This window comes from Microbispora sp. NPDC046973 (assembly GCF_040644495.1).
In the GTDB taxonomy this organism is placed as follows: Bacteria; Actinomycetota; Actinomycetes; order Streptosporangiales; family Streptosporangiaceae; genus Microbispora.
In genome coordinates, this window is record NZ_JBEYWQ010000007.1 from 57672 (window position 1) to 173014 (window position 115343).

Here is a 115343-nt window from a genome sequence, read left to right on the forward strand (position 1 = left end):
GGCATCGATGTCTCTTTCCGGACTGCTCGACCTCGTATCCGCCGAACCCAGGCTGGCCGCCGCGCTCGACGCCGCAGGGCACGCCGCCCACCCCGGCGCCGAGCTGGTGGCGCCGCCCGCGCTGCGGCCGTTCGCCGTGGCCGCGCTGTCCCGCGTACGGCCGGTGCTCGCCGTCACGGCGACCGGGCGCGAGGCGGAGGATCTCGCCGCCGCGCTCACGAGCCTGGTCGACGAGAACGCCGTGGCCGTCTTCCCCGCCTGGGAGACGCTGCCGCACGAGCGCCTGTCGCCGCGCAGCGACACGGTCGGCCAGCGCCTGGCCGTGCTGCGGCGGCTGGCGCACCCGATCGAGGGCGACCCGGCGGCCGGCCCGCTGCGGGTCGTGGTGGCCCCGGTCCGCTCGCTGCTCCAGCCCATCGTGGCCGGGCTCGGCGACCTGGCGCCCGTACGGCTGCGCGCGGGCGACGACGCCGACCTCGACGACGTGGTGGCCCGGCTGGTCGAGAACGGCTACCACCGGGTGGACATGGTGGAAAAGCGCGGCGAGGTGGCCGTGCGCGGCGGCCTGCTCGACGTGTTCCCGCCCACCGAGGAGCACCCGCTGCGGCTGGAGTTCTGGGGCGACACGATCGAGGAGATCCGCTGGTTCAAGGTGGCCGACCAGCGCTCGCTTGAGGTGGCCCAGGACGGGCTGTTCGCCGCGCCCTGCCGCGAGCTGCTGCTCACCGACGACGTACGGCGGCGCGCCCGCGAGCTGGGGGAGGAGCACCCGGCGCTGAAGGACGTGCTCGACCAGCTCGCCGAGGGTGTGCCGGTGGAGGGCATGGAGGCGTTCGCGCCCGTGCTCGCCGGGGAGATGGACCTGCTGCTCGACCACCTGCCGATCCGGTCGGCCGTCTTCGTCTGCGACCCCGAGCGGATCCGGGGCCGGGCCGTCGAGCTGGTCCACACCAGCCAGGAGTTCATGGAGGCGTCCTGGATCGCCGCGGCGGCGGGCGGCGAGGCCCCGATCGACCTGGAGGCCGCGGCCTTCCGAACGCTCGAGGAGGTGCGCGAGCACGCCGGCGAGCTGGGCCAGCAGTGGTGGAGCATCGCCCCCTTCGGGGAGGGCGTGGAGCTCGACGCGCAGGACGTCGAGGCCTACCGGGGCGACACGCAGCGGGCGCTCGCGGACATCAAGGGCTGGATGGGCGCGGGCAAGGCCGTCGTGCTGCTGAGCGAGGGGCACGGCCCGGCCGAGCGCATGGTCGAGCTGCTCAGAGGCGTGGACGTGGCGGCGCGGCTGGTGCCCTCCCTCGACGGTCCGCCGCCGAAGGACGTCGTGCAGGTGACGACGGGCCGGATCGACCACGGCTTCGTCACGCCGGACGTCGCCGTCGTGACCCACCTCGACCTCGTCGGCCAGAAGGCGTCCACCAAGGACATGCGGCGGCTGCCGTCGCGCCGCCGCAACATGGTCGACCCGCTGCAGCTCAAGGTCGGCGACCACGTGGTGCACGAGCAGCACGGCGTGGGCCGCTACATCGAGATGGTGCAGCGCACGATCCAGGGCGCGACCCGCGAATACCTCGTGATCGAGTACGCCAGGGGCGACCGGCTCTACGTGCCGACCGACCAGCTCGACGAGGTCACGCGCTACGTCGGCGGCGAGGCGCCCACGCTCAACCGCATGGGCGGGGCCGACTGGGCCAAGGCCAAGACCAGGGCGAAAAAGGCGGTCAGGGAGATCGCGGGCGAGCTGATCCGGCTCTACTCGGCCCGGATGGCCTCCCCCGGCCACGCGTTCGCGCCCGACAGTCCCTGGCAGCGGGAGATGGAGGACGCCTTCCCGTACGCCGAGACGGGCGACCAGCTCGAAGCGATCGACGAGGTCAAGCGCGACATGGAGCGGCCCGTCCCGATGGACCGCCTGATCTGCGGCGACGTCGGCTACGGCAAGACCGAGATCGCGGTGCGGGCGGCGTTCAAGGCGGTGCAGGACGGCAAGCAGGTCGCCGTGCTCGTGCCCACGACGCTGCTGGTGCAGCAGCACCTGTCGACGTTCGGCGAGCGGTTCGCCGCCTTCCCGGTCACCGTGAAGCCGGTCTCCCGGTTCCAGACCGACTCCGAGGTGCGGGAGACCCTCGACGGCCTGCGCACGGGCGGGGTCGACGTGGTGATCGGCACCCACCGGCTGCTGTCGCCCGAGGTGAAGTTCAAGGACCTCGGCCTGATCATCGTGGACGAGGAGCAGCGGTTCGGCGTCGAGCACAAGGAGGCCATGAAGCACATGCGGACGCAGGTGGACGTGCTCGCCATGTCGGCGACGCCGATCCCGCGGACGCTGGAGATGGGCCTCACCGGCATCCGGGAGATGTCGACCATCCTCACGCCGCCGGAGGAGCGGCACCCGATCCTCACGTTCGTCGGGCCGTACGACGAGAAGCAGATCGCGGCGGCGATCCGGCGCGAGCTGATGCGCGACGGCCAGGTGTTCTTCGTCCACAACCGGGTCCGCACGATCGACAAGGTCGCCTCGCGGCTGCACGAGCTGGTGCCGGAGGCGCGGATCGCGGTCGCCCACGGGCAGATGAACGAGAGCCAGCTCGAAAAGATCATGGTGGACTTCTGGGAGCGCAGCTTCGACGTGCTCGTCTCCACCACGATCGTCGAGTCCGGCCTGGACGTGCCCAACGCCAACACGCTCATCGTCGACCGCGCGGACAACTACGGCCTGTCGCAGCTCCACCAGCTGCGCGGCCGCGTCGGCCGGGGCCGCGAGCGCGGCTACGCCTACTTCCTCTACCCGCCCGAGTCGCCGCTGACCGAGACCGCGCACGAGCGGCTCGCCACGATCGCCCAGCACACCGAGATGGGCGCCGGCATGTACGTCGCGATGAAGGACCTGGAGATCCGCGGCGCCGGCAACATCCTCGGGGCCGAGCAGTCGGGCCACATCGCCGGCGTCGGCTTCGACCTGTACGTCCGGATGATGGCCGAGGCCGTCCAGGAGCAGAAGTCCAAGCTCGCGGGCGAGGCGAAGGTGGAGGAGCGGCCCGACGTCAAGGTCGAGCTGCCGATCAACGCCCACGTGCCGCACGACTACGTCACCTCCGAGCGGCTGCGCCTGGAGGCGTACAAGCGGATCGCGGCCATCGGCTCCGAGGACGACATCGCGGCCGTCCGCGACGAGCTCACCGACCGGTACGGCAGGCCGCCCCAGGAGGTGGACAACCTGCTGGAGGTGGCGCGCTTCCGGATCAAGGCCCGCAGGGCCGGGCTGACCGACGTGACGCTGCAGGGCCAGCAGATCAGGTTCGCGCCCGTGGAGCTGAAGGACTCCCAGCAGGTGCGGCTGCAGCGGCTCTACCCCCGCTCCATCTGGAAGCAGGCGACGGGCATCCTGCTCGTGCCGGTGCCCAAGACCAAACCGATCGGCGGTCAGCCGCTACGCGACCTCGACCTGCTGAAATGGTGTGGGGACCTGGTCGAGGCCCTGTTCCTGGAGCCGATGCGGGTACAGTGACCCGCGAAATTGTCAACATACGCGTGGCCGGTGTCGTTCGGGAGGATCGTCCGTGAAGTCGTATCGAGTGCGCGTCGCCGTGGCGCTGGCGGCGGCCGGGATCGCCGTGACCGCGTGCGGCGGCCCCGTGCAGGCGGGTTCCGCGGCCATCGTGGGCAAGGAGCGCATCACCTCCAGCGAGCTGAACGACGAGGTCCGCGCGCTGCGCGCCGACCTGGCCGCCAACAAGATCCCCGAGGGGCAGCTCCAGCTGTCCTTCTCGCTGCCGCAGACGGTCCTGCTCAACATGACCACGAGCAGGCAGTTCCGGGAGCTCGGCCGGCGTAAGGGCGTCACGGTCACCGACCGGGAGGTCGACGACGTCGCCACGGCGCAGGGCGGCTGGGACCAGTTCAACAAGGTGCTGCTGGCCAACGGCATCCCGCTGGACGAGGGCCGCGACTTCATCCGCGCCGTCATCGTCCGCAACAAGCTGGCGCAGCAGTCGGGCGCGGGGCAGGACCAGGCGAGCCAGCAGGCCGCCCTCCAGAAGATCGTCCAGGAGGCCGACTCGACCGTGCCGGTGAAGTACAGCCCGCGCTACGGCAAGTTCGATCCCCAGCAGGGCTTCGTCGCCGACGACCGCTTCGGCTCGGCGGGCGGGGCCACGGCGGGCGGTGCCCCCGCGGACGCGGCCGGCGCGCCCCAGGCCGGCTGAGCCGCGGCGGGAAGATCCGGCCGGCGACGGCCGCGATCCCCTCCCTGCGCTCCGGGGAGGGGAGGATGTCAATAGGCTGAGGCCATGGCGTTGATCGTGGTGACCACCTCGCCCCGGGTCGCTCCGGGCCTGCTCGCGCCCGCGGCGTGGAAGGCCCTCACCCGAGGGCGGGTGCTCACCGGCACCCCGGACCACCCCTACCTGCCCTATCTCGACGAGGCCGGCGTCCGGGTCGAGGTGGTGACCCCCGACCCCGGCGCGATCGCCCGCGAGAGCCGTACGGGGACGGTGGTGTGGCTGGCCGCGCAAGACGGCGACGAGGACGTCATGCGCGCGGTCGGCCACGCCGCGATCTCCCTGGACGAGCCGCCGGAGATCGAGGTCGTCCCCGGCTCCTACGACCTGCCCGGCGCCCGGCTGCTCGACCTCGTCCAGGTGATGGACCGGCTGCGCCGCGAGTGCCCGTGGGACCGCAAGCAGACCCACGAGTCGCTCGTGCCCTACCTGGTCGAAGAGGCCTACGAGGTGCTGGAGACCATCCACGAGGGCGACTACGGCCCGCCGCTGCGCGAGGAGCTCGGCGACCTGCTGCTCCAGGTGATCTTCCACGCCCGGCTCGCCCAGGAACGGATGGGCCCGGAGGGGAGGGCCGGGGACGGCTTCGACATCGACGACGTCGCCGCCGGGATCGTGGAGAAGCTGGTGCGCCGCCATCCGCACGTCTTCGCGGACGTCGAGGTCTCCGGCGCCGGCGAGGTCAGCGACAACTGGGAGACGATCAAGGCGGCCGAGCGGGCCGCCAAGGGGGAGACCGGCTCGGTGCTCAGCGGCGTGCCCATGGGCCAGCCGGCGGTCTCCCTGGCCGCCCAGCTCCTGCGCCGGGCCGGCCGGGCCGGGGCGCCCGCCTCTCTCGCCGGCGACCTCGCCCCGCCCGCGGGCGCCCGCCTGTTCGCGCTCGTACGGGAGACCCAGGACGCGGGGCTGGACCCCGAGGCCGAGCTGAGGGCGGCGGCCAGGGAGTACCGGCGGCGCGTGGAGGAGTGGGAGAGCGGGAACCGGGTGACGCCGCCCGACACGCCGTGACGCCGCCGGACACGCGTGAACGGGCGGCCCTGCGCCGTACCGGGTAGTAGGGACCGATAGGCTCGGGTGGCAAACCGCCCGCCATTTTGCTAGGAGCGTTCGTGGCTGCCATCGAGGCCATCACCGCCCGCGAGATCCTCGACTCCCGTGGGAACCCCACGGTCGAGGTCGAGGTACTGCTGGACGACTACAGCACCGGCCGTGCCGCCGTTCCGAGTGGCGCCTCCACCGGTCAGTTCGAGGCCGTCGAGCTGCGCGACGGGGACAAGAAGCGCTATCTCGGCAAGGGTGTCGAGAAGGCCGTCCTCGGCGTGACCGACGAGATCGCCGACGAGCTCATCGGGTTCGACGCCGAGGAGCAGCGTCTCATCGACCAGACGATGATCGACCTGGACGGCACGCCCAACAAGGCCCGCCTCGGGGCCAACGCGCTCCTCGGCATCTCGCTGGCCGTCGCCAAGGCCGCCGCCGACAGCGCCGACCTGCCCCTGTTCCGCTACGTCGGCGGGCCGAACGCGCACATCCTGCCCGTGCCGATGATGAACATCCTGAACGGCGGCGCGCACGCCGACACCAACGTGGACATCCAGGAGTTCATGATCGCGCCGATCGGCGCCGAGACGTTCTCCGAGGCGCTGCGCATGGGCGCGGAGACCTACCACACGCTCAAGGGCGTGCTGAAGGAGAAGGGCTACGCCACCGGCCTGGGCGACGAGGGCGGTTTCGCCCCGAACCTGCCGTCGAACCGCGACGCGCTCGACCTGATCATGGTCGCGATCGAGAAGGCCGGCTACACGCCGGGCCAGGACATCGCGCTCGCGCTCGACGTCGCGGCCAGCGAGTTCCACAACGACGGCGTCTACACGATCGACGGCAAGGGCGTGTCGGCCGCCGAGCTGATCTCCTTCTACGAGGACCTGGTCCGCTCCTACCCGCTGGTCTCCATCGAGGACCCGCTGAACGAGGAGGACTGGGAGGGCTGGAAGGCCATCACCACGTCGCTCGGCGCCAAGGTCCAGCTCGTGGGCGACGACCTGTTCGTCACCAACCCCGAGCGGCTCGGCCGCGGCATCGCCGAGGGCGCGGCCAACGCGCTGCTGGTGAAGGTGAACCAGATCGGCACGCTGTCGGAGACCCTCGACGCGGTCGACCTGGCCCACCGCAGCGGCTACCGCTGCATGATGAGCCACCGCTCCGGCGAGACCGAGGACACCACGATCGCCGACCTCGCCGTGGCCACCAACTGCGGTCAGATCAAGACCGGCGCCCCGGCCCGCTCGGACCGGGTGGCCAAGTACAACCAGCTCCTGCGCATCGAGGAGCTGCTCGACGACGCGGCGCGTTACGCCGGTCGCGCCGCCTTCCCGCGCTTCCAGGGCTAGTTCGCGGCGGCATACGGGGGGAAGCCCGGCTGGACACGTTCCGGACGCCTGATGAGGCGAATGGGTGCGGCGGCGCCGTGCCCGTCCGGGCGTGTACGGCCGGGACGGGCGGTTAGTGTGGCCGTTGATCGGGCCATGCGCTGACCGACCGGGAGGGGTGGTTTCGTGGCGGCGAAGCGGCCGCAGCTCACGGGGCGCGCGGCGATCCTCGCGGTCGTCGTGTGCGCCATCGCCATGAGCCTCGCCTACCCCGTGCGGGAGTACGTCGCCCAGCGGCGGCAGATCGCCCAGCTGGAGGCGCAGCAGGCGAACGCGCTGCGCAAGCTCCAGAACCTGGAGCAGCGGCGCCGGCGGCTGGAGGATCCGGACTACATCAAGCGCCTGGCCAAGGAGCGGCTGTTCTACTGCGAGCCGGGCGCGGACTGCTACCAGGTGATCGACGAGGACACGGCCGGGACCGCCGCCGCCAAGGCGGGGACGAAGCCGCCGGAGCGGCCCGCCTGGTACGTCACTCTCTGGCGGTCGTTCGAGGCGGCCGACAAGGGGCGCCCCGCCGCGCCCGCGGCGGGGCGGAGCCCCGCGCCGACGGCGTCCGCATCGGCCTCCGCGCCGGCGGCGGGATGAGGACCGCGGACGTCGCCGGGAACGGCGTGGCGGAGAGCGTGAAGGGCGAGGAGATCGACGTGGCGGACGACCAGGCGGACCACGTGGGCCACGCGGGCCGGGTGGACCCCGCTGACCTGGCGGCGGCGCGGGCGCAGCTCGGGCGGCAGCCGCGCGGGGTGCGGGCCGTCGCCCACCGGTGCCCCTGCGGCCTGCCCGACGTGCTGGAGACCGCGCCCCGGTTGCCCGACGGCGCGCCGTTCCCCACGCTGTTCTACCTGACCTGCCCGAAAGCCGCCTCGGCGATCGGCACGCTGGAGTCGTCCGGCCTGATGAAGAGCATGCAGGCCCGGCTCTCCGAGGACCCGGAGCTGGCCGAGGCCTACCGGGCGGCCCACGAGGACTACGTCGCCCGCCGCGACCGCGCGGCCGCCGAGGAGGGGCTGGAGCCGCTGCCGCGCGACATGCAGAGCGCCGGCGGCATGCCGGGCCGGGTCAAGTGCCTGCACGCGCTGGTCGCCCACGAGCTGGCCGCACCGGGGGCCAACCCGTTCGGCCGGGAGGCCCTCGACGCGCTGCCCGACTGGTGGGCCGGCGGCCCCTGCGTGGCCGTGGAGAATTCCGAAGAACAGCCATAGGCCGGGCGCGGGGCAAAGACGAAAGCGCCGTCACGGCGCACGGAGCCGACCGGAGGCCGGAGGGGATGAGCGTGAAGACGAAGCGGGTCGCGGCCATCGATTGCGGGACCAACTCGGTCCGCCTTCTCATCGCGGACATCTCTGGCGACGACCTCGCCGACGTCGAACGGCGGATGGAGATCGTCAGGCTCGGCCAGGACGTCGACCGTACGGGACGGCTCGCGCCGGAGGCCCTGGAGCGGACGTTCACGGCCATGCGCGGGTACGCCAAGCTGATCAGGGAGCACTCGCCGGACGGTCCCGTGCCGGTCCGCGTGGTCGCCACCTCGGCGACCCGTGACGCCGCCAACCGGGCCGACTTCGTCTCCGGCGTGCGGGACATCTTCGGCGTGGAGCCCGAGGTGGTGACCGGTGACGAGGAGGCGCGGCTGTCCTTCACCGGTGCGACCCGGGGCCTGGCCCGCTCGGGCGCCGAGGCCGAGACCCCTTGTCTCGTGGTGGACATCGGGGGCGGTTCGACCGAGTTCGTCGTCGGCTCCCGGTCCGTCGAGGGCGCGCTGTCGGTGGACATCGGCTGCGTACGGCTGACCGAGCGCCACCTGCGCGACGACCCGCCGGGCGCCGAGACGGTGGAGGCCGCCGTCGCCGACATCGAGGCGGCCATGGACCGGGTCGAGCAGAGCGTCCCGGTGCGTACCGCGCGGACGCTGGTCGGCCTGGCGGGCTCGGTCACCACGGTCGCCGGGATCGCGCTCGATCTGCCCGCCTACGACCCGGCGCGCATCCATCACTCGCGCATCCCCGCCGAGCAAGTCCACGAGGTGTCCGCGCGGCTGCTGCGGATGACGCACGACGAGCGGGCGGCCATCCCGGTCATGCACCCGGGCCGGGTGGACGTCATCGGTGCGGGCGCGCTCATCCTCGACCGCATCGTCCGCCGCTACGGCTTCTCCGAGGTCGTGGTCAGCGAGCACGACATCCTCGACGGCATCGCCTGGTCCCTCGCCTGAGGAGCACCCGGCTTCAGGAGGCGACGGGCGTGGCCTGCGTCTCGTAGGCGTCGAGGGTCGAGCGGCTTCGGCGTCAGCGCCCTCACGGCCGGCGCGCCCCACCGGGTCGCTCGGGGCCTTCGCCGTGTTCTCGACCTGATCGCGGAGGGCCGCCTGGACGTGCCGGTGACCGAGATCGGTTCCCTCGCCGGGGTGCCCGGGGTGCGCCGGCTGCTGGCCGACGGCCGCGGCGCCGGCAAGTACGTCGTCCGGGTCTGACCCGCGTCGCCGGCGGCAGCGGTCCATCGCGGAGCTCGCGTGCGGCGTCGCGAGAGTGGGCGGGATCTTGGCACTATTCTGTATTGCGTAGTACTGTGCGATGCGTGGACAGTAGCCAGCTCCTCAAAGGGGTCCTCGACCTGGCGGTCCTCGCGGTGCTCGCCGAGCGCGACAGCTACGGATACGACGTCGTACGCCGCCTGCGCGAGGTGGGGCTGGAGGACGTCGGCGACGCCTCGGTGTACGGGACGCTGCGGCGGCTCTTCAAGGCCGGAGCGCTCACCTCCTACGTGGTCGCCTCCGACGAGGGACCGCACCGCAAGTACTACGGCCTCAACGACGTGGGCCGCTCGCTCCTCCAGACCTCGGCGAAGACCTGGACGTCCTTCGCCGCCACCATGAACGACCTGCTGAAGGAGGTCGATCCGGGATGAATCCCCCCATGACGCCCCAGGACTACGCCGCCGCCGTACGCGAGGCGCTCGCCGATCTCCCCGCCCGCGACAGGGACGCGCTGCTGGAGGACCTGGACGAGCATCTCGCCGAGGTCGCCGCCGAGCCGGGCATGTCGCTGGAGGAACGGCTCGGGAGCCCCCAGGCGTACGCGGCCGAGCTGCGGGCCGCCTACGGCGGGCGGCCGTCGGGCGGCGGCTCCTCGTCCCTCGGCGGGCGGCTGCGCGGGCGGATGAGCGGAGCCGTCCGGCGCGTCCACACGCGGCTGCTCGTGCTCCCGCCCTACCGGCAGGCCGCCGCCTTCGCCCCCGAACTGCGTCCCGCGTGGTGGGTGCTGCGGGGCTACGCGCTCGCTCTGGCCGTGCTCGCGCCGATCAGCGCCCCCGGGCTGGTCCCCGGCGACCTTCCCGCCTGGGTGTTCACGCTCGCGGTCGTCTGGGGGTCGGTGTGGCTGGGCCGGCGGGGCCGTACGCGACCGTCGCGCTGGGGCCGCGTGCTGCTGCTCGGGGCCAACCTGCTGGCCGCGGTCCTCGTGATCACTGCGATGGCCGACGTCCCGAGCACGTCGTCGCGCGACGTGGCGTTCGACTACGGCCCCCGGCCGGATGTGCGCACGCTGGGCATACAGGTGGAGAGCGTCGCGTCGCTGGGCAGGGACGTCTCCAACATCTTCCCGTACGCGGAGGACGGGACGCCGTTGCACAACGTCCGGCTCTATGACCAGGACGGCAACCCGATCATGCTGGAGCAGGGCTTCGACCAGGAGGTCGTCATCCCCTGCGACGGGGAGCCGCCCATCCGCAACGCCTACCCGCTGCCGCTGAAGCCCGTGGAGCAGCGCGTCGATCCCGCCCACCCGGAGGCGACCTGCGTGCCCACCACGCCGGCGCCCGCGGACGCCACGGCCTCCGCCGCACCGTCACCGTCCGCAGAGCCGTCGCCCTCCGCCACGCCGGCCCGCCGGCACCGGTAGGAGGGGCGCCGGGTCAGCCGGATCCGAGCGCGCGCAGCATGGTCAGGAGCGTCGTGCGGTCGGAGACGGGCCGGAAGAAGGCACGATCCACCCCCTCGACCACGGTGATGGCCTCCCGCGCGAGGGCGGCGCCACGCTCGGTCACCCGCAGCCTCCTCGCCCGGGTGTCGACCCCGCCGACACCCGCCGGGCCGGACGTCAGCCGTGCAGGCGGACAGGCAGGGAGAACAGGCCGCGCATGATGGCGCTGGGCCACCACCTCAGCTCGGCGGGGTCGACGGCGAGGGCCAGATCGGGGAACCGTTCGAGCACCCGGCCGATCGCGGCCTCTCCTTCCACCTTGGCCAGGGCCGCGCCGACGCAGTAGTGAGGCCCCCGGCCGAAGGCGAGGTGCGGTTCGCCGATGCGGCCGGGGGAGAACGCGTCGGGGTCGGCGAACGCCGCCGGGTCCCGGTTGGCCGCCAGCAGCGAGACGAGGATGGGCTCCCCGGGCAGCATCTCCTGGCCGCCGATCACCACGGGCTCGGTGGGGAAGCGCCAGGTGGCGTTCCGTACGGGACCGTCGTACCGCAGCATCTCGTCGACGAAGTCCGGGAGCTGGGAGAGGTCGGCGCGCAGGGCCGCCGCCTGGCCGGGGTGCCGCAGCAGCGCGAGCAGGCCGTTGCCGATCAGTGCCACGGTCGTCTCGTGGCCGGCGATCAGCAGCAGGAACGCGGTCGAGGTCAGCTCGTCCTTGTCGATCTCGCCCTGGTTGGACCGCCGTACGAGGTCGGTGAGCAGGTCGTTGCCCGGCCGGGAGCGCTTGAGCTCGACCAGGTCGGCGAGAAAGCTCTCCAGGGCGTCCGTGGCGCGCGTGATCTCCTCCACCTCGGACGCCGCCGCCGAGTCGATGACGGAGGCGTGATGGTGGAAGGTGGCCCGGTCCTCCTCGGGCACGCCGAGCAGGTCGCAGATGATCGTGATCGGCAGCGGATAGGCGAGGCCGGCGATCAGGTCCGGTTCCGGGCCGTCGAGGCGGTCGAGCAGCGCGTCGGTCACCTCCAGCGCCCGCGTCCGCAGCCCCGCCATCCGCCGCGGCGTGAAGGCCGCGCTCACGAGCCGCCGCAGGCGCGCGTGGTCGGCTCCGTCGGTGTTGATCATGTGGCGGGCGAGCCCGGGCCGGTGGTCCAGGGGCAGGCCGAGAGAGGCGGCCCGCCATTCGGGCGAGCCGGCCGCCGGGTCCTTGACGAGGGCGGGATGGGTCAGCGCGGTCACTGCGTCCTCGTACCGCGTGACCAGCCACGCCTCGCAACCGGGCAGCGGCACGCGGGTCACCGGGGCGTTCCGGCGCAGCCAGTCGTAGGCGGGGTAGGGGTCGGCGTCGAACGCCGGGCCGAACAGCGGGGGGAATGAGTCGGTCGACACGGGCCGTACGTACCCATCCCCGGCGCGGCGGAAAAGATCGGAATCTTTCTCGGCATGACCTCTTCGTGACTGACACGCGTGCCGGTGTCGCAAGAGCCGGCTTCTGGCCGACGCACGCCATTTGAACTGGCACGATCGGTGACATGAGCTCCGTTCCTCCCGGTTCCGGCTGGCCGGGCGACCCCGCGTGCCCGGACACCCCCGTCGCCCACGACCCTCACGAGGTCGCCAAACTGGCCGGCCAGAGCCGTACGCTGACCGAACTGACCGCCAGGCAGTCGGTGTGCCGCGCCTGCCCGCGTCTGGTCGAGTGGCGGGAGGAGGTCGCCGACGTCAAACGGCGGGCGTTCGCCGGCGAGACCTACTGGGGCCGGCCGATCGCCGGGTGGGGTGACGAGGCTCCGCACACGCTCATCGTGGGGCTCGCGCCAGCCGCGCACGGCGGCAACCGGACCGGCCGGATCTTCACCGGCGACCGCAGCGGCGACTGGCTGTTCGCGTCGCTGCACCGCACCGGGCTCGCCGCGCAGGAGACCAGCGTCCATGCGGGCGACGGCCAGCGGCTGATCGGCGCCCGGATGATGGCGGCGGTGCGGTGCGCCCCACCCGCCAACAAGCCGACACCGGAGGAGCGCGACACCTGCTTCCCCTGGCTCGCCAGGGAGCTCGCGCTCGTGGCCGGCACGACCCGGGTCATCGTGGCGCTCGGCGGGTTCGCCTGGCAGGCGGTGTGGCCCGCGCTGCGCGAGGCCGGGTTCGCCCTGCCGCCCCGCAGGCCGCCGTTCGGCCACGCGGTGGAGGTGCCCCTCTCCTACGGTGCGGCGCCGGTCACGCTCGTCGGCTGCTACCACCCGAGCCAGCAGAACACCTTCACCGGGCGGGTCACCGCGGACATGCTCGACGCGGTCTTCGCCCGCGCCGCCGCCCTGGGTACGGCGGCCTTGTGAACCATTTCACAAGTGTGAAGTCGATCACGAAGGGAAGATTGCAGGAATTTTCCTGAGAAATGTCGTCCCGAGATGACGAAGTGGGGAAAATCACTGGACCTTTGGCCCTAGCCCGTTGGTGCGGTTGCCGACTCGTGACGTAAGCTTGTGAATGCTTTCACAAGCTTCGGAGGGCATCGTGGCAGACCGCAACTGGAAGCACGTCGTCATCGTCGGCGGTGGGTACGTGGGCCTTTACACGGCTCTTCGTCTCCAGCGCACGCTCCGCCGTGAGCTGCGCGACGGCAGCGTGCGGATCACGCTCATCGACCCGCAGTCGTACATGACCTACCAGCCGTTCCTCCCCGAGGCGGCGGCCGGCAACATCTCGCCGCGCCACGTCGTGGCCCCGCTGCGCCGGGTGCTGCCCAAGGTGCGCATCCTCAACGGGAAGGTCGCCAAGGTGCACCACGAGGCGCGCACGCTGACCTTCGAGCCCGCCGCCGGCCAGTCCCGTGAGATCGAGTACGACGTCGTCGTCATGGCGGCCGGCTCGATCTCGCGTACGCTGCCGATCCCCGGCCTGGAGGACGCGGCCATCGGCTTCAAGACCGTCGGCGAGGCCATCGCGCTGCGCAACCGGGTGCTGGCCCTCCTCGACCGGGCCGAGTCGAGCGACGACGAGGACGTGCGCCGCCGCGCGCTCACCTTCGTCGTGGTCGGCGGCGGCTTCGCGGGCATCGAGGCCCTCGCCGAGCTCGAGGACATGACCGAGGACGCGGTCACGTACTACCCGAGCATCGACAAGAAGGACCTGCGCTGGGTCCTGATCGAGGCGTCCAACCGCATCCTGCCCGAGGTCGGCCCCGAGATGGGCGAGTGGACCGCCGAGCAGCTGCGTGAGCGCGGCATCGAGCTCAAGATGGAGACGTTCCTCCAGTCGTGCGAGGGCGGCCTGGTCAAGACGTCGGACGGCGACGAGTTCGAGTCGGCCACAATCGTCTGGACTGCCGGCGTCAAGCCGAGCCCGATCGTCAACTCCACCGACCTGCCGCTCGACGAGCGCGGCCGGATCAAGACCACGACGCGCCTGACCGTCGCGGGCGTCAAGGGCGCCTTCGCCGCCGGTGACATCGCGGGCGTGCCCGACGTGACCAACCCCGGCCAGTACTGCGCGCCCAACGCCCAGCACGCCGTACGGCAGGCGAAGGTCCTCGGCGACAACATCACCGCGTACCTGCGTGGGGAGAAGCTGCAGGACTACCGGCACAAGTACGCCGGGTCGGTCGCCGGGCTCGGCCTCTACCGGGGCGTCGCGAACGTCTACGGCATGAAGCTGCGCGGCTTCCCGGCGTGGTTCATGCACCGCACCTACCACCTGTCGCGGGTCCCCACGGTCAACCGGAAGGTCCGTGTGGTGATGGACTGGACGCTGTCGCTGTTCTTCAAGCGGGAGACGATCTCCCTCGGCGAGATCGAGCACCCGCGCGACGAGTTCAGGGCGGCCGCGAAGAGTGGCGTCAAGCGCTGACCTGTCGCCACGGACGGATCGACGGACGACCTCAGGACACGCACCCGGCCCGGCGGCGCACACCGCCGGGCCGTTGTGTGTTCCTGTGCTCTGACATGCTGGTGTGGTGGACGGGGGAGAAGGGGCGGACGGTCTCCCGGACCTTGACCGGGTGGGTCCCAGGGGTGCCGTTCACGTGCTGTGGAAAGGGGGACAAGCCGCGTAAGACGTAACTTGCTTACAGAGGAGTGATCCGTGACATATGATCGCGGCGCCCCCGTAGCCCAATGGCAGAGGCAAGCCCCTTAAAAGGGCTGTGGTGTGGGTTCGAGTCCCACCGGGGGCACTGGCGCCCGGCAGCGCACCGTTGACATCGACGCGAGTGGGCTTCATGCCTTTGCCGTCGAAATCCGCTGTGACCAAAGTGTCTTTGGAACTGCCATGGCAACTCAAGATGCCAACTTGACTGCTGGTACACCGATGACCCCGATAAGGGGGGAATAGTCCCGTATGTCCGATTCGGGAGGCTTCACGCGTGCTCGTGCGGCGCTACAGAGGCCCCGGCCGGAAGGAATCACATGTACGGGAAACGATGCGGCATCTTAGGTGCAGCCCTCCTCGGCACGCTCGTGCTGTGGCCGACGCAGGGTGCCCTGGCCTCGCCCTCGACGGTCTCTGGTCTCGCGGCTGCGGTGGCGGCGACATCGCCGCAGGACGACGGGCACGGCCGGGACCACCATCGCGGGCATGACCACCGGGGTCACGATCACCGCGGTCGTGACCATCGGGGTCACGATCACCGGGGTCACGATCACCGCGGCCATGACCACCGCGGTCGCGACCATCGCGGGCACGATCACCGCGGGCACGATCACCGGGGTCACGACCATCGCGGGCATGACCATCGCGGGCATGACCACCGGGGTCACGACCACCGCGGGCATGACCATCGCGGGCATGACCACCGCGGGCATGACCACCGGGGTCACGATCACCGGGGTCACGATCACCGGGGTCACGATCACCGGGGTCACGACCACCGGGGTCACGACCACCGCGGGCATGACCACCGCGGGCATGACCACCGCGGGCATGACCACCGCGGGCATGACCATCGCGGGCATGACCATCGCGGGCATGACCATCGCGGGCATGACCATCGCGGGCATGATCACCGGGGTCACGACCATCGCGGGCATGATCACCGGGGTCACGACCATCGCGGGCATGATCACCGGGGTCACGACCATCGCGGGCATGACCACCGGGGTCACGACCACCGCGGTCACGACCACCGCGGGCACGACCACCGGGGTCACGACCACCGGGGCCGGATGCCGAGGTAGGCGAATCCGACCGCATCACCATGGCCGCTCCTCCTTCGACTGGAGGGGCGGTCTTCGCGTGTGCGGGGGTTGTGGGTGGCGGCCTCCCTCTGCGTGTTCCGGCACCGCGGGACGTTGATCCCGGAGGTTCGCCCTGACGGCCGACCGTAGATCTTTTCGTTCATCTTTGTCATAGGGAGCCCATGCTCGGATACATTCGTGCATGCGTTTCGTCCCTTTTGTCATGATTCTTGTGGGCCTGATGGCAAGCATCGCCTCGCCTGCGTCGGCCATCACCCACGGTTCGGTCGATAAGACCGCTCATCCGGAAGTGGGAGCCCTCATCGGCGAGAAGCCGGAAAGCGACGGCACGTGGTCGTACTGCACCGGCACCCTCATCTCGCCGACCGTCTTCCTCACGGCTGCCCACTGCGGGAACGAGGGCCAGAAGACCGCCCGTGTCTCCTTCGCCAGCCACTACCAGCCCGGCGAGAAGCTGTACGCCGGACGCTACGTGGCCGACTCGAGGTACAAGGGCGACGCCTATGACCTGGCGGTCGTGATCTTCCCTGAGCCCGTCACCGGCATCACGCCGGCCAAGCTGCCCACTCTGGGCCTGCTCGACCAGCTCAAGGCCGACGGCACTTTGCAGACCGCGCGCTTCACCCCGGTCGGGTACGGGTCGCTGGACCCCACGAAGAAGCGGCACGGATGGCGCTACCACTACACCGACACGCGCAGCCAGACCTCCATCTCCTTCAAGCGCCTCGGCAGCAGGTGGCTCGACCTGACGCCGAACCCCTCCCGGGGGGAGGGTGGAACCTGCTACGGCGACTCGGGCGGCCCCAACTACCTCGGAGGCCCCGACTCGAACCTGCTCGTCGCCACGACGATCAGCGGAGTGGACGACGCCTGCCGGACGACCAATGTCGACTACCGCCTGGACATCCCCGAGGTCCGGGAGTTCATCGGCAAGTACGTCACGCTTCCCTGACCTCCATCTCAAGTTGGGGGTAGACGAATAACCCCAATGGGGGTATGAATGATGCATGCCTAAGATCAACGTGTATCTGCCGGACGATCTCGCAGAGGCGGTCAAGGAAGCGGCACTGCCGGTGTCCGCGATCTGCCAGCGGGCGCTGGAGCAGGCGGTGCGCCGGGTGAGCGCCATACGCGAGAGCATCCTCGGCGATTTCGAGATCGACGACCCCCGGCTGTCGCACTTCACGCCCAGGACCCGCGCCGTCTTCCGGCTGGCGCTCGAACGCGCCCGGGCCGAGAACGCCGCCGGTATCGGCACCGAGCACCTGCTCGCAGCGATGCTCGCCGAGGGACAGAACCTCGCCCTGCATGTCCTGCGCGCCATGGAGGTCGAGCCCACCCTGGTCGAGCGCGACCTCGCGAGCCGCCGCCCGTCCGCGCCCGCCGCAGCGGCCGGGCCGGAGCATCCCGGGAACGAGGGAACGCCGAAGGACGGCCCGAGCCGGTTCGACGCGCACGCGGCCAACGCCCTCGAACTGGCGGTCACCGAGGCCCATGCGCTGGGGCACAACTACATCGGGTGCGAGCACCTGCTGCTCGGCCTGGTCGCCGAGCCCGACGGGATCGGCGGGCAGGTGCTGCGGGATCGGGGCGCCGAGCCGCGCCTCACCCGCCGCGCGGTCGTCGCGGCGCTCGCCGGCTACGTCCACCTCCGGGCTCAGGCACAGGACGCCTCCGCAGCCCAGGTCGCCCCTCAGGGCGCCTCCCAGACCGCCGCGCAGGCCGTGGCCGCGGTCGTCCGTCAGGAGATCGCTCCGCTTCTGCGGCGCATCGAGCGGCTCGAGCGGCACACCGGAGTCGCCGCGCCCGCCGAGGGCGAGGCCTCGTGACCGGGCGCGTGCTGCTGGTGGCGACGGGCGACGTCATGGCGTACGCCCGTCACACCGGCCGCCCGGGGCTCGCGACCGCCGCCGACCTGCTGGCGGCCGTACCCGGCGATCTCGGCGTGGAGGTCGTGACCGAGGACGTGCAGGCCGAGCCGAGCTGGGACACCTCGCCCTCCACCATGCTGGGGCTGGCCCGGCGCGCCCGCTCGGCCCTGCTCGACGAGGGGTTCGACGGCGTGGTCGTCACCCACGGCCTGGACACGATCGAGGAGACGGCCTTCCTCACCGACCTGCTCGCGGGCCCTGCGGCTCCACGCGGCGGCATCGTGTTCACCGGCGCTGTGCGCGGGTTGGACGAGCTGTCGAGCGACGGCCCGCGCAACCTCGCGTCGTCCCTGGTCGCCGCCGCCGATCCCGCTCTTCGCGGCGTCGGCGCAGTGGTCTGCGTGAACGACGAACTGCACGCGGCCCGCTGGGTCGCGATGACCGACGCGACGGGCATGTCGGCCCTCTCCTCCGCCCCCGCGCCGATCCTCGGCCGGGTGGCGGACGGCCGGGTCGAGATGACGGCGACGCCGCCGCCGCGGCCCCCGGCCGCGCGGGGAGAGCCGGAGACGCACGTCGCGCTGATCAAGACGTACCCGGAGATGGACCCCGTGCTCGTCACGTCCGTCGTGGACGCCGGAGCCAGGGGCGTCGTGCTCGAGGGCACCGGCGCCGGGAACATCCCGATCAATCTGTACGCCACCCTCAGCGAGCTGGCGGAGTGGGACATCCCCGTGGTGGTCGCCTCGCGGTGCCGCACCCGGCCGGTCGGCCTGGAGGACCTGCCGCCGGCCCTGGGGCTGGCCGCGAAGGTCGGCGCCATCGGGGCCCGCGGGCTGGCCGCGGTGAAGGCCCGGTACGCCCTGATGGTGGCGCTCGGCGGGGGCGGGCGGCGCGCCGTCCGCGACTGGTTCGCCCGCCTCTGACCGCCGTCAGGCACGCCCCTCCTTCACCGGCGCCGGAGCGGCCTCCACCTGCGACGGCTCGCCGTACGGGCCCGCCGCGCGGCGGGCCGCGGCCTGCGAGGCCGCGGCGTCGGTGTTCGGCGGGCAGCCGGAGACCGGCATGCGCAGCACGAACATCGCGCCGCCGTGCGGCGACTCCTCCGCCACCAACGTGCCGCAGTGGGCCCGGGCGATGTCGCGGGCGATGGCCAGGCCGAGCCCGGTGCCCCCGCGGCCGCGGCTGCGCGCCGTGTCGGACCTGGCGAACCGCTCGAAGATCCGCTCCCGTTCGCGCATCGGGACGCCGGGACCGTCGTCGCCGACCCACAACTCGACGAAGCCGTCGTCGCGCCGGAGCCCGACCTCGACCACGCTCCGGGCGTGCCGCTGCGCGTTGTCGAGCAGGTTGGTCAGCAGACGGGCGAGGTGGCGCGGCGCGGCGTGCATCCTGACCCCGTCCGCGAGCTGAAGGCGCACGGCTATCCGGTCGGTCCGGCGCGCGACCTCGTCCCTGACCAGGGCCGACACGTCCACGGGCTTGCGGCCCGGGGCCGTCGCCCCCACCTTCGCCAGCAGGAGCAGGTCGTCGATGATCGCTTCCAGTCGCTCCACGTCGAGCAGCGCGTCCCTGAGCAGCGACCGCAGATCGGTCTCCTCGGGGTGAAGCTGCGCCTCCTCCAGTTGCGTGCGCAGGCCGGCGAGCGGAGTGCGCAGTTCGTGGGAGGCGTTCGCGGCGAACTCGCGCTGCCGCCGCAGCGCCCGTTCGGTGGTGAGCTTCGCCTGCTCGATGCGGGCGAGCGTGCTGTTCACGGTGCGGGCGAGCCGCGCGATCTCGTCGTCCCCGGCCGGTACGGGCACCCGGGTGTCCAGGTCGTTCACGTTGACGGCGGCCAGGTCGCTGCGGATGGCCTCGACGGGGCGCAGCGTGCGTCCGGCCACCTTCCAGGTGGCCCAGGCGGTGAGCAGCACGAGCACGGAGACCTCCGCGGCGAAGAGCAGATCGAACATCGCGACGGGAGTGAAGCCGTCGATGGGGCGTCCCGCGTACACGACCGGAGAGTCGGGCCCCGGCATCACCCGCAGCGCGGACAGACGCAGGCAGCCGATCCCGTCGTGCACGCATGCCTGCAGGTCCTGCATCGGATCCTGTTGGGACGGCCAGAAGGAACTCAGCGGGGGCCTTCCCCGGGCGGCGGGCGACGCGGCGAGCACCCGCCGGTTCGGAGCCACCACCTGGACCAGGTCGATCCCGGCCACCTGCGGGGTGATGATGGTGCGAAAGTGGCCCGCACGCCACGCGGCGGCGGTGAGCGCCGCCTCCTGCCGGGCGTCCAGCCAGACCGCGGTGGAGAACGCCTGCCGCGCCAGCACGCTGCCCAGGATCCCGGTGGGGATCAGCAGCAGGGTGGCGAGCGCCGTGATGAGGACGGTGATGCGCCCTCGGATGGAACTAGGCCGGAACCTTCGCAGTAAAGGTGGGCCGCTGACGTTCATCGCCGTCCTCCTTGCGATGACATTCCCCTGCGGCACTGGCGGCGGGCGGCTTTGCGGCGACGGCGTGGCCACCCGGACAACCTGCTGTGCCGGTGAGATTCGGAATGAGGCTCGCAGCGGCAGGCGGAGTGGTCGCTGAGGCGTTCTGCCTGGTCAGGCCGCTACTTCTCGGCTGGGCACCACGTTAGCACTAGACTTGAAGAGTTCAAGTAAAAGAACTGTTCAAGTTGTTTTGTGATCGGCGTCGGCTGTCGTTGTCCGTCGGCGATGGCGGGAACTCGCCCGGAAGTCTGATCGTTGCCACTGTGGTGGAGTGGCACTCCCACTTGTAGGGGCACCACTCCTCGGGCACCATCCCCACTAGGCCGCGCAGCGGCTGATCAGTGAGTCGCGTCCTGGAGGAAGCGAATGGAGAGTAAGAACCCCATATTCAGTCGGCGCGGGGCGACTGGTCAGCAGGCGTGGGCCGGTCCTGCGCCCAGCGTGCAGCAGCTGAACCAGATGTACGCCGCACCCTCGTACGCTCCCCCGGCAGCGCGGGCCATGACGATCGACGACGTCGTGGTGCGCGGCTTCATGACCCTGGGCACGCTCGTCGTGTCGGCGGCCCTGGCCTGGTACTTCAACCTCGGCTGGGGGCTGGCGGCGCCGGCGATGATCGTCGGCCTGATCCTCGGGCTCATCGTGTCGTTCCGGCAGAGCACGAACCCGGCGCTGATCCTCGGCTACTCCGTGTGCTACGGCGTCGCCATCGGCGTGCTGAGCCACATGTACAACGATGTCTACAACGGCATCGTCCTGCAGGCCGTGCTCGGCACCATGGTGGCCTTCGGCGGCACGCTGGCCGTGTACGCGCTGAAGATCTTCCGGCCGACTCCGAAGTTCGCCAAGTTCGTGATCGCCGCCGCGTTCGGCGCGGTCGGCCTGATGCTGATCAACTGGATCGCGAGCATCTTCGTCAGCGGTGGCCTGGGCCTGCGCACCGACAGCCCCATCGGCTGGGTCTTCAGCATCGGCATGATCCTGCTCGGCTGCTTCTTCCTGCTGCTCGACTTCAGTGAGATCGAGCAGGGCGTGCGCGCCGGCGTGCCGGAGCGCTACTCGTGGCTGATGGCGTTCGGCCTGACCCTGAGCCTCGTCTGGCTCTACCTGGAGATCCTCCGCTTCATCAGCTACTTCACCAACAACGACTAGCCCTACGAGCGAAGGGGTGCCGTTCCTCCGGGAGCGGCGCCCCTTTGTTGCGCTATATCAGGATCTGGTGATCGGCACCGCAACTTTCGATCAACATCCTGTAACAAATCAATGCCGCTGAGGGCTTGTCAAGCGCGGACCGGTGATGCACTGTGACACAAAGCAGCCTTTTCCGTGGAGGTGCCCATGTCGTTGAACCACTCACCGGAGACCCAGAACAAGCTGATCGCCCGCGTCCCGTCCATAACCGGGCGCGACCTCCCAGAGTGGTTCGAAGCCATCGACAACGGCCCGTCGTTCCTACGCTGTGAAGAGCGGGCCAACTGGCTCGCCGACGAGCACGGGCTGAGCCACGGCTACGCCGCCGCCATCGTCCTCGAGCACGAACGGCGTCGTCGCTTCTAGAGAAGGAGCGCGGGAGGGGACAGTGACATCCCGCGCATACCGGCAGCCGTCCCGAGATCCTGTACGGCGACTGCCACCCCGAGTCAGCACTGACGCGCCCGCACCGGTCCGGTGCGGGCGCATCATTGTTCTATGGATCTCGACAAGGCGCGTGAGTTCGTCAGGAGCAACCACCGAGCGGTCATGCTGACCCGTTATCCGGACGGGCGGCCGCAGACCTCCCCCGTGACCGTCGGCTGTGACAAGGACGGCTACATCGTGATCAGCAGCCGCGAGACGGCCGTCAAGACCCGCAACCTGCGGGAGAACCCCCAGGTCGTGCTCACTGTGATGACCGACGCCTTCTACGGCGAGTGGATGCAGATCGAGGGCACCGCCCACATCGTCTCGCTGCCGGACGCGATGGAGCACCTGGTGCAGTACTACCGCGATATCAGCGGCGAGCACCCGGACTGGGACGACTACCGCGCCGCGATGATCCGGGACAAGCGAGTGATCATCCGGGTGGAGCCCACCCGCGCGGGCCCCGACTACCACGGCTGAGTCCACGCCGGTCCCGGCCCCGGCCGGGACCGGCGTGCAGCCCCTCGCTCAGGACAGCCGCTCCAGCACCATCGCCATGCCCTGGCCGCCGCCGACGCACATCGTCTCCAGCCCGATCGACTTGTCGTGGAACCGGAGGCTGTTGACCAGCGTGGAGGTGATGCGGGCGCCGGTCATGCCGAAGGGGTGGCCAACCGCGATCGCGCCTCCGTTCACGTTGAGCCGCTCGATGTCGATGCCCAGCTCCTGGTAGGACGGGATCACCTGGGCCGCGAACGCCTCGTTGATCTCGACCAGGTCGACGTCGCCGATCGACATGCCCGCGCGGGCGAGAGCCTGCCGCGACGCCTCGATCGGGCCCAGTCCCATGATCTCGGGGGACAGGCCGGTGACGCCGGTCGACACGATCCGGGCGAGCGGCGTGATGCCCAGCTCGGCGGCCTTGGTGTCGCTCATGACGACCACCGCGGCGGCGCCGTCGTTCAGGGGGCAGCAGTTGCCCGCCGTCACCGTGCCGTCCGGCCGGAAGACCGGCTTGAGCTGCGAGACCGCCTCGTACGTCGTGCCGGCCCTGGGGCCGTCGTCCTTGCTCACCACGGTGCCGTCGGGCAGCGTCACCGGGGTGATGTCGCTCTCCCAGAAGCCGTTGGCGATGGCCTTCTCCGCGAGGTTCTGCGAGCGCACGCCGAACTCGTCCTGCTCGCGCCGCGAGACACCCTTCATGGCCGCGACGTTCTCGGCCGTCTGACCCATGGCGATGTAGACGTCCGGCAGCGCGCCGTCCTCGCGCGGGTCGTGCCACACCGGCGCGCCGCCCTTCGCGGTCTCCTCCGTCCGCGCCTTCGCCTCGTCGAACAGCGGGTTCTGCGCCTGCGGCATGTCGGAGCTGCCGTTGACGAAGCGGGAGACCGTCTCGACGCCCGCCGAGATGAACACGTCGCCCTCGCCCGCCTTGATGGCGTGGAACGCCATCCGGGTCGTCTGCAGGGAGGAGGAGCAGTAGCGGGTCACCGTGGTGCCCGGCACGTCGTCGAGCCCGAGCATCACCGCGACCACACGTCCCAGGTTGTGGCCCTGCTCGCCACCGGGGAGCCCGCAGCCGAGCATGAGGTCGTCAACGTCGTTCGGGTCGAGCTGCGGCACCTTCGCCAGCGCGGCGCGGACCATCTGCACGGTCAGGTCGTCCGGGCGGATGTCCTTCAGTGACCCCTTGAAGGCGCGGCCGATCGGCGACCGCGCGGTCGCCACGATGACTGCCTCGGGCATGTGACTCTCCTGCCTGATCTCGTGCCCCTCCACTCAGGGTTCGGGGGGCCTCCTTCCCGGAGGTTACCCCTCGGTACGCCGCCCGCCACGCCCCGGGCCCCACTCACCAGAATTTTGTACTACTGCACAGTGTTTCCCGCTCGCTCGGCGTCTCCCTGCTCATCCGTACATGCCGGGGGTGGTGGCGGTGCCGTCGTTGACGGCGTGGAGGCCGCCCTTCTCGTCGCGCCACAGGCGCCAGCCGTTCTGGCTGCCGGTGAACCAGGAGGGCGGCGCGGAGGAGGAGTCCTTGCGCTTGCCCGTGGCCAGGTCGAACTCGCACAGCGCCGCGATCGAGTAGAACCCGGGGATCATGCCGCGCAGCGGCAGCGGCTTGGGGTCGGTCACGCAGAACGACCAGCCGGTCGCGCCGCTCACCGGGGTCGGCTCGCCGGTGCTGAGGTCGAAGACCGAGCCGGGCGCGTCGCGCTTGAGGAAGCCGAGCTTGTTCATCTCGGGCGGGAAGGCCAGCCACCAGCCCGACCCGGGGACCTGGGTGGGCGTGATCTGCCCCAGGACCCGTCCGGTCTCGGCGTCGAGCCGGGCGAACCCGCCGTACTGGCCCTGCTCGTCGACCGGCCGGACGACCGGCGCGTACGCCGGGTTGCCGCTGGGGTAGACACGGACGACGGACGGCCGCATCCAGTCGACGGTGCCGTCGGCGAGACGCGCGGAGAACAGGCCGAACGTCGAGGTCTCCTTGGTCTCCGGGTTGGTGTACGGGGCGACGTATCCGATGATCTTGTCGCCCGTCGCGCCGAAGGCCCAGCCCCCGCTCAGGTCGACATCGGGGCCGAGGGCCTGCTCGATCGGCAGCTGCCAGACGGTCTTGCCGTCCTTGAGCGAGCGGGCCTCCAGCACCGGGTGGGAGGCGAGCCTGAGCAGGACGACCTTGGACGCGTCGGACCACTCGACCTCCGCGATGCCGGCCAGGCGCCACCTCACGGCGCCGTTGCGCGGGTCGAGGACCACGACGCGGGCGGACGAGAGCGCCGTGTCCTCGGAGGCGCAGACGTACGGCCCGCAGCGCTGCGGGCCGAAGGTGGACCGCACGGGCCTGGTCCACTTCTGCTGCCCGGTGCGGGCGTCTCTCGCGACCAATGTGGCGCCCTTGTGGCCGGCCGCGGCGGGGTCGAGCGCGACCACCACGGCCTGCCCGCCGCCGGTCTCCACCGTCGCCGGAGCCTGCACACCCATGCCGGGGAGCCGGCCCGCCATCGTCGCGGGATGCGCCCACAGCCGGCGGCCGGTGGCGAGGTCGAGGGCGACGGTCTCCAGGGAGCCGTCGGGCCGCATGGAGGTGGCGGCCGCGACGCCGCCTCCCGTGGTGGCCCGGCTGACCGCGTTGACCTGCGTGTTCTGCCAGGCCGGGTAGTCCTTGGCGGCCTCGTCGCCGCCGGAGCAGCCGGTGAGGACCCCTCCGGCCAGCAGGGCGGTCGCGGCGAGCGCCAGAGCGGGTTTCACGTGGTTCAGCTGGGGCCGGATCATTTCGCTCCTACAGGGGGTGATGGCCCGGCCGCAGGAGGTGACCGGCTCTAGGCGTTCGGAAGCGGCCCGGGTCTCCGGCGGAGCAGCGCCGCCCACCGTCCGTGGGGGCCGAATGCCCGGCCGGCGACACGGGTCGCGGTGACCTCGGTGCCGGGTTCCTCCACGGCCATTGCGGCCAAGAGGTATTGCGATCCTTCGACGCGCACGGGTTCCGGCTCGGGCCACAACCCCAACGCGGCGCATACAGACGGTAGCACTGCGTACGCGGCTTGTAGGTAACCTCGGGCAGATGGATGAAAACGATCAGGTCCGAACATCTCGGCCGGGTTCGCGTCGAATTCGGGTCCGAGCAGGTCGGCGAACGCCACGGTGCGCCCGCCCGCCTCGATGACGGCGACCGTCTGGGCCGCGGCGAGCTGCCGCGACCAGCGCCGGGTGACCCATCGGAGCGGCTGCGCGATCGGGCGTACGGTGCCGAGGTCGGGGCAGGTGCCCACGACCACCTCCGCACCGGCCTCGCGCAGCCGGCGCACCGCCTTCTGCAGGTGCCGTACGGCCCGGGCCGGCAGGGTGGCCGTGGTTACGTCGTTGGCCCCCACGAAGACGATCGCGATCTCCGGCCGGGCCTCCAGCGCGCGGTCCACCTGGACGCCGAGGTCCACCGACGCCGCGCCCGACTGGCCGACCACGGTGAGGCGCACCGGGCGCTCGGCCACGGCCGCGAGCCCGTACGCGACGCGGACGGCGGGGGTGTCCTCGGGGCGGGTCATGCCGAGGCCGACGGAGGTCGAGTCGCCGAGGACGGCCATGCGGATCGGCTCCCCGGGAAACGCGCCGTACACGCCGTCGGCCTGCGGGCCGTCGAGGCCGTGCGGCTGCCCGACGATGCGCCTGGCCACCATGGCCTCGGCCATCAGCAGGCCGTAGGTGACCGCTCCGAGGACCGTGAGCCCGCCTCCGCCCAGGGCGGCGGCGGTGGCGATGCGCCGCGCGGCGCGCACCGCGCCGGACGTCCAGATCACCCGCCCTCCTCACGCTCACGGTACGGTTTGAAGAAGAAACTAGCCGAGTTCCGGCCACCCCTATCGGAATCCCGGCTGACGGCAGGCTGACAAGCTTCGGCAAACAAGGTGGTCATCCCGGTGCGCGTACACGACTCGCTGGTGGAGCTGATGGGCAACACCCCGCTCGTCCGGCTGCGCAAGGTCACGGCGGGCGCGCCCGCCCAGGTCCTGGCCAAGGTGGAGTACTTCAACCCCGGCGGCTCGGTGAAGGACCGCATCGCGGTGCGGATGATCGAGGCGGCCGAGCGGAGCGGCGAGCTCAAGCCCGGCGGCACGATCGTCGAGCCGACCTCGGGCAACACCGGAGTGGGCCTGGCCATCGTGGCGCAGGAGAAGGGCTACCGCTGCCTGTTCGTCTGCCCCGACAAGGTCGCCCAGGACAAGATCAACGTGCTCCGGGCGTACGGCGCGGAGGTCGTCGTCTGCCCGACCGCCGTCTCGCCCGACCACCCCGACTCGTACTACTCGGTGTCGGACCGGCTGGCCCGCGAGATCCCGAACGCCTGGAAGCCCGACCAGTACTCCAACCCCGAGAACCCGGCGAGCCACTACCACTCCACCGGCCCGGAGATCTGGGAGCAGACCGAGGGCAGGATCACGCACTTCGTCGCCGGCATCGGCACCGGCGGGACGATCAGCGGCACCGGCAAGTACCTCAAGGAGGTCTCCGGCGGCCGGGTGAAGGTCATCGGCGCCGACCCCGTCGGTTCCGTCTACTCCGGCGGCACCGGCCGTCCCTACCTCGTGGAGGGCGTGGGCGAGGACATCTGGCCCGCGACGTACGACACCACGATCTGCGACGAGATCATCGCTGTCTCCGACAAGGACTCCTTCGGCATGACCCGCAGGCTCGCCCGCGAGGAGGCGCTGCTCGTCGGCGGTTCGTGCGGCATGGCGGTGGTGGCGGCCGTACGGGTGGCGCAGGCCGCCGGGCCGGACGACGTCGTGGTGGTGCTGCTGCCGGACGGCGGCCGCGGCTACCTGTCGAAGATCTTCAACGACGAGTGGATGGCCGACTACGGCTTCCTCACCACGTCGAGCGAGGAGGGCCTGGTCGGCGACGTGCTGGGGCGCAAGACGCCGGGGCTGCCCGAGTTCGTCCACGTCCACCCGCACGAGTCCGTCGGCACCGCGATCTCGATCATGCGGGAGTACAACGTCTCCCAGCTGCCGGTCATGAAGGAGGAGCCGCCGGTCATGGCGGCCGAGGTGATCGGCTCGATCGTGGAGCGCGACCTGCTGGAGGGCCTCTACCGCGGCCGGGTGCGGTCCGAGGACGAGATCGGCGGCCACATGTCCGCGCCGCTGCCCATGATCGGGTCCGGTGAGCCGGTGGCCCGGGCGGTCGAGGCGCTGGAGAAGGACGACGCCGCCGTGGTCCTCGACGACGGCAAGCCGGTGGGCATGGTCACCCGCCAGGACCTGCTGGCCTTCCTCGCCAACCACTGAGCTCCACTGGCCGGCCACTGAGCCGACCGACTGAGCCGACGACTGGGCCGGCCACTGGGTCGACGGCCGATGCGCCCGCCGGGACCAGGCGAGCCGGGCGGCTACGCTCGACCCCATGAACCAAGGTTTCGAGACGCTGGCCATCCACGCGGGCCAGGAGGCGGACCCGCACACGGGCGCCGTCGTTCCACCCATATACGCCGTGTCCACCTACAAGCAGGACGGCGTGGGCGGCCTGCGGGCGGGTTACGAGTACAGCCGGTCGGCCAACCCGACCAGGACCGCCCTCGAGGAGGCGCTGGCCGCCGTCGAGGGGGGCGTGCGCGGGCTGGCCTTCGCGTCGGGTCTCGCCGCCGAGGACACGCTGCTGCGGACCGTCTGCAAGCCCGGCGACCACGTGGTGATCCCCGACGACGCGTACGGCGGCACCTACCGGTTGTTCTCCCGGGTGCTCCAGGAGTGGGGGGTCTCCTTCGACCCGGTGCCGCTCGGCGACCTGGACGCGGTGCGCGCCGCCGTACGGCCGGAAACGAAGGCCGTCTGGGTGGAGACGCCCACGAACCCGCTGCTGAACGTGGCGGACATCGCCGCGCTGGCGGACGTCGCCCACGACGGGGGCGCGGTGCTCGTGGTGGACAACACCTTCGCCTCGCCCTACCTGCAGCAGCCGCTCAGCCTGGGCGCGGACGTGGTGGTCCACTCGACGACCAAGTACGTCGGCGGCCACTCCGACGTGGTCGGCGGGGCGCTGGTGACGCGGTCGGCGGACCTCGGCGAGCGGCTGGCCTACCACCAGAACGCGATGGGCGCGGTGGCCGGGCCGTTCGACTCCTGGCTCACGCTGCGCGGCCTCAAGACGCTGGGCGTGCGCATGGACCGGCACTGCGACAACGCCGAGCGGGTGGTCGACCTGCTGCTGTCGCACCCGAAGGTCGTCCAGGTCCTCTACCCGGGCCTGCCCGAGCACCCCGGCCACGAGGTCGCGGCCAAGCAGATGCGGCGCTTCGGCGGGATGGTGTCGTTCCGCGTCGAGGGCGGCGAGGAGGCGGCCGTCGAGATCTGCAACCGCGCCAAGCTGTTCACGCTCGGGGAGTCGCTCGGCGGCGTCGAGTCGCTGATCGAGCACCCCGGCCGGATGACCCACGCGTCGGCCGCCGGGTCGCCGCTGGAGGTCCCCGCCGACCTGGTCCGTCTGTCGGTCGGCATCGAGACCGTCGACGACCTGCTCGCCGACCTCTCCGAGGCGCTCGGCTGACGACTGTCTAATGCCCGCTCCGCGCTGCTCTCTAGTAGTGGCCGCTCCGCGCCGGGGCCGTACGCCCCGGCGCGGAGACGCGGGCGGGGGCGACCCACCGTTCGCACAGCAGGGCGGCGAGTGCCGCGGCGGTCAGGACGGCGCCCGCCACGGTCACGCTGCGGACGCCCGAGTGGTCGATGAGCGCGCCGCCGAGCAGCGACCCGCCCGCGATGCCGATGTTGAAGGCCGAGCCGCTGCCGGCCGAGGCGATGTCGGTGCTGCCCGGGGCCACCTGCAGCGCGCGGCTCGCGATGGCCGCCGCCAGCGCGCTGAACGACATGCCCGTCACGCAGAGGGCCACCACCGCCACCGGGTGCAGGGCGCCGAAGAAGTAGAGGGCGAGCAGCGCGCACGTGATGAGGGCCAGCGGCCCGACGAGGGCCGTCCTCGGCCGGCTGTCGAGCAGCCGGCCGACCACGATCGTCCCCGCGACACCGGAGATCCCCGCCGCGAGGAGCAGCGGGCTGAGCGCGGCCGGGGCGAAACCGCCGAAGTCCAGCAGGAACGGCGTGATGTAGGTGTAGGCGGTGAGGTAGCCGCCCACACCGATGACCGTGGAGACGATGAGCAGCGCGTAGCGGCGGGCGTCCGGAGTCGCGCCGCGGCCGGGCTCGTGGCCGTCGGAGCCTGCGCCCGCCTGCCGGCGGCCGGGCATCAGCGTCGCCACGGTGACGCACGTGACCAGGCCGACGGCGGCGGCCAGGGCGAACGCGGCCCGCCAGCCGACCTGCTGCCCGAGCCAGGTGCCCGCCGGCACGCCGAGGACGGGCCCGAGGGAGCTGCCGATCGACATCCGGGCGATCGCGCGTCCCCGGATCTCCGGGGGGAACATCGCCGCCGCGGCCGGGGTCGCGACCGACCAGAACAGCGCCTGGGTGGCCGCGACCAGCAGCCGGGCGGCCAGCAGCGTCGGATAGTTCGGCGCCACGGCGGTCAGCAGCATCCCCGCGACGAACACGCCGAGCGTGGCGGTGAGCAACCTGCGCCGCGGCACCCGCTGGGTCAGCCGGGTGAGCGGCAGCGACGCCAGCACCACGACCGCGGCGTACCCCGTGACCAGCAGGCCCGTCTCGGAGGGCGACCGGTCCAGGTCGGCCGCCATGACCGTGAGCAGCCCGATGGGGAGGACCTCGGCGGTGACGTAGGTGAAGGCACCGACGGCGAGGGCGACCAGCGCCCACGCCGCCCGGCGTTGCGTCGTAAGGTGCACTCGCTCCTCTTTCCCCCGTTTCCGGCCAAAGACGTTCTACCGGACATTCAGGGGAAAGCGGGAATCTATCTCTCAGGGGTTGAAGAAGACCATCAGGAACAGGATGACGAGCCAGATCAGGGCGCTGATGCCGGCCAGCGCGGCGATCCGGCCGGTCTGCACCTTGGCGTCGTCCTCGGTCGACTCGCTGGACAGCGCCGCGATGGCCGTACGCTGGTCACGCTCGACGATCACCAGCAGGACGGCCGCCACGACGAACAGCGTCATCGACACCGACAGGTAGGGCGCGCCGAGCGCGCTGCGGCCCAGCACCAGGCCGAACAGGAAGACCCCGATCGTGAGCAGGCCGAACAGCCGGGTCGCGCGGTGCAGATACCGCAGCACCGCGACGTCCCGGGCCCGGATGTAGCGCGGTGTGACGCTCGTGACCGCCGTGAGCGGACCGAGCGCGAAGATCGCGAACCCTATGTGCAGCCACAGCAGGAAATGGTCGAGAGGCGACATGGGCAGAGGCTATCGCCTGGGCCGATCGGCCCGCAGTCGCCCGGACGCCCCCGTCGTGGGCGCGTCGGCACGCCCGGGGCGTCCGGGAACTACTTCCGGCGACGGGGGCGGTTGTGGACCGCCATCTCGTACAGCACTCCGGTGAAGATCATGAGAACGACGAGGCCGACCGCTGCGAACATGAGAGCGCTCCTTCCACCGGCACGTGGAACGACCAGCGCGAACAGGGGATGCCTGTCTATCGTCCGCCGATTGCAACCCGGTCGGCAATCGATTATCGATTTCCCGGTGTCGATCTCCCGGACTACGGCCGCCCGTCTCTCGCTCGCGCCCGCCGTCCGGAGCTCGTCAGGTCTCCATCCGTCGCTTCGGAACGCGCCCCCGAATCACGCCGATGTGCTTAGCTTTGCCCGATTGGCGCGCGACGAACCGCTTTGCCGCATGGGACGAGCCGATACGGGGCGACGAAGGGCCGCGACCACGGGCGGCGCGGGGCCCGGCCCTCGTCAGCGGCTGCGGCGGGCGCGCAGGAAGTCGCTGACGACGTACTCGCCGAGGCGGTCGGCGCTGGCGGAGAAGACTCGGCCGCCGTTGCGCCGGGCGACCTCGTCCACGAACTCGCGCAGCCGGTCGTCGGCGGCCAGCATGAAGACGTTGATCGTCGCGCGCCGCCGCGTCATCTTGTCGACCTCGGCGAGCGTCAGCGTCAGCGTCTCCTGCGACGGCGGCCACTCGAAGCGCGGCACGCCGTTGCGCATCAGGTGCGCCGTCGGCTCGCCGTCGGTCACCACCAGGACCACCGGCTCGAAGTCCGGGTGCCGGTCGAGGTGACGGCCCGCGATCAGCAGGGCGTGGTGCAGGTTGGTGCCCTGGACCATGTCCCATTCGAGCCCGGCCAGCTCGTCGGGCCGCAGCACCCGCGCGTAGTTCGAGAACCCGATGATCTGCACCGCGTCCTGCGGGAACTTCGAGGCCACCAGCGCCTGAAGGGCGAGCGCGGTCTGCTTGGCCGCCGCCCAGGTGCCGCGCAGGGCCATCGAGTAGGACAGGTCGACCAGCAGGCACACGGCCGCCGCCGACCGCCGCTCGGTCTCCACGACCTCGAAGTCGTCCACCGACAGGCTCACCGGCGCGCCGCCGCCCCGCCGTACGCCGTTGACGACCGTGCGCACGACGTCGATGGGCTGCTCGTCGCCGAAGCGCCACGGACGGGTCGATCCGGTCGGCTCCCCGGCCGTGCCCGCGTCGCGCTGGTCGTGGTCGCCGCGGCGGCCCGAGTCGAGGGAGGCGAAGACCCGGCGCAGGGCGGTCTCCCCGAGCCGGCGTACGGCCTTGGGGGTGAGCTCCAGCTTGCCCCGGTTGCGCCGCAGGTAGCCCTGGGCCTCCAGCTCGCGCTCGACCTGTCGCAGGGCCTCCAGGTCGTCCACGGCAGAGCGGCCGAGCGCCCGCCTGATGGCGGCCTCGTCGATGTCGTCGAGCCGGGCGCCGGGGTAGTCCTGGCGCAGCGCGGTCTCCAGATCGCCGAGGTCGGCCAGCTCCTGCAGGGCCGTCACGGCGTCGCCCATGCCCATCGGCTGCTCGCCGGACACCCGTTCGGGGGAACCCCAGGCGAGGTCGGGACGGCGGGCGTAGAGGGAGTCGCCGAGCCGGCGCATCTGCTCGGCCAGGCCCGCCTGCTCCAGCGTGTGGTCGATCAACCCCGCCAGCTCCTCGCGCTGCTCCGGGGTGAGCGAGGCGAGCAGCCGCTGCGCGGCGGCGGCGCGGCGGGCGAGCTGGTCGACCAGCTCGTCGAGGTTCCGCGGATTCTCGGGGAACATGTCCCCGTATTTCTGCATGAACTGGTCGAAGTCATCCTGGGTGTGCTCACCCCGGGCGTCCCGGTCCAGCATGTCGTTGAGGTCCGACATCATCTGCCGGACCCGCTCCATGGCGGCCGGGTCGGGGTTGGCCAGCGCGTCGCGCATGCCGCGGAACTGGCTGTCGAGGACCTCCCGGCGCAGCAGGTCGCGCAGCTCCTCGAACGTCTGCCGAGCGGCGGCCGAGCGCCAGTCGTAGTCGGCCAGCTCCTGGACCGCCCGCGCGGTGTCCGAGGGCAGCGCGTCGAGCGCCGCCTCCCGGAACCGGGCGTCGTCGGAAGGATCAGGGAACAGCTCGGCCCGCTCCTGGCCGATCGCCGTGTCGAGCAGGGCGCGCACGCGCTCCAGCGTGCCGTCGAGCCGGGTGTTGTCCCGCAGTTCGCGGCGGCGCCGCCGCACCTGGCGGAGCAGGTCGTCCAGGCCGCGGCGGTCGGGAGCGCCGGGGAGCCCGCGCCGCAGCAGGTCGCGCAGCGCGTCGAGCGGTGTCGAGCCGGACAGGATGGCGTCGCCCATGTCGTCCAGCGCCGAACGCACGTCGTAGGGCGGAGCCAGCGGATCCGGCCCGTCGTGGTACTCCCGGTAGAAGTAGCTCACGTGCGGTACACCGTCGCGCCGTCGGTCTCGTCCTTGGACAGCCTGCGCATCAGGTAGAGCCCCTCCAGCGTGAACTCCAGGGCCGCGGCGGCGTGGCCGGGCGACTCGTCGCCCTCGCCCATGCCGAGCCGCGTCATGATCTTCGACAGGCCCTCGACGCGGCCGATCCTGCGCAGCAGCTCGTGGGCCGGCACCAGCTCGCCCGACTCGACCTGCGCGCCCTCGCCGAACCTGTCGAGCAGCGGCGCGAGGTCGGCGCCGCCGAGCGAGCCGCGGAAGGTCTCGGCCGTCGCGCGGCGCAGCAGGTGGGCGAGCACGTCGATCTCCCGCCCCTCCTCGCTGACCTCGAACTCGACCTTGCCGCGCAGCGTGTGGACCACACCGGGCAGGTCGCACACCCGCGTGACGGGCCGTTCCTCCCCGGTCAGTGCGGCCCGCCGTACGGCGGAGGCGGCGGCGGTCTCGGCGGCGGCGATCGAGAAGCGGGCCGACACGCCCGAGCGGGAGTCGACGGCGGTGGACTCACGGACCAACCGGGTGAACCGGGCGATCACCTCCACCAGGTGGTCGGGCAGGTCCGCGCCGAGGGCGCCGAGGTCGGCCTCCTGGCGGATCAGGACCAGCTCGTCCTCGATCGTGCGGGGGTAGTGCGTGCGGATCTCCGCGCCGAAGCGGTCCTTCAGCGGGGTGATGATCCGGCCGCGGTTGGTGTAGTCCTCGGGGTTCGCGCTGGCGATCAGCAGGATGTCGAGGGGGAGGCGCAGGTTGTAGCCGCGGACCTGGATGTCGCGCTCCTCGAGCACGTTGAGCAGCGCCACCTGGATGCGCTCGGCCAGGTCGGGCAGCTCGTTGACGGAGAAGACGCCCCGGTTGGTCCGGGGGACCAGGCCGTAGTGCACCGTCTCGGGGTCGCCGAGCGTGCGGCCCTCGGCGATCTTGATGGGGTCGACGTCGCCGATCAGGTCGCCGACAGAGGTGTCCGGAGTGGCCAGCTTCTCGCCGTACCGGTCCTCGCGGTGCTTCCACGCGACCGGCAGGTCGTCGCCGTGGGCGGCGGCCAGCCGCCGGCACCGGACGCAGACCGGCGCGTACGGGTGGTCGTTGATCTCGCAGCCCTTGACCACGGGCGACCACTCGTCGAGCAGGCCGGTGATGGTGCGGATCAGGCGGGTCTTGCCCTGGCCGCGCTCGCCGAGGAGCACGAGGTCGTGACCGGCGATCAGCGCCCTCTCCAGATGGGGCAGGACGGTGTCGTCGAATCCGACGATGCCGGGGAACCGGTTCTCGCCGGCCCGCAGCCGGGCCAGGAGGTTCTCCCTGATCTCGGCCTTGACCGTGCGGTATCGGTGTCCACTCTCGCGCAGTTCACGCAGAGTGCTGGGGGCAGGCGTGGGCGATTTGTGCACGGAGTCGAGCCTACGTCCCCGTCAGACGATCCGGCAGCCGAGTTTCGGGGGATACGGCTCAGGGGACACGACCCAATTGGCCGGGCGGCCCGCGCGTTGACCTCCGTTCAGTGGGGAGAATCGGCCCAAGGAAACAGTCGCGGAGGAAGAGAGGGCGAGACATGGCGGTATTGACGAGCCGCTTCGCCGACGGTCTCGCCGTGGGCGCCAACCTGGTGGAAGCGGCCGAGACGGCCGTGCGCCAGGCGTTGGCCGGCCTGTCGGGTCCGCCAGACCTGGTGTGCTTCTTCGTCTGCGGGGACGACCCCGACGATGTGGCCATGGCGGGCCGGCGGGCGATGTCGGTCGCCTCCGGCGCCGACGTGATCGGCTGCAGCGCGACCGGCGTCATCGGGCACGGCCAGGGCGTGGAGCTGACTCCGGCCGTGAGCGCGTGGGCGGCCTCCCTCGGCGGTGCCAGGATCGACACCTTCGCCCTGGAGACGCTCAGGACGGAGGACAGGTTCGTGGTCGTGGGGCTGCCCGAGCGCGTCCCCGACGACCGGGCGGCGATCCTGCTGGCAGACCCCTACAGCTTTCCCACCGACGCGTTCATCGAGCACTCGCACGAGGTGCTGGGCAGCCTGCCGATCGTCGGCGGCCTGGCCAACGGGCTCCAGGGCCGTGGTTCCGTGCGGCTGTTCGCGAACGGCGAGGTCCACGACTCCGGCGCGATCGGAGTAATCATCGGTGGCGAGGTGAACATCGGCACGGTCGTCAGCCAGGGCTGCCGGCCGATCGGGCCGTCCATGGTCGTCACCCGGGCCGAGGACAACGTGCTGCTGGAGCTCGCCGGCCAGCCCGCACTGGCCCGGCTGGAGGACATCGTCAGCGCCCTCGACGAGGAGGACCGCGACCTGGTGGCCGCCGGCTTACAGATCGGCATCGCCATGGACGAGTACGCCGAGCGCCACGAGCGCGGCGACTTCCTGATCCGCGGCGTGATCGGCATCGATCCCGAACGCGAGGCGGTGGCCGTCGGCGATGTGATCGAGATCGGCAGGACGGTGCGGTTCCAGGTCAGGGACGCCGAGGCCGCGGACGAGGACCTCTACGAACTGCTCGACGCCCACCTGCACCAGCACTCCGGCCAGGTCGAGGGGGCCCTGCTGTTCTCCTGCAACGGCCGGGGCTCGGGCATGTTCGGCTCGGCCGACCACGACCCGCTCGCCGTACGCGAGACGCTGGGGCCGATCGGGGTGGCGGGGTTCTTCGCCGCGGGCGAGGTCGGGCCGGTCAGCGGGCACAACCACGTCCACGGCTTCACCGCGTCGCTGCTCGTCTTCTCCAGCGGCACGGGCTTCTCCAGTGGCACGGGACTGTCCACCGGCACGGGAGCCGGCGCGTGAGCGACCTCACTTTGGCCGTCGACATCGGCGGCACGAAGTTCGCGGCAGGCCTGGTGAAGCCGGACGGGCAGGTCGCGGCCGCCGAGCGGGTCGCCACCCCGCAGGGCGCCGACGCCGAGACGCTGTGGCGGACGCTGACCGCCCTGCTCGACCGGCTGGACGTGCCCGCCGCCCTCGCAGGCGTGGGCATCGGCTGCGGCGGCCCGATGACCTGGCCGGAGGGGGAGGTCTCGCCGCTCAACATGGGCGGCTGGCGCGGCTTCCCGCTGCGCGGGAGGCTCGCCGCGCGCTTTCCCGGCGTCCCGGTCCGCATCCACAACGACGCGATCTGCCTGGCCGCCGCCGAGCACTGGCGCGGCGCCGGGCAGGGGAGCGCGGCCATGCTGGGGATGGTCGTGTCGACCGGGGTCGGCGGCGGGCTGATCCTCGGCGGCAGGCTCATCGACGGCGGAACGGGCAACGCGGGTCACATCGGCCACGTCGTGGTCGACCCCGAGGGCCCGCCGTGCGGCTGCGGCGGCAACGGCTGCCTGGAGGCGATCGCCCGCGGCCCGGGCCTCGCCGCCTGGGCACTCGCTCAGGGCTGGTCTCCGGGCGACGCCGCCACCGAAGGAGACCTCTACCGGGAGGAGGGGACGGCCACCGCGCGCAGGCTGGCCGCCGACGCCGCGGCGGGCGACCCGGTCGCGCTGGCCGCGATGGCCCGGGCCGGGCGCGCCCTGGGCATCGCGATCGCCTCGGCCGTCAACCTGTGCGACCTCGACCTCGTGACGGTCGGCGGCGGGCTCAGCCAGGCGGGCGACCTGCTGTTCGGGCCCCTGGAGAAGGCATTGCGGGAGCACACGCGGATGGGGTTCGCCGGGCGGGTGCGGGTCGTGCCCGCCGCCCTTGGCCAGGACGCCGGGCTCGTCGGCGCCGCCGCCCTCGTGATCGCCGGGGACAGTTACTGGTCGCCCGGCATCTGAAGGCGTGTCGCTCCCCGGAACCTGTGATGATTGGCACATGGCTGTCCCACAGGTGACGTACGAGGACGTCGTCGCCGCGCGCGAGTCGCTGTCGGAAGTGGCGGCACTGACGCCCGTCCTGCACTCACGGGTGCTGTCGGAGATCGTCGGCGGCTCGGTGCACCTCAAATGCGAGAACCTCCAGCGGGCCGGGTCGTTCAAGGTCCGCGGGGCGTACGTGCGGATCGCGCGGCTGACCGAGGAGGAGCGGGCCAGGGGCGTGGTGGCGGCCAGCGCCGGCAACCACGCGCAGGGCGTGGCGCTGGGCTCGTCGCTGGTCGGGGCCAAGTCGACCGTCTACATGCCCGAGGGCGCGCCGCTGCCGAAAGTGGAGGCCACCCGGGCGTACGGAGCCGACGTGGTCTTCGCGGGGCACACCGTCGACGAGGCCCTGCGGGCGGCCAGGGAGCACGCCGACAGGACCGGAGCGGTGTTCATCCACCCGTTCGACCACCCCGACGTGATCGCCGGGCAGGGCACGGTCGGCCTGGAGATCCTCGAGCAGCTTCCCGGCACGGCCACGATCGTGCTGCCCATCGGCGGCGGCGGTCTCGCGGCGGGGGTCGCGCTCGCCGTGAAGTCCCAGCGCCCGGGGATCAAGGTGGTGGGTGTGCAGGCCGAGCGGGCCGCGGCCTACCCCGACTCGCTGGCCGCGGGCCGGCCTGTCATGGTCGAGCCAACGTCGACGATGGCGGACGGCATCGCGGTCGGGCGGCCGGGAGACCTGCCGTTCGAGCTGATCCACTATCTGGTGGACAGCGTCGTGACGGTCTCGGAGGAGTCGCTGTCGCGGGCCCTGCTGCTGTGCCTCGAACGCTCGAAGCTGCTGGTGGAGCCGGCCGGGGTGGCGGGGGTCGCGGCGCTGCTCGACCAGCCGCACGCGTTCGAGCCGCCGGTGGTCGTCGTGCTGTCGGGCGGCAACATCGACCCGCTGCTGCTGGCCAGGGTGCTGCGGCACGGCCTGGCGGCGGCGGGCCGCTATCTCGCCTTCCGCATCCGGCTGACCGACCGTCCCGGGGCGCTGGCCGCGCTGCTGGCGCGGCTGGCCGACCTCGGCGCCAACGTGCTCGACGTGGTGCACGAGCGGTTCGGCTCCCGGCTGCACCTGGAGGAGGCCGAGGTCCTGCTGCAGCTGGAGACCCGCGGCCCCGCGCACTGCGACGAGGTGCTGAGCGCGCTGCGGCGGGACGGCTACAAGCTGCTGTTCTCCTAGTTTCCCCTGACCCGGCCCTTGCGGGGGTCCAGGGGTCGTCCCCTGGTGTCGACGGTCACGTGATCGGGGCGGGCCGCCTCGGCTGGAACAGCCAGGCGTCGAACAGCCCCTTGAGGTTCTTGCCCGAGACGCGCTCGGCCAGCGCGATGAACTCCTGGGTCGTGACGTTGCCGTACCTGTGGGCGTCGGTCCACGCCCTGATCAGCGGGAAGAACTTGTCGTCGCCGATCTCCCGGCGCAGGGCGTGCAGCGTCATCGCGCCGCGGTTGTAGACGGCCGCGGAGAACAGGTCGTCGGAGCGGGCCGCGCCGGGCGGGTAGGCCCAGATCGAGTCCGCCGCGTTCGCGTAGAAGCGCTTGAAGGCCGAATCGGCCGTGTACTGGCCGGTGTGCTCCGCCCACAGCCATTCGGCGTACGTCGCGAAGCCCTCGTTCAGCCACAGGTCCCGCCAGCGCCCGATGCTCAGGCTGTCGCCGAACCACTGGTGCGCGAGCTCGTGCGCGATGATCGCGGGCTCGGGGGAGAAGCCGCCGTAGATGGGCTTGGTCTGGTTCTCCAGCGCGTACCCGGCCGCGTAGTCGTCGATCACGCCACCGGTGGAGGAGAAGGGGTACGGCCCGAACACCGTCGACCAGTAGTCGGTGATCTCACCCGTCCGCGTGAGGAGCTGGTCGAGCGAGCCGCGGAAGGAGTCGGCGACGGCGACGTAGATCGGCAGGCCCTTGGCGCTCGTGCCGGTGCGGACCCGGAACTTCCCGGTCGTCATCGTGGCGAGGTAGCTCGCCATCGGGTGCTTCTCCCGCCACACGAAGGTCGTCTTGCCCACGCTGGTCTGCGGCGTCCCCGCCATCTCGCCGTTGGCGATCGCGGTCAGCCCCGCGGGAACGGTGATCTGAAAGTCGTAGGTCGCCTTGTCTGAGGGGTGGTCGTTCGACGGGAACCAGGTCTTCGCGCCGTTCGGCTCACACGTGACGAACGCCCCGTCCGCGGTGGCGATGAAGCCGTACTCGCCGAGGTTGGCGGAGTCGCGCATCGGCTGGGGCACGCCCGAGTAGTCGACCGTGACCGCGAACCGGTCGCCGTTCGAGATCCGCTTGCCCGGCTCGACCACGAGCTCGTCCTTGCTGCGGCTGAACGAGGCCGCCCCGCCGTCCACCGTCACCCGGCTCACCGTGAGCCCGTGCAGGTCCAGGTCGAACGACGTCAGGTCCTGCGCGGCCTTCGCCTCGATCGTGGCGCTGCCCGCGAGCTTCCTGGACGCCGGGTCGTACGACAGGCGCAGGTCGTAGTGCTCGACGTCGTAGCCGCCGTTGCCGTCAGCGGGGAAGTCGGGGTCGCCGATCCCCGGGGCGCCGACGGTGCCCCTCGACGCGCCCGCACCCGGCGATGCCGGGGCGACCGCCGCCGCCGGGGACGGCGCGACCGCGCCCTCGGACGGCGCGCAGGCCGTCGTGGCCCCCACGGCCACGGCACAGATCAGGGCGGAGAGCGACCGGCCGGCCCGCACGCCGGTCGGCGTGGTGGTCGGCGTGGTGGCCGGCGCTGGGAACGGAGGAAGACGATGCGTGGACATATGTCTGGCAACTCTACGCGAGGCCGTGGTGTGGTCCGGGTAGTGACTCCGGACGTTTTCCCTGCTCGCAGGGGTCGTTCCCGGCTCGCGAGGGGTACGCGGACGCGCGGTTGTCAGGCGTCCACGACGAGCGTCCTGGCCGCCTTGTCGTGCAGGGCCTGCTTCCTGCGGTCGAACAGGATCCACGCGAGGTTCACCAGCCCGAGGCAGCACAGCGAGCCCAGCACGATCTCCACCGCCTGCCGCACCGCGATCGGCCCGGGACCGGCCGCCTCCCCGGTCTCCCGCACGACGCGCATGCCGAACAGTCTCTTGCCCACCGTCTGGCCGTTCCAGAACGACTGGAGCAGCCAGTAGTAGAGGAACCCGATCACCCCGGCGAGAAGGCCGTTGCCGACCGGGATCCGTGCCACCGCCCCCTGCGCGCTGTCGTACGCGACCCTCCAGTTGTCCCAGGTGAGCGGTGAGGTGACGAGCCCGACGAGCACGACGTCCAGGATCCCGGCGAACAGGCGGCGCCAGCGGCCGGCGAGCCGCGGCGACGTCTGCCCGAAGGGCGGGGGCGTCCAGGGAATCCTCGGTTCCTCGTACGGGCTTCCCGGAGGCGGCGGTGTTCCCATGGCTGAATGGTCACCCCGCCGCCCTTCGGTCAAAGCCGGGCGCACGCAAAGGGTGCGTCAGCGGGCGTCAGAGGGTGCCGCGGCGTTCCTGCTCGCGCTCGATGGCCTCGAAGAGCGCCTTGAAGTTGCCCTTGCCGAAGCCGAGGGACCCGTGCCGCTCGATGAGCTCGAAGAAGACGGTCGGACGGTCCACCACCGGCTTGGTGAAGATCTGCAGAAGGTAGCCGTCCTCGTCGCGGTCCACGAGGATGCGGCGCTTCTTCAGCTCCTCGACCGGCACGCGGACCTCGCCGATGCGGGAGCGCAGCTCCGGGTCGTCGTAGTAGGAGTCGGGTGTGTCGAGGAACTCGACCCCCGCCTCGCGCATGGCGTCGACCGTCGTGACGATGTCGTTGGTGGCCAGTGCGATGTGCTGCACGCCCGGGCCGCCGTAGAACTCCAGGAACTCCTCGATCTGGGACTTCTTCTTGCCCTCGGCGGGCTCGTTCAGCGGGAACTTGACCTTGCGGGTGCCGTCCGCGACGACCTTGGACATCAGCGCCGAGTATTCGGTGGCGATGTCGTCGCCGATGAACTCGGCCATCTTGGTGAAGCCCATGACCTTCTCGTAGAACTCCACCCACTCCTCCATGCGCTCGACGTTGCCGACGCAGTGGTCGATCGCCTGGAAGAGCCGGCCGTTCTTCACCGCAGGCGGCGCGACGATGGGCTCGGCCGCGACGTATCCCGGCAGGTAGGGCCCGCTGTAGTTGGACCTGTCGACCAGCGTGTGCCGGGTCTCGCCGTAGGTCGCGATGGCCGCGACCACGACCTTGCCGTGGTCGTCCTCGACCACGTGGGGCTCCTCCAGCCCCCGGGCGCCCTGCGCGAGCGCGTGGCGGTAGGCCGTCTCCACGTCCGGCACGTCCAGCGCGAGGTCGACGACGCCGTCGCCGTGCTCGGCCACGTGACGCGCGAGCGGCGTGCCCGCGCGAACGGCTCCGCGCAGCTCGAACCGGGCCGAGCCCGACACGAGGACGTACGCGACCTCGTCGCGGCTGCCCGTCTCCGGCCCCCGATAGGCCACCAGGCGCATCCCGAAGGCGGTCGAGTAGTAGTGGGCGGCCTGCTTCGCGTTGCCGACCGCGAAGACCACCGCGTCCATGCCGTGAACCGGAAAGACATCGTTCATGGATCAACTGTCCGGTGGTGTGGCCAATTTGCGCAACAGTGAGTTGAATCGGTGGACAATGTGCTCAATCGTCGCTTCGTGCAAGGGGAAATCGTTATGACGATTGACCACCTCGACGCCCGGCTCGTCGCCCTGCTGGCCGCCGAGCCCAGGATCGGCGTGCTCGAGTGCTCCCGGAGGCTGAACGTGGCCCGGGGGACGGTGCAGGCCCGGCTCGACCGGATGGCCGCGAAGGGAGTCATCACCGGCTACGGCCCGGACATCGATCCGGCCGCGCTCGGCTTCGACGTGACGGCGTTCGTGACGTTGCACATCAGGCAGGTCGCGGGGCACGTGCCGGTGGCCGACCAACTCGCGCTCATTCCCGAGGTCCTGGAGGTCCACACGATCACCGGTGGAGGAGACATGCTCTGCCGCGTGGTCGCCCGCAGCAACGCCGACCTCCAGCGCGTCATCGACCTGATCGTTGACGTGCAGGGCGTCGTGAGGACCGAATCGGTGATCGCGCTCGACACGCCGGTGCCGTACCGGACCCTCCCGCTCGTCCGCGCGGCCGGGGGTTGACCCGCGTTTTCCCCAGAGTCCTTTGCCCGGGGCAGGCTTTTCCACAGACGCGGCGGGAAGTGCCGGACCATCGATGGCCATCGTTTACCGTGGATCCATTCGCCCAGCTCAGAGGGCACAAACGGGCGTAGCGGGGGTATCGGACTTATCGGGGGTCACAGCGTGGACAGCGCCGAAGAGGGCCCGATCGGGGAGGGCGCCGCGGAACCGCGGGCGTCACTCGGCGGCCCGAACGGGGGAGGAGGCGGCGGGGACGGCGGCGCGCCGAAGCCTCGCCGGCGAAGACGGCTGCCGCGTGTCCTCCTCGTGAGCCTGGCCACCGGGATCGTCGGGCTCGCCGTGTTCCTCGCCGTGGTGTGGGCCCTGACCCCCATCCCGGACAGCACCCAGGAGCTGGCGACGGCCCAGGGCTCGGTGATCTACTACCGAGACGGCAGGACGGTCCTCGCCACCGAGGGCGTCAACCGCAAGAACGTGCCGCTCACGCAGGTCCCCCAGGTCGTCAGAAGCGCGGTCATCGCGGCGGAGAACCGGACGTTCTATCAGGACCAGGGCGTCTCCCTGTCCGGTACGGCCCGCGCCGTGTGGTCGACGGTCACCGGCCGCCAGCTCCAGGGCGGCTCGACGATCACCCAGCAGATGGTCCGCAACTACTACAGCGGCCTCGGTCAGGAACGCTCCATCGGGCGCAAGCTCAAGGAGATCATGATCGCGCTGAAGGTGGATCGTTCCAAGCCGAAAGACTGGGTGCTGGAGCGCTACCTCAACACCATCTACTTCGGCCGGGGGGCGTACGGCATCCAGGCCGCCGCGCGGGCCTACTTCGACAAGGACGTGCAGAACCTGACGGCGGCCGAGGGCGCCTACCTCGCCGCCGTGATCCAGCAGCCCACCCGTTTCGCCAACCCGGCAGGGGCCGCGCTCGACGCGGTGAAGGCCAGGTGGACCTCGGTGATCAAGGGCATGCGCGAGATCGGCGCGATCACCCGTGAAGAGGCCGGCGCCCAGGTGTTCCCCACGCTCGCCAAGCAGCGGGCGCCGCTGTCCCTCGGCGGCCAGAACGGCTACATGCTGGCGCAGGTGCGCGCCGAGCTGAACCGGCTCGGCTACACCGACGAGGACATCAACCACGGCGGCCTCAAGGTCACCACGACGTTCGACAAGAAGCTGATGGCGCAGGCCCAGCAGGCGGTCAAGGCGGTCCTGCCGGACGACACCCCCAAGAGGGTCCGCACCGGCCTGGCGGCCGTCGATCCCGCGACCGGCGAGGTCGTCGCCTTCTACGGGGGCCGTTACGAGACCAACCAGTACGACAACGCCTTCTCCGCCAAGGTCCAGGCCGGCTCGACCTTCAAGCCCTACACCCTGGCCGCCGCGCTCGAGGCCGGATACGGGCTCGACACGCTGGTCTACGGCAATTCCCCGATCCGCGTCGGCGCGGCCGACGTCCCCAACTCGGGCGGCAAGTCGTACGGGCAGTCGATCACACTGCTCGAGGCGACGCAGTTCTCGGTCAACACCGCCTTCGTGGACCTCGGGCAGCGCATCGGCCTCGACAAGGTCGTCGCCGCGGCGCGGGCCGCCGGGATCCCCGCGGCGCAGCTCGCCCCGCACCAGAGCGCGGCCACACTGCCCCTCGGCGTGGCGTCGGTGAGCGCCGTGCAGCAGGCCTCCGGGTTCGCCACCTTCGCCGCCGGAGGCATCCACCACGAGCCCCACGTGATCCGGGCGGTCACCGACAGCACCGGACTCACCCGCAGGTTCGCCCCGCCCGGCACCCGGGCCTTCAGCGAGAACACCGCCGCCGACACGACGTACGCGCTGGAGCAGGTGGTGCGCAGCGGCACCGGCACGGCCGCGCGGCTGTGGGACCGCCCGGTGGCGGGCAAGACCGGCACCACCGACGAGTCGGCGGCCGTCTGGTTCTCCGGCTACGTCCCGCAACTGGCCGTCGCGGTCGACATGTTCCGCGACGACAACAAGCCGGTGACCGTCCCCGGATACGGCGAGTTGTACGGCGGCACGCTGCCCGCGGAGATCTGGAAGACCTTCATGAGCACCGCCATGGAGGACAAGCCGGTCCGGGAGTTCCCCGACCCGGTCACGTGGAACCCCTACTACTGGGACACCTACGGTATGGCCATGCCCCAGCAGAGCGGGGTTCCCACGGCCTATCCGTCGGGGCCCGCCGGGTCGCCCATGCCGTACGGGCCGGGTGACGGGGCGACCGCTCCCGGCCCCGACGGGGCCGGCGTGCCCGGTCCGCCCACAGGGGCGGACGAGGAGCAGCCGGGCGCCACGGGCCAGGACGGCGAGGCCGGCCCGAGAGGCGGCGCGAACGGCGTCGGCGGCGCGGCCGGCCCGGCCGGTGCCGGAGGCGCCCGCGACATGGATGCGGCGGACCCCGCCACCCGCGCCGCCACCGAGACGGGAACCACCAGATCCGACCCGGGCGCCACCGGCACGGGCGCCAGGCGGACCGGCCAGACCGACCCGGGCGCCCGGCGGACCGGCCAGAACGATCAGACCGGCCAGGGTGGCCAGAATGGTCAGACCGGCCCGGTCGCGCAGATCCCCGGGCCGCAGCTCCCGGTCGCCCAGGTCCCGGCCCGCTGACGGCCCGGCCGGGGACTCCGGCGACGCGCGACCGCGACGTTCAGGCAAGGACGGGAAAGTTGCCGCGAAAGACGTCATGAGGGTCGTGGCGACGCTTGACGCCACGGAGGCGGTCCAGCACGGCGGGAGTGAAGGCGTCGGCCGCGCTCTCCCGGGGGTTGAGGAAGGTGAGGGGCTTGCGCCCGCTGACGGGGAGGGCTTCGGCGAGCGCCCGCTGTCTCGCCGTGACGGCCTCGGCCGTCGCCGGGTCGGCCGGGATGCCGAACAGGTAGAGCGCGTACGGCTCCGTCAGCGGTCCGTGCGGGCTGTCGGACGGGCGGGCGAACGCGCCGCCCAGATGGCGGATCTGCACGCTCAGCAGCGGGGCGACAGGGTCGGCGAGCAGCGTCTTGGCCGTCGTGTCGTCCAGCCCGGTCAGCAGTTCGGCGCGAGAGGAGCCGGCCCCGGGGTCGGTGGGTTCCGCGGTGATGGACCCGAGCTCGGAGACGGGCATGGTCCGCCGGGTGTCCGACAGCGGCCGGGGAAGGCGATCCAGGGGAGCCAGCAGGTCGCGAGCCTCGGACGCCTCGCCGAGGTATGCGGCGTCCACGGCCACCATGGGCGCGGAGCCGGGGAACTGCAGCAGGTCCAGCCAGAGGGTCAGCTCGTCCGGCGCGGCGGCGGTGATCCGCCGGTAGACGTCCACCACGTCCGGCGCGTGCTCGGCCGGCCACAGCGCCCGCCCGCCGTACAGTCGTGGCGCGGGGTGGAGGGACAGCTCCAGGGCGGTGACGATCGCGAAGTCGCCGCCCCCGCCGCGCAGGGCCCAGAACAGGTCGGGGTCGGCGTCGGCGGTGACGCGCCGCTGCCGTCCCTCGGCGTCGACGATGTCGAGGGCCGTGACGCTGTCGGCGACCCAGCCGTACGTGCGGCCGAACCAGCTGAGCCCGCCGCCGAGGGCGACGCCCGTGACGCTGACGACCGGAGAACTGCCCGGCAGGCCGGTCAGTCCGTACGGCGCGGCGGCGGCCTGCAGCCGGCCCGAGGACACGCCGGCTCCGACGCGGGCCCGCCGGGCGGCAGAGTCGATCTCCACGGAGTCCAGCAGCCGGGTGCGCAGCAGGACGGCGCCGTCGGTGCGGCCGGTGGCGCCGTGCCCGTTCGGCTGGGCGGCGATGGTCGACCCGGCGGCGCGGGCATGCCTGACCAGCGCGGCGACGTCGTCGGCGTCGGCGGCCTCGACCACGGCCGCCACCGGTTGTTCGACGGCCAGGTTCCACGGACGGCGGGAGGCGTCGAAGCCGGGGTCGCCGGTCAGCCAGACCCGGCCGCGGACGGCGGAGCGCAGGGTGCTCAGAGCGTTCACGATCATTCTCTTTCCGTGATGGGCAGGTCAGGCGGCTTTCCGGCGACTCCTGTCGCAGGCCGGAGTGGTTTCTGGACGGGTCCACTCTCGGCCGGAGCCGGAAACCGATCAACGCGGTCCTGTGCAATGATCGTGAAGTCTGAGTTAACGATGGGGGCGTCATGCTGGAGCGGCACGAGCTGGAGGCGTTCCTCACCCTCGCCGAGGAGCTGCACTTCGGCCGCACCGCCGAACGCCTGCGCGTGTCCACCGCCCGCATCAGCCAGACCATCGCCAAGCTCGAACGGCGCGTCGGCGTCCCGCTGTTCGAGCGCACCAGCCGCCGGGTGGAGCTGACCCCGCTGGGACGCAGGCTGCACGAGGAGGTGCGGCCCGCCTGGCGGCAGATCACTTCCGCGTTCGAGCAGGCCGTCGCCGCAGGCCGGGGACTCACCGGCACGCTGCGGGTCGCCTTCGTCGGCGCCGCGGGCGGGCAACTGCTCGTCGGGGCGGCCGAACTCCTGCGGCGGCGCGAACCCGGGTGCGACGTTCAGCTCCGGGAAGCGCAGATGGTCGATCTCATGCCCTGGCTGCGCACCGGCGAGGTCGACGTCGCGCTGGGCACCTTCCCCGTCGAGGAGCCCGGCATCGCCACCGGGCCGGTCCTGGTGTCGGAGGCGCGCATGCTCGCGGTGCCGTCCGGGCATCCGTTCGCCCGCCGGGAGTCGGTCTCCCTGGAGGACCTGGCCAGGGTTCCCCTGCTCCAGCTCCCCGGCACGCTTCCCGCCTCCCTGCGCGACGACCGCACCCCGCGCACCACGCCCTCAGGACGGGTGATCGAACCGGGCCCCTCGGCCGCCACGTTCAACGAGATGCTCACCCTCATCGGCGCCGGCCACGGTGTCCTTCCGGTCGGCGCGCAGGCCACGCGCTACTACGTCAGGCCCGACGTCGCCTACATCCCGTTCAGTGACGCCCCACCGCTGCGATGGGGCCTGCTGTGGAGAGCCGACAACTCCACCGCACGCGTCCGCGCCTTCGTCCGGGCGGCCGGCGACGTGGTCGTCGGCCACGGCTGAGGACGTCCCGCCCTGTCGCTTCTGCCCTGTTCCTTCGGCCCTGCCGCTTCTATTGGGCCAGTTCGGCGCGCAGCTCGGCGGGAGTGGTGACCGGCGCCCGGCAGGTGAACCGCCGGCACACGTAGGCCGCAGGCGAGCCGTCGACCATGCCCCGCCCCTCAAGCAGCGGCACGTCCACGGGCACGCCCGTCGGCACGGCGCCGGCGTGTCCCGTGCCGATTTCTCCGGTGCCCAGCGCGACGACCAGCCCCGGCGTGCCGGACATGAGGGCCGCCTTGTGCAGCGCGCGGGTGCGGGCGTCGTCGGCCGGGCCGACGATCGCCACCTCGGCGGGGCCGCGCAGCGCCGCCTCCGCCACCGCGAGGCCCCACCCGGCGAACCGGGCGTGCCGCCCCGCCAGCGCGGAGACCGTGCCCAGCGCCGCCTCGGCCGCCTTCCGGTGCCGGGCAGACCCGGTGAGCGCGGCGTAGGACAGCAGCGCCCCCGCCGCCGCGAACTGGCCTGAGGGCGTCGCGTTGTCGGTCGGATCCTGGGGCCGCTGGAACAGCCGCTCGCCGTCGTCGGGGGCGTCGTAGAACCCTCCCGACCCGTCGGGGAACCGCGTCAGCACGGTCTCCAGCAGGTCTCCGGCGCGGTGGAACCACCGGCTCTCGCCGGTGACGCCGTAGAGGGCGAGGAAGCCCTCGGCCGTGTTGGCGTAGTCCTCCAGCATGCCGGCGTTGGCCCCCGCCCGGCCGTCACGGGAGGTCCGCAGCAGCCGGGCCGGGCCGCGGCTCACCGTGTGCAGGTCGTCGAGAAGCACGGCCGCCTCGCGTGCGGCCTCGACCAGGTCCGGCCGGTCGAAGAGCGCGCCCGCCTCTGCCAGGGCGGCGATCGCGAGCCCGTTCCAGGAGGCCACGACCTTGTCGTCCCGTCCGGGGCGCGGCCGCCGCTCCCGGGCGGCGCGCAGGGCCGTACGGACCCGGTCGAACCGGGCCGGGTCGTCGGGGTCGGCGAGAAGCTGGAGCACCGAGGTGCCGTGCTCGAACGTGCCGGTCACCTCGAACACCGAGGCCGCCCAGGCGGCGTCGTCCTCCCCGAGGACCTCGCGGAGCTGATCGGGGGTCCAGACGTAGAACAATCCCTCGCCGTGGGCACCGTCAGGCCCCTCGCTGTCGGCGTCCAGGGCCGAGGCGAACGCGCCCTCGGGCGTGCGCAGCTCCCGCAGCAGCCACTCGGCGGTCTCAAGGACCACCCGCTTGGCCAGGACGGAGCCGGTCGCCCGCCACCAGTGGGCGTAGACCCGCAGCAGCAGCGCGTTGTCGTAGAGCATCTTCTCGAAGTGCGGCACCACCCAGCCGGCGTCGACCGAGTAGCGGGCGAAGCCGCCGCCGAGCTGGTCGTACATGCCGCCCCTGGCCATCGCCTCCATGGTCGTCTCGGCCATGGCCATGGCGTCCCGGGTGCCGTGCCGCAGCAGGAACTCCAGGACCATGGACGGCGGGAACTTGGGCGCTCCGCCGAATCCGCCCCGCCGCTCGTCGAAGCTCTCCGCGAGGTTCCGTACGGCGAGGCCGAGGGTCTCGGCGGTGGGCAGCGGGCCGGACGGCGCCCCGGTGCGTTCGGCGAGCGCCTCCACCACCTTCTCCCCCTGGGCCAGGACGCCCTCCCGGTCCTGCCGCCAGGCCTGCGAGACGGCCTGCAGCAGCCGCTGGAAGTGCGGCCGGGGGAAGTAGGTGCCGGCGTAGAACGGGTGCCCGTCGGGGGTGGCGAAGACCGTCATCGGCCAGCCGCCCTGCCCGGTCATCGCCTGGACCGCGCCCATGTAGACGGCGTCCACGTCGGGCCGCTCCTCGCGGTCCACCTTGACGTTGACGAACAACTCGTTCATCAGCCGCGCGGTGGTCTCGTCCTCGAACGACTCGTGCGCCATCACGTGGCACCAATGGCACGCCGAGTAGCCCACGCTGATCAGCAGGGGGACGTCGCGCCCGCGGGCCTCCGCGAACGCCTGTTCGCCCCAGGGGAACCAGTCCACCGGGTTGTCCGCGTGTTGCAGGAGGTAGGGAGAGGTCTCGCCACCCAGCCGGTTCATAGGGCCAGCCTCTCACACGTCGGAAAAGGACGATCCGAGTGAGGACGACGTGGTGGTCGGCTCGCTAGGGACGCAGTTCCAGGGAGATGTGCGGGGACAGCGCACGGAGGAAGTCGAGGGCGTCGAAGATCTCGCCGGCGGAGGCGACGCCGACGGTCCTGGTCCGTCCGGTGAGTATGCGGTCGACCGCTTCCACCGCGAGCGGCGCGGTGATGGCGTAGATGTCCTGGCCGCGGGCCACGGCGCGCCGTTCGGCGCCGCCGGAGCGCACGACGACGTCGACGAGGAAGGTCTGCGCGGACCGCCCACGCTCGTCGACCGGGGCCGGCGCCGGCGTGTCCGGGTCCGACAGGTCCCTGGCGGCCTCGACCGTCATGTAGGTGCGCACATCGGGGATGGACAGGTGGCTGGGAATGGTGACGACGTCGGCCATCGTGAACTCCCCGATGACGGCCCGGGGCCCCATGGGGTCGGGGAAGGGCCACTCCAGGGTCGGCGCCTTGTCGTCGCGATACTCCAGCCGGCCGTTCGCGTAACGAACGCGCCGGCCGCCCCGCCGCTGCCCGGAGACCGCGCCCGCGGCACGTGTCCCGGCCGTCGGGTGCCAACTGCTCAGCCCGTACGCGACGTGCGCCTCGTCGGCCGCGGTCCAGTCGCCCATCGCGGCGGTGGCCAGCAGGTCGCCGAAACCGCCGTAGAAGGCCATCGCGGGGACGACGACGGCTCCCGCGGCGCGGGCGCGGTCCGCGAAGTGCGTGAACGTGTCGACGTTGGCCTCGATCTCCGCCGCCACATCCACGTAGGGGATCCCGGCGCGCAGCGCCGCCTCGATCACGGGAGCGGCCGTCGTGGCGAAGGGCCCGGCACAGTTGATCACGGCAGCCACGCCGGTCAGCGCGCGATCGAGCGAGGCCGGGTCGTCGACCGTCGCCGGGCTGGCCTCCAGCCCGGATTCCGCCGCCAGCGTCTTCAGCCTGTCGGCGTCACGCCCGGACAGGACCGGGACGAACCCGCGATCCCGCAGCTGCGCCACCACGAAGCGCCCGGTGTGCCCGTACGCGCCGAACACCGCCACCATGAGACCCGATCCCATCGGTTCTCCTCCTGATCAAAACGATCCACTGCGATCTGTCGTGGACATCCTGACGAGGGCGAGGTGCCGCGCACGAGTGTCCGGAACGCCATTACCCGTACAATTCCGGACATGAGCACTGTCGCGCTCGCCGTCACCGACGGCATGCTGCACTTCGAGCTGTCGCTGGCGTACGAGGTCTTCGGGGTCCGCCCGAGCGGCGTGGCCGTCCCCTGGTACGGCCTCGTCCTCTGCGGGCCGGGCGCGGTGCGGACCGGGCGGTTCCGGCTGGAGCCCGACGACGGCCTCGACCGGCTCCGGCGCGCCGACACCGTGATCGTCCCGGGTTGGGCCGACGTCGACGTCGATCCACCCGCCGACCTGGTCGACGCGGTGCGCGCGGCCCACGAGGCGGGCGCACGCGTGGCCTCCCTCTGCACGGGCGCTTTCGTGCTGGCCGCCGCCGGTTTGCTGGACGGGAAGCGCGCGACCACGCACTGGGCGCACACCGGAGACATGGCCGCCCGCTACCCCCGGGTGGAGGTCGACCCGGACGTCCTGTACGTGGACAACGGCAGCGTGCTCACCTCCGCGGGCAAGGCCGCGGCCATGGACCTGTGCCTGCACCTCGTCCGCATGGACTACGGCTCCTCGATCGCCAACACGGTCGCCCGCCGTCTGGTGGTGCCGCCGCACCGGGACGGCGGCCAGGCCCAGTTCGTCACCACCCCGGTGCCCGCCCCCGACAACCACCCGCTCGCCGAGCTGTTCCCCTGGGTGATGGAGCGGCTGGACCATCCGCTGACCGTGGAGGACCTGGCCCGCCAGGCGCGGATGAGCTCGCGCAATCTGAGCCGCCACTTCAGGGCGGTGACCGGCACCACCCCGCTGCAGTGGCTGCTGAATCAGCGGATCCGCCACGCCCAGGAGTTGCTGGAGACCACCGACGACGGCATCGACGCCATCGCGGCGGCCACCGGCATGGGCACCGCCACGACGCTGCGCCGGCACTTCAACCGCACGGTCGGCGTGCCTCCGGACACCTACCGCCGCACCTTCCGCTCGCGGACCGGCCCCGGAAGGGGCGAGTCACCACGTGCGGGGGAACTCGTGGGGGACCGCGGGGATGTGTTCCGGCCCGTCCCGGCGTAGGCTCACAGGACGTGGGCTTGGATCTGGACTTCGCTATCAGGCACTCGGGACGCCCGGCGGCCGCCATGACGCGGCGCGACGTCGCACGGGTGCTGCTGGCCGTGCCGTCCGGACAGGCCCTGGTCGCCCTTCCCGACCTGCGGCGGCAGCTGCTCGCGGCGGGCAACCCGCTGTCGCCCCGCTTCTGGGAGTCGGCCAAGGCCGTGCTGATGAGCATCGAGTCCGGCGTGGCGACGGTCGGCGACGTGCAGCGCTGGCTGGAGTCCAGCGGGACCGAGCCGATCATGCTCACCCGCAGCTACTTCCTGTGGCCGGAGGAGAGCGAGCGCGGCCCGGTGGCCACCGAGATGTACGAGCGGCTGGTCGAGTTCCTGGAGGAGCGGCTGGCGGCCGGGGAGATCGACGCGGACGCGCTGGCCGCCGGGGATCCCGACGCCCGGCACGCCTACGAGGAGCTCCAGGAGCGCTGGCTCGGCACCCCGCTGCCGGACGGCCGGGTGCCCAACGTCGTGGTCAACGACGAGCAGGACCAGGAGCTGTACGCCGCCTGGGACGAGGAGGAGGCGTTCGCGCTGAGCGAGCTGCGGCGGGTGCTCGACGACCTGCCGGAGCCGCCCTTCCCGGAGGCCGATCTCCGCTCGGCCGCCAGGCGGCTGCGCGTGACGCTGACCCGGCCCGGCTACCCGGGCAACGTGCTGCGCGCCTGCGCCGGGCTGGAGGACGGCGTGCTGCCCGAACGCGACGAGGACCTGTGGCTCACCGTCGCCGCCGGGATCGCCGCGCCGATCTCCGACCTTCCGGACGAGGAGGACGCCGCCCGGTTCTTCGACATGGAGGGTGAGCTCAGCCACGAGGACTCGATACTGGCCTCGTTGTGCGCCATCCACCATGCCGACTGGCTCGCGTCGGTGATCACCCTGGTCCGGTACGGCCCGGGGGTGCTCGCCTCGCCCGAGCGGATCGCCCGGTTCATCGCCGACTCCGAGGACGTCGACGTGGACCCGGACGAGCCGGAGGACCTGGAGGCGACGGAGATGCTGTTCACGGCGGTGACGCCGCTGTGGGCGCACCTCGGCATCGTGGACCGGGCCGAGGTGCTGACCCCGCTGGGCTGGTGGGGCCTGCCGAAGGCGCTGGAGCGCGCCTGGTCCTCGGGCCCCGCGCTCCCCGAGTGAGCCGCCCGGCCGCCGGGTCCTACCCGGCGGTGTCGACCAGGTTCCGGTAGTCGTCGTCCACCAGATCGCGGTATTCCGGATGCCGCTGGATGTACCAGGCCACGAACGAGCACAGCGGCACGACGCGCAGGCCGGCCGCCCGCGCTCCGTCGAGGGCTCCGCCCACCAGCCTGCTGCCGAGCCCGCGGCCCTCGAACTCGTCGCGTACCTCGGTGTGCGGGAAGACCATCGAGCCGTCCCGCAACCGGTACTGCGCGAATCCGGCGACCACGCCGTCGACCACGATCTCGTAACGCGACGCGGCGGGGTTGTCGACGACCCGGGGGTCCGCGCTCACGCCTCGGGCCCGTTCCCGCGCCGTTCGTCCTCGCGGTGGTCGTGCGGCACCTGGATCTTCCTCATCTGCTTGTTCATGTTCTTCAGCAGGAAGAACAGGGCCAGGCCGATGGCGGCGACGACGATGAAGCCCAGGAGACCCGGCCCGTAGCTGGTTGCATCCACGCCTTCAGCTTACGAGCAGGCAGGGGTGACCTCCGCGGCGATACCCGCGAACAGGTCGTCCTCCGGCAGCGTGGTGTCCACGAGCGACCGCGCGAGGTGGTAGTCCTCGGTCGGCCAGATCTCCTCCTGGAGCTCACGGGGGCAGACGAACCAGAACCCGTCGGGGTCCACCTGGGTGGCGTGCGCGAGCAGGGCGAGATCGCGGATCTCGAAGTACTCCGCGCACGGGACCCTCGTGGTGACCTCCCACTTCTGCGGACGGTCCTCCCACCGCGCGATCCAGTCGGCGTACGGCGAGCCCATGCCGCGCTCGGTCATGGCGTTGTGCAGCGCCTCGAACCGCTCCCGGGTGAAGCCCATGTGGTAGTAGAGCTTCAGCGGCTGCCACGGCTCACCCGTGCCGGGGTAGCGGTCGGGGTCGCCCGCGGCCTCGAACGCCTCCACCGACACCCGGTTGGTCATGATGTGGTCCGGGTGCGGATAACCGCCGTTGTCGTCGTAGGTGAGGATCACGTGCGGCCGGAACTCGCGGACGGCGGCGACCAGCGGCGCCGACGCCACCTCGAGCGGCTGCAGGGCGAAGCACCCCTCGGGCAGCGGCTCGTTCTCGTCCTCCGGCAGCCCGGAGTCGACGAAGCCGAGGAAACGCTGCTGGACGCCGAGGATCTCGCGCGCCTTCTCCATCTCCTGGCGGCGCACCTCGCCCATGTTCTCCAGAATGTCCGGCCGGTCCATCTTCGGGTTGAGGATCGAGCCGCGTTCACCACCCGTACACGTGACGACGAGCACCTCCGCGCCCTCCGCGACGTAGCGGGCCATCGTGGCGGCGCCCTTGCTCGACTCGTCGTCTGGGTGCGCGTGCACGGCCATCAGCCTCAACGGTGCACTCACGTCTCTCCTCAGGTGTTCTATGGCTACGAAAAGAGGTTAGCTTCTAAGGGACCGTGCGTTCCGGACCCGGCATGGCCCGCGTCGCCGACACGGTCGACTTGTGCGGACGATCGTCTCGCACAACACCGACAATCCTCAGGGAGATTCCGCGATGCCCACCGATGAGGCCGGCGGCCAGGGGACACGCCCGGTGCTCGGCACGCCGGACGACTTCGCGCCCCGCCCCGCGCGGCCCGCCAGGCTGGTTCCGTACATCGTGATCGCGCTGATCGTGGCGGTGATGGCGGGCGGCTGGGGCTATGTCATGCTCCGCGCGAACGGGAACCCCTCGGTGAGCGCCGACGTGATCACCTTCGACGCGAGCGCCGCGGACTCCGCCGTCATCACCTTCACCGTGCACAAGCCCGCCGACCGGGCGGCGATGTGCCGGATCCAGGCACTCGACACCCAGCACTTGGAGGTCGGCAGCCGCGAGGTCGACATTCCCAAGGGGCGGTCGGACCTCGAGTTCACCGAACGGCTGAGGACGAGTTCCCAGGCCACAGCAGTACATGTCGACTACTGCGATCTCGTATAGTGGAATCTTTGGGGAAGCGTTCGAAGGCGTTAACTTGACAGCCTTTCGAGTCACTTACGGAAACAAGGAGAGCCCGTGGCCGTCTCCCAGAACGACAACGTCACCTGGCTGACGCAAGAGGCGTACGACCGCCTCAAGGAGGAGTACGAGTACCTTTCGGGCCCGGGTCGCACGGACATCGCCAAGAAGATCGAAGCCGCCCGGGAAGAGGGTGACCTCAGGGAGAACGGCGGCTACCACGCCGCCAAGGACGAGCAGGGCAAGATGGAGGCCCGCATCTTCCACCTCCGGCAGATCCTGGACAACGCCAGGGTCGGCGAGGCTCCCCGCGCCGAGGGCGTCGTGGGTCCCGGCATGACCGTGACGGTCCGCTTCGACGGCGACGACGAGGAGGTCACCTTCCTGCTGGCCTCCCGCGAGGAGAGCGGCGCGCCCATCGACGTCTACTCGCCGAACTCTCCCCTCGGATCCGCGATCAACGGCAAGAAGATCGGGGAGAAGGCGACGTACACACTGCCCAACGGCAGGCAGAACACCGTCGAGATCCTCGAAGCCGTGCCGTACATCGGCAACTGACCCCTTTCGCCCCGGCCGGGAATTCCGCATTCGTTTGCGGTATTCCCGGCCGTGCGGCAGTCTCGTCGTGGACCGGACCATTCGCCGCGGGAGGGGTGAGATCGTGCTCGAACGCCGAGCGCGGCCTTCCACCCGTTTAGGCAGGAAGTTCGCGAGAGCCGTGTCCGAGGCTCGTCAGGATCTCGCCTACCGCCCGCGGCTGCCCCGTCCGGGGCGCCTGCGCAGGACGGTTCCCCTCATCGCCGTGGCGCTCGTCACCGTGCTGACGGCCGACGTGCTCGTGCTCGGCGAGTTCGGGGCGCAATCCGCGGACTCGGGCGTGGTCACCGCCCTGTCCGGGCGGCGCACGGGCAACGGCTACGTGGCGGCGGCCCGGCAGGCCCGCGAGGTGCCGGCCCCGACGCCGGGGCGCCAGGCCCCGGCGGCCCAGACGATGACGCAGCAGCCGGTGGCTCCACTGGAGCGGCTGATCCGCCCGCACCTGTTCGTGGTGACCAACCGGCCCCTTCCCCCCGAGGTGGTGGAGAGGGTGCGCAAGGAGAAGGGCGTGACCGCCGCCGAGGTGACCGGCGCGGCCGACGTGGTCGTGGACGGCAAGCGGGTGCCGACGATGGGCGTCGACCCGTCCACCTTCCGGTCGTACACGCCGAAGGTGACGGCCTCCTCCGACGAGCTGTGGCGCAACATCGCCGCCGGCGACATGGCGGTCTCCTTCGAGCTCGGCAACGACGGCGGCGTGCAGCTGGGCTCGCAGGTCCACAGCGGCGCCAGGCGCCTGCGCATCGGCGCGTACGCCACGGTGGGCATGGGCTCGATCGCGGCGATCGTCTCGAAGGGCACGGCGGCGGCGCTCGGCATCCCGGACGGCAACGCCCTGGTCGTGAGCGCGCCGAAGGTCGACTCCCGCAAGCTCCGCCTCAGGCTGCTGAAGATCCTGCCCAAGGGCAGTCAGGTCGCCACGATCAACCCGGTGGTGGTGACGCCCAAGGGACGCACGGTGTGGCCGCAGACCGCGTTCATGTCCGCGGAGCAGCTCAAGGTCGCGCTCACCGCGGCCGTCAGCAAGCTCGGCCGGCCGTACGTGTGGGGGGCCGAGGGGCCCGACAGCTTCGACTGCTCGGGGCTCGTGCAGTGGGCGTACGCGCAGGCGGGCGTGCGCATGCCGCGGGTGACGTACCAGCAGTGGGTCACCGGTCCGCAGGTGCCGCTGTCGCAGGCGCAGCCGGGCGATCTGCTCTTCTGGCGCAACGATCCGACCAACCCCGGCTACATCTCGCATGTCGCCATCTACTGGGGCAACGGCAAGATGCTGCACGCCCCGCACACCGGCGACGTCGTGAAGATCGCGAACGTCTACACCAAGAACCTCGCCGGGGTCGTCCGGGTCAGTCCGCAGATCTCCGCGCGCGTCCGCTGACCGCGCCGGCGGCCAGGCCGTCCAGCACGAGCGAGAACAGGTGCTCGCGCCGCTCGGCGACGACCGGGCCCTGCTCGGCGACCCAGCCGACGGCGCTGATCAGCGCGAACACGTCCATCCCGTCGGCGTCGGGCCGGATGTGGCCGTCGTCCTGGGCCCGTTCGACCAGGCGTCCGGCGGCCTCCCGCATGGCGGAGCACGACGCGTGGAGGGGAGAGCTCTCGTCGCCGATCGTCGTCATCATCGAGGCGGTCAGGCCGCGGTAGGCGCTCGCGCCGCCGAGGAACTCCCGCAGCCACTGTCGTAGCGCTTCGTGGGAGTCGCCCGCGCCCTCCAACTCTTCCGCGCGGGTCGCCAGGTTGTCGAACCGCTGCCGGAGCAACGCCTCCAGGAGGGCCTCTCTCGTGGGGAAGTGCCGGTAGAGCGTGCCCATGCCGACCTCGGCACGCCGGGCGATGTCGCGCAGCGACGCCTGGGTCCCCTGCTCCTCCACCACGGTCCTGGCGACCTCCAGGATGCGCTCGTAGTTGCGCTGCGCGTCCGCGCGCTGCTGTCGGCCCGTCATGCGTCGATCCTCGCACCTCGGCATCCGGAGCATTGACATCCGGAGCGGTGCTCCGATTATTATGTGGAGCGCAGCTCCGGATAATTGCCGTTCAGGAGGATCGATGCCCGCGATGAAGGCCGTCCGCATGCACAGGACCGGCGAGCCCGGCGTTCTGGCGCTGGAGGTGGTTCCTCGCCCCGAGCCGGGCCCCGGAGACGTGCTCGTCCGCGTGCACGCGGCCGGGCTGAACCCGCCCGACTGGTACGCCCGCAGGGGCTTTTCGAACATCCCGGAGGAACTGCGGCCCGCGTTCCCCCTGCCGTACACGCCGGGCTCGGACATCTCCGGAGTGGTCGTCGCCGTCGGCCACGGCGTCACGGAGTGGCAGGAGGGCGACGAGGTGTTCGGCCTCGTCCGCTTCCCCTCTCTGGGAAACGGGGGGAGAGGGTACGCCGAGTACACCACCTCGCCCGCGTCCCACCTGGCCCGCAAGCCGGGAAACCTCGACCACGTGCGGGCGGCCGCCGTGCCGATGGCCGGGCTCACCGCCTACCAGTACGTCTTCGATCACATCAAGCTCGACGAGGGCCGCAGAGTGCTGGTCAACGGCGCCGCCGGCGGGGTCGGCCACTTCGCGGTGCAGCTCGCCAAGGTGCGGGGCGCGTATGTCATCGGGGTGGCCTCGGGGCGGCACGAGACGTTCCTGCGCGATCTGGGCGTCGACGAGTTCCTCGACTACACGACCACCCGGGTGGAGGACGAGGTGCGGGACGTGGACGTGCTCATCGACACCGTGGGCGGGCCGGACGGGCACCGCTTCCTGCCGGTGCTGCGGCCCGGCGGCGTGATCAGCCCGGTCTTCCATGGCGAGTACCACCGAGAGCGCGCGGCGGAGCTGGGCATCACCTTCCGGTCCGGCCAGGTCCACTCGGACGGGGAGCAGATGGCCGAGCTGGGACGCCTGCTCGAAAAGGGCCGGCTGCGCGTCGGCCTGGACTCCGTCTTCCCGCTCGCCGAGGCCGCGAAGGCCCACGAACGGGCGGAGCGCGGGCACATCCAAGGGAAGATCGTCCTGCGGGTGGCGCCCGATCAGACCGGCAGCCCGGCCTCCAGGTAGCCGAGGGCCTCGTCGAGAAGGGCGGGCAGCGAGGCCGCGTCGTCCCGCTCGACCCAGGTGAACAGGACCGGCAGCATGACCCCCACGACCGCGCCGACGAGGGTCCGTACGGCGGGGCTGTGGGGGTCGCGGCCGGTGCGCTCGGCCACCGCGCCCGCGAGCATGTTCACCGTGACGAGCAGTCCCTCCACGGTCCGGGCCCGCAGGGCGGGCACGGACGCCGACAGCTTGCTCCGGGCGAGGACCCCGTCCAGCTCCTCCGGGTCCATCGACGCGAAGGCCGAGCGGAACGCGGCGCGGATGGCGGCCAGCGGGGGCAGGTCCGGCGGCTGGGCCTTGATCGCCTCCATGAGGATCGGGTCGTAGTCGTCCTGGGTGACCACGTCCTCCTTGGTGGGGAAGTAGCGGAAGAACGTGCTCGGGGAGACCTCCGCCGCCTCCGCGATCTGCTCGACCGTCGTGGCCTCGTACCCCTGCTCCGCGAACAGCCGCAGGGCCTCCTCCTGGATGGTCCTGCGGGTCTTGGCCTTCTTGCGCTCGCGCAGGCTCGTGACAACGCGATCGGAGGGGTGCGGAGTCCGGTCAGCGCGCTGTGGTGAGCTCATGCCCTGATTCTGCCGTCTTTCCGCTCTCGGCCGTACTCCCCGGTAGGAAGACCGCCACCAGGACGGCGGCCAGCGCCGACGCGGCGCAGCACACCAGCAGCACCAGGTCCATGCCGCTCACGAACGCCTCCCTCGCGGCGTCCAGGAGCGCCGCGTTCCCCGTGCGGGCGGCCAGGGCCGCCGCCGCCGTGATCGAGTCGCCCGCCGCCTCCGGGACGCCCTCCGGCAGTCCGGAGGCGTACGCCGCCGAAAGCACGCTGCCGAGGCCCGCCACGCCCAGCGCGCCGCCGACCTGACGCACGGTCTGCAGGGTCGCCGAGCCCGAGCCCGACCGCTCCTCCGGCAGCGTGGCGAGCACGCCGTCCATGGCGGGGACCATGGCCAGGCCCACGCCCGCGCCGAGGACGGCCAGCCACGCCGCGACGAACCCGTACCCGGAGGACGCCGAGGTCGTCGCGCCCACGCCGAAACCGGCGGCGAGCACGACCAGGCCCGCCGGCATCACCACGCGCAGGCCGAGGCGCGCCGTGAGCCGCTCTCCGGTCAGGCCGCCGAGCATGAGCCCGGCCACCATCGGGATCACCCGTACGCCGGTGCCGAAGGCGTCGTGCCCCAGCACGGCCTGCAGGTGCTGCGGGACGACGAACAGCACGCCCGACATGCCGAGGCTCACGAACGTCGCGCCGGCCGCGCCCCAGACGAAGACGCGGCTGCGGAACAGGCCGAGATCGGTCATCGGCTGCCTGACACGGGCCTCGACGCGGACGAACACCGCCAGCAGCGCCGCCCCCACGCCGAGAGCGGCCAGTACGCGGAGGTCGCCCCAGCCGCGCGCCGGGACCTCGATGACGCCGTAGACCAGGGCCGCCAGGCCCGTCACCGACAGCAGCGCGCCGGGAACGTCGGTCCGGGGCGCGGCGGGGTCGCGTGACTCGGGGATGAACACGGCCGCCGCCACCGCCGCGACGACGACCACGGGGATGTTGACGAGGAAGATCGAGCCCCACCGGAAGTGGTCGAGCAGGTAGCCGCCCACGACGGGGCCGAGGGGCAGGCCGAGCGCCATGGCGGCGGTGAAGACGGCGATCGCGCGTCCGCGCTGGGCCGGAGGGAAGATCACCGGCAGGATCGAGGTCGACAGCGGCATGATCACCGCGCCGCCCGCGCCCATGAGCGCACGGGCCGCGACCAGGGTGCCCGTGCTCGTCGCGAAGGTCGCGAGCAGCGACGCGATCCCGAAGGCCGCCAGACCGGCCAGCAGCAGGCGCCTGCGGCCGAAACGGTCCCCGAACGCGCCCGCCGGGAGCATCAGCGCGGCGAACGGAACCATGTACGCGTCCACGATCCACTGCAGGTCGCCGGTCGTGGCGTGCAGATCGGCCGCGAGCGTCGGCAGCGCCACGTTGAGCACCGTCGCGTCCATGCCGATGACCAGGGCGCTCAGCACGAGGGCGCCGAGCGCCCACCACCGAGAAGTGAGAGTAGCCATGTTTTGAGAGTAACTCTTAAAAAGTAGCAACTGTCAATCTCGGCCATACGGCGGGCAGCGATGTAATGTTGATTACATGAATGCAGAAGAACAGCTGAGTGCCTGGTTCACCGGCCGGTTGCCGGAGAACTGGTTCGCCGGGACCCCCCAAGTCGTGGTGGATCGTGAGGAGATCACCGTGCTGGGCACGCTTCCGCCGCTGTCGGTGACCGAAGGGCTCCCCGACCTGGAGCGCGCGGCGGCGATGGAGGGGTACGTCGAGCGGTTCCGCGAGGAGACGCGCGAGCGCAGGATCGACATCGCCAGGGAGGCGGAGCACCGCTTCCGCCGCAAGGTCTCGTGGGGCGTCATCGTGGGTGGCGAGACAGTGATGTTCACCACTCTTTCCGTCCCGGTCATGACCCGGTTGCGCCAGCCGGAACGGCAGGTCCTCGACACCCTGGTCGCCGCGGGTGTCGCGCGCAGCCGCAGCGACGCGCTGGCCTGGTGCGTCAGGCTCGTCGGCAAGCACACCGACAGCTGGCTCGCTGACCTGCGCGATGCCCTCCAGCACGTCGACCGGATCAGGGCGGAAGGCCCCGGCGGATTGGACTGAACCAATTCCCGGAGAGGTCTGGACCATTCGAATTGGCCTATACCAATGTGTAAGGCCGGTGGGGCGGGTAAGGGAGAGGAGGACGTTTTTTTCAACAGGGCCAGAGTGGGTAAGGTCCCACAACATCACGGCCGCTGCCTGCGCTGATGTGGTCTTGGGCCGTGAAGTCGAGAATGGCGTCGATTTAACGGAGTGGAAACACGGTGGTCTACTCCAATTGGCTTCGGAAGCCATTCGTCGCTGATGATGCTCTGGCCCTGAGAGATTAAGGAGCCGCCCCCGTGTCCATTTCAGTACAGGTACCGACGCCCACCACTCACAGCGATCTGGCGGCCTGGGTGACGCAGATCGCGGAGCTGACCCAGCCGGACCGGATCGAATGGTGCGACGGCTCCGAGGCCGAATGGACGCGCCTGACCAACCTTCTGGTCGAGCAGGGCACCTTCAAGCGGCTGGTCAAGCGTCCCAACAGCTTCTACGCGGCCTCGGACCCGAGCGACGTCGCCCGTGTGGAGGACCGCACGTTCATCTGCTCGGAGCGTGAGGAGGACGCCGGGCCCACCAACAACTGGATCGCGCCCGGCGAGATGCGCCGCACGTTCGCCACCCTGTTCAAGGGCTGTATGCGGGGCCGGACGATGTACGTCGTGCCGTTCTGCATGGGCCCCCTGGGCGGGAACATCTCGCAGCTCGGCGTCGAGATCACCGACTCGCCGTACGTCGTCGTGTCGATGCGGATCATGACCAGGATGGGTGACGAGGCGCTGCGCCTCATCGAGGAACGCGGCGACTTCGTCAAGGCGGTCCATTCCGTGGGCGCGCCGCTGGAGCCGGGGCAGGCCGACGTGCCTTGGCCGTGCAGCCAGACCAAGTACATCAGCCACTTCCCGGAGACCCGCGAGATCTGGTCGTACGGCTCGGGCTACGGCGGCAACGCGCTGCTGGGCAAGAAGTGCTACGCGCTGCGGATCGCCAGCGCGATGGCCCGCGACGAGGGCTGGCTGGCCGAGCACATGCTGATCCTCAAGCTCACGCCGCCGCAGGGTGAGGCGCGGTACGTCGCCGCGGCCTTCCCGTCGGCGTGCGGCAAGACGAACCTCGCCATGCTCCAGCCCACGATCCCGGGCTGGAAGGTCGAGACGATCGGCGACGACATCGCCTGGATGCGCTTCGGCCCCGACGGCCGGCTGTACGCGATCAACCCGGAGGCCGGCTTCTTCGGCGTCGCGCCGGGGACCGGCCAGTCCACCAACGCCAACGCGATCGAGACGCTGTGGGGCAACAGCATCTTCACGAACGTCGCGCTGACCGACGACGGCGACGTCTGGTGGGAGGGCCTCACGGACGAGCCGCCCGCGCACCTCACCGACTGGAAGGGCCGTGACTGGACGCCGGAGTCCGGCGAGCCCGCCGCCCACCCGAACGCCCGGTTCACCACTCCGGCCGAGCAGTGCCCGACGATCGCCCGCGAGTGGCAGGACCCCGCCGGGGTGCCGATCTCGGCCATCCTGTTCGGCGGCCGCAGGGCGACCGCGGTGCCGCTGGTGACCGAGTCGCTGAGCTGGCAGCACGGTGTCTTCCTGGGCGCCAACGTGGCCTCGGAGAAGACGGCTGCGGCCGAGGGCAAGGTCGGCGAGCTGCGCCGCGACCCGTTCGCGATGCTGCCGTTCTGCGGCTACAACATGGGCGACTACTTCGCGCACTGGCTCGAGGTCGGCAGGATGACCGACCCGGAGAAGCTGCCCAAGATCTACTACGTGAACTGGTTCCGCAAGGACGCGAACGGCCGCTTCCTGTGGCCGGGCTTCGGGGAGAACAGCCGGGTGCTCAAGTGGATCGTCGACCGGTTGAACGGCGTGGCCGACGCCGTGCCCACGCCGATCGGCAACCTGCCGGCCTCGCTCGACACCGAGGGCCTCGACATCGCGCCCGAGGACATGGAGCTCCTGCTCAGCGTCGACCCCGAGGTGTGGCGCGAGGAGGCCGCGCTGATCCCGCCCCACTTCGAGACCTTCGGCGACCACATGCCGAAGGAGCTGTGGGACGAATACCGCGCCCTGGTCCAGCGGCTCGGCTGAGTCCAGCGGCTCGGTTGAGTGCAGCGGCTCGGCTGATCCACGCGTACGGCCCGCGCGCAGCCGGTCCCGGTGCTGGGACCGGCTGACGGCCGCAGATCGGGGGCCTCCGACCGCGCGACGCGGGTTACTCCGGCCGTGCCCAGGAAAGCTTGAGGAGGGCAGGGCATGCCGGTTCGCCCGCGATAATTGGTGATCGAGCCCCACCGTCGCGAGGAAGAGGGTCGCGTGAGCGAGCGCAGCGAGCGAATCAATGAACACGGCGCGTTTCGCGAAGTGCTGACCTGGGCGCCTCCGGCAGGGACGAACTCCGATGCGGCAGGCGAGGAGGGGGCATGAGCATGCGCGACCTCGTGTACAAGCTGTACGAGCGCAGGCTCGAACGGAAGCTGTCCTCCGACCAGATCCCCCGCCACGTGGGCGTCATCGTGGACGGCAACCGCAGATGGGCGCGGGCCATGGGGCTGCGGGACGTCAGCCGGGGCCATCAGAAGGGCGCCGACAAGATCTCCGAGCTGCTGGTGTGGTGCCGCGAGGCCGGGGTCGAGTACGTGACGCTGTGGCTGCTCTCCACCGACAATCTCGCCAGGGACAAGGCCGAGCTCGAGCCGCTGCTCCAGGTGATCGAGAACCTGGTGCAGGATCTCGTGGACCAGGGATGGCACCTCAACCCCATGGGCTCGCTCGACCTTCTGCCCGATCACACGGCTCGTGTCCTCAAACACGCAAAAGAAACCACATCGCATCGTCCAGGCCTGATTGTGAACGTTGCCGTTGGGTATGGAGGAAGGCGTGAGATCGCTGATGCGGTGCGCTCCCTCCTCCAGGAGCATGCCAGCAAGGGCGCGAGTATCGAGGACCTCGTCGAGGTCCTCGACGTCGAGCACATCGCGGAGCATCTCTACACGCGCGGCCTGCCCGACCCGGATCTCGTCATCCGGACCTCGGGAGAGCAGCGACTCTCCGGATTCCTGCTCTGGCAGAGCGCCCACTCCGAGTTCTACTTCTGCGAGGCCTACTGGCCCGACTTCCGCAGAGTCGACTTCCTGCGGGCGCTCCGCTCGTACGCCGCACGGCACCGTCGGTACGGCTCCTGAGACGGTACGTGACCAGCATCTTTTAACCAGCGTAAACCTATTGGGCTGGGGAGAATCGTTACGTAACGTGGTAGCTGAGCGGCCGTCGAGGGGATCGGCGGCCACCACCTCGGGAGAGGGCCCGTCCTTGCGCGACCACCATGCGAGGAGGGCCGGAGCCCCGGTCTGCCTTCGCAGGTCACGGGCCCGGTCCGTTCACCACCAGTCAAGGCAGGGCGCCCACCTCAGGCGCCCGGGGGAGAACGCGTGGCAGTGTCCTCGAGCAACCCGTCCACATCCCGCACCTACGTTCTGGACACGTCCGTCCTGCTCGCCGACCCGGCGGCGATGAGCCGCTTCGCCGAGCACGAGGTCGTCGTCCCGATCGTCGTCATCACGGAACTGGAGGCCAAGCGCCACCACCCCGAGCTCGGCTACTTCGCCCGGGAGGCTCTGCGCTTCCTCGATGACCTCAGAGTGCGGTACGGACGGCTGGATGAGCCCATGCCGATCGGCGACGGGAACATCCGGGTCGAGCTGAATCATAGTGATCCGTCCTGTCTCCCGGCGGGCTTCCGCCTGGGCGACAACGACACCCGCATCCTCACCGTCGCCCAGAACCTCGCGGCGGAGGGCAAGGACGTGGTGCTGGTGTCGAAGGACCTGCCGATGCGGGTCAAGGCGGCGTCCATCGGCCTGGCCGCGGAGGAGTACCGCGCGGGCATGGTGGTCGAGTCCGGCTGGACCGGCATGGCGGAGCTCCAGGTCACCACGGAGGAGATGGACGCCCTCTTCGAGTCCGGCACGGCCGACATCGACGAGGCGCGCGACCTGCCGTGTCACACCGGCCTGCGGCTGCTGTCGAGCCGCGGCTCCGCGCTCGGGCGCGTCCTGCCGGACAAGTCGGTACGTCTGGTGAGGGGTGACCGTGAGGTCTTCGGGCTGCACGGCCGGTCGGCGGAGCAGCGGATCGCGCTCGACCTGCTGATGGACCCCGACGTCGGCATCGTCTCGATGGGCGGCCGGGCCGGCACCGGCAAGTCCGCCCTGGCGCTGTGCGCGGGCCTGGAGGCGGTGCTGGAGCGCCGCCAGCACCGCAAGATCATTGTCTTCCGCCCCCTGTACGCCGTGGGCGGCCAGGAGCTCGGCTACCTGCCCGGCTCGGAGAACGACAAGATGGGCCCGTGGGCCCAGGCGGTCTACGACACGCTGGGCGCGGTCACGTCGCCCGAGGTCATCGAGGAGGTCATCGACCGGGGCATGCTGGAGGTCCTGCCGCTGACCCACATCCGCGGCCGTTCCCTCCACGACGCCTTCGTGATCGTGGACGAGGCGCAGTCGCTGGAGCGCGGCGTGCTGCTGACCGTGCTGTCCCGCATCGGCGCCAACTCGCGGGTCGTGCTCACCCACGACATCGCCCAGCGCGACAACCTGCGGGTGGGCCGGCACGACGGCGTCGTCGCCGTGGTGGAGAAGCTCAAGGGCCACCCGCTGTTCGCCCACATCACGCTGACCAGGTCCGAGCGGTCGCCGATCGCCGCCCTGGTGACCGAGATGCTGGAGAACATCACGCTCTGATCCGTCCCGTCACGGGGGGAGATGGCCGTTCTTGGGGGCCAGATCCCAGAACTCCCGGCAGGTGTGGACCTTCAGGGGGCCGTTCCTGTCGGGAGTCGCGTGAGCGATCTCCACGGCCCAGATCTCCGGGCGCAGCCGCGCCGTACAGGTGATCTGGGCCATGGCGGTCCTGGTGATCTTCCAGCCGCTGACGAAGAGCCGTACGCGCAGGCTGAGGGTGTTGTCGGGATCGTTGCGGCTGCCCGCGTCCGGGGTGTACCTGACGAGCTGCACCTGGGCCAGCGTGAGCCCGGTCAGCGCGGTGGACAGGCGGTTCGACGGCCGCCCGCTGGCCGCGAACAGCGCGTCCAGCACGTCGTTGACGTGCGGCGAGCGTGCCGCGACCCGGGTGGGCCACAGCCGGCCGTCCCGCAGCAGGTAGATCGTGACGAGGGTGGGGGTGCCGCTGATGACCGGCGCGGGGCCGGCGTCGACCACCCCGGTCGGCGCGACCCCGCAGGCCGCCGGTGCCGTCAGCAGCGTCGCGAGCAGGGCCGCGGTCGCGCGCCTGATCCGTTTCATGGTTTGGGGATCCAGACGCGGAAGAGGGTGCCGGGGTCGCAGCGCTCTGCCGTGATCGAGCCGCCGTGCAGTTCGGCGTTGGCCTTCGCGATGGCCAGGCCGAGACCGCTGCCCACGCTCCTGGCCCGGTCGGTGCCCGCCTTGTAGAAGCGGTCGAAGACGTGGGGGAGGACCTGCTCGGGGATGCCGCTCCCGTGGTCGCGCACGCTCACCTCGAGCGCTCCGTGATTCTCGCCGCCGACCGCCACCCGCGCGCTCACCACCACGGGAGGCGCGCCGTGGTTGAGCGCGTTGCCGACGAGGTTGGCCACGATCACGTCGAACCTCCGGGCGTCCAGGGAGAACGTGAGCCCGACGGGCACGGTGAGCTTCACCCGGTCGGCCCAGCCGCGCACCTCCAGGCAGTCGGCCAGCGTGTCGCCCACGTCGACGGTCTCCCGGCGGAGCGTGGCGGCGCCCGCGTCGAACCGGCTGATCTCGATGAGGTGCTCGACCAGCACCCGCAGCCTGTCGATCTCGCGGACGACGATCCGCACGGCCTCCCCGGCGTCGTCGGGCAGGTCGTCGGCGTCCTCCGACAGCATGTCGGTCACCGCCGTCATCGCGGTCAGCGGCGTGCGCAGCTCGTGGGAGACGTCCGCGACGAAACGCCGTGACATCGACTCCAGCGTCCGCAGCTCCGAGACCGTGTCCTCCAGCGCCGCCGCCGTCTCGTTGAACGTCGCGGTCAGCTCCGCCAGCTCGTCCCTGCCTCGCACGGGGAGGCGGACCTGCAGCTCACCGGCGCCGAGCGCGCGGGCGGCCGCACCCAGCCGGCGTACGGGCAGCAGCACCCGCCGGGCCGACAGCAGGGCCAGGGTCAGCGCCAGGGCGAGCGTGATGCCCCCGGCCTGCGCGAGGGCGGCCTTGAGGCGGGACAGCACGCCCTCCTCCTCCGACAGCGGCACGAAGACGTAGGCCGTCAGGCCCGTCGGGCGCAGCACGCCGTCGCGGGTGGCCCGCTGGATCTGCGTGGCGACGATCAGCCACGGACGGTCCCCGAGCAGCACTCTCTGGTAGACCAGCCGCCGGGCCGCCTGCCAGCGGAGCTGGTCGGGCACGTCGGTCATGGTGAACCTGGCGCCGGTGTTGGAGCGCCGGTGGTCGCCGTAGGTCACGATGACGGTCCGCTCCGGGGCCTCGAGCGCCTGCACCACCTCGCCGAGGTCCTCCTCGGTGACGGTGGTGTCGCTCGGCCAGACCACGTCGCTCGCGCCGATCGGCAGCGTGATCCTGGACAGCGTCTCGCGCACGTCGGCGACCGCGCCCCGCTCCGCACGCTCCAGGAGCCCCCGTCGGACGATCTGGTATCCCAGGCCGGCCACCATGGCGGACGCGGTGACCGCCACCAGCAGGAAGGTGATCACCAGCCGAGCCCGCAGCCCGGTGGGCACCCAGGTCATGTCGGGATCATGGCGGGCTGAAGCGGTACCCGAAGCCGCGCACGGTGTGGATGTAGACGGGGTCGGCGGGCACCGGCTCGATCTTGGCCCTGATGCGCTGCACGCACGCGTCGACCAGCCGGGAGTCCGCCACGTGCGTGTGGTCCCAGACGGCGCGCAGGAGGTAGCGGCGGTTGAGCACCTGGCCGGGGTGGCGGACCAGTTCGAGCAGCAGGCGCAGCTCGGTCGGGGTGAGGTGGATCTCCTTGCCCGCGAGGCTCACCTTGAGGGCGCCGCGGTCGATCACGAGGTCGCCGAAGGTGAGCCGGTCGGGCGATGCCGACTCGAGGCGGCGCAGAATGGCGCGGATGCGGGCGTCCAGGACCCGCGGCTCGACCGGTTTGACGACGTAGTCGTCCGCGCCGGCCTCCAGCCCCACCACCACGTCGAGGTCGTCGCCCCTGGCCGTGAGCAGGATGATCGGCAGCGGGTCGAGCCTGCGGATGCGGCGGCACACCTCGACCCCGTCGATGCCAGGCAGCATGACGTCGAGGATCGCGATCTCGGGGCGGCGGGAGCGTACGTGGTCGAGGGCCTCCTCGCCGGTGGCGTACGCGGTCACCGAGTGGCCCTGCCGGGTGAGCGCGAGCTCGAGTCCAGCACGGACCGAGGGGTCGTCTTCGACCAGGAGGATGCCTGCCACCCGGTCATTATGGTGCGGACCTCGCCAATTCCCCTATTTGTCATGGTCCTGTGACCCCGTCCGCACGCCATCATCAAGAAGCGGGAGCAGGCTGGTGCAGGGCACCCATGCCTCTCCCTGTGGCGAAAAATGTGACCAAAATCACATTTTGGGGGAAAGTCCATGTGATCGGCGGTCGGGTCAAGACGTCACCAAACAGGTACCACGATTCGGTTGCGGAGCACCCCCCACCACAGGGCAAGCTCATAAGCCGTGAGCTCTGGTCAGCAGTTGAAGGATCGTCCCCGCGCCTCCCGGTCCCGGCGGGGAGCCGGCGGCCGCTCCGGGCCGGGCCGGCTGACCCCCAAGCGGATCGCGATCCTCGCTGTCAGCGTGGCCGTGGTCGCGGGCGGGGCGGCCTTCGTGATCCGCACGTCGATCGAGCACGGCAACGCGCCCAAGCAGGTGCTGGGCCCGGACAGCTTCCTCGCCCTCGACCCGAACGCGCCCGACCCCGAGACCGACATCCTCAAGGAGCAGGCGGTCCAGGCGCTGCGCAAGGACAGGCTGGAGAGCACCCGCGACGACCGGAGGAAGGGTCTCGACCCGGTCGAGATCGCCCAGAAGGCCCCCGGAGGCGGCGGCTTCACCCCGGCCGACTTCCCGCCCGGCTCCTCTCCGGATCCCGGCAGCAACAAGGCGCTCGGCAAGCAGATGGCCGAGGCGCGCGGCTGGGGCGGCGAGTGGGGCTGCCTGGAGAAGCTGTGGGACAGGGAGAGCCACTGGAACGAGCGGGCCATGAACCGCTACAGCGGCGCCTACGGAATCCCCCAGGCGCTGCCCGGCAGCAAGATGGCGAGCGCGGGCTCCGACTGGCAGACCAACCCCGCCACCCAGATCAAGTGGGGTCTCGGCTACATCGCCGGCCGCTACAAGACGCCCTGCGGCGCCTGGGCGCACTCCCAGTCCACCGGCTGGTACTAGTTTCCGCCGGTCGCGGCGCCTGAACCGCGAAACTCTGGTCAGGGTTTCTCGACCTTTCGGCAAGCCCGAGCGTACGGCGGGGGTCGCACTGCACCCTTGGCCTCATGGGTGTGAAGGTCAGCGTGGTTATGCCCGTGTCCAACCCCGGGCTGTCGAACGACGCCTTCGGCGCGTGTGTGCGCTCGGTGCTGGAGCAGTCGCTGCCGCCGGACGAGTACGAGGTCGTCTTCGCGGACGACGGCTCGACGGACGGGACCCGCAGGCGGCTCGACGCGATCGCCGAGCAGCGCGACAACGTGCGGGTCCTGCACCTCGACCACAGCGGCTCGCCCGCGCGCGGGCGCAACGTCGGCCTGTCGGTGGCCCGCGGCGAGTACGTCTACCTGCTCGGCCAGTACGACAGGCTCGAGCCGCACGCCCTGGAGCGGATGTACGACAGGGCCGTGGAGACCGACGCCGACGTGCTGATCGGCAGGCTCGCCGACCAGGGGCCGCCGCCGGCCGCCTTCGCCCGCGACCGCGACCGGGCCGACGTGCTGCGCGACCACCTCCTCGCGCTGCCGACGGCGCACAAGCTGTTCAGCCGCGACTTCCTGGAGACCTGCCAGCTCCGCTTCGCCGACCGGCCGCTGTCCGAGCAGGCGTTCGTGACCAGGGCGTACCTCGCCGCGAAGGTGATCGCGGTGCTGGCCGACGAGATCTGCTGCCACCTCGGCCCGGCCTCCCCCGGAACGGCCGAGGAGGAGACGCCGGACGCCGAGGCGCTCTTCGACGGCCTCAACGCGATCTTCGATGTGGTGGACGCCTACACCGAGCCGGGCTCGCAGCGGGAGCGCATCCAGGCCCACTGGTATCGCACGCTCGGGCTGCGCCGTCTCGCCGGCGCGCGGTTCCTCGCCGCCGCGCCGGACGAGCGGATGGTCCTGTTCTCCTTCCTGCGCCGCTTCACCCTCGACCGCTTTCCCGCCGCGCTCGACGTCCACCTGCCCGCCCACCTGCGCGCCCGTACGGCGCTGCTGCGCCTGGACCGTCTCGACGCGCTGGTCGCGCTCGCCGAGGCGTCCCGGGGCACCAGGCTCAGCGCGGAGCTGCGAGAGCTGCGCTGGGACCAGGGCGTGCTGCTGCTCGACTTGAGCGTGGAGCTCCTGCGGGCCGGGGGCGGTCCGCTGTGGCTGCGGCAGCGGGGCGACCGGCTGCTGTGGGCCCCGCCTCCCGGGGTCGAGGGCCTGCTCGACGGCCTGCTCGACGACGAGGGTGCCGACGTGACCGACGCGGTGCGCAGGGCCCGCGTGGAGGTCTGCGTCCGCCATGTTGAGACCGGGGTGCTCCACGCGCTGCCGGTCACCTGCTCGGTGGGCCGCGCGGGCCTCGGGGACCACGCGCGCGGCGGCCAGGTGCGCGTGTGGGTGAACGGCCAGGCCCGCCTCGACGCCGGCGCGGCGGCTCTCGGACGGCCGCTGCCCCCCGGGCTGTGGGAGGTCCACGTGCGCATGCGGGGCGTTCACGCGGGCCGCACCCGGGTGGCCCGCCCCGCCCTGCCGATGAGCTGTGCCGGCGCGCTCGCGGGCGAGCCCAGGCGGCTCGTCGTGCCGTGCTGGTCGGAGCGCGGCGAGCTGGGCGTCTGCGTGGAGCCGAAGTCGTTCCCCGAGTCGATCGCGCTGGTCTCGTCCCGCGCCACCGTGGCCAGGCAGGAGGGGCATGTCTTCGTCGTCGTGCCCGTGCCGTACGTGCCGCCGAGCGGCGGGCCGCCGGCCGAGCTGGTGCTGCGCGAGCAGGACGGGCGCGGGCGCAGCATGGTCGTGCCCGCGCTGGTCGAGCCGGGGATACCCGGCCGGGTGGCCGGTCAGCTCGTCGCGCGGGTGCCGGTGAGCCGGATCGGCGGGGACGACTGCCTCGGCCCGGGCTCCTGGCGGCCCGCGCTCCGCGTCGATCAGAAGGACGTGGACCTGCTGTTCGGGCTGACGGTGCGCCGCGGCGGGCAGGTGCACGTCCTGCCCGCCGGGGCTTCGCCGCAGGCCCCCTCACTGCTGCGGCGCATCGCCGTCCGCGTCCTGCGCGAGCGCCGCTGACGTCGATTCGGGCTGCCTACCCGCGCAGGTGCGCGAGCAGCGCCGCGCGGAACTCCGCCGGCCTGTCGAGGTGCGGGCCGTGGCCGGCGCCCTCGACGACGACCTCCCGGTAGGGGCCGTAGCGCTCCAGCACGGCCCGCGTCTGGGCCACCATGGGCTGGGCGGGCGTGCCGTCCCAGCCGGGAACCGCACCGATCGCCCCCAGGTGCGCGAGGTCGAACAGCGACGTGTCCGAGACGATCACGTCCTGGTCGCCCCTGATCCACAGGATGGGCGGCTTCGGGTCGATCTCGTGCAGGTCGTCGATGCGGAAGTTGGTCGGCGCGATCGTGTTGAGCACGCCCCGCTTGCCCGGGGCCACGCCCGGCCAGGCGTCCGAGGGCAGGGAGTCGCCTGGGTAGTGGTCGTCGCCGATCCGGGTGGACAGCATCGACTCCACGAACGCGTCCTCCTCCTCGCCCAGGTCCGTCCCGGCGGCGACGTACGTGGCGCGCAGCACGTTCCGGGGCGAGACGGGGGAGTCGGCCGACCGGTCGCCCGCCAGGAGCGCCGCCACGAACTCGGGGTTGGCCGCGCCGCCGCCGGAGCCCACGCCGTCGGGGCGGGTGAGCACGCCGTCCGCGCCCGTGGTGCCGCCGAAGCCGTACGGCGAGACGGGGTTGACCAGCGTGGCGCTGCGGACGGCCTCGGGCCGGTCGCGCATGGCCTGCATGACGACCCCGCCGCCGAGGCTCCAGCCCACGAGGTGCGCGGGCCCGCGGTTCTCGAGCGACAGGTGGTCGAGCAGCGCCAGGACGTCGTCGGAGTAGTCGCGCACGCCCCGGCTCGCGTCCACGGGCTCGGGGTCGGAGTCGCCGAAGCCGCGCAGGTCGAGCGCGTACGGACGGAACCCCTCCGCGGCGATCGCGGTCATCGTCGAGCGCCAGAACGCGCTGGAGGAGACGTTGCCATGCACGAACAGCACCGGGTCGCCCGCCGAGTCCGGCACGGACAGGACGTTGAGGGTCAGCCGGGGCGTGCTGACGCGCTCGGCGGATATGGGCAGGGTCATGGTGTTGCTCCCAGTGTGCAGGTGTTCTCGAGGTCGCCCGTGGAGGGGCGAGGCAGGGTGGCGTCCGGGGGCGGCGGCGTGCCCGTGCCGATCCACGCCTCCAGCGCGGTGAACGCGCTGCGGAAGCAGGGCAGCAGCGGCCGCAGCCGGTCGGGGAAGGCCGGGTAGAGGCTGTCGACGTGGTTGCCGCCCTCGACTCGGTAGTAGCGCAGCAGCCGGTCGCGGTGGCGGTCGGCGATCATCTTGGCGTAGACGTCGGAATCCTCGCGGATCGGCAGCAGCGTGTCCAGGGTGCCGTGCACGATGACCAGCGGCCGCCTGATCTTCCCGGTGACGCTCACCCGCGCGACCGCCTGCTTCACGGCCGCGGGCCTGGAGGCGTAGTCGTAGTCCGTGTCGCAGCCGGGCGTGCCGGAGGCGCAGAACGGCGTGCCCGCCTCGGTGTCGCCGTCGTAGGCGGGGTCGAACTCCTCGCGGTAGAGGCGCTGGGTGAGGTCCCAGTAGTACTGATAGTGGAACGGCCACAGGAAGTCCGACTCGGGCGCGAAGCCGGCCGCCGCGACCCCGGCCGCGTCGCCCTTGGCATACGCCCGCAGAGCGGGCGGCAGGAACGTCAGCAGGTTGGGCCCTTCGGGCGTGAAGAGCGTGCCCTCCCAGTCGACGCCGCCGTCGAACAGGTCGGGACGGTTCTCGATCTGCCAGCGGACCAGGTAGCCGCCGTTGGACTGGCCGGCCGCGATCGTCGTGCGGGCCGGCCTGCCGTACCGCTGCCGGACGACGGCCTTGGCGGCGACCGCCAGCTCGCTGACCCGGCGGTTCCACTCGGCCACCGCGTCGCCGGGCCGCGCGCCGTCGCGGTAGAAGTTGACGCCGGTGTTGCCCTTGTCGGTCGCGGCGTACGCGTAGCCCTTGGCCAGCGCCCAGTCGGAGATCGTGAAGTCGTTGGCGTACGTCTCCCGGTTGCCGGGCGACCCGGCGACGACCAGGCCGCCGTTCCATCGCTCGGGCAGCCGGACGACGAACTGCGCGTCGTGGTTCCAGCCGTGGTTGGTGTTGCCGGTGGAGGTGTCGGGGAAGTAGCCGTCGATCTGCATGCCGGGCACGCCGCTGGGGTTGACGGCGCCGGGGGAGTTGAGGCCCGACCAGTCCGACTGGTCGGTGTGCCCGGAGGCCAGCGTGCCCTTCGTGGTGAGATCGTCGAGGCAGGCGATCACCTGCTTCTGCGCGCCCGGCACGGTCACACTCGGGCAGGCGGCGGCCTCGGACGGGATGGCCGCGGCCAGGGGGAGGGCCAGCGCCAGCGCGGCCAGCATGACGGAACCGGGGCGCATCAGGCCTCCTTCACGATCGCGGCGGTCTGGGCGGCGCCCGAGGTCGGCTCGATGGCCGACAGGTCGCGGTCGCGGGTCTCCCTGGAGGCGATCACCGCGATGATCGTGAGGATCGCCGCCGCCACGACGTAGACGGAGACCGGGACGCTCGATCCGTACGCGTCGAGCAGGGCGACCGCGATCAGCGGGGCCACGCCGCCGGCCGCGATCGAGGCGAGCTGGTAGCCGATCGACACGCCCGAGTAACGCATGCGGGTGGCGAACAGCTCGGAGAAGAACGCCGCCTGCGGGCCGTACATCGCGCCGTGCAGCAGCAGGCCGACGGTCACGGCCACGGTGACCAGGGCGAAGTTCTTGGTGTCGATCAGCGGGAAGAACGCGAAGGCCCACAGGCCGACGCCGACGGCGCCGAGAAGGTAGACCGGCCTGCGGCCGAGCCGGTCCGACAGCGCGCCCCACAGGGGGATCGTGACGAAGTGGAACGCCGAGCCGATCAGCACGGCGTTGAGCACGGTGCCCTTGGGCAGTCCCGCCGCCGTCGTGCCGTACACGAGGACGAACGCGGTGATCACGTAGTAGGAGACGTTCTCGGCCATCCGGGCGCCCATCGCCACCAGCACGTCGCGCCAGTGGTGGCGCAGCACGCCGGCGATGGGGGCCTTCGGCGCGGGCTCCTGCCGCTCGAGCGCCTCCTGGAACACCGGCGACTCGGTGACCGTCAGCCTGATCCACAGGCCGATCAGCACGAGCACGCCGGACAGCAGGAACGCGACGCGCCAGCCCCAGGCGAGGAAGGCGTCGTCGGGCTGCACCGCGGCCAGCAGCGCCAGCACGCCGGTGGCGATCAGGTTGCCGCCGGGGGCGCCGGCCTGCGGCCACGACGCCCAGAAGCCGCGGTTGCGGGGGTCGCCGTGCTCGGAGACCAGCAGCACCGCGCCGCCCCACTCGCCGCCGAGGGCGAAGCCCTGCACCAGGCGGAGCGCGGTCAGCAGCAGGGGCGCGCCCGCGCCGAGGGCGGCGTACGTCGGCAGGCAGCCGATCAGGAACGTCGACCCGCCCATCAGGAGCAGGCTGATGACGAGCAGCCGCTTGCGGCCGAGCCGGTCGCCGTAGTGGCCGAAGACCAGCCCGCCGAGGGGCCGGGCGACGAAGCCGACGGCATACGTGAGGAACGCCAGCAGCGTGCCGGTCAGCTCGTCCTCGGTGGGGAAGAACAGCTTGTTGAATACCAGAGCGGCGGCCGAGCCGTACAAGAAGAAGTCGTACCACTCGATGGTGGTGCCGATCAGGCTGGCCCCGACGACCTTTCCGATCCGGGCAGGTGGGGTGTTTGCCATGGGAACTCCTCCGATGGGGGGTTCCGCACACGGTATGCAGTGACCGAGGTCACTCCTATGGGGCGACGCCACACACCTCAGGCGTCCGGCATGTGGGTGCGCAGCCGGTGCAGCCGCAGGGCGAGCTGGATCTCCAGGGCACGCTCGGGCTCCTGCCAGTCCTCGCCGAGCAGCTGCCCCACCCGGTCGAGCCGCTGGGTCACCGTGTTGACGTGGATGTGCAGGGCCTCGGCCGTACGCGACAGCGAGCCGCCCGTGCCGAAGTAGGCGTTCAGCGTCTTGACCAGGGCGGTTCCCCGGCGGGCGTCGTAGTCGAGCACCGGCCCGAGCGCGCCGGACAGGAAGCCGGACACCTCGCGCCGCTCGCCCACCAGCAGCCCGACGAAGCCCAGCTCCTCGGCGCTCGCGCCGTCGCCCGTACGGCCGAGGGCCACCAGCGCCCCGGCGCAGCGCCGCGCCTCCTGGTAGGCGGACGCCACCGCCGTCACCGGCCCGGAGGCCGGCGCGGCCCCCGCCGTCGCCGGGCGGCCGAGCGAGGCGCTCAGCTCGGCCGCGACGCGCCGGGCCAGCGCGCCGGGCCGGTCGCCGGGCAGCAGCAGCACGACCTCGTCGCCCCGGGCGGTGGCCAGGCCGTGTGCCAGCGTCGCCTGCGACGACGCCCAGAAGGCGCCGCGCTCCCGCTGCCCGTCGTGCCGCGCCACGACCAGCACGTGCGGCGCGTCGAGATCGACGCCGAGCCGCCGCGCCCGGTCGTCCAGCCCGCGTAGCTCGGGGCGGGAGACCAGGTCGTCGAGCAGTTCGCCGCGCACCCGCCCCTCCGCCTCGGCCACGCTGCGGCGAAACAGCAGCAGCAGCGCGGTGACGATCGCGGCGCGCTCCAGGATCCGCTGGTCGGTGTCGGACACCGGGTGGTCGGTCCGCAGGACCAGCGTGCACAGCGGCGCCGCCCCGACGTCCACGGACGCGACGTACGCGTCGCCCCGCTTGACGGTGCGGCCCAGCGCCCGCGAGGACTGGGCGGCGTCGAACACGCCCGCCTCCAGGTCGCCGGACTCGCCCACGAGGGGGCGGCCCTCGTCGTCCAGCACGGTCAGGCGGCCGCCCAGCACCTCGGTGACGACCGCGGCGACGTCCTCGACCCCGCCGCCGCGCAGCACGAGGCCGGTCATCCGGTCGTGCGCGTCGGCGGCCCGCTCGATCGACTCGCTGTGCGCCCTGATCAGGGTGTTCGCCTCGCTCAGCTCGGCCAGCGCGGCCCGGGTCTCCTGGAGCAGCCGGGCGGTGTCGATGGCCACGGCGGCGTGCGCCGCCAGCGAGCACAGCAGCGCCACCTCCTCCTGCGCGAACGGCCTGGCGCTGCGGTTGGCCGCGAACAGCACGCCGATGACCTGCGTGCCGAGCCGCAGCGGCACCCCGAGGATGGCCACCAGGCCCTCCTCGTGGACGGCCACGTCGATCGTGTTCGTGTGCCGGAACCTCGGGTCGGCGAAGTAGTCCGCGGTGTTGTACGGCGTGCCGCTCTGCGCCACCAGCCCGCCCAGCCCGGCGCCCATGGGCAGCCGCAGCCGCCGGAAGCTGGCCGAGATCGACCCGTCGGTCACCCGCATGTAGGTGTCGCCGCGCTCGGGGTCGTTCAGCGTCATGTACGCGATGTCGGTCGCCAGCAGTTGCCTGGACCGGTGCACGATGGCCTCGAGCACCGCGTCGAGGTCGCGCAGCCCGGCCAGGTCGCTGGCGGTGTCGAACAGCGCCGACAGCTCCGCCTCCCGCTTGGCCCGCCGGCGCAGCACGGCCCGCACCTGCAGCGCCGCGACCTTGGCCCGCTCCAGCTCCTCCAGCGTCGCGGAGTCGGCCCCCGCCGCCCTGGCCTGCAGGATCGGGCCCTCGAACTCGACCGCCGACGCCTCCCGGGCGAGCAGGTCGAGGTAGGCGTACGCGCCGTCGGTGTCTCTCTGGGGCGTCGGGGTCAGCGGGCGCTCCATCCTCCGTCGATCGGGATCGAGACGCCGGTGACGAACGATCCCTGCGGGCCGCACAGGTAGGCGACCATCTCGGCCACCTCGTCCGGCTCGACCAGCCGCTTGATCGCGGCGGGGGCGAGCATGATCTGCTCCACCACCTCGTCCTCGCTGATCCCGTGGGTGCGCGCCTGGTCGGCGATCTGGTTCTCCACCAGCGGCGTCCGGACGTAGGCGGGGTTGACGCAGTTGGAGGTCACGCCGTGCGGCGCCCCTTCGAGGGCGATCACCTTCGACAGGCCCTCCAGCGCGTGCTTGGCCGTCACGTAGGCCGCCTTGAACGGCGAGGCGCGCAGGCCGTGCACCGAGGAGATGTTGACGACACGGCCCCAGCCGCGCTCGTACATGCCGGGCAGCACGTCCCGCACGAGCAGGAACGGCGCCTCGACCATCACCCGAATGATCTTGCTGAAGGTCTCGGGCGGGAACTCCTCGATCGGGGCCACGTGCTGGAACCCCGCGTTGTTCACGACGATGTCGGCGTGGAGGCGGGAGTCCGGCGAAGGCGGGAGCTGGCCCCGCCAGGCCACCAGGAACTCCGGATCGGACAGGTCGACGGCCACCGGCGTGCCGCCGATCTCGGCGGCCACCTTGTCCGCGGCCTCGGCGTTGATGTCGGCGACGACGACGTGCGCGCCCTCCGCGGCCAGGCGCCGGGCACAGGCCCGTCCGATGCCGCTCCCCGCGCCGGTGACGAGGGCCGTACGCCCTTCAAGGCTCATGCTGCCTCACGATAGGAACCAGGCTCTTCCCGGCACATGGCGGCCGGAGACATAGATGCCCGCCCGCCTATGTGGGGCGGGTCATGGACAGCACGTCCAGCGCCTGGTCGAGCTGCTCCTCGGTCAGCGCGCCGCTCGCGACGTGGCCGCGCTCGATGACGACCTCCCTGATCGTCTTGCGCTCCTTCAGCGCCTGCTTGGCGATCTTGGCGGCCTCCTCGTACCCCACGTACCGGTTGAGCGGGGTGACGATCGAGGGCGACGACTCGGCGTACTCGCGCAGGCGCTCGACGTTGGCGGTGATCCCGCTGACGCACCGGTCGGCGAGCAGCCGCGACACGTTGGCCAGCAGCCGGATCGACTCCAGCACGTTGCGGGCCATCACCGGCAGCATCACGTTGAGCTCGAACGATCCCGAGGCCCCGGCCATCGTGATCGCGGCGTCGTTGCCCACGACCTGCGCGGCCACCATCGTCACGGCCTCCGGGATCACCGGGTTGACCTTCCCCGGCATGATCGACGAACCCGGCTGCAGGTCGGGCAGGTTGATCTCGGCCAGCCCCGCGCGCGGGCCCGACCCCATCCAGCGCAGGTCGTTGGCGATCTTGTTGAGCGAGACGGCGATCACCTTGAGCATGCCCGACAGCTCGACCAGGCCGTCACGCGCGCCCTGCGCCTCGAAGTGGTCCCTGGCCTCGGTGAACGGCAGGCCGGTCGTCCGGCTCAGCTCGGCGATCACGGACTGCGCCCAGCCCGGTCCCGGCACGTTCACGCCGGTCCCCACGGCCGTGCCGCCCAGCGGCAGCTCGGCCAGGCGCGGCAGCGCGGCCTGGAGCCGTTCGAGCGCCAGCTCGATCTGGGTGGAGTAGCCGCCGAACTCCTGGCCGAGCGTGACCGGCGTCGCGTCCATCAGGTGGGTGCGGCCCGACTTCACCACGTCGGCGAACTCGGTCGCCTTCTCCTCCAGGGCGGTCGCCAGGTGCTCCAGCGCGGGCGTCAGCTCGTGCACCACGGCGTACGTCGCCGCGACGTGGATGGAGGACGGGAAGACGTCGTTGGACGACTGGGCGGCGTTGACGTGGTCGTTCGGGTGGACGGGCCGGCCGAGCCGCTCCTGCGCCAGCGTCGCGACGACCTCGTTCATGTTCATGTTGGAGGAGGTGCCCGAGCCGGTCTGGAAGACGTCCACAGGGAACTGGTCGTCCCAGCGTCCCTCGGCGACCTCCTCCGCCGCCTCCTGGACGGCCTGCGCCATGTCCTTGTCGATGACGCCGTACTCGGCGTTGACCTTCGCACAGGCGGCCTTGATGCGGGCGAGCGCCGCGATGTGCGCCGGCTCAAGCCCCCGGCCGGACACCGGGAAGTTCTCCACCGCCCGCTGCGTCTGGGCCCGCCACTTCGCACGGACGGGCACCCGGACCTCGCCCATGGAGTCGTGCTCGATGCGGAATTCGTCCATGCCTCAGTCCTATCAGGAGCCGGTGCCCGCGCCCCGCACGCCGGGCTCGGACCGGCAAGGGGGTGCGACGGGCTCCACCTCTCAGGATCGCGCTCCGAGCCGGTTGAGTACGGCCGCCAAATCTGCCTCTGCGTCATCGAGCTCGGCGGACCAGTCGCGCTCGGGCCGGACTCTTCTCAGGGTTCGGTAGACGTCCACGACCTGCCTGCTCACGTCCAGGTGCTCATGCAGGCGGCCTTCGTCGCTCAGCCGCGGGCAGATCCTCTTGAGAACCGCCGAGAGATCGACCAGCCCCTCGGCGTCGTCCTGCTCGCCGAGGCGGCGAATGTCCTCGCCGAGCCGCTCGGCGATGAGAGCGAAGAAGCTGAAGATCCCGCTCTTGTTCGAGAGTTCTCGGACACCACCGCTCAACGACGCGTCGAACGCCTCCTCGTAGAGGCCCGCCAGGTCGACGGAGTCTCCCGCGTAGCGGGCCAACGCCAGTTCCAGCAGGATACGGCCGGGCGACTTGCCGATGCCGTCCTCGGACAACGACTCGATGAGGGGCATCCACGCTGATATGTCGTCGAGCGCTGCTATGGGCGGCTCGGCGACGTACGCCAGTGCGTCGGACAGAGGGTTGCAGAGGAAGTGCGCCATGGTGAGCGTGTGCTCTCCCGGCAGCAGCTCATCCCTGTACAGGTTCCACCCCAGAGGAACCATGCCGGGCCGCTCGTCATCCGGGTCTCGCGCGTAGCGGACGACGAGGTCGGGTCCGCCGTCCCGCCACGAACGCTCGACCCGCATTCGTGTGGTGAGGACGAAAAAGGCCTTCCGGCTCAGCCGCGAGTCCCACAGGGACGTCAGGCGATGCCAGGGGTTGCCGGGATGTTCGTCATCGGGGAACAGCCTGGTGCCCGCGATCCCGTCAGCGGTGAGCGAGGCGAGGATCACCAGGTTGGCCGTGTAGTAGGCGTAGCGGGTGATGAAGCCGGACCGCTCGGGCTGGTAGCCGGGGTGGCTTTCACCGGTCCGCGTCTCCGCGCCGTGCAGCAGCCGGACGAGCAGGTCCGTGGCCGGCTCCCGATCGAGAGCGGGGAGCAGATCGCGGAGGAACTCCACGGTCGGGTGCCGCTCGGACAGCAGCGCGAACGACAGCAGCGCGTAGAGGAGTCCGTCGTCCGGCTGCGGCCGGCCGAAGAACGGGTCGGCCGTCGTCACCGCCTCGCGGGCGACCATGCCGCGCAGCACGTCGCGCGTCATCCGCGCGACGAGGTACTCGCCGAAGGTGGCGTGCAGGAACTCGTACGTCTGCAGCGGGGTACCGTCCCGCACGGCGGACGCCTGGTGGACGAAGAAGAACCGCCCGATCACCCGATCGGCGTGCGACAGGGGCGTCTGGAAGCTCGTGCTCTGGACCGCAGGCGCCGGGAGCAGGGAGGCCAGGTCTCGGTTGAGGTCCTCGGTCGTGACCCACTGCCTGCCCCGGTTGAACATCGCGAAGGCGGCGATCGCCAGAGTGCGCAGCTCAAGCTCCACGGCCTGGGCGGCCTGGGAATCCGGGAGCCCCGGCTGGTGCTTGTCCACCTCCCGCCGGGCGAACCGGGTCAGCAGCCGTTCGTACAGCTCCGCCCGGCGGAGCCCGGTCTCGCCGCGCTGGAGGGCGTTGCCGTCGGCGTCGTAGAGCGCGAGCATCAGCAGCAGCAGCGGTTGCGACGCCAACTCGCCGTGCGCCAATGCCGTCTCCGGCGGCAGCGGCCGCACCCCCTGAGCGGTGAAGTACTCCTGGTTCGCGGTGTTCCACACCGCCAGCCAGCGGCGGATCTGCTCCTCCTTGAAGGGTTCGAGCCGGATCGTCAGGCATCCGGGCGGGAAGCGCATCCGGTCGGCGACGGCCGTCCGCGTGGTCACGAGCACGACCGCCGGACGGCCCAGCTCCGCCTCACGGCGCTGGAAGTCGGCCACCCGGCTCAAGTAGTCGGATCGATGGATGCCGGTGGCCTGGAGCAGCTCGTCCAGCCCGTCGAGCATGACGACCGGCAGCGCGCCGTCCGCCGACCGCGCCAGCTCCGGCCAGCTCAGGTGCTCACCGGTGGCCTCCCGCACCGCGGCCTCGATCTGCTCCTGGATCGTCCCGTCGGCAGGCACCTCCCGCAGCGGCACCCGCACCGGGAGATAGTCGCCGTCCGGGAGGCGACCGGCCAGGATCTTGGTGAGCACGGACTTTCCCGCGCCGGGCTGTCCCAGCACGACCAGCGGCATCCTGGCGGCCTCGGGCGAGGTGAAGTAGCGGGCCAGGAACCCTGCCATGTCGTCGCTCGGCTCCCTCTGGTCCCACCACCATTCCGCGCTCGGATCGGCCTGCTCGCCGTACTCGGCCAGCCGGAAGTCCGGGTTCACGTACGCGTCGACGAGTGTGGGCATGCGCATGCCCGAGGGGACCTCGCCGGACTGCGCGATCGGGCGGTCCAGGACGGCCCGATGGGCGCGCGACAGCGTGTGCCGGTGCTCCGGCGTCCTGGTGCGGGCGGCGACCTCGGTGAGCAGCGCCTCCAAATCGCCCAGGCCGGTGTCGACCCGCTGCCGGAAGATCATGTCCTGCCACAGTGCGAACTCGGGAATGTCCAGAGCCAGCCGCCGGTGCAGTTCCTCGTACTTCTGACAGGCGACCTTGGGGAGTTCCCCCTCGATCGCCGTCTTCGCGCGTTCCCATTCGGTCGCGTCCAGGCGATCACGGACCGCCAGCCCGGAGACGAACCTGATCAGCGCCGCGGCCAGTTCGCCGTAGTGACCCCTGATCGCGTCGAGCATGTCGGCGTACGACTGATGGGGCCGGAAACCGGCCGGCCCGATCGTCATCAGCGTGTGGACGAACGATCCCTGCCGTGCGCCGGGCCCGGAGAGCGCCGCCTGCTCGTCCCGGTCGAGGCGGAGCTCCTTCGGATCGAACGGCAGGGGCAGCTTGCCGAGGGCCTCGAAGAACGCCGCGACGACGAGGACCGCCTGGGCCGCCTCCAGCCGGGCCGTGCGGTCATACCGGTTCAGGCCCGTCACCCGGTCGCGGAGCCTGCCGGCCGCCTCGCCCGCGAGCCGTACGGCCTCGTCCTTGACGTCGAACAGGGACAGCACCGGCACGGCCCCGACGAGAGTGCCGGTGAGGACCTTGGCGACCGTGCTCTCCTGCCCGAGCAGGCGCACCGCGTCGGCGTAGCCGATCCCTTTGCGCACCGGTCACCTGGCGAAGACGAAGACGCCCAGGAGGATCAGCGCGAGGACGCCGAAGAGCACGATCCCCATCGTCACGAGCACCCGGGCCTGCGTCTTGGCGTCCGGGCCTGCGGGACTCTGCATCGCGAACAGGTCGGTGCCCAGGCTGGGCGGCCTCCCCGGGACGCCGTCCCCGGGCGGGAAGGCGCCGGGGTGGGGCGGGTGGTGTCCGGCGGGAGGCCCCGGCGTGGCTACGGGGCCGTTCCCGGCGAAGGCGGGGCCGGGTGGCGGGGGCGTCGCCGGTCCCCTCCCGGGCAGCCTGCCGGGCACCGTGGTGCTGTGCCTGTCGGCGGCCTCGGAGACGCGCTGGGGCTCGCCCGCGGCGCCGTTCCGGGAGCCGTCCTGAGGCGGGGAAGGCAGGCGGAGGCCGCCCGCCGGGCGGGGGACGACCATCGTGCGGTTAGCGTCGTCCTCGTCGCCTTCGGCCATCTTCTCTCCAGGAGGTCGGGCGGCGGCGGCCCCAGTGGCGGCCCCAGTGGCGGGCAGGCTGCCGCCGCGGGACTCCGCGGCGTGGGGCCGGTCGGCCGGGCCGTTCCCGCCGGGGCGTGCCTTCGCACCGGCGGGGGGAGCCGGGACGGGCGCCGGGGGCGGGGGCGGCCCCGGCGCCACCGCGGGAATGGCGCCCGTGGGGGTGTCGGCGATCAGCCGCAGCATCGCGGCGGCGCGCTCCGGCGAGAGGCGCGCGGTGTGGTCCTTCACCAGCAGCCCGTCCAGGACCTGGCGCAGCGGCCCGGCCTGGGCGGGAGGGTCGGCCTCCTCCGTCATCAACGCGGCCAGCGTCTCGCCCACCGTCGAGCGCTCATAGGCCGGCCGCCCCTCGACCGCGAAGTACAACGTCGCGCCCAGCGACCACAGGTCGGACTCGGGGCCGGTGTATTCGCCCCGGGCCCGCTCCGGGGCGGTGTATCCCGGCGAGCCGATGACCATGCCGGTCTGGGTGAGCGCGTGGTCGCCCAGCGCCTTGGCGATGCCGAAGTCGGTCAGCACCACTCTGCCCGTCTCGGTCAGCAGCACGTTCGCCGGTTTGACGTCACGGTGCAGGATGTCCTGGGCGTGGGCGGCGCGCAGCGCGCCGAGCAGGTCGTAGCCGATCTCCGCCACCAGACGTGGCGGCAGCGGCCCCTCCTCGTCGATCACCTGTTCCAGCGAGCGCCCCTCGACGAGCTCCATGATGATCCATGGGATGCCGTCGGACACGATCACGTCGTGGATGGTGGCGACGGAGGGATGGCTGACGCGCGCCGCCATGCGGCCCTCGCGCATCATGCGTTCGCGCAGCTCCTGCCGCTGCCGAGGGCTGAGCGAGGGATCCTGGCGGATCTCCTTGACCGCGATCTCCCGGCCCAGCGACCGGTCGTACGCCCGCCAGACGGTGCCCATGGTTCCCCGGCCGATGCGGGTGCGCAGCTCGTAGCGGTCGGCGAGCGGCCGCGGGTGCTGTTCCGGCATATCTAGAAAGATAGCGATTCCATCTTGGAAATCGCTTTCTGGTTACTTGATGAAGATCCTCGGCCAATACCGGCGCGGGAGCAGTATCTTGATCATCTTCGCCACGTGCCGCATCATGGGAATGCGCACGACGTGGTGGAGAGCGGGCTCCGGCGGCTTGCGATGCAGGCCCTCGCTCGGCCGTCGGCGCTGGGACGGCACGGCCGGCGTCTCCCGTGGGTAGCCGGAGTCGCGCGGCTGGCCGCGGTGGTGGCCGGACTGCCCCGACTGCCCCGACTGCTGGTGCGGGCCGCCGAAGGGGCCGCTGTGCGGGCTGCTGTGCCGTAGCTGACCGCTCTGGCCGAACTGGCCGTACTGTCCGGACTGCCCATGCGGGCCGTACAGGTCGTACCGCCCTGAGGCGTACGGGTCGTACGCGTGGGGCTGGCCGTGCTCGGCGGGCCGGTAGAGCTGGCCGTACGGACCCGACTGCCGGTGGGGCCCGGAGTCGCGGTCGCGCGGGGTCACCTTGGGCGTGGGCCGCGACTCGGCGCGGTGCTGGCCACGGCTGCGCTGCGGCGGCTTGCGGGGCTCGGGAGCGGTGGGCTGCGGGGCGGTGGGCGGCGGCGCGGGCCGGCCGGCCCGGAACGGGGAGGCGAACGGGTCCTCGGCCATGCCTCCGGCGGCGACCCTGGACAGCGCGTGGGCGGCGCGGACGCCGTCGAGCCTGGCCGCGGGGTCGATCTGGAGCAGGCCGCGCAGGACCGGGGCGAGCGGTCCCGCCTTGTCCATGGGGATCGGAGCGCCGCTGGTCAGCGCGGCGAGCGCGGCCGCCGCCGTACGACGGCCGTGCAGGCCGCGGCCCTCGACGGCGGTGTAGAGGGTGGCGCCCAGCGACCACAGGTCGGCCGCCGGGCTCGCTTTGTCGCCGAGGACGCGTTCCGGGGCGATGTAGCCGGCGGAGCCGAGGACGATCCCGGCCTGGGTGATGGAGGCGTCGCCCTCCAGGGCGGCCAGGCCGAAGTCGGTCAGCACCGCCCGGTCGTCGTCGGTCACCAGCACGTTGCTGGGCTTCACGTCCCGGTGCAGGATGCCCTTGGCGTGGACGGCGCGCAGCGCGCCGAGCACCTGCCGGCCGATGTCGGCGACCCGGCGCGGCGGCAGCGGGCCCTCCTGACGGATCAGCTCCTCCAGCGACCGCGCCCTGAGCAGCTCCATCACGATCCAGGGACGGTCGTCCTCGGTGATGACGTCGAAGACCGTGATGACCGAGGGGTGGGCGACCATGGCGGTCGCCCGGCCCTCGCGTTCGGTGCGCGCGCACAGCTCCGCCCGCAGGTCCTCGTCGAGGACCAGGGGGAGCCGCACCTCCTTGACAGCCACCTCGCGGTCGAGCAGCTCGTCACGCGCGCGCCAGACAGTGCCCATCCCGCCGCGCCCGACCGGCTCGATCAGCCGATAGCGCGCGGCTAACAGGTATCCGGACGGCGCACGCATGGGTGGCAGCTTACCGATTTGTGTAGTGCGACCTGTAGAGACCATGCCGGGAAATTGTTGAGATCTTCTGTCAAAGATCCTGACAACCTCCCCGTAGATCAGCGCCGTCCGATGGTAAGGACGGGGCCGGTCGTGTCGGCGAAGAAGTCGTTGCCCTTGTCGTCGACCACGATGAAGGCGGGGAAGTCCACGACCTCGATCTTCCAGACCGCCTCCATGCCCAGCTCCGGATATTCCAGGACCTCCACCTTCTTGATGCAGTCCTGGGCCAGCCGGGCGGCCGGGCCGCCGATCGAGCCGAGGTAGAAGCCGCCGTACTTCTGGCACGCCTCGGTGACCTGCTTGGACCGGTTGCCCTTGGCCAGCATCACCATCGAGCCGCCCGCCGCCTGGAAGCGCTCGACGTAGGAGTCCATCCGCCCGGCGGTGGTGGGGCCGAAGGAGCCGGACGCGTAGCCCTCGGGGGTCTTGGCCGGACCGGCGTAGTAGACGGCGTGGTCCTTCATGTACTGCGGCATGTCCTCACCGGCGTCGAGCCTTTCGGCGATCTTCGCGTGGGCGATGTCGCGGGCCACGACGAGGGGGCCGGTGAGCGACAGCCGGGTCTTCACCGGATACTTGCCCAGCTCGGCGAGGATCTCCGGCATCGGGCGGTTGAGGTCGATGCTGACCACGTCGCCGCCGAGGTGCTCGTCGGTGGTGTCGGGCAGGAAGCGGGCGGGGTCGGTCTCCAGCTGTTCGAGGAAGACGCCCTCCGGCGTGATCTTCGCCAGTGCCTGCCGGTCCGCGCTGCAGCTCACCGCGATGGCGACCGGGCAGGACGCGCCGTGCCTGGGCAGCCGGATGACGCGCACGTCGTGGCAGAAGTACTTGCCGCCGAACTGCGCGCCGATCCCCAGCTTCTGGGTCAGCTCGAAGACCTTCTTCTCCATCTCCAGGTCGCGGAAGCCGTGCCCGCTCGGCGAGCCCTCGGTGGGGATGGAGTCGAGGTAGCGGGCCGAGGCGTACTTCGCCGTCTTCAGGGCGTACTCCGCGCTGGTGCCGCCCACGACGATGGCCAGATGGTACGGCGGGCAGGCGGCGGTGCCGAGCGAGCGGATCTTCTCCTCCAGGAAGGCGAGCATGCGCTTCTCGTTGAGCACCGCCTTGGTCTCCTGGTAGAGGAATGACTTGTTGGCCGAGCCGCCGCCCTTGGCCATGAACAGGAACTTGTACTCGTCCGGGTGGCCGTTCGGGTCCTCGGCGTACAGCTCGATCTGTGCCGGCAGGTTGGAGCCGGTGTTCTTCTCGTCCCACATGGTCAGCGGCGCCATCTGCGAGTAGCGCAGGTTGAGCCTGGTGTAGGCGTCGTAGACGCCCCGGCTGAGGTGCTCGGCGTCGCGCCCGTCGGTCAGCACGTGCCGGCCGCGCTTGCCCATGACGATCGCGGTGCCGGTGTCCTGGCACATCGGCAGCACGCCGCCGGCCGAGATGCTCGCGTTCTTGAGCAGGTCGAGGGCGACGAAGCGGTCGTTGCCGCTCGACTCGGGGTCATCGACGATCTTGCGGAGCTGGGCCAGGTGGGAGGCCCGCAGGTAGTGGGAGATGTCGTGGATCGCGGTCTCGGTGAGCAGCCGCAGGGCCTCCGGATCGACCTCGAGGAACCTGCGCCCGGCGGCCTCGGTGACCCGCACCCCCTCGCTGGTGATCAGGCGGTACTCCGTCTCGTCCGGTCCAAGCGGGAGCAGGTCGGTGTAGTCGAACTCCGGCATCGTCCTCGGTTCCTCGTGGTCTGCCTGGTGGGGCGCGCCCGCCGTCCGGACCGCCCATGGTCTTTGCACAGCGTACGGCGCGCGGGCGGCGGTCATCATGTCCGGGCTGTGAGTAGGTTTTGAATAACTTCATACTGAACATTCGGCCCTAAAGCGGGATAATTGGCACGAAGGACAGCAGAGGGGAGGGGCCATGGACGGCGGAGTACTGGTCATGGTCATCTTCGCGATCGGCATTCTCCTGGCCCTGGCGGTGTCGCTGCTCACGCTCGTGCTGCGGCAGGTCAAGGACGGCGACATCACCTGGTGGTCCCCTCCCGGGGCGCGAGGGACGCCACCGGAGGAGCAGCGGGCGGCCGAGCGGGCAGACGAGGTGCGGGCGAGCGGAGCCCGAGGGCGATCCCGCTGATCACGAGGGCCGCTCCCGCCAGGTCGGCGGCTGAGGGGATCGCGATGCCCAGAAGGGCGGCCGTGGCGAGCGCGCCGACGGGGATCATCCCGGCGAACAGCCCGGCCCGGTCCGCGCCCAGGTGGGGCAGCGAGCGATACCACAGGAAGAACGCCACGGTCGTCACCACAAGGGCGAGGTAGGCGAGGCCGCCAGCCTCGGCGGCGGTCGGCGCGCGAAGCACGTGACCGCCGTCCAGGGCGACGCCGGCGACCAGCAGGAACGGCACCGCGAGCGCGGCCGTCCAGGCCGACAGCCGGACGGGGCCGATCAGCGGCAGCAGTGGCAGGGCCAGCAGCGAGAAGCAGAGTTCGCAGACCAGGGCGCCCAGGGACCACAGCAGCCCGGCCAGGTTGCCGCTGCCGGCGCCGGTCGCCAGCGAGGCTCCCGCGACCACCACCAGGCCCGCGGCCACGACGCGCGGGGACGGCCGGACGCCCGTGAAGATCGGGCCCACGAGGGCGAGCGCCAGCGGCACGGTGCCGAGGACGATGCCGGGCAGCGCGGGCCCGGCCGCACGGGTCGCCTCGACCACGCAGACGTTGAAGAGCACGAGCCCCGTCAGCGACAGCGCGGCGAGCAGCGCCCACTGGCGCGGCCCGAGCCGCACGAGGCCGAGGCCGCGCGCCCGGGCGACGGCGAGCAGGATCACCGCGGCGAGCGCGTAGCGGAGCGCCTGACCGCCGTAGACCGGATAGTCAGCGATGACGCCGGAGACCGCCGCCAACGTCCCCACGAGGAACATCGCACCCGCCGCTCCGGCCACATGAGTGTTCATGTCACGTGATGCTAGGGACGGCTTGGTCCTGGCTCATGGTCCAATCGGCGGCCGTTAGAGTGGGCCAATGGCCGATCTTCATCTCGTGGTCGACAAGGCCGCGGGCGGGCTCGCCGGACAGATCGCCCGCGAGGTGCGCGAGGCCGTCCGGTCCGGGCGGCTCGTCCCCGGCGTCCGCCTGCCTGCCACCCGCGACCTCGCCCGCGATCTCGGCCTGTCCCGCGGCGTCGTGGTCGAGGCGTACGAGCAGCTGGTGGCCGAGGGGCTCCTCGAATCCAGAACGGGCGCGGGCACCAGGGTCGCGGCGGGGGCCGGGCGGCAGGCCGCCCCCGGGCGCCCCGGGGACGAGCGGGAGAGCTGCTGGCCCCACTACGGCCATCGGCCCACGTCGCCGGACCTCGGCCTGTTTCCCCGGCAGGCATGGCTCGCCGCGGTCCGTCACGTCCTGGTCACGCTGCCCAACGACGCGCTCGACTACGGCGACCCCGGCGGTGTGCCGGCCCTGCGCCGCGAACTCGCCGCGTACCTCGGCAGGGTGCGTGCGGCCGACGCGTCACCGGACGACGTCGTGGTCGTGACCGGGGTGGCCCAGGGGCTCAGCCTCGTCGTCCAGGCCCTGGTGCGGGACCGGGGACGCGGCATCGTCCTGGCCGTCGAGGACCCGACGAGCACGCGCCAGCTTCCGCTGCTCCGGCGGGCCGGGGCGGACATCGTCCCCGTGCCCGTCGACCATGAGGGGATCGTCGTCGAAGCCCTGCCGGGGGACGCCGACGCCGTGGTGGTCACCCCCGCGCACCAGTACCCGACCGGCGTCGTCCTGTCCCCGGCCCGCCGCGCCGCGCTGATCGGCTGGGCGGCCCGCACCGGCGCCCTCGTGCTGGAAGACGACTACGACGCCGAGTTCCGCTTCGACCGCGACCCCGTCGGGTGCCTGCAGGGCCTCGCGCCCGACCGAGTGGTGCTCGCCGGCAGTGTGAGCAAGGCCCTCGCCCCGGGGCTGCGGCTCGGCTGGATCGCGGCGCCCCCGCGGGTCGCCCGTGCCGTACGGCTCGCGCGCGGGGAGTTCGACCTCGGCTCGCCGGTCGTCGACCAGTACGTGCTCGCCCACCTCATCGAGGGCGGGGCGTACGACCGGCACCTGCGCCGGATGCGCCGGGAGTACCGGCGGCGCAGGGACGCCCTCGTCGCCGCCCTGGCCGAGCACCTGCCCCGGATGACCGTGCGCGGCATCTCCGCCGGGCTGCACCTGTACGCGGAGCCGGACGGCGGGGGCGATCCGTCAGGCCTGGCCGAGGCCGCCCGCGCCGCCGGCCTGTCCGCGGAGGTCGTGACGTCGGCCCACGGGTCGCCGGGGCTGGTGCTCGGCTTCGCCCGCCTGCCCGCCCACCGCGTCACCGAGGCCGTACGCGCCCTGGCGGGCAGCGCCGGGAGGGATGTCAGGGGGTGACCACGGTGGTCGCGGTGGCCGGGCCGGCCGTGCGCGGCTGGAAGCCGCGGGCGAGCAGGATGATCGCGGCGGCGAGCACGAGCGGCGCGGCGAAGGCGACGCGGAAGCCGGAGGCGTCGGCGAGGCCGCCGACGAGCGCGGCTCCGACGATGAACCCCACGTAGTTGAACATGTTGACCCTGGCGATCGCCACGCCCGTGCCCGCGGGGTCGAGACGGCCGGCCGCGGAGAACGACTGCGGGGCGACGACGGACAGGCCGATCCCGGTGAGGGCGAAGCCCGCGATCGCCAGCGGCACCGTCGGCGCCGCCACGATCGCGACGAAGCCCAGCGCCGCGACGGAGCCCCCGGCGCGCACGATGGCCGCCGGGCCCCACCTGCGCACCGCGAGGTCGCCGCCGACGCGCACCAGGAACGTGGTGAGCTGGTAGGCGCCCAGGGCCAGCGGGATCACGGTCGCCGAGGCGTGCAGGACCTTGTCCATGAAGACGGTGCCGAAGTTGGAGACCGACGAGTCGCCGACGTAGAGGAAGGCCATCGCCAGGCAGAGAGGGATGATCGGGCGCCATGCCACCCCGGCGGGCCTCCCGGCCGCCGTGTCCGCATCCTTGACCGCGGCCGCGCGGTGCTCCTCCTCGGGCCGGTAGAGCCGGAGCGAGGAGAGGACGGCGAGGGCGGCGGCCGGGGCGAGGGCGATCGCGAATGTGACGGGCAGGCCGAGGCCGAGCGTGGCCGCCGCCGAGGCCCACAGCGACCCGATGACGGCCGCCACGCTCCACAGCGCGTGGAACCCGGTGAGCACCGCCCGGCCGTACTCGCGTTCGACCGCGACGCCCTGCATGTTCATGCCCGCGTCCACCCCGCCAAGGCCGAGGCCGAACAGGACGTTGGCCGCCACCAGCATGGGGACGTTCGGGGCGAGGCCCGCGAGCACGACGGCGGCGCAGGCGAGCGGCTGCACCAGGCGCAGGATCAGGCGGCTGCCCCAGCGGGAGGCGGCGGCGCCGGCGAGCGCGCTCCCGGCACCCGCGATGATCGGGACGACCAGGAGCAGGATGGTCAGCTCGCCGTCCGACAGGCCGTGCTTCCTCTGCAGCGCCGCCACCTGGGTGAGCAGCGTGGCGAAGGTGAGGCCCTGGACGAAGAAGACCGCGAACGTGGCGAGCCGCGCCTGCCGGTCGCGAGGAGTGGGCACCGGTCCTCCACGAACATGAGGGGGGTTCAAGTTTTCGCCAGCGTAGGAGCCGTCACCCGCCGGGTCAATGGGGTGCGCCGGTCAGGGCCGGCCGCCCGCCTCGCGCGCCGCCAGCCAGGCGGCGATCTGGGCCCGGGAGGCGAAGCCCAGTTTGTCCAGGATGCGCTCGACGTGGCCCTCCACGGTGCGCTGGGAGATCACGAGGATGGAGGCGATCTCCTTGTTGCTCCGTCCCTGGGCGATCAGCTCCGCGATCTCCTGCTCCCGCCGGGTGAGCGGGGACGGCTCGGCCGCCGAGACCCCCGGCGCGGGTCCCGGTCGTGGCGGCTCGGCCGCCGCGACCGTCTCCTCCGCGCGCGTACGCCCGCCCTCGGCCCGCTCCCCGAGCGCCTCCTCGATCGCCTCGTCCATCGTCATCCGGTTCCCCCTGCGGGTCTCGCGGCTCAGGGCCCGCTCGCCCAGGGCCGTACGGAGACCGGTGAGACACCGCTCGTGGAACTCGGCGAACCGCTTGTCGCGGCTCGGCGCCAGGCCCACGGAACGGCCGAGCTCCTCCGAGGCCGCGAGCAGCCGGGCCGCGTGGGCGTGGTGGCCTTCGCCGGCCTGCACCCAGGCGATGGCCTCGAGGTTCGTCGCGATGTTCATCCGGTCGCCCAGGTCGCGACCGAGCAGGAGGGCCTCGCGTGCCAGCGCCAGCGCGCCGGCGTCGTCCCCGCCCTGCCACAGGTGGATGGCGAAGATCGTGAAGACCCAGGCCCGGCCGGAGCACTCGCCGTGGGCCTCGGTCAGCGCGAGAGCGCGCTCGAACAGCTCCGTGGCGCGGGCTCGGTCGCCGAGGTAGCCGACGCCGGCCGCCAGCGTGATCAGGGCGATCAGCAGGCCGCTCAGGTTGCCGACGGCCTCCTCCTCCCTGACGGCCCGTTCGAGCAGAGGGGCGGCCTTGGCGTAGTCGCCGGCGTAGTGCTCCGCCAGCCCGGCGACCAGGGACGTCTGGGCGATCGCTTCCGGATCGCCCAGCCTCTCGGCGAGCGCCCGGCTCTCGGCAAGCAGGCGCAGGCCCCTGTCGGTGTCGCCCTGGGTGAGCACCATTTCCGCGTCGGCGCACAGCGCCAGCGCCCGCAGGACGGTGGGCTCGGGCGCCGCCCACAGCATGCGGTCCAGCCAGTGGCGGCCCTCGTTGTAGTACGCGTTCGCCAGCCAGTAGGGGTCGGTCAGGCAGAGGGCCATCCGCAGCCCCGCCTCCGCCTCGCGGGGCTCCTGCAGGCAGAAGTCCATCGCGGCGCGCAGGTTCGCCTGCTCCAGGTTGAGCCGCTTGAGCCAGGAGAACTGGTCGGGGCCGAACCACTCGGCGGACGCCCGCCGCGCCAGCAGGAGATAGTGATCCCGGTGCCGCCGCTGGAGCGACCGGCGTTCCACCGGCCCGCCGAGCCGCTTGCGGCCGAACTCGCGCAGCGTGTCGAGCATGCGGTAGCGGACCGCGCCGGCGTGCTCCTCGCGCAGCAGCAGCGACTTGTCCAGCAGCGCGTCGAGCAGGTCGAGCACGTCGTCGCGCTCGATGCCGCCGCCGGTGCACACCGCCTCGACGGCGTCCAGGTCGAAGTGGGACGGGAAGATCGACAACCGGGTCCACAGCGTCCGCTCGGCGCCGGGCAGCAGCTGAAAGCTCCAGTCGACCAGCGCGTGCAAAGTCTGCTGACGCGGCACCGCCGTACTGCTGCCTCCGGTGAGCAGGCGGTAGCGGTCGCGCAGGCGCTCGACGAGCGCGCTCACCGACAGGGCCCGCAGCCGCACCGCGGCGAGCTCGATGGCCAGGGGGATGCCGTCGAGCTGGCGGCATAGCTCGGCGACGGCCGCCTGGTTGTCCTCGGTGACGGTGAAGCCGGGCAGGACCGCCGCCGCCCGTTCCGTCAGCAGGCTGATCCCGTCGTACAACTCCAGCGACCTGCGGCTGAGCGGCCGGTCCCGCTCCGGGACGGGCAGCGGCGAGATCTTCATCTGGTGCTCGCCCGTGATGCCGAGCGACTGCCGGCTCGTCGCGAGGATGCGCAGCTCCGAGGCCCCGCGCAGGAGCCGGTCGGCGAGCACGGCGCAGGCGTCGCGCAGGTGCTCGCAGTTGTCCAGTACGAGGAGGGTCCGCTGTGAGGACAGCACCTGCTCCAGCGCGTCCACCGGGCGGGGCGCGGACTCGTCCCGTACGCCCATGGTCGCCGCCACCGTCTCCGCCACGAGCGCGGGATCGGTGACGGTGCTGAGGTCCACCAGCCAGACGCTGTCGAACGCGCGGCGCTGCTCGGCGGCCGCCCGCAGGGCCAGCCGGGTCTTGCCGACGCCGCCGACACCCGTGAGGGTCACCAGGCGCGACACCGAAAGCAGCCGCCTGATCTCTGCCAGCTCACGCCTGCGGCCGACGAAGCTCGTCAGGTCGGCCGGAAGGTTGCCGACCTGCCGTGTCACCGCCCCCGCGACCACCTCCTCACGCTAAGCGGCCACGAAGTCCCTGGTCAATTCGGGGATCGACGCCGGGCGCCGCGTCGCATGATGACCGTCGCGCGTGGACCGCTTACTCTCGATGGTGTGAGCAGCAGCGAGTCCTCAGCCGTGAAGTTGATCTCCGCCTTCCTCTCGCCGCGCACCCCGGACACGCCCGACCCCTCCCTGCTGCGGGCCTCCGACGCCGATCGGGAGCGCATCGTCGCGGTGCTCGCGGACGCCGTCACCGACGGGCGGCTCACGCCGCTGGAGCACGAGGAACGCGTGGAGCGCGTCTGGGCCGCGCGGACCCTCGGCGAGCTGGCCGAGCTGACCGTGGATCTGCTGCCGCCGGAGAGCCAGCCGTTCCGGATGGACAGCCGTCCCGTCACCGCCTTCTTCCGCACGGAGACCCGCGGCGGCCGGTGGGTCGTGCCCTCCCGGATCCCGGTGACGTCCCTGGGCGGCACGGTCACGATGGACCTGTGCGAGGCGCTGCTCCAGTCGCGGCACGTGGTGGTGCAACTCGCGGTCATGGCCGGCACGGTCAACCTGACGGTCCCCGAGGGCGTGCGGATCGTGACGGCCCCGGACGCCCGCATCCGGTCGCTCAGGAACGAGGTGCGGCTCCCGCCGGGCGCGACCGGCTTCGCGCCGGACGCGCCCGTGATCGAGCTCGCCGGGTTCGTCTTCGGCGGCAAGGTCGTCGCCCGCTCGCCGAAGCGCCCGCGCCGCCGCCTGTTCGGCCGTTGAGGTCTCACACGGCGTTGAGGTCTTACACGGCGTTGAGGTCTTACACCGCGGTGTCGAAGTTGATGGCGCTGTAGGCGCCGAGCTTCCAGAGCTGGTGCTCGCTCTCGATCTTGCGGATCGTGCCCGACCGTCCCCGCATGACGAGGGAGTGCGTGACCGCCGCCCCGCCCTGGAACCGCACGCCGTGCATGAGCTCGCCGTCGGTGATGCCGGTCGCGGCGAAGAACACATCGTCGGAGCGTACGAGGTCGTCGGTGGTGAGCACCTGGTCGAGGTCGAGCCCGGCGTCGAGGGCCCTGCGGCGCTCCTCCTCGTCGCGCGGCCACAGCTTGCCCTGGATGACGCCGCCCATGCACTTGAGCGCGCAGGCGGCGACGATGCCCTCGGGCGTGCCGCCGATGCCGAGCATCAGGTCGACACCGGTGCCGTTGCGCGCCGCCATGATCGCGCCGGCCACGTCGCCGTCGGTGATGAAACGGATCCGGGCGCCGGTCTCCCGGATCTCCTTGACGATCCGCTCGTGCCGGGGCCGGTCCAGGATCACCACGGTGACGTCGGACGGCTTGGCGCCCTTGGCCCGGGCGACGGCGCGGATGTTGTCGGCCACCGGCGCGTCGATGTCCACGTGCTCGGCCGCCTGCGGGCCCGTGACGAGCTTCTCCATGTAGAAGACCGCGGACGGGTCGTACATCGAGCCGCGCTCGCTGACCGCGATCACGGAGATCGCGTTGTTCATGCCGAGCGCGCACAGCCGGGTGCCGTCGATCGGGTCCACGGCGACGTCGCACTCGGGGCCGGTCCCGTCGCCGACCTCCTCGCCGTTGTACAGCATCGGGGCGTTGTCCTTCTCGCCCTCCCCGATCACCACGACGCCCTTCATCGAGACCGTGTTGATCAGTTGGCGCATGGCGTTCACGGCGGCGCCGTCCGCCCCGTTCTTGTCGCCGCGTCCCACCCAGCGCGCGGCCGCCATCGCCGCCGCCTCGGTCACCCTGACCAGTTCCAGAGCCAGGTTGCGGTCGGGTGCGCGTTCCCCCGTCGCCAGAGCGGCCGGTACGTGATCAGCCATTGATCCCCTTTTAGGTAGGTGCCGTTCTAGCGATCGTAGTTCGCGAAGCCGTTCTTGTCCGATTGGTCTGAACCTGTTGGGCCAGGTAGGAGGCCATTTGCGGGCGCGGGCCCCCGGAGCGAACGGGTCGGAGATATCGTCGCCGCATGAGCGGCGACACCGAACGACCAGTGACGATGCGCACGTCGGAGCGCGGCGCGGCGACCCGGGGAGCCCTCCTGGACGCCGCGAAGGAGACGTTCATCACGAGCGGCTTCGCCGAGGCGGGCGTCACCGACGTCGTGGCCAGGGCCGGCGCCAGCGTCGGCAGCCTGTACCACCACTTCTCCGGCAAGGCCGACCTCTACCTGACGCTGTTCGAGGAGTTCCAGAAGCGGCAGACCCAGCGCACCCGGCAGGCCGTGCAGGAGGCCCGGGCGGCCGGGGAGACCGACCCCATGCCCCAGTTCCTCGCCGCCGCGCGGGCCTACCTGGAGGGCTGCCTCGCCGAGCGCGATCTCGCCGCGCTCTTCCTGCGCGGCGACGCCCCGCCCGGGTTCGAGGTCATCATGCGCGACCGCCTGCGGCAGTGGGCCAGGCGCACCGCCGCGCTGTTCGAGCACGAGGACGCCCTGGTCGTCGTCGTCACCGGCGCCCTGGCGGCCGTCGTGCAGGAGGTCACGCTGTCCGACGACCCGGAACAGGCCCGGAAGATGGCCGAGGACGCTCTTCGCATCATCGGCGATATTCGGCACCCGTGACGGCCGGTACGGCCACCGCCCACTCCACCGACTAATCTCGCATTACGTGGGACGATTCACCCAGGGTTTCTACGGCTACGCGTTCGCGCTCTTCGTCTGCCTCGCCGCCGTCGGAGTGTTCCTGCTCATCACGCCGCAGAGCCGCACCGAGCACATCCCGCGGGTGGACTTCTCCATCGACCGGGTCAACGCGGCGCGCACGGCGCCGTACGAGGTCGTCGCCCCGAACCAGGTGCTGCCCAACTGGGTGCCCAACAGCTCCTCCCTGACCCAGAAGAACGGCGCGGTGACATGGCGGCTGGGGTTCGCGACCGCCAAGCGGCAGCACGCCATGCTCGCCCAGAGCGACGAGAGGCCGTCCGCGGACTTCGTCAACCGCATGGCCAACACCGACAAGCCCGGCGGGAGCCGTCAGATCGACGGCGTGACCTGGGAGGAGCGGATCCGCCAGGACAAGAACCAGCGGACGCTGGTCCGCGTCTTCCCCGATCACGCGGTGCTCGTCACCGGAACGGCCGACTGGGACGAGCTGACCGCCCTCGCCCGGACCCTCACGCCGCAGCCCAAGCCCTCCCCGGCGCCGTCATCGGGCTGAGCCCGGATCCCGGCTCGCCGTCGCCGGGGGAAGGCAGCCGTGCACGATGACCTCGGCCGTGTTCCGTACGACGTCCCTGCTGACGTGCTCCGGCGGCGCGCTGACCAAGGTGAACAGCGCACCCCCGTAGAGCGCGATCATGGCGGAAACCTTCTCGCGTGGAATGGCGAGGCCGAGTTCGTCGTGGTGTGCGGCGGTGACCAGCGATGCCGTGTCCTGCAGGGCCGCGAGAGCCGAGGCGAGCGCCGGCCGGCGCGCGGCCTCCAGCTGCAGTTCGAAGATTGCCAGATAGCGGGTGCGTTGCGTGGTCGCCGCGGTGAGCAGCGATTCCGTCAGCAGGTCGACCAGCGTCGCCGGCTGCTTGATCGCCTGGCCGGTGTCCGCGTGATGCAGCTCGGCGATCCGCTCCGCGGCCGCCACCAGCAGCGCTTCCCGGCTGCGGAAGTAGTTGGAAGCCGTTCCCGGCGGGACGTCCGCCGCTTTCTCCACCGCCCGGTGAGTCAGGCCGTGCACGCCCGATGACGCCAGCAGTTCGATGGCGGCATCGGTCAGAGCTCGGCGACGGGCCGGATTGGTGGGCGGCATGGGCAGATGCTACCAATAGCCGTACTAGTACGACCGTAGTGAATGAGTGGGAGGTCTCATGCGGATCGTGGTGGTCGGCGCCGGGCTGGGAGGAGTGGCGGCGGCGGTGGGGCTGCATCGCACGGGCCACGAGGTGACACTCTTCGAACGGGCCGCCGAGCTGCGGGAAGCGGGCACCGGGATCGTGGTCATGCCCAACGGGCTGCGCGCGCTGGACGCGCTGGGGCTGGCCGAAGACGTCCGGGGGCACGTCATCCACACGGCCCGCGGGGGATTGCGGGACTGGCGCGGACGGCCGCTGCTGGTCACCGACCTGGCTCGGACGCGGCAGGTGGTCCTGACCCCCGCCATGATCGACCGAGCGGAACTGCACCGGGCGCTGCGCGCCCCGCTGCCGTCCGAGCTGGTGCGGACCGCGACCCCGGTCGAGCGTCTGGAGCCCGGCTCCGCCGGGGTCACCGTGATCAGCGAAGGCGAGCCCGTCGCGAGAGCGGACGCCGTGATCGTGGCCGACGGCATCGGCAGCACGCTGCGCGCACAGCTCTTCCCTGGTCACCCGGGGCTGCGGCGAACCGGCCGGATGGACCTGCGCGGCATGCTGCCCCGCCCTCCCGGCATGGCGCCGGACCTGCTCACCAGCCAGTTGGTCGACCGCCGCAGCGGGGCGATGTTCGGCCTGTTCCCGGTCGGGGAGGACCGCCTGTACTGGTTCACCGACTCCCTCCTGCGTGGCACGCCGCCAGGCGCGGACGAGGCGCGCCGGCAGATGCTGTCCCTGATGGCCGACTGGCACCCCCTCGTCACGGCACTGATCGAGGCAACCTCGCCCGACGACATCTACGTCGACCCGATCGCCCGCCTGGCCGAGCCCCTGCCCTCGTTCGCGACCGGCAGGATCGCGCTCCTCGGCGACGCCGCGCACGCCATGCCACCCGACCTCGGCCAAGGCGCCAGCCAGGCGTTCGAAGACGCCGCCGCGCTGACCCGCCACCTGGCCGGCGCGGAGCCGGCCGACGTCGCCCAGCGGCTCCTGCGCTACGACGCCGAGCGCAGGCCCAGAGCCAACCGCATGATGCTGGCGGCGTCACGGCAGTCGCGGCTGACCTCTCAGACCGGTGTCGCCGCGTGGCTGCGCGACACGTTGCTGCGCGCCGTGCCGTCCCGGCTGGCCACCCGGCAACTCGCCGCCCTTTGGCACGCCTAGAAGCCCTTTGCGGGTCGGCCTTCGCGGCCGGCCGCTGTCAGAAGGGCGCCTCCTCGGAGCCGTTCGGCTGGGGCTCCTGGCGCTGGGCCATCGCGGCGGCCAGCTTCGCGCGGGCGCCCTGGAGCCACTCCTCGCAGATCGCGGCCAGCCGCTCTCCCCGCTCCCACAGCTCTATCGACTGCTCCAGCGTGAGCCCGCCGGTCTCCAGCCGGCGCACCACCTCGGTCAGCTCCTCGCGGGCCTGCTCGTACGACGGGGTCTGCTTGTCCGACGGGGTCTGCTTGTCCTCAGCCACGTCCCCACCTTAGAGGCCGGGACCGACACTGCGTGGCCTCTTGAGCATGTCCCGTTTTGGGCATAAAACGTGAGGTTTGTCCGTTACTTAGATGTACTAACCATCTTCGGGGGCGATGATCGGGGGGTCATCCTTATGTGTGGAATCAGCGGCTGGGTGGACTACGGACGCGACCTTCGTCGCGAACGGGAGACCGTGCAGGCCATGACGGACACGATGGCGTGCCGGGGGCCCGACGCCGAGGGGATGTGGCTCGCTCCGCACGCCGCGTTCGGCCACCGGCGGCTGGCCATCATCGACATCGAGGGCGGGCGCCAGCCGATGACCGCCGAGGGCGACGGCGAGGTCGTGGCCGCGCTCACCTACAGCGGCGAGGTCTACAACTTCAGGGAGCTGCGCGCCGAGCTCACCCGGCGCGGGCGCCGCTTCCGGACCCAGAGCGACACCGAGGTCGTCCTGGAGGCGTACCTCGAATGGGGCGAGGACTTCGTCTCCCGGCTCAACGGCATGTACGCCTTCGCCATCTGGGACGCCCGCCGCGAGGAACTGCTGCTCGTGCGCGACCGTATGGGGATCAAGCCCCTGTACTACTACCCGACGCCCACCGGCGTGCTGTTCGGCTCCGAGCCCAAGGCCATCCTGGCCAGCCCGCTCGCCGAGCGGGTGATCGACGCCGACGGCCTGCGCGAGATCCTGGCCTTCGTCAAGACGCCGGAGAGCGCCGTCTTCCGGGGGATGCACGAGGTGCGGCCAGGCCAGGTGGTGAAGGTGCGGCGCGAGGGCCTGAGCAAGCGCCGCTACTGGCAGCTGGAGGCCCGCGAGCACACCGACGACCTGCAGACCACCATCCGGACCGTGCGGGAGCTGCTCGACGACATCGTCGAGCGGCAGCTCATCTCCGATGTGCCGCTGTGCACGCTGCTGTCCGGCGGGCTCGACTCCAGCGCGGTCACCGCGCTCGCGGCCCGCGCCCTCGCCGGCCAGGGCGGGGTGCGGTCGTTCTCCGTCGACTTCGCCGGCTACAGCGAGAACTTCCAGGCCGACGACATGCGCGACACCCCCGACACGCCGTACGTCCACGACGTCGTGCGGCACGTCGGCTCCGACCACACGGACATCGTGCTGGACTCGGCCGACCTCATGGATCCCGCCGTGCGTGCGGCCGTCCTGCGGGCGAGGGACCTCCCGCTCGGCATCGGTGACATGGACACCTCGCTCTACCTGCTCTTCAAGGCGATCAGGGGGCACTCGACCGTGGCGCTGTCGGGCGAGTCCGCCGACGAGGTGTTCGGCGGCTACCGGTGGTTCCACGATCCCCAGGCGGTCAACTCCGGCACCTTCCCCTGGCTCGGCATGCAGGGCCAGACGGGGCTGTCCAGCCGGGGCGAGTTCCTGAACGAGGAACTGCTGCGCAAGCTCGACCTCCCCGCCTACCGGGCCGACAGCTACCAGCGGGCGCTGGCCGAGGTGCCCAGGGTGCCGGGGGAGAGCGGGCTGCAGAAGCGCATGCGGGAGGTCAGCTACCTGCACCTGACCCGGTTCGTGCAGATCCTGCTCGACCGCAAGGACCGCATGAGCATGGCCGTCGGCCTGGAGGTCCGGGTGCCGTTCTGCGACCACCGCCTGGTCGAGTACGTCTTCAACGCCCCCTGGGCCATGAAGACCTTCGACGGGCACGAGAAGAGCCTGCTGCGCGCGGCGACGGCCGACGTGCTGCCCCGGTCGGTGGTCGAACGCCGCAAGGTGCCCTACCCCTCGACGTAGGACCCGGCGTACGAGCGCGCGCTGCGGGCCGAGGTCACCCGCGTGCTCGACGGGGACCCGGCCATCGGCTGCCTGGTGGACGCGGGCAAGGTGCGCACGATGCTCGACCAGCCCATGGGCGCGGTCAGCCTGCAGGGCGCACGGACGTCGCTGGAGGGCATCCTGCAGATGAACGCGTGGCTCGGCGCCTACGACGTGCGCCTCGCGATCTGACCCGCCGCGGCCCGCGGGCGGCCCGGGTCACGCGTCCTGGGCGGTCACCGTCACGCGGTCGTCGGAGAAGCGGATCGTGAGCTCGTCTCCCGGCTTGACGTCCCCGGCGAGGCGGACGACCTCTCCGGAAGGACGCTGCGCGATGGCGTAACCCCGCTCCAGTGTGGCGGCGGGGGACAGGGCCACGAGCCGGGCCCTGAGATGTTCCAGCGAGTCGGCCGAGCGGTCCAGGGACGCCGAAAGGCAGCGCCTGGACCGCTCGCGCAGCGCGTCGACCTGCTCGGCCCGACGGTCGAGCTCCCGCACGGGATCGGCGAGCGACGGCCGGGAGCGGACGGATTCCAGCCAGGACATCTCGCGCTCGACCCAGCCGCGCAGCACCCGGCGGCCCCGATCCCGGAGCTGGTGGACGAGGGTGAGCTGCTCGCCCACGTCGGGCACGACCTTCTTGGCCGCGTCCGTCGGCGTCGAGGCGCGCACGTCGGCGACCAGATCGAGCAGCGGACTGTCCTGCTCGTGGCCGATCGCGCTCACCACCGGCGTACGGCAGGCCGCGACGGCCCGCACCAGCGACTCGTCGGAGAACGGCAGCAGGTCCTCGAGGGAGCCGCCGCCCCTGGCGATGATGATCACATCGACCTCGCGGTCGGCGTCGAGCTTGCGCAGCGCCTCGGTCACCTCGCCCACGGCGTACGACCCCTGGACGGCGACCTGCTCCACCTTGAACCGGACGGCGGGCCAGCGGCGGCGGGAGTTCTCCAGCACGTCGCGCTCGGCCGCCGAGTCGCGCCCGCAGATGAGCCCGACGGTGCCCGGCAGGAACGGCAGCCGCCTCTTCCTGTCGACGTTGAACAGGCCCTCGCCCGCCAGCACCTGGCGGAGCCGTTCGAGCCGGGCCAGCAGTTCGCCGATGCCGACCGGGCGGATCTCCAGGGCCGTGAACGCGAACGAGCCCTTGTTGACCCAGAAGTCCGGCTTGACGTGCATCACGACGCGCGCGCCGTCCACCGGGCGGGGCACGCTCGCCTCGTATACGCCCCTGGCGCAGGTGATCCGCGCCGAGACGTTGGCCACGGGATCACGCAGCGTCAGGAAGACGGTGCCGCCCCGGGCCGTCAGCTCGGTGATCTGCCCTTCGACCCAGACGGTGCCCAGCTTGCCGATCCACTGGGCGACCATCTGCAGCACCGACCTGATCGGCAGCGGCGCCTCAGGGGACGTCTTCGCGCTCAAATGCCCTCCTCGCCTGGCCCGGCTCGCATCTGCAGGCTAGCCGCACCTGCCGACAATCCACAGGCGACCAGGCGGAGGACGCCTCACCCGCCCGCCCGGCGTACGGCAGGGCGGGCGCGGCCGGGATCAGGACTCGGACTGGAGCTTCGACAGCCGGTTCTGGAACATCCGGACCACCTCGGGGCGGTTCAGGTGCGCCTGCTCGTAGTCCAGCAGCGCGTGCACCTGCTCGGCCGACTTGCCGCGCATCCGCGCCCGCAGCGACGCCACGGAGAGGTTCGCGTAACCCGGCATCGGCTCCGCCGTCTCGGCGGTCGTCTCCTCCGCGGTCGTCTCCTCGGCCGCCGGCTGCTCCACGGGCTGCTGAGCCGGCTCCGCCGCTGCCGCGGCGGGCTTCCTGCGCGTCCTGGTGGCCTTCGGCGTGGCGGCGGCCGTGCTCTCGGCGCCGCTCTCAGCGGTCTCGACGGTCTCGACGGCCTCGGTCGTGGCCTTCCGGCGCGTGCGCGGCTTCTTGGCCTCGGCGGGCGCGGCCTCCTCCGTGCTCTTGGCGGTCTCGGTCGTCTCGGCGGTCTCGGCGGTCTCGGTGGCGGCCTTGCGGCGGGTGCGCGGCTTCTTGGGCGCGGCCGCCTGGTCCGGGACCTCGGCGACGGCCTGGGGTTCCGCGGCCTCCACAGGCGCGACGGGCTCGGCGGCCTCCACGGCCTCGGCGGCCTCGGCGGCCTGAGGCTCGGCGGGCGCCGTCTCGGCCGGCGCGGTCTCAGCGGTCGGCGTCTCAGCGGCCGGCGTCTCAGCGGCCGGAGCCTCGGTCGTCACGGCATCGGCCTTCTCGGCCTTGCTCGGGCGGGGAGCGAAGATGACGGGCTCCCGGCGCGCGGGCGGCTCCCCGGCTGCCTGCTTGGCGCCCTCCTCGGTCCGCGGCGTCTCGGCGGTCTCGGGGCGTTCGCCGTCCTGCGCCTCGCCACCGGCGAAGCGCTCCTTGATGGTGGTCTTGATCTTGTCGCCGACCAGCAGCGCCTGTCCGACCCCGTTCAGAGCGGTCTGAAGGACTGTCGTTATTGCTCTAAGGACGGACATTTCGGCTCCCGGGGAGATGTGTATCTGGTACACCCAGTCTTGCAAGACCAGGGTCAAGAGGTGGCTCGCGTTCCACATAGCATAGGAACATGGACGTGCAGACCTCAGCGACCCGCCGTGTCCTGGTCGCCAAGCCCCGCGGCTACTGCGCGGGCGTCGACCGTGCGGTGCAGGCGGTCGAGCGGGCGCTGGAGCAATACGGCGCGCCCATCTACGTACGCAAGCAGATCGTGCACAACACCCACGTCGTGAAGACGCTGGAGGAGCGCGGCGCCGTCTTCGTGGAGGAGACCGAGGAGGTCCCCGAGGGCGCCATCGTCGTGTTCTCCGCTCACGGTGTCGCGCCCGCCGTGCACGAGGAGGCCGCGAGCCGCCGGCTCCGGACCATCGACGCGACGTGCCCGCTGGTGACCAAGGTGCACAACGAGGCCAAGAGGTTCGCGGCCAAGGACTACGACATCCTGCTCATCGGGCACGAGGGGCACGAGGAGGTCGAGGGCACCGCCGGCGAGGCGCCCGAGCACATCCAGCTCGTGGACGGGCTCGACGGCGTCGAGGGCGTGTCCGTACGGGACCCGGAGAAGGTGGTCTGGCTCTCCCAGACGACCCTGTCGGTGGACGAGACCACCGAGACGGTCGCGCGGCTGCGGACGCGGTTCCCCAACCTCATCGACCCGCCGAGCGACGACATCTGCTACGCCACCTCCAACAGGCAGACCGCCGTCAAGCGGATCGCCGCCGAGTCGGACCTGGTCATCGTCGTCGGCTCGGCCAACTCCTCCAACTCCAAGCGGCTGGTCGAGGTCGCCAAGGACTACGGCGCCGCCGCGTCCTACCTCGTCGACGACGCCTCGTTCGTGCGCGACGAGTGGCTGGAGGGTGTGCGCACGGTCGGCCTGACCAGTGGCGCCTCCGTCCCGGACGAACTCGTGCAGGGAGTGCTCGCCAAGCTGGCCGGCCACGGCTTCACCGAGGTCGAGGAGGTCGAGTCGGTGCAGGAGAGCATGCGGTTCGCCCTGCCCCACGAGCTCCGCAAGGACCTCCGGGCGGTCTAGCCGGGATCCGCGTTCACTCGTCGGCGGCCCTGCCGTACACGCGGGGCTCGAAGTACCCCTCCGGCTCCGGGTCGAACGTGCGGACGCGGCCACGGCGCGATCGGGCGCGGGAGGCCGGCGCCGGTGCGGGCTCGGGCGCGCCGCGCAACTCCCTCAGGTTGGCGGGCAGGCCGCGCACCCACGCGATGCCCAGCGCCAGCGCGGAGCCGAGGAACAGCCACGGCGCGCCGGACGACAGCGCCGTGAACATCCCGAGCCCGAACGTCTGCAGCATCGAACCCGAACTGAGCGCCCGTACGAGCTCCACCAGCAGCGCCGCGACGAAGAAGACCAGCGGAGGCGTCACCACCAGCGGCAGCAGGTCCCGGGGACGCACCAGCAGGGCCGCCGCGAGGCAACCGGCCACGAACGCGGGCCCGGGCAGGAACGGCATGCCCACCAGAGTGATCACGAAGAGCATGACGATCGCCCCCCGAGCGGTCAGCCGCAGCCCCGCTCGACCGGTGCCTGTCATCGGGCCCCCCTTACGACAAGTCTCGCGTCAATTTACCGTTCTGACGATGCGGGGGAGGGGGGCTTACCCGCTCTTCACCTTCGAGTTCGGGGATGGCGACCGGCCGGGGGACCTCCTCGACCGTCGACGGGGCGTCGAGCGAGTAGTCCACCAGACCGAGGTCGTTCATCCTCCGCGCGCTGACCAGGACCCTGCTCTCCAGCGAGCCGACCGTCTGGTTATAGGCGGTGACCGCTCTCGTGAGGGCCTTGCCCAGGCCGTCCACGTGCCGTCCGAGGCCGCCGAGCCGCTCGTACAGTTCCTTGCCCAGATCGAAGACGGCCTTGGCGTTCTCGCTGACCGCGGTCTGCTGCCAGGCGTACTGCGCGGTGCGGAGCATCGTGACGAGCGTCGTGGGAGTGGCGATGTGCACGCGCCTGCGCATCGCGTACTCCAGCAGCCCGGGGTCGCGCTCCAGCGCGGGCGCGAGGAACGCCTCGCCGGGGATGAACAGGACGACGAACTCGGGCGACGGATTGAACGCCTGCCAGTAGGACTTGGCCGCTAACCGGTCCACGTGCTCGCGCACGTGCCGCGCGTGGGCGTCCAGCCGGGCCGAGGCGAACTCGGGATCGGCCGTCTCGGCCGCCTCCAGGTAGGCCGCCAGCGAGACCTTCGCGTCCACGATGACGTTCTTGCCGCCGCTGAGCCGCACGACCATGTCGGGCCGGACCACGCCGTCGCGGGTGACGGCGCTCACCTGCTCGTCGAAGTCGCAGAAGCGGGCCATCCCGGCGATCTCCGCCACCCGCCGCAGTTGCAGCTCTCCCCAGCGTCCCCGGGCCTCCGGCCGCTGGAGCGCCCGCACCAGCGCGTCCGTCTGGGCCTTGAGCCGGTCGGAGCTCTCCCGTACGAACTCCATCTGCTTGCTCAGCTCGGCGCGGGCGGCGCGGGCGCCCGACTCGCTCTCCCTGAGCTGACTCTCCACCTTGGCGAGGGTCTCCCGCAGCGGCGCGACCAGGTTCTCGACCGCCTGCCTGCGCTGGTCGAGGTCCCCGGCCGCCTCGGCCCTGGTGGTGTTCAGCCGGTTCTCGGCGAGTTCGAGGAAACGCAGGTTGGCCACGTCGAGAGCGTGCGCGGAGATGGCCTGGAACCGCTCGGTGAGCTGGTTCTCCATGTAGGCCACCTTGTCCTCGGCCGCCCGCGTCCTCGCCTCGGCCTCGGCCACCCTGGCGGCCGCCTGGGCGGTACGGCCCGCGGTCCGCATCCCGGCCAGCGCGAGGCCGATCACCAGTCCCACGGCCAGTCCCAGTACGAGAGCCACGACATCCACGGTCTGGATGATTTCAGGCATTGGCGTGCCAAACAGGGAGGCGCGCCTGGGAGTGGGCCGAGCCCGTCGATGTCCGGCGCACCCTCCGAGGCCCCTAAACTCGTGGTACGTGAGCCTGAGCATCGGCATCGTCGGCCTGCCCAACGTCGGCAAGTCCACGCTTTTCAACGCCCTGACCAAGAGCGGGAACGCCCTCGCGGCCAACTACCCGTTCGCCACGATCGAGCCGAACGTGGGCATCGTCGGCGTGCCGGACTCCCGTCTGGACAAGCTGGCGGAGATCTTCGGCTCCGCGCGCATCCTCCCGGCCAAGGTCGAGTTCGTCGACATCGCGGGCCTGGTGAAGGGCGCGTCGGAGGGCCAGGGCAGGGGCAACCAGTTCCTCGCCAACATCCGCGAGACCGACGCGATCTGCCAGGTCATCCGGGTCTTCTCCGACCCCGACGTCACCCACGTGGACGGCGAGGTGGCACCGGAGCGCGACATCGAGACGATCAACACCGAGCTGATCCTCGCCGACCTGCAGACGATCGAGAAGGCGCTGCCCCGCCTGCAGAAGGAGGCGCGCAACAACAAGGACCGCAAGGTCCTCATGGAGGCCGCCGAAGCCGCGGCGAAGCTGCTCGACACCGGCACCACCCTGTACGCCGGGGGCAAGGCGGCCGGGATCGACCTCGCCGACCTGCGTGAGCTCCACCTCCTCACGGCCAAGCCGTTCCTGTACGTGTTCAATCTCGACGCCGACGAGCTGACCGACGCCGACCTGCGGGCCAAGCTCTCGGAGCTCGTGGCACCCGCGGAGGCCGTGTTCCTCGACGCCAAGATCGAGTCCGAGCTGGTGGAGCTCCCCGACGACGAGGCGCTGGAGCTGCTGCAGTCCGTCGGCCAGGAGGAATCGGGCCTCGCCCAGCTCGCCCGGGTCGGCTTCGAGACGCTTGGCCTGCAGACCTACCTGACGGCCGGGCCCAAGGAGGCCAGGGCCTGGACGATCCGCAAGGGCGCGACCGCTCCCGAGGCCGCCGGGGTCATCCACACCGACTTCCAGCGCGGTTTCATCAAGGCCGAGGTCATCTCGTTCGACGATCTGGTGGAGGCGGGTTCGATGACCGCCGCCAGGGCGGCGGGCAAGGCCCGCATCGAGGGCAAGGACTACGTGATGCGCGACGGCGACGTCGTGGAGTTCCGCTTCAACGTCTGAACCGGCGGTCCATGGAGACCGTCTGCGGCCCGGCCGACGCCGAGGCCGCCTACCTGGGCCGCCCGGCGAAGCCGGCCATGGCGGTGGGCCGGCCGGGTCCGCGCCGCGGGCTGCGGCGCGGACGCGGCCAACCGGTGTCACCGCCGGCTCAGCTGCGCGACCACTTCTGGTTCGCGCCGCCGTTGCACGTCCAGATCACCAGCTGCGTGCCGTTGGCGGTGCCGCCGCCGTAGGCGTCCAGGCACTTGTTCGAGCCGACTCCGACGATCGTGCCGTCGGAGTTGACCGTCCACTGCTGGTTGGCGCCGCCGTTGCAGTCGTAGATGTCGACCCGGGTCCCGTCTGCTGTGCCCTGTCCGTAGGCGTCCAGGCACTTGGTGCCGTAGACCGTCAGCTGCTTGGACGACGTGAGGGTCCAGGTCTGGTTGGCGCCGCTGTTGCAGTCCCAGAGCGCCACCTGGGTGCCGTTGGTCTGGGACGAGTTGGGGACGTCGACGCAGCGGCCGGAGGCCTGGCCCCTGATGGGGCCGACGCTGGTGCTGCCGTTTCCGCCGCTGGTCGCGGTGACGGAGAGGTTGTCGAACATGTCGGTCTGGTAGCCGACCACTCCGAGCCCGACCTGTCCGGAGTAGTAGGAGTTGTCCGTCACCGAGCCGAGCGCGGTGTCGTCGAGGGTCGCGCTGATCTGGTTGCCCGTGAAGCTGAGCGAGACCGTGTGCCAGCTGTTGGTCCCGAGCGAGCCCCGGGAGCCCGAGGTGAGGGTGCTCACCGTGCCGGACGTGGTGCTCTTGGCGATGGACCAGGCTCCGGAGCTGTTCAGCCGCAACTGGTAGGCCGCCTGGTGGCTCTGCGGGCGCTGCTGCGTGTTCGCCCGCCCGAGCAGCGTGATCGTGCCGGCCTGCTGGAAGTCGACGTCCACGCTGACCTTGTAGTTGCTCCAGGACGGGTCGCCGACCAGGCCGAAGGCGTCGCTGTCGTCCTGCCATTCGATCGGACGCTGGGGGGTCACCTGCTGCAGGCACTGACCGGACCGGCCGGCGGCGCAGGGCCGGACCTCGAAGGAGCCCTGCATGTCGGAGAAGTACTTGGCCTCGGTGCGGGAGGCGTAGGACTCGAAGTCGTCGGAGTACGGCAGAGCCAGCGGCGCGCTCGCCGGGCCGGCCGCTGTGCCCTTGCCCTGGCCGGTGGTCGTGGTCACCGAGTAGATCCGGTTCGGCTGCATGGTGAGCGAGTAGGAGCCGTTGCTGGGGGTGATGTCCGGCTGCCTGACGAACCAGTCGGCGGGGTTGTTCGAGCCGAGGTCGGTGGACCACACGTGCACGGTCCCGGTGTTCAGCCCGCCCGTCACGCTGACGTTCACGGTCTGCGTGCTCGACGACGTGGTGGTCTCGTAGATGGTCGAGTAGTCGGTGTTGTTCGTGGACTTCAGGGAGATATAGCTGCCGTTGCTCCGGTTCCCGCCGAGGTACCCGCTCGCGGAGCCGGTGAGGAAGCGCCAGCCCGGCTGGGTGAACTGGGCGACCTGGGCGTTCGCCCACAGGCTGCGGCCCAGCTGGTAGGCGCCCGACCACGGGGAGTTGGCGACCGCCAGGGCGGTGGTGTTGAAGGGCAGGTTCGGGTAGAGCGCGGCCACCAGCGGCCAGTTGACGAAGCCCGTCATCTGGCCGTCGAGGTATCCGCGGGTGATGCTGCGGATGTAGGGGGCCGAGCCGCTGATGTAGTCCTGCGATCCGAACTCGCTGTTCCAGATCGGCTTGCCGGTGGCCACGGCGTTCGCGCTGGACGGACAGGAGGTGGCGTCGCCCAGGTAGCCGCACAGGTAGTGCGACCCGACCACGCCGACCGCGGCCTTGAACGCGGGGTCGCTCTGCATGTCGTCCGCGGTGGACAGGCCGAAGCTGTCGTCACTGACGATCTGCACGTTGCCGTAGCCGTTGGAGTTGAGGGCCGACCGGAGGTTCTCGTACCAGGTCTTGTTGTGCCCGCGCTCGTTCCAGCCGCCGATGTAGCTGATCGTCAGGCCGTGCTGCTTGGCGCAGTTGAGCCAGGAGATGTCATAGTTGATCATGTCCTGCGACCAGAAATTCCCGCCGCCGATCCAGCCCGGCGCGGTCCAGGGCAGCGCGATCAGCTTGATGTTCGGGTTGCGCGCCACCGCCTGCTCGCCCAGCCAGAACTCGTAGCCGACGTTGCAGTTGATGTCACCGCGGGCGTGCTCGATGCTGGGCTCGGAGCCGTCGGTGGAGTTGGCGTCACCGCCGATCTCCAGCTTCAGCAACTGCACCGCCGCGCCGTACCCGGGCTTGAACAGGTAGTCCAGGATCTGGGAGCGCTGCGTCTCCGGGTAGTCGATGAGCAGCCGGGAGTTGCCGCCGCCGCCGCTGATCGCCCCCACCCCGTCGAACGTGCGTCCCGTCGAGCCGCCGTTCACCGTGATGGTCGTCGTGGCCGCCTGGGCCGCCGGCGCGGTCATCACCACGGCGCCGGCGCCGGTCACGGCCGCTGCGACCGTCGCCATTATGATGCGGACCCATTTCCTGTCGCCGACTGGTCGACGTTTGCGCATGCCGGACCTCCGGGGGTGTCCGTGTGGGGGATGAGTGACGGGCGGTTCCTGGGCCCTGCTGGGTTCAGAGCGGTTGACCCCAGCACGCTCGGCTCGATACCTCCCGTCACGCTTTCTGTTGGAAGCCGGTTGAAAATGTCAGAGCCCCTGGGACATGTCAAGACGTGGTCAGGTTGGAAAGATGGCGAGTCAACGTGGCTGAACTGGAGTGCAGCAGAAACGTGCGTGTCAGCCGTCGCCTGCTATGAATGTTTCAGCGTGCGGGTACGTTCGGTTGCGCTTGGTTATGGCAGAGATTGTTGGAACACGAGCCAGTGAGGTTTCCGCTTATGACCGGCGGAGGGCTTCGAGGGCGCCCAGGACCTCCCGTTCCACCGCATGATCGCGGGCTGGTCGTCTCCATCGCCGTCGTGGCGGCGCGGGGTCACCTGGCCGAGCGCCGGCAGGCGTCCCGCTCGGCGGTGATCACGCCGTAGCTTGCAGATCACCGCCTCCGAAGAAGCGGTGTGACCATTCCTGACCCGATCGCGTCTGGTCTGTTGTGACGGAGACGAAGACGCGGGGGGCATCATCATCGAGGAGCTGTACCGCGAGCACTGGGCGCTCGTGTGCGGGTTCCTGTTACGCCGCACCCGCGATCCCCACCTCGCCGAGGACCTGGCCCAGGAGACGTTCGTCAAGGCGACCAGGGCGCTGCTCGGCTGGCGGGGCGGGAACCCGGCCGCGTGGCTGCTCGTCATCGCCCGCAACGTTCTGGTCGACCACGTCCGGCGCCACCACAGAGAGCTGGACCTGCCCCATCCCGACGAGCTCGGCGTGCCCCCGCTGCACGTCGAGTCGCTGGCCGTGCGCGACGTCCTGGACCGGCTGCCCGAGGAGCACCGCAGGCTGCTCACCTTGGTCTACTTCGAGGGCTTCTCACTGGTCGAGGTGGCCGCGATGACCGGCAAGAAGCACACCACTGTCAAGACGGCCGTGTGGCGGGCCAGAGCGGCCTTCGCCGATCTCTACGGAGGTCCTCATGACTGACGACGATCTGCTGCTGCCCATGCCCGACTTCGATCCCAGGGCGACCCGCCGGGCCGTCCGGCGGGGGGTCGCCCGCACCGCGATCACGGTGCTGGCGGCACTGCTCGTCCTCGTCCTGGCGGCGACGGTGGGCTCCGGCCTGATCCAGCGGCGCGGCGATCGGGAACAGCGAATGACCGACGTGCTGGGCACCGCCTTCAAGATCTACAACCCCGCCTACGACATCGAAGTCCGAAACCGGGGTGCCACCACACCGCTCTCGATGTCGTTCACCGTGGCCGCCAGGCCCATGCGCGCCATCGGGGGTTTCGTCGAGGGGTACGGCGGTGTCGAGCATGTCGTCACGCAGGACTTCTTCGGGCACGTGGGCAGGCTGCCGCTCGGCGTCGGCGCCGGCACCACGCTGAGCAGGGCGTTGATGAACGTGGGAACGACCCTCCAGCGCAAAGAGGACAGCCGCAAGGTGCTGGCCAGGATCCCGGAGGGGCTCAGCGCGCTGGCGGTGGTCGAGTTCGCCAGGCCGCTCACCACCGATGAGCTGGTCGCCTTCACCGCCGAATACAAGTCGTATGCCGAGAAGGTGGTTCTCGAGCGGCGTCCCGGATCGGTGCCCATCACCTGGGGAGGAGCGACGACGTGGGACAGGGCGCCGATGCCGGGAGAGCCCGGACAGGAGCATGCGATCGAGCCCGTTGACGCGAACAAGCTGGACCTCAGGAACTTCCGCCGCTGGGTCGGCATCCTCAAGGACTACGACGACGACAACCTGCACGACTTCGATCTGAGCCTGGCCCGGCTGCGCAAGGCCGCGAACGACGGCCTGGCCTACGCCTACGTCGACCCGTTGGCGACGATCGGGGAGCTGCGGAGGATCATCGAGGATCCGCTGGTCCGGACGGTCCGCCTGGCGGACGTCACCTACGATCTCGAACGGCCCTGAGACGGCCGGATCGCGCAAAGCGGCGGTCAGGTGGTGAGCGGCATCACCCGCCACACCCCTCACTCCGGTCAGATCCTCCATGGCCAGCGGAAACGCTTGAGCCAACTGCCCTAGACGCATTCGTGAGGCTCGTTGAAGCATCGAGATGAGGCCGTTTGGCGCGTAGTCGCCGTTTGCATCCCTTTTCGCGACAAATCTCTTCGCCGCCGTAATCCGGCATGGCGGAAGGGGAGGGCGGCCGAATTCGGGCACCGGGAAAAGCCCAGGTGGCCTGACCTGGCGAGGCCCGATCGGGCCCAAGGAGGGGACCATGCATCGGAAATCCAGACAGCTGGCTCTCGCGGCGATTTTCGCCTCGACGCTCACGACCGGCGGAGTCGCGCTGCTCGGCGGCACCGCCTCCGCGGCCACCGGCGCCCCGGGATCGGCATGGGCGCCGCAGGCGAGCGAGCCCGGCGGCTCGGTGCGGGCGACGTCGTACACCACCATCAGCGAGCCGCTGCTGGCGACCGAGGCCGTACCCGTGGCCGGGACGGTGCCGATAGGCATGCCGATGATCACGGTCGCGGAGTTCCCGGCGCAGTGGTCCGCCGGCCGGTACAGCGGTTCCAGCCTGCCCAGTGGATCGCTGCGGAGCGAGGCGTTCTCGGCCAGGGGCATGTCGATGGAGCAGATGGCGGAGGAGGCCCGCCAGAGCATCAGGGACGAGGCGAGCGGCGCCAGACAGCAGATCATGCAGGAGGCGGTGAGCGCGCAGCAGCGCATCGAGCAGATGTCCCAGCGCGCGCAGCAGCGGTTGTCGGAGCAGGCGCAGTCGCAGTCGTCGGCGAGTCAGTCGCAGACCTCCTCGCTGCCGGAGAGCGTGCCTGAGAGCGCGCCGGGCAGCGCTCTGGGCAGTGCTCCGGAGAACCTCCCGCCCGCGATCTCGAATCCGGAGAGCGTCCCGCCGGCGGCCATCCCGCCGACGTCGAGCGAGTCGTCCTCCTCGTCCTCCTCGGAGTCGTCCTCCTCGGAGGCGTGCCAGTGAGGGCGCAGGCGTAGTTCGCGACACGACGGCCCCGCTCCGCGCGGGGCCGTCCCCTGTCCGGGGGCGGGGACGGGGAACCGGGTGGGGCGTTCGGTCGGTTTCGATATGCCTGCGAGCTGCGAAGACAGCAATAGGTGGCGGTTAGGTAATCGATGCCCCCGCTGGCCAGGCGTAACGTGCTTTTCCGCGAAGTGGATAGGTGTGGGGCGTCTCTACGGGATGTAGACCTGGTTTGCTCGGTCGCGGCGATGCTTGCACCATGGGCGTGGCTTACCTGGAAGAATTGGCGAGACCGCTAGGGTGAATACTTCAATGCGGTTAACCGGGTCGAGAGCAAGAGGAAACCGCGCCAGCCGGAGGGATCGGCGCGAGCGGAGGCGTGATGGCTCGCAGGTCAGACGTCCAGCAGGATCCGCGGATCGCTGGCGACCCTGACCCGTACCCTCTGGAGGGCTTCGAGGCGGCGGGCGCCGCGCACGGCACCGCCCCCCGCCGCAGAGGCTGGAGCGGCGGTGGAGGCCGCTGGCTCGTCTGGACCGGGCGGCTCATCCTCTGGGCGCTGATCGTCGTCATCCTCGTCAACGGCATACGCGCCCCCTTGGAACGGCTGGCGGGGGACGATCAGCCCGCCACGACGCCGACCGGCACGGTCACGTCCGGGTTCCCCGCGACGCAGGCGGCGGCCTTCGCCAACCAGTTCGCGGCGGTCTACCTCAACTACGACGCGGCCAACCCCCAGCAGCGCGCGGAACGGCTGAAGTCGTTCCTGCCGGAAGGCGCCGACGAGCAGTTCGGCTGGAACGGCTACGGACGCATGTCGGCGGGAGCCTTCCAGTTCGCCGGGATCGACGTGATCGACGACCACAACGCCCGGGTGACCGTGACGTACCAGTCGGGGGGCAGCCGTGGTCTGCTGTCCGTGCCGGTCTACTACGACAACGGCAGGTTCGTGGTCTCGGCTCAGCCGGCTCTGCTGCCCGCGCCGGGGCCGGCGGGCCTGCCGCAGCTCCCGGACCCCGACCGCGACTCCGCCACCGAGGCCGAACTGCGTCCCCAGCTCGAGGGCTTCTTCAAGGCGTACGCCGCGGGCAACCAGGTCGACCTCCAGCGCTACGTCGCGAGCGGGGTGACCGTCGACGGGTTCAACGGCGAGTTCACCCTCGCCGAGTTGAAGGACGTGCTGGTTCCGCCGGGCGGCGCCGACAGCAGGAAGGTCACGGCCGTGGTCGTGTGGGCGGTGGCGTCCGGGCAGTCGACGGCGGTGGCGAGCCCGTCGCAGGATCCGGCGGCGCAGCCGGCCGGTCTCGAGCAGGCCTATCAGTTGACGATCGAGAAGCAGGGCGGCAAGTGGTTCGTCAGGGACATCCAGGGTGCGAACCGGTCCGTGGGGTAGCGCATGCCCGGCAAAGACATCGCTGATCCATACCCCCGGGAGGGCGAGAGTTGATACTGAAGACCATCGCGGACCACGTCTTTGATCTTGCCGCGCCGTCGCCGGCGCCGACAACGGGCATCAACACCGAAGGTCTCGCCGACTTCCTCCGGAAGTTCTTCGCTCCGCTCTTCCTCGCGGTCGTCTCCGTCGTGGCGATCTTCTTTCTCTTCACCCGCGAGATCACCAGGTTTGTCCAGTTCATCATCCTGGCGATCGCGATCGGTGTGATCTTCTACGTTCCCAACATCATCGAGGTGACGGCGAAGGCGATCGCGGGCGCACTTGGCATCAAGTGATCGGGCGGAGAGGAGGTTCGGGGTGGATCTGCCCACATATACCAATATCTGGCGTATTGAGAAGCGGCTGTACAAGCTGTACGACCTACGGCTGCCGATGCCGCTTCCGGTCGTCTGGATCGGTGTGTTCGTGGGTGTCTCCGTGCCGTGGTGGGTCTTCCTCTACCTGATCGGACTGCCGTTCGCGGCCCCCTGGCACGTCATCTACCTCGTTCCTCCGGGCGTGCTCACCTGGCTGTCCACCCGTCCGGTCATCGAGAACAAGCGCCTCACCGAGCTGCTCCAGTCGCAGCTCCGCTACATGAGCGAGCCCCGGACCTGGTGCCGCATGGCCCCGTTCGACGAGCCGGACGAGATCGCCTTGACGGCGCGTGTCTGGCGGACCACGCCGCCGGCCGCGACGGCGCACGCCAGGGCGGCCCGCAAGGCGCGCCGCGCGGTCTCGGTCAAGGTGCCCGTCCCGAAGGTCCCCGGGACCGGCGCACGGGCGGCCTCGAACGCCGCCGCGCGCGTGGGCGCGCACCAGGTGGACCCCTCGCGTGTCGTGCGCCCGGCCGTGGCGGCCGCGGCCGCCGCCGCCGCGCCGGTCACCGACACACCCCCCACCACCCTGTCCCGGAGCGGTGCCGCCGCCCGGGCCGGCGCCACCGGTGAGCGCGTCTTCTATCTCACGGAGCCGCCGACGCCGCCCGTGTCGCCCGTGTCGCCCGCGCCGCCCGCGCGCCCGGCGGAGCCGCAGACCGGCCACGTCGACGGCCCGGATCGCGAACGCGACCCGCAGCACGAGGGACACGACGCCCACGAGAAGCATGAGAGCCACGACACCCACGAGAGCCGTGAGCAGGGCGCTGTGCGGCAGACGCCCCCTGCCGCTCCCGCCGGGGCATCGGAGGCGCCCGCCGTCCCGCCCATAGGCACCGAGACGCTGCGCCGCCTGCGCAGGCTCGCCGCTTCGGCCGAGCCCCACGCCGTACGGCCGTCCGGTGTGGCCTCATTCGCCGAGCCGACCGCGGTGGAGTCCGCGCACGAGGAGCGTCCTCGCGACGAGCG

Annotated in this window: 99 protein-coding genes, 1 tRNA gene and 1 pseudogene (1 of these 101 only partly in view); 54 read left to right on the top strand and 47 right to left on the bottom strand. The window is 71.5% G+C overall.

Features of this window, described 5'->3' with window-relative positions; translation table 11 throughout:
- Positions 1–7 precede the first annotated feature (7 nt).
- From mfd to ABZ860_RS15875, 10 genes and pseudogenes are all read left to right on the top strand, one after another.
- A complete protein-coding gene (gene mfd, locus ABZ860_RS15830; RefSeq protein ID WP_357220388.1) occupies positions 8–3505 on the top strand; it encodes a transcription-repair coupling factor in 3498 nt (1165 codons plus the stop codon).
- Between the two features lie 52 nt (positions 3506–3557).
- A complete protein-coding gene (locus tag ABZ860_RS15835; RefSeq protein WP_357220390.1) occupies positions 3558–4202 on the top strand; it encodes a SurA N-terminal domain-containing protein in 645 nt (214 codons plus the stop codon).
- Between the two features lie 84 nt (positions 4203–4286).
- Complete coding sequence (locus ABZ860_RS15840; RefSeq protein WP_357220392.1) at positions 4287–5285, top strand: MazG family protein; 999 nt, start codon at positions 4287–4289, stop codon at positions 5283–5285.
- Positions 5286–5386: 101 nt separating this feature from the next.
- Positions 5387–6667 (top strand): phosphopyruvate hydratase, encoded by a 1281-nt coding sequence (gene eno / locus ABZ860_RS15845; protein ID WP_357220394.1) that lies wholly within the window; start codon positions 5387–5389, stop codon positions 6665–6667.
- Positions 6668–6832: 165 nt separating this feature from the next.
- Positions 6833–7291, top strand: a complete 459-nt coding sequence (locus ABZ860_RS15850; protein WP_357220396.1) for a septum formation initiator family protein — start codon at positions 6833–6835, stop codon at positions 7289–7291.
- The gene (locus tag ABZ860_RS15855; RefSeq protein ID WP_357220398.1) at positions 7288–7908 is read left to right on the top strand and encodes a DUF501 domain-containing protein; all 621 of its coding nucleotides are present in this window, start codon (positions 7288–7290) and stop codon (positions 7906–7908) included. The genes ABZ860_RS15850 and ABZ860_RS15855 overlap by 4 nt, the downstream gene beginning before the upstream one ends.
- A 71-nt stretch (positions 7909–7979) precedes the next feature.
- Entirely contained in the window at positions 7980–8918 is a 939-nt protein-coding gene (locus tag ABZ860_RS15860; protein ID WP_357220400.1) for a Ppx/GppA phosphatase family protein, read from the top strand.
- A 33-nt stretch (positions 8919–8951) separates the two neighbouring features.
- Positions 8952–9176, top strand: a pseudogene (locus ABZ860_RS15865) (hypothetical protein); the annotation flags it as partial.
- A 104-nt stretch (positions 9177–9280) separates the two neighbouring features.
- Entirely contained in the window at positions 9281–9610 is a 330-nt protein-coding gene (locus ABZ860_RS15870) for a PadR family transcriptional regulator (RefSeq protein ID WP_030507598.1), read from the top strand.
- A complete protein-coding gene (locus ABZ860_RS15875; protein ID WP_357220402.1) occupies positions 9607–10602 on the top strand; it encodes a hypothetical protein in 996 nt (331 codons plus the stop codon). Before ABZ860_RS15870 ends, ABZ860_RS15875 begins: the two co-directional genes overlap by 4 nt.
- 13 nt (positions 10603–10615) lie before the next feature.
- On the opposite strand, the gene ABZ860_RS15880 is transcribed toward ABZ860_RS15875, so the two are convergent.
- Together ABZ860_RS15880 and ABZ860_RS15885 are read right to left on the bottom strand one after the other, a co-directional pair.
- Positions 10616–10747 carry a hypothetical protein gene (locus ABZ860_RS15880; protein ID WP_357220404.1) on the bottom strand — a complete coding sequence of 44 codons (132 nt, stop codon included), beginning with the start codon at positions 10745–10747 and terminating at the stop codon, positions 10616–10618.
- 53 nt (positions 10748–10800) lie between these two features.
- Entirely contained in the window at positions 10801–12006 is a 1206-nt protein-coding gene (locus ABZ860_RS15885) for a cytochrome P450 (protein WP_357220406.1), read from the bottom strand.
- A gap of 143 nt (positions 12007–12149) precedes the next feature.
- On the opposite strand from ABZ860_RS15885, the gene ABZ860_RS15890 reads away from it, so the two are divergent.
- From ABZ860_RS15890 to ABZ860_RS15900, 3 genes are all read left to right on the top strand, one after another.
- On the top strand, positions 12150–12953 hold the full coding sequence (locus ABZ860_RS15890; protein ID WP_357220408.1) for a uracil-DNA glycosylase: 804 nt from the start codon (positions 12150–12152) through the stop codon (positions 12951–12953).
- 151 nt (positions 12954–13104) lie between these two features.
- Positions 13105–14463 (top strand): NAD(P)/FAD-dependent oxidoreductase, encoded by a 1359-nt coding sequence (locus ABZ860_RS15895; protein ID WP_357220410.1) that lies wholly within the window; start codon positions 13105–13107, stop codon positions 14461–14463.
- A 252-nt stretch (positions 14464–14715) separates the two neighbouring features.
- Positions 14716–14788 (top strand) — tRNA-Leu (locus ABZ860_RS15900).
- Between the two features lie 256 nt (positions 14789–15044).
- Here the strand turns inward: ABZ860_RS15900 and ABZ860_RS15905 are convergent.
- Entirely contained in the window at positions 15045–15767 is a 723-nt protein-coding gene (locus tag ABZ860_RS15905; RefSeq protein ID WP_357220412.1) for a hypothetical protein, read from the bottom strand.
- Positions 15768–16098: 331 nt separating this feature from the next.
- Between ABZ860_RS15905 and ABZ860_RS15910 the strand changes: the two genes are divergently transcribed.
- From ABZ860_RS15910 to ABZ860_RS15920, 3 genes are read left to right on the top strand one after another with little or no spacing between them, the layout of a single operon-like run.
- Positions 16099–16761 carry a trypsin-like serine protease gene (locus tag ABZ860_RS15910; protein ID WP_357220414.1) on the top strand — a complete coding sequence of 221 codons (663 nt, stop codon included), beginning with the start codon at positions 16099–16101 and terminating at the stop codon, positions 16759–16761.
- A gap of 55 nt (positions 16762–16816) precedes the next feature.
- Complete coding sequence (locus ABZ860_RS15915) at positions 16817–17638, top strand: Clp protease N-terminal domain-containing protein (RefSeq protein ID WP_357220416.1); 822 nt, start codon at positions 16817–16819, stop codon at positions 17636–17638.
- Positions 17635–18606, top strand: a complete 972-nt coding sequence (locus ABZ860_RS15920; protein ID WP_357220418.1) for an asparaginase — start codon at positions 17635–17637, stop codon at positions 18604–18606. The genes ABZ860_RS15915 and ABZ860_RS15920 overlap by 4 nt, the downstream gene beginning before the upstream one ends.
- A 6-nt stretch (positions 18607–18612) precedes the next feature.
- Here ABZ860_RS15920 and ABZ860_RS15925 read toward each other — a convergent pair whose 3' ends face one another.
- Entirely contained in the window at positions 18613–20118 is a 1506-nt protein-coding gene (locus ABZ860_RS15925; RefSeq protein ID WP_357220420.1) for an ATP-binding protein, read from the bottom strand.
- Between the two features lie 408 nt (positions 20119–20526).
- Here ABZ860_RS15925 and ABZ860_RS15930 point away from each other — a divergent pair, with 408 nt between their 5' ends.
- The 3 genes from ABZ860_RS15930 to ABZ860_RS15940 all read left to right on the top strand — a co-directional run bounded on the left by ABZ860_RS15930 (position 20527) and on the right by ABZ860_RS15940 (position 22260).
- Entirely contained in the window at positions 20527–21312 is a 786-nt protein-coding gene (locus ABZ860_RS15930; RefSeq protein ID WP_357220422.1) for a Bax inhibitor-1/YccA family protein, read from the top strand.
- A 186-nt stretch (positions 21313–21498) separates the two neighbouring features.
- A complete protein-coding gene (locus ABZ860_RS15935) occupies positions 21499–21717 on the top strand; it encodes a DUF4287 domain-containing protein (protein ID WP_079315686.1) in 219 nt (72 codons plus the stop codon).
- Between the two features lie 132 nt (positions 21718–21849).
- Positions 21850–22260 carry a PPOX class F420-dependent oxidoreductase gene (locus ABZ860_RS15940; protein ID WP_357220424.1) on the top strand — a complete coding sequence of 137 codons (411 nt, stop codon included), beginning with the start codon at positions 21850–21852 and terminating at the stop codon, positions 22258–22260.
- 48 nt (positions 22261–22308) lie between these two features.
- Here the strand turns inward: ABZ860_RS15940 and ABZ860_RS15945 are convergent, their stop codons facing one another.
- The 3 genes from ABZ860_RS15945 to ABZ860_RS15955 form a co-directional block, all read right to left on the bottom strand.
- Entirely contained in the window at positions 22309–23526 is a 1218-nt protein-coding gene (locus tag ABZ860_RS15945) for an acetyl-CoA C-acetyltransferase (protein ID WP_357220426.1), read from the bottom strand.
- A gap of 159 nt (positions 23527–23685) precedes the next feature.
- A complete protein-coding gene (locus ABZ860_RS15950; protein ID WP_357220427.1) occupies positions 23686–25053 on the bottom strand; it encodes a PQQ-binding-like beta-propeller repeat protein in 1368 nt (455 codons plus the stop codon).
- A 47-nt stretch (positions 25054–25100) separates the two neighbouring features.
- The gene (locus tag ABZ860_RS15955) at positions 25101–26075 is read right to left on the bottom strand and encodes an SGNH/GDSL hydrolase family protein (protein WP_357220429.1); all 975 of its coding nucleotides are present in this window, start codon (positions 26073–26075) and stop codon (positions 25101–25103) included.
- A gap of 120 nt (positions 26076–26195) precedes the next feature.
- Between ABZ860_RS15955 and ABZ860_RS15960 the strand changes: the two genes are divergently transcribed.
- The gene (locus ABZ860_RS15960) at positions 26196–27566 is read left to right on the top strand and encodes a cystathionine beta-synthase (protein WP_357220431.1); all 1371 of its coding nucleotides are present in this window, start codon (positions 26196–26198) and stop codon (positions 27564–27566) included.
- A gap of 115 nt (positions 27567–27681) precedes the next feature.
- Positions 27682–28821 carry a cystathionine gamma-synthase gene (locus ABZ860_RS15965; RefSeq protein WP_357220433.1) on the top strand — a complete coding sequence of 380 codons (1140 nt, stop codon included), beginning with the start codon at positions 27682–27684 and terminating at the stop codon, positions 28819–28821.
- 31 nt (positions 28822–28852) lie between these two features.
- Here the strand turns inward: ABZ860_RS15965 and ABZ860_RS15970 are convergent, their stop codons facing one another.
- The 4 genes from ABZ860_RS15970 to ABZ860_RS15985 all read right to left on the bottom strand — a co-directional run bounded on the left by ABZ860_RS15970 (position 28853) and on the right by ABZ860_RS15985 (position 34433).
- Positions 28853–30073, bottom strand: coding sequence for an MFS transporter (locus ABZ860_RS15970; protein WP_357220435.1), 1221 nt, complete (start codon positions 30071–30073; stop codon positions 28853–28855).
- 72 nt (positions 30074–30145) lie between these two features.
- On the bottom strand, positions 30146–30577 hold the full coding sequence (locus ABZ860_RS15975; protein WP_357220437.1) for a hypothetical protein: 432 nt from the start codon (positions 30575–30577) through the stop codon (positions 30146–30148).
- A gap of 506 nt (positions 30578–31083) precedes the next feature.
- Positions 31084–33027, bottom strand: a complete 1944-nt coding sequence (locus ABZ860_RS15980) for a hypothetical protein (protein WP_357220439.1) — start codon at positions 33025–33027, stop codon at positions 31084–31086.
- Positions 33024–34433 (bottom strand): sigma 54-interacting transcriptional regulator, encoded by a 1410-nt coding sequence (locus ABZ860_RS15985; RefSeq protein ID WP_357220441.1) that lies wholly within the window; start codon positions 34431–34433, stop codon positions 33024–33026. The genes ABZ860_RS15980 and ABZ860_RS15985 overlap by 4 nt, the downstream gene beginning before the upstream one ends.
- Positions 34434–34594: 161 nt before the next feature.
- On the opposite strand from ABZ860_RS15985, the gene ABZ860_RS15990 reads away from it, so the two are divergent.
- The 3 genes from ABZ860_RS15990 to ilvA are packed head-to-tail and all read left to right on the top strand — an operon-like array spanning position 34595 to position 38038.
- Positions 34595–35821 (top strand): FIST N-terminal domain-containing protein, encoded by a 1227-nt coding sequence (locus ABZ860_RS15990; protein ID WP_357220443.1) that lies wholly within the window; start codon positions 34595–34597, stop codon positions 35819–35821.
- A complete protein-coding gene (locus ABZ860_RS15995) occupies positions 35818–36786 on the top strand; it encodes an ROK family protein (RefSeq protein WP_357220445.1) in 969 nt (322 codons plus the stop codon). Before ABZ860_RS15990 ends, ABZ860_RS15995 begins: the two co-directional genes overlap by 4 nt.
- 37 nt (positions 36787–36823) lie before the next feature.
- Positions 36824–38038, top strand: a complete 1215-nt coding sequence (gene ilvA, locus ABZ860_RS16000; RefSeq protein ID WP_357220446.1) for a threonine ammonia-lyase — start codon at positions 36824–36826, stop codon at positions 38036–38038.
- Positions 38039–38093: 55 nt separating this feature from the next.
- Here ilvA and ABZ860_RS16005 read toward each other — a convergent pair whose 3' ends face one another.
- The 3 genes from ABZ860_RS16005 to hppD form a co-directional block, all read right to left on the bottom strand.
- Entirely contained in the window at positions 38094–39611 is a 1518-nt protein-coding gene (locus ABZ860_RS16005; RefSeq protein WP_357220447.1) for a M1 family metallopeptidase, read from the bottom strand.
- Between the two features lie 113 nt (positions 39612–39724).
- Positions 39725–40231, bottom strand: coding sequence for an RDD family protein (locus ABZ860_RS16010; protein WP_357220449.1), 507 nt, complete (start codon positions 40229–40231; stop codon positions 39725–39727).
- Positions 40232–40298: 67 nt separating this feature from the next.
- Positions 40299–41402, bottom strand: a complete 1104-nt coding sequence (gene hppD / locus ABZ860_RS16015) for a 4-hydroxyphenylpyruvate dioxygenase (protein ID WP_357220450.1) — start codon at positions 41400–41402, stop codon at positions 40299–40301.
- A 96-nt stretch (positions 41403–41498) separates the two neighbouring features.
- On the opposite strand from hppD, the gene ABZ860_RS16020 reads away from it, so the two are divergent.
- A complete protein-coding gene (locus ABZ860_RS16020; RefSeq protein WP_079315671.1) occupies positions 41499–41966 on the top strand; it encodes an Lrp/AsnC family transcriptional regulator in 468 nt (155 codons plus the stop codon).
- A gap of 306 nt (positions 41967–42272) precedes the next feature.
- Positions 42273–44582, top strand: a complete 2310-nt coding sequence (locus tag ABZ860_RS16025; RefSeq protein ID WP_357220452.1) for a transglycosylase domain-containing protein — start codon at positions 42273–42275, stop codon at positions 44580–44582.
- 40 nt (positions 44583–44622) lie between these two features.
- Here ABZ860_RS16025 and ABZ860_RS16030 read toward each other — a convergent pair whose 3' ends face one another.
- Positions 44623–45927, bottom strand: coding sequence for an FAD-binding oxidoreductase (locus ABZ860_RS16030; RefSeq protein ID WP_357220454.1), 1305 nt, complete (start codon positions 45925–45927; stop codon positions 44623–44625).
- 161 nt (positions 45928–46088) lie between these two features.
- Between ABZ860_RS16030 and ABZ860_RS16035 the strand changes: the two genes are divergently transcribed.
- On the top strand, positions 46089–46985 hold the full coding sequence (locus tag ABZ860_RS16035) for a LysR family transcriptional regulator (protein ID WP_357220456.1): 897 nt from the start codon (positions 46089–46091) through the stop codon (positions 46983–46985).
- A 49-nt stretch (positions 46986–47034) separates the two neighbouring features.
- Here the strand turns inward: ABZ860_RS16035 and ABZ860_RS16040 are convergent, their stop codons facing one another.
- Positions 47035–49059, bottom strand: a complete 2025-nt coding sequence (locus ABZ860_RS16040; RefSeq protein ID WP_357220458.1) for a thioredoxin domain-containing protein — start codon at positions 49057–49059, stop codon at positions 47035–47037.
- Between the two features lie 64 nt (positions 49060–49123).
- On the bottom strand, positions 49124–50152 hold the full coding sequence (locus tag ABZ860_RS16045) for a saccharopine dehydrogenase NADP-binding domain-containing protein (protein ID WP_357220459.1): 1029 nt from the start codon (positions 50150–50152) through the stop codon (positions 49124–49126).
- A 111-nt stretch (positions 50153–50263) separates the two neighbouring features.
- On the opposite strand from ABZ860_RS16045, the gene ABZ860_RS16050 reads away from it, so the two are divergent.
- Together ABZ860_RS16050 and ABZ860_RS16055 are read left to right on the top strand one after the other, a co-directional pair.
- Positions 50264–51283 carry a helix-turn-helix domain-containing protein gene (locus ABZ860_RS16050; RefSeq protein ID WP_357220461.1) on the top strand — a complete coding sequence of 340 codons (1020 nt, stop codon included), beginning with the start codon at positions 50264–50266 and terminating at the stop codon, positions 51281–51283.
- 11 nt (positions 51284–51294) lie between these two features.
- Positions 51295–52458, top strand: a complete 1164-nt coding sequence (locus tag ABZ860_RS16055; protein WP_357220463.1) for a hypothetical protein — start codon at positions 51295–51297, stop codon at positions 52456–52458.
- A gap of 19 nt (positions 52459–52477) precedes the next feature.
- On the opposite strand, the gene ABZ860_RS16060 is transcribed toward ABZ860_RS16055, so the two are convergent.
- From ABZ860_RS16060 to mca, 3 genes are read right to left on the bottom strand one after another with little or no spacing between them, the layout of a single operon-like run.
- Complete coding sequence (locus ABZ860_RS16060) at positions 52478–52795, bottom strand: GNAT family N-acetyltransferase (protein ID WP_357220465.1); 318 nt, start codon at positions 52793–52795, stop codon at positions 52478–52480.
- A complete protein-coding gene (locus ABZ860_RS16065; protein ID WP_357220467.1) occupies positions 52792–52959 on the bottom strand; it encodes a hypothetical protein in 168 nt (55 codons plus the stop codon). The genes ABZ860_RS16060 and ABZ860_RS16065 overlap by 4 nt, the downstream gene beginning before the upstream one ends.
- Positions 52960–52968: 9 nt before the next feature.
- Positions 52969–53850: a mycothiol conjugate amidase Mca gene (mca, locus tag ABZ860_RS16070; protein ID WP_357220469.1), complete on the bottom strand. Its 882-nt coding sequence runs from the start codon at positions 53848–53850 to the stop codon at positions 52969–52971.
- 151 nt (positions 53851–54001) lie between these two features.
- On the opposite strand from mca, the gene ABZ860_RS16075 reads away from it, so the two are divergent.
- The 3 genes from ABZ860_RS16075 to ABZ860_RS16085 all read left to right on the top strand — a co-directional run bounded on the left by ABZ860_RS16075 (position 54002) and on the right by ABZ860_RS16085 (position 56420).
- On the top strand, positions 54002–54427 hold the full coding sequence (locus ABZ860_RS16075) for a DUF4307 domain-containing protein (protein ID WP_357220471.1): 426 nt from the start codon (positions 54002–54004) through the stop codon (positions 54425–54427).
- Between the two features lie 75 nt (positions 54428–54502).
- Positions 54503–55003, top strand: a complete 501-nt coding sequence (greA, locus tag ABZ860_RS16080) for a transcription elongation factor GreA (RefSeq protein WP_079315666.1) — start codon at positions 54503–54505, stop codon at positions 55001–55003.
- A gap of 160 nt (positions 55004–55163) precedes the next feature.
- Entirely contained in the window at positions 55164–56420 is a 1257-nt protein-coding gene (locus ABZ860_RS16085; RefSeq protein ID WP_357220473.1) for a C40 family peptidase, read from the top strand.
- On the opposite strand, the gene ABZ860_RS16090 is transcribed toward ABZ860_RS16085, so the two are convergent.
- Positions 56389–56985 carry a TetR family transcriptional regulator gene (locus ABZ860_RS16090; protein ID WP_357220474.1) on the bottom strand — a complete coding sequence of 199 codons (597 nt, stop codon included), beginning with the start codon at positions 56983–56985 and terminating at the stop codon, positions 56389–56391. The two genes, ABZ860_RS16085 and ABZ860_RS16090, sit on opposite strands and share 32 nt — an antisense overlap.
- Positions 56986–57088: 103 nt before the next feature.
- On the opposite strand from ABZ860_RS16090, the gene ABZ860_RS16095 reads away from it, so the two are divergent.
- On the top strand, positions 57089–58084 hold the full coding sequence (locus tag ABZ860_RS16095) for an NADP-dependent oxidoreductase (RefSeq protein ID WP_357220476.1): 996 nt from the start codon (positions 57089–57091) through the stop codon (positions 58082–58084).
- Here the strand turns inward: ABZ860_RS16095 and ABZ860_RS16100 are convergent.
- Positions 58057–58689 carry a TetR family transcriptional regulator gene (locus ABZ860_RS16100; protein WP_357220478.1) on the bottom strand — a complete coding sequence of 211 codons (633 nt, stop codon included), beginning with the start codon at positions 58687–58689 and terminating at the stop codon, positions 58057–58059. The genes ABZ860_RS16095 and ABZ860_RS16100 overlap by 28 nt on opposite strands.
- Positions 58667–60178 (bottom strand): MFS transporter, encoded by a 1512-nt coding sequence (locus ABZ860_RS16105; RefSeq protein ID WP_357220480.1) that lies wholly within the window; start codon positions 60176–60178, stop codon positions 58667–58669. The genes ABZ860_RS16100 and ABZ860_RS16105 overlap by 23 nt, the downstream gene beginning before the upstream one ends.
- 76 nt (positions 60179–60254) lie before the next feature.
- On the opposite strand from ABZ860_RS16105, the gene ABZ860_RS16110 reads away from it, so the two are divergent.
- The 4 genes from ABZ860_RS16110 (at position 60255) to ABZ860_RS16125 (ending at position 65502) form a co-directional block, all read left to right on the top strand.
- A complete protein-coding gene (locus tag ABZ860_RS16110) occupies positions 60255–60773 on the top strand; it encodes a hypothetical protein (protein WP_357220481.1) in 519 nt (172 codons plus the stop codon).
- 281 nt (positions 60774–61054) lie between these two features.
- Entirely contained in the window at positions 61055–62851 is a 1797-nt protein-coding gene (locus ABZ860_RS16115) for a phosphoenolpyruvate carboxykinase (GTP) (RefSeq protein WP_357220483.1), read from the top strand.
- A 332-nt stretch (positions 62852–63183) separates the two neighbouring features.
- Complete coding sequence (locus ABZ860_RS16120; protein WP_079315659.1) at positions 63184–63945, top strand: isoprenyl transferase; 762 nt, start codon at positions 63184–63186, stop codon at positions 63943–63945.
- A gap of 246 nt (positions 63946–64191) precedes the next feature.
- Positions 64192–65502 carry a PhoH family protein gene (locus tag ABZ860_RS16125; protein ID WP_079315658.1) on the top strand — a complete coding sequence of 437 codons (1311 nt, stop codon included), beginning with the start codon at positions 64192–64194 and terminating at the stop codon, positions 65500–65502.
- Between the two features lie 9 nt (positions 65503–65511).
- Here ABZ860_RS16125 and ABZ860_RS16130 read toward each other — a convergent pair whose 3' ends face one another.
- Genes ABZ860_RS16130 through ABZ860_RS16140 form a run of 3 tightly spaced genes read right to left on the bottom strand, consistent with a single transcriptional unit; the run spans position 65512 to position 68187 of the window.
- Positions 65512–66063, bottom strand: coding sequence for a hypothetical protein (locus ABZ860_RS16130; RefSeq protein ID WP_357220486.1), 552 nt, complete (start codon positions 66061–66063; stop codon positions 65512–65514).
- Entirely contained in the window at positions 66060–67505 is a 1446-nt protein-coding gene (locus ABZ860_RS16135) for a HAMP domain-containing sensor histidine kinase (protein ID WP_357220488.1), read from the bottom strand. Before ABZ860_RS16135 ends, ABZ860_RS16130 begins: the two co-directional genes overlap by 4 nt.
- Before the next feature lie 7 nt (positions 67506–67512).
- Positions 67513–68187 carry a response regulator transcription factor gene (locus ABZ860_RS16140; RefSeq protein ID WP_079315655.1) on the bottom strand — a complete coding sequence of 225 codons (675 nt, stop codon included), beginning with the start codon at positions 68185–68187 and terminating at the stop codon, positions 67513–67515.
- Between the two features lie 270 nt (positions 68188–68457).
- On the opposite strand from ABZ860_RS16140, the gene ABZ860_RS16145 reads away from it, so the two are divergent.
- Both ABZ860_RS16145 and ABZ860_RS16150 read left to right on the top strand, forming a co-directional pair.
- Positions 68458–69150 carry a lytic transglycosylase domain-containing protein gene (locus ABZ860_RS16145; RefSeq protein WP_357220490.1) on the top strand — a complete coding sequence of 231 codons (693 nt, stop codon included), beginning with the start codon at positions 68458–68460 and terminating at the stop codon, positions 69148–69150.
- Positions 69151–69254: 104 nt separating this feature from the next.
- Positions 69255–71219, top strand: a complete 1965-nt coding sequence (locus ABZ860_RS16150) for a glycosyltransferase family 2 protein (RefSeq protein ID WP_357220492.1) — start codon at positions 69255–69257, stop codon at positions 71217–71219.
- A gap of 16 nt (positions 71220–71235) precedes the next feature.
- On the opposite strand, the gene ABZ860_RS16155 is transcribed toward ABZ860_RS16150, so the two are convergent.
- The 11 genes from ABZ860_RS16155 to ABZ860_RS16205 all read right to left on the bottom strand — a co-directional run bounded on the left by ABZ860_RS16155 (position 71236) and on the right by ABZ860_RS16205 (position 88285).
- Positions 71236–72270 (bottom strand): alpha/beta hydrolase, encoded by a 1035-nt coding sequence (locus ABZ860_RS16155; RefSeq protein WP_357220494.1) that lies wholly within the window; start codon positions 72268–72270, stop codon positions 71236–71238.
- Entirely contained in the window at positions 72267–73601 is a 1335-nt protein-coding gene (locus ABZ860_RS16160) for a tannase/feruloyl esterase family alpha/beta hydrolase (protein ID WP_357220496.1), read from the bottom strand. The genes ABZ860_RS16155 and ABZ860_RS16160 overlap by 4 nt, the downstream gene beginning before the upstream one ends.
- Positions 73601–74938 (bottom strand): MFS transporter, encoded by a 1338-nt coding sequence (locus ABZ860_RS16165; RefSeq protein ID WP_357220498.1) that lies wholly within the window; start codon positions 74936–74938, stop codon positions 73601–73603. Before ABZ860_RS16165 ends, ABZ860_RS16160 begins: the two co-directional genes overlap by 1 nt.
- 77 nt (positions 74939–75015) lie before the next feature.
- Positions 75016–76920: a helix-turn-helix domain-containing protein gene (locus tag ABZ860_RS16170; protein WP_357220500.1), complete on the bottom strand. Its 1905-nt coding sequence runs from the start codon at positions 76918–76920 to the stop codon at positions 75016–75018.
- Positions 76905–77678 carry a 3-hydroxybutyrate dehydrogenase gene (locus ABZ860_RS16175; RefSeq protein WP_357220502.1) on the bottom strand — a complete coding sequence of 258 codons (774 nt, stop codon included), beginning with the start codon at positions 77676–77678 and terminating at the stop codon, positions 76905–76907. The genes ABZ860_RS16170 and ABZ860_RS16175 overlap by 16 nt, the downstream gene beginning before the upstream one ends.
- 67 nt (positions 77679–77745) lie before the next feature.
- Positions 77746–79137: a class II fumarate hydratase gene (locus ABZ860_RS16180; protein WP_357220504.1), complete on the bottom strand. Its 1392-nt coding sequence runs from the start codon at positions 79135–79137 to the stop codon at positions 77746–77748.
- Positions 79138–79218: 81 nt separating this feature from the next.
- Positions 79219–82344, bottom strand: a complete 3126-nt coding sequence (locus ABZ860_RS16185) for a hypothetical protein (RefSeq protein WP_357220506.1) — start codon at positions 82342–82344, stop codon at positions 79219–79221.
- Between the two features lie 3 nt (positions 82345–82347).
- Entirely contained in the window at positions 82348–83832 is a 1485-nt protein-coding gene (locus ABZ860_RS16190) for a serine/threonine-protein kinase (protein WP_357220508.1), read from the bottom strand.
- 42 nt (positions 83833–83874) lie between these two features.
- Positions 83875–85308 (bottom strand): serine/threonine-protein kinase, encoded by a 1434-nt coding sequence (locus ABZ860_RS16195; RefSeq protein ID WP_357220510.1) that lies wholly within the window; start codon positions 85306–85308, stop codon positions 83875–83877.
- A 98-nt stretch (positions 85309–85406) separates the two neighbouring features.
- Positions 85407–87059: a fumarate hydratase gene (locus tag ABZ860_RS16200; protein ID WP_357220512.1), complete on the bottom strand. Its 1653-nt coding sequence runs from the start codon at positions 87057–87059 to the stop codon at positions 85407–85409.
- Positions 87060–87358: 299 nt separating this feature from the next.
- On the bottom strand, positions 87359–88285 hold the full coding sequence (locus ABZ860_RS16205) for a DMT family transporter (RefSeq protein WP_357220514.1): 927 nt from the start codon (positions 88283–88285) through the stop codon (positions 87359–87361).
- A 67-nt stretch (positions 88286–88352) separates the two neighbouring features.
- On the opposite strand from ABZ860_RS16205, the gene ABZ860_RS16210 reads away from it, so the two are divergent.
- On the top strand, positions 88353–89732 hold the full coding sequence (locus ABZ860_RS16210) for a PLP-dependent aminotransferase family protein (RefSeq protein WP_357220516.1): 1380 nt from the start codon (positions 88353–88355) through the stop codon (positions 89730–89732).
- Here ABZ860_RS16210 and ABZ860_RS16215 read toward each other — a convergent pair.
- Both ABZ860_RS16215 and ABZ860_RS16220 read right to left on the bottom strand, forming a co-directional pair.
- Positions 89722–90927 carry an MFS transporter gene (locus ABZ860_RS16215; protein WP_357220518.1) on the bottom strand — a complete coding sequence of 402 codons (1206 nt, stop codon included), beginning with the start codon at positions 90925–90927 and terminating at the stop codon, positions 89722–89724. The two genes, ABZ860_RS16210 and ABZ860_RS16215, sit on opposite strands and share 11 nt — an antisense overlap.
- Before the next feature lie 81 nt (positions 90928–91008).
- Entirely contained in the window at positions 91009–93381 is a 2373-nt protein-coding gene (locus tag ABZ860_RS16220; RefSeq protein WP_357220520.1) for a LuxR C-terminal-related transcriptional regulator, read from the bottom strand.
- Positions 93382–93501: 120 nt separating this feature from the next.
- Here ABZ860_RS16220 and ABZ860_RS16225 point away from each other — a divergent pair, with 120 nt between their 5' ends.
- Positions 93502–94149, top strand: coding sequence for a DUF1707 domain-containing protein (locus ABZ860_RS16225; protein ID WP_357220522.1), 648 nt, complete (start codon positions 93502–93504; stop codon positions 94147–94149).
- A 40-nt stretch (positions 94150–94189) separates the two neighbouring features.
- Here the strand turns inward: ABZ860_RS16225 and glpX are convergent, their stop codons facing one another.
- Positions 94190–95218: a class II fructose-bisphosphatase gene (gene glpX, locus ABZ860_RS16230; RefSeq protein WP_357220524.1), complete on the bottom strand. Its 1029-nt coding sequence runs from the start codon at positions 95216–95218 to the stop codon at positions 94190–94192.
- A 146-nt stretch (positions 95219–95364) separates the two neighbouring features.
- Here glpX and ABZ860_RS16235 point away from each other — a divergent pair, with 146 nt between their 5' ends.
- Both ABZ860_RS16235 and ABZ860_RS16240 read left to right on the top strand, forming a co-directional pair.
- The gene (locus ABZ860_RS16235) at positions 95365–95958 is read left to right on the top strand and encodes a TetR/AcrR family transcriptional regulator (protein ID WP_357220526.1); all 594 of its coding nucleotides are present in this window, start codon (positions 95365–95367) and stop codon (positions 95956–95958) included.
- 46 nt (positions 95959–96004) lie between these two features.
- Positions 96005–96553: a DUF4245 domain-containing protein gene (locus tag ABZ860_RS16240; protein WP_357220528.1), complete on the top strand. Its 549-nt coding sequence runs from the start codon at positions 96005–96007 to the stop codon at positions 96551–96553.
- On the opposite strand, the gene ABZ860_RS16245 is transcribed toward ABZ860_RS16240, so the two are convergent.
- The gene (locus ABZ860_RS16245; protein WP_357220529.1) at positions 96542–97138 is read right to left on the bottom strand and encodes a TetR family transcriptional regulator; all 597 of its coding nucleotides are present in this window, start codon (positions 97136–97138) and stop codon (positions 96542–96544) included. The two genes, ABZ860_RS16240 and ABZ860_RS16245, sit on opposite strands and share 12 nt — an antisense overlap.
- 58 nt (positions 97139–97196) lie before the next feature.
- Here ABZ860_RS16245 and ABZ860_RS16250 point away from each other — a divergent pair, with 58 nt between their 5' ends.
- Complete coding sequence (locus ABZ860_RS16250) at positions 97197–98342, top strand: FAD-dependent monooxygenase (protein WP_357220531.1); 1146 nt, start codon at positions 97197–97199, stop codon at positions 98340–98342.
- Between the two features lie 37 nt (positions 98343–98379).
- Here ABZ860_RS16250 and ABZ860_RS16255 read toward each other — a convergent pair whose 3' ends face one another.
- Entirely contained in the window at positions 98380–98637 is a 258-nt protein-coding gene (locus tag ABZ860_RS16255; protein ID WP_357220533.1) for an exodeoxyribonuclease VII small subunit, read from the bottom strand.
- Between the two features lie 135 nt (positions 98638–98772).
- Here ABZ860_RS16255 and asnB point away from each other — a divergent pair, with 135 nt between their 5' ends.
- Together asnB and ABZ860_RS16265 are read left to right on the top strand one after the other, a co-directional pair.
- A complete protein-coding gene (gene asnB / locus ABZ860_RS16260; RefSeq protein ID WP_357220534.1) occupies positions 98773–100401 on the top strand; it encodes an asparagine synthase (glutamine-hydrolyzing) in 1629 nt (542 codons plus the stop codon).
- A gap of 42 nt (positions 100402–100443) precedes the next feature.
- A complete protein-coding gene (locus tag ABZ860_RS16265; RefSeq protein ID WP_357220536.1) occupies positions 100444–100614 on the top strand; it encodes a hypothetical protein in 171 nt (56 codons plus the stop codon).
- 27 nt (positions 100615–100641) lie between these two features.
- Here the strand turns inward: ABZ860_RS16265 and xseA are convergent, their stop codons facing one another.
- A complete protein-coding gene (gene xseA / locus ABZ860_RS16270) occupies positions 100642–101847 on the bottom strand; it encodes an exodeoxyribonuclease VII large subunit (protein WP_139577374.1) in 1206 nt (401 codons plus the stop codon).
- A gap of 126 nt (positions 101848–101973) precedes the next feature.
- A complete protein-coding gene (locus ABZ860_RS16275) occupies positions 101974–102921 on the bottom strand; it encodes a hypothetical protein (RefSeq protein ID WP_357220538.1) in 948 nt (315 codons plus the stop codon).
- Positions 102922–103010: 89 nt separating this feature from the next.
- On the opposite strand from ABZ860_RS16275, the gene ABZ860_RS16280 reads away from it, so the two are divergent.
- Positions 103011–103976 (top strand): 4-hydroxy-3-methylbut-2-enyl diphosphate reductase, encoded by a 966-nt coding sequence (locus tag ABZ860_RS16280; protein ID WP_357220540.1) that lies wholly within the window; start codon positions 103011–103013, stop codon positions 103974–103976.
- A 13-nt stretch (positions 103977–103989) separates the two neighbouring features.
- Here the strand turns inward: ABZ860_RS16280 and ABZ860_RS16285 are convergent, their stop codons facing one another.
- Positions 103990–104490: a DUF6542 domain-containing protein gene (locus ABZ860_RS16285; protein ID WP_357220542.1), complete on the bottom strand. Its 501-nt coding sequence runs from the start codon at positions 104488–104490 to the stop codon at positions 103990–103992.
- A 10-nt stretch (positions 104491–104500) separates the two neighbouring features.
- A complete protein-coding gene (locus ABZ860_RS16290; RefSeq protein WP_357220544.1) occupies positions 104501–105802 on the bottom strand; it encodes a DNA recombination protein RmuC in 1302 nt (433 codons plus the stop codon).
- A gap of 109 nt (positions 105803–105911) precedes the next feature.
- Between ABZ860_RS16290 and ychF the strand changes: the two genes are divergently transcribed.
- Entirely contained in the window at positions 105912–107000 is a 1089-nt protein-coding gene (gene ychF, locus ABZ860_RS16295; RefSeq protein ID WP_357220546.1) for a redox-regulated ATPase YchF, read from the top strand.
- Positions 107001–107148: 148 nt separating this feature from the next.
- Here the strand turns inward: ychF and ABZ860_RS16300 are convergent, their stop codons facing one another.
- A complete protein-coding gene (locus ABZ860_RS16300; RefSeq protein ID WP_357220548.1) occupies positions 107149–109518 on the bottom strand; it encodes an RICIN domain-containing protein in 2370 nt (789 codons plus the stop codon).
- A gap of 630 nt (positions 109519–110148) precedes the next feature.
- On the opposite strand from ABZ860_RS16300, the gene ABZ860_RS16305 reads away from it, so the two are divergent.
- The 6 genes from ABZ860_RS16305 to ABZ860_RS16330 form a co-directional block, all read left to right on the top strand.
- Positions 110149–110595: an RNA polymerase sigma factor gene (locus ABZ860_RS16305; protein WP_357220785.1), complete on the top strand. Its 447-nt coding sequence runs from the start codon at positions 110149–110151 to the stop codon at positions 110593–110595.
- Entirely contained in the window at positions 110588–111535 is a 948-nt protein-coding gene (locus tag ABZ860_RS16310) for a hypothetical protein (RefSeq protein ID WP_357220550.1), read from the top strand. Before ABZ860_RS16305 ends, ABZ860_RS16310 begins: the two co-directional genes overlap by 8 nt.
- Before the next feature lie 310 nt (positions 111536–111845).
- Positions 111846–112562 carry a hypothetical protein gene (locus tag ABZ860_RS16315; RefSeq protein WP_357220552.1) on the top strand — a complete coding sequence of 239 codons (717 nt, stop codon included), beginning with the start codon at positions 111846–111848 and terminating at the stop codon, positions 112560–112562.
- 382 nt (positions 112563–112944) lie between these two features.
- Positions 112945–113955 (top strand): conjugal transfer protein, encoded by a 1011-nt coding sequence (locus ABZ860_RS16320; RefSeq protein ID WP_357220554.1) that lies wholly within the window; start codon positions 112945–112947, stop codon positions 113953–113955.
- A 65-nt stretch (positions 113956–114020) separates the two neighbouring features.
- Positions 114021–114293, top strand: coding sequence for a hypothetical protein (locus ABZ860_RS16325; RefSeq protein WP_357220787.1), 273 nt, complete (start codon positions 114021–114023; stop codon positions 114291–114293).
- A gap of 22 nt (positions 114294–114315) precedes the next feature.
- Positions 114316–115343: the 5' portion of a TcpE family conjugal transfer membrane protein gene (locus tag ABZ860_RS16330; protein WP_357220556.1), read on the top strand. The gene runs 1489 nt beyond the window's last position; 1028 of the gene's 2517 nt are visible here — the first part of the coding sequence; its start codon is at positions 114316–114318; its stop codon lies beyond the right edge, outside the window.

What these genes read in the sequence shown, in the direction of transcription:
- mfd (WP_357220388.1), top strand. Translation starts at nt 8, where the DNA reads ATGTCTCTTTCCGGACTGCTCGACCTCGTATCCGCCGAACCCAGGCTG.
- ABZ860_RS15840 (WP_357220392.1), top strand. Translation starts at nt 4,287, where the DNA reads ATGGCGTTGATCGTGGTGACCACCTCGCCCCGGGTCGCTCCGGGCCTG.
- ABZ860_RS15855 (WP_357220398.1), top strand. Translation starts at nt 7,288, where the DNA reads ATGAGGACCGCGGACGTCGCCGGGAACGGCGTGGCGGAGAGCGTGAAG.
- ABZ860_RS15875 (WP_357220402.1), top strand. Translation starts at nt 9,607, where the DNA reads ATGAATCCCCCCATGACGCCCCAGGACTACGCCGCCGCCGTACGCGAG.
- ABZ860_RS15890 (WP_357220408.1), top strand. Translation starts at nt 12,150, where the DNA reads ATGAGCTCCGTTCCTCCCGGTTCCGGCTGGCCGGGCGACCCCGCGTGC.
- ABZ860_RS15895 (WP_357220410.1), top strand. Translation starts at nt 13,105, where the DNA reads ATGCTTTCACAAGCTTCGGAGGGCATCGTGGCAGACCGCAACTGGAAG.
- ABZ860_RS15915 (WP_357220416.1), top strand. Translation starts at nt 16,817, where the DNA reads ATGCCTAAGATCAACGTGTATCTGCCGGACGATCTCGCAGAGGCGGTC.
- ABZ860_RS15925 (WP_357220420.1), bottom strand. Translation starts at nt 20,118, where the DNA reads ATGAACGTCAGCGGCCCACCTTTACTGCGAAGGTTCCGGCCTAGTTCC.
- ABZ860_RS15930 (WP_357220422.1), top strand. Translation starts at nt 20,527, where the DNA reads ATGGAGAGTAAGAACCCCATATTCAGTCGGCGCGGGGCGACTGGTCAG.
- ABZ860_RS15935 (WP_079315686.1), top strand. Translation starts at nt 21,499, where the DNA reads ATGTCGTTGAACCACTCACCGGAGACCCAGAACAAGCTGATCGCCCGC.
- ABZ860_RS15940 (WP_357220424.1), top strand. Translation starts at nt 21,850, where the DNA reads ATGGATCTCGACAAGGCGCGTGAGTTCGTCAGGAGCAACCACCGAGCG.
- ABZ860_RS15945 (WP_357220426.1), bottom strand. Translation starts at nt 23,526, where the DNA reads ATGCCCGAGGCAGTCATCGTGGCGACCGCGCGGTCGCCGATCGGCCGC.
- ABZ860_RS15950 (WP_357220427.1), bottom strand. Translation starts at nt 25,053, where the DNA reads ATGATCCGGCCCCAGCTGAACCACGTGAAACCCGCTCTGGCGCTCGCC.
- ABZ860_RS15965 (WP_357220433.1), top strand. Translation starts at nt 27,682, where the DNA reads ATGAACCAAGGTTTCGAGACGCTGGCCATCCACGCGGGCCAGGAGGCG.
- ABZ860_RS15975 (WP_357220437.1), bottom strand. Translation starts at nt 30,577, where the DNA reads ATGTCGCCTCTCGACCATTTCCTGCTGTGGCTGCACATAGGGTTCGCG.
- ABZ860_RS15990 (WP_357220443.1), top strand. Translation starts at nt 34,595, where the DNA reads ATGGCGGTATTGACGAGCCGCTTCGCCGACGGTCTCGCCGTGGGCGCC.
- ilvA (WP_357220446.1), top strand. Translation starts at nt 36,824, where the DNA reads ATGGCTGTCCCACAGGTGACGTACGAGGACGTCGTCGCCGCGCGCGAG.
- ABZ860_RS16005 (WP_357220447.1), bottom strand. Translation starts at nt 39,611, where the DNA reads ATGTCCACGCATCGTCTTCCTCCGTTCCCAGCGCCGGCCACCACGCCG.
- ABZ860_RS16010 (WP_357220449.1), bottom strand. Translation starts at nt 40,231, where the DNA reads ATGGGAACACCGCCGCCTCCGGGAAGCCCGTACGAGGAACCGAGGATT.
- hppD (WP_357220450.1), bottom strand. Translation starts at nt 41,402, where the DNA reads ATGAACGATGTCTTTCCGGTTCACGGCATGGACGCGGTGGTCTTCGCG.
- ABZ860_RS16020 (WP_079315671.1), top strand. Translation starts at nt 41,499, where the DNA reads ATGACGATTGACCACCTCGACGCCCGGCTCGTCGCCCTGCTGGCCGCC.
- ABZ860_RS16035 (WP_357220456.1), top strand. Translation starts at nt 46,089, where the DNA reads ATGCTGGAGCGGCACGAGCTGGAGGCGTTCCTCACCCTCGCCGAGGAG.
- ABZ860_RS16040 (WP_357220458.1), bottom strand. Translation starts at nt 49,059, where the DNA reads ATGAACCGGCTGGGTGGCGAGACCTCTCCCTACCTCCTGCAACACGCG.
- ABZ860_RS16045 (WP_357220459.1), bottom strand. Translation starts at nt 50,152, where the DNA reads ATGGGATCGGGTCTCATGGTGGCGGTGTTCGGCGCGTACGGGCACACC.
- ABZ860_RS16050 (WP_357220461.1), top strand. Translation starts at nt 50,264, where the DNA reads ATGAGCACTGTCGCGCTCGCCGTCACCGACGGCATGCTGCACTTCGAG.
- ABZ860_RS16075 (WP_357220471.1), top strand. Translation starts at nt 54,002, where the DNA reads ATGCCCACCGATGAGGCCGGCGGCCAGGGGACACGCCCGGTGCTCGGC.
- ABZ860_RS16090 (WP_357220474.1), bottom strand. Translation starts at nt 56,985, where the DNA reads ATGACGGGCCGACAGCAGCGCGCGGACGCGCAGCGCAACTACGAGCGC.
- ABZ860_RS16095 (WP_357220476.1), top strand. Translation starts at nt 57,089, where the DNA reads ATGCCCGCGATGAAGGCCGTCCGCATGCACAGGACCGGCGAGCCCGGC.
- ABZ860_RS16100 (WP_357220478.1), bottom strand. Translation starts at nt 58,689, where the DNA reads ATGAGCTCACCACAGCGCGCTGACCGGACTCCGCACCCCTCCGATCGC.
- ABZ860_RS16105 (WP_357220480.1), bottom strand. Translation starts at nt 60,178, where the DNA reads ATGGCTACTCTCACTTCTCGGTGGTGGGCGCTCGGCGCCCTCGTGCTG.
- ABZ860_RS16110 (WP_357220481.1), top strand. Translation starts at nt 60,255, where the DNA reads ATGAATGCAGAAGAACAGCTGAGTGCCTGGTTCACCGGCCGGTTGCCG.
- ABZ860_RS16120 (WP_079315659.1), top strand. Translation starts at nt 63,184, where the DNA reads ATGAGCATGCGCGACCTCGTGTACAAGCTGTACGAGCGCAGGCTCGAA.
- ABZ860_RS16130 (WP_357220486.1), bottom strand. Translation starts at nt 66,063, where the DNA reads ATGAAACGGATCAGGCGCGCGACCGCGGCCCTGCTCGCGACGCTGCTG.
- ABZ860_RS16135 (WP_357220488.1), bottom strand. Translation starts at nt 67,505, where the DNA reads ATGACCTGGGTGCCCACCGGGCTGCGGGCTCGGCTGGTGATCACCTTC.
- ABZ860_RS16150 (WP_357220492.1), top strand. Translation starts at nt 69,255, where the DNA reads ATGGGTGTGAAGGTCAGCGTGGTTATGCCCGTGTCCAACCCCGGGCTG.
- ABZ860_RS16155 (WP_357220494.1), bottom strand. Translation starts at nt 72,270, where the DNA reads ATGACCCTGCCCATATCCGCCGAGCGCGTCAGCACGCCCCGGCTGACC.
- ABZ860_RS16160 (WP_357220496.1), bottom strand. Translation starts at nt 73,601, where the DNA reads ATGCGCCCCGGTTCCGTCATGCTGGCCGCGCTGGCGCTGGCCCTCCCC.
- ABZ860_RS16165 (WP_357220498.1), bottom strand. Translation starts at nt 74,938, where the DNA reads ATGGCAAACACCCCACCTGCCCGGATCGGAAAGGTCGTCGGGGCCAGC.
- ABZ860_RS16170 (WP_357220500.1), bottom strand. Translation starts at nt 76,920, where the DNA reads ATGGAGCGCCCGCTGACCCCGACGCCCCAGAGAGACACCGACGGCGCG.
- ABZ860_RS16175 (WP_357220502.1), bottom strand. Translation starts at nt 77,678, where the DNA reads ATGAGCCTTGAAGGGCGTACGGCCCTCGTCACCGGCGCGGGGAGCGGC.
- ABZ860_RS16180 (WP_357220504.1), bottom strand. Translation starts at nt 79,137, where the DNA reads ATGGACGAATTCCGCATCGAGCACGACTCCATGGGCGAGGTCCGGGTG.
- ABZ860_RS16190 (WP_357220508.1), bottom strand. Translation starts at nt 83,832, where the DNA reads ATGCCGGAACAGCACCCGCGGCCGCTCGCCGACCGCTACGAGCTGCGC.
- ABZ860_RS16195 (WP_357220510.1), bottom strand. Translation starts at nt 85,308, where the DNA reads ATGCGTGCGCCGTCCGGATACCTGTTAGCCGCGCGCTATCGGCTGATC.
- ABZ860_RS16200 (WP_357220512.1), bottom strand. Translation starts at nt 87,059, where the DNA reads ATGCCGGAGTTCGACTACACCGACCTGCTCCCGCTTGGACCGGACGAG.
- ABZ860_RS16205 (WP_357220514.1), bottom strand. Translation starts at nt 88,285, where the DNA reads ATGAACACTCATGTGGCCGGAGCGGCGGGTGCGATGTTCCTCGTGGGG.
- ABZ860_RS16210 (WP_357220516.1), top strand. Translation starts at nt 88,353, where the DNA reads ATGGCCGATCTTCATCTCGTGGTCGACAAGGCCGCGGGCGGGCTCGCC.
- glpX (WP_357220524.1), bottom strand. Translation starts at nt 95,218, where the DNA reads ATGGCTGATCACGTACCGGCCGCTCTGGCGACGGGGGAACGCGCACCC.
- ABZ860_RS16235 (WP_357220526.1), top strand. Translation starts at nt 95,365, where the DNA reads ATGAGCGGCGACACCGAACGACCAGTGACGATGCGCACGTCGGAGCGC.
- ABZ860_RS16245 (WP_357220529.1), bottom strand. Translation starts at nt 97,138, where the DNA reads ATGCCGCCCACCAATCCGGCCCGTCGCCGAGCTCTGACCGATGCCGCC.
- ABZ860_RS16250 (WP_357220531.1), top strand. Translation starts at nt 97,197, where the DNA reads ATGCGGATCGTGGTGGTCGGCGCCGGGCTGGGAGGAGTGGCGGCGGCG.
- asnB (WP_357220534.1), top strand. Translation starts at nt 98,773, where the DNA reads ATGTGTGGAATCAGCGGCTGGGTGGACTACGGACGCGACCTTCGTCGC.
- ABZ860_RS16275 (WP_357220538.1), bottom strand. Translation starts at nt 102,921, where the DNA reads ATGTCCGTCCTTAGAGCAATAACGACAGTCCTTCAGACCGCTCTGAAC.
- ABZ860_RS16280 (WP_357220540.1), top strand. Translation starts at nt 103,011, where the DNA reads ATGGACGTGCAGACCTCAGCGACCCGCCGTGTCCTGGTCGCCAAGCCC.
- ABZ860_RS16285 (WP_357220542.1), bottom strand. Translation starts at nt 104,490, where the DNA reads ATGACAGGCACCGGTCGAGCGGGGCTGCGGCTGACCGCTCGGGGGGCG.
- ABZ860_RS16300 (WP_357220548.1), bottom strand. Translation starts at nt 109,518, where the DNA reads ATGGCGACGGTCGCAGCGGCCGTGACCGGCGCCGGCGCCGTGGTGATG.
- ABZ860_RS16310 (WP_357220550.1), top strand. Translation starts at nt 110,588, where the DNA reads ATGACTGACGACGATCTGCTGCTGCCCATGCCCGACTTCGATCCCAGG.
- ABZ860_RS16315 (WP_357220552.1), top strand. Translation starts at nt 111,846, where the DNA reads ATGCATCGGAAATCCAGACAGCTGGCTCTCGCGGCGATTTTCGCCTCG.
- ABZ860_RS16320 (WP_357220554.1), top strand. Translation starts at nt 112,945, where the DNA reads ATGGCTCGCAGGTCAGACGTCCAGCAGGATCCGCGGATCGCTGGCGAC.